At 66.7% G+C, this 108,912-nt stretch carries 111 protein-coding genes, 1 tRNA gene and 1 riboswitch (2 of these 113 running past the window's edge); of the genes, 45 read left to right on the top strand and 67 right to left on the bottom strand.

Annotated features, from left to right (window positions below; genetic code table 11):
• The 11 genes from rpsE to C8C95_RS07255 form a co-directional block, all read left to right on the top strand.
• Positions 1–471: the 3' portion of a 30S ribosomal protein S5 gene (rpsE, locus tag C8C95_RS07305; protein WP_015016014.1), read on the top strand. 48 nt of this gene lie to the left of the window's left edge; the window shows 471 of its 519 coding nt (coding positions 49–519); its start codon lies off the left edge, out of view; it ends in the stop codon at positions 469–471.
• A 14-nt stretch (positions 472–485) separates the two neighbouring features.
• Complete coding sequence (rpmD, locus tag C8C95_RS07300; RefSeq protein ID WP_005793644.1) at positions 486–668, top strand: 50S ribosomal protein L30; 183 nt, start codon at positions 486–488, stop codon at positions 666–668.
• A 10-nt stretch (positions 669–678) separates the two neighbouring features.
• On the top strand, positions 679–1,110 hold the full coding sequence (gene rplO, locus C8C95_RS07295) for a 50S ribosomal protein L15 (RefSeq protein WP_056065387.1): 432 nt from the start codon (positions 679–681) through the stop codon (positions 1,108–1,110).
• Positions 1,111–1,134: 24 nt separating this feature from the next.
• Positions 1,135–2,454, top strand: a complete 1,320-nt coding sequence (secY, locus tag C8C95_RS07290; RefSeq protein ID WP_056065391.1) for a preprotein translocase subunit SecY — start codon at positions 1,135–1,137, stop codon at positions 2,452–2,454.
• A gap of 137 nt (positions 2,455–2,591) precedes the next feature.
• On the top strand, positions 2,592–2,705 hold the full coding sequence (rpmJ, locus tag C8C95_RS07285; protein WP_005793651.1) for a 50S ribosomal protein L36: 114 nt from the start codon (positions 2,592–2,594) through the stop codon (positions 2,703–2,705).
• 23 nt (positions 2,706–2,728) lie between these two features.
• Positions 2,729–3,094: a 30S ribosomal protein S13 gene (gene rpsM / locus C8C95_RS07280; RefSeq protein WP_008906516.1), complete on the top strand. Its 366-nt coding sequence runs from the start codon at positions 2,729–2,731 to the stop codon at positions 3,092–3,094.
• A gap of 16 nt (positions 3,095–3,110) precedes the next feature.
• Positions 3,111–3,515 carry a 30S ribosomal protein S11 gene (gene rpsK, locus C8C95_RS07275; RefSeq protein ID WP_005793662.1) on the top strand — a complete coding sequence of 135 codons (405 nt, stop codon included), beginning with the start codon at positions 3,111–3,113 and terminating at the stop codon, positions 3,513–3,515.
• 90 nt (positions 3,516–3,605) lie between these two features.
• Positions 3,606–4,229 carry a 30S ribosomal protein S4 gene (gene rpsD / locus C8C95_RS07270; RefSeq protein ID WP_008906515.1) on the top strand — a complete coding sequence of 208 codons (624 nt, stop codon included), beginning with the start codon at positions 3,606–3,608 and terminating at the stop codon, positions 4,227–4,229.
• Between the two features lie 113 nt (positions 4,230–4,342).
• Positions 4,343–5,335: a DNA-directed RNA polymerase subunit alpha gene (rpoA, locus tag C8C95_RS07265; protein WP_005793666.1), complete on the top strand. Its 993-nt coding sequence runs from the start codon at positions 4,343–4,345 to the stop codon at positions 5,333–5,335.
• A gap of 154 nt (positions 5,336–5,489) precedes the next feature.
• The gene (gene rplQ, locus C8C95_RS07260; protein ID WP_008906513.1) at positions 5,490–5,882 is read left to right on the top strand and encodes a 50S ribosomal protein L17; all 393 of its coding nucleotides are present in this window, start codon (positions 5,490–5,492) and stop codon (positions 5,880–5,882) included.
• A gap of 22 nt (positions 5,883–5,904) precedes the next feature.
• A tRNA-Met gene (locus tag C8C95_RS07255) sits at positions 5,905–5,981 on the top strand.
• A gap of 155 nt (positions 5,982–6,136) precedes the next feature.
• Here the strand turns inward: C8C95_RS07255 and nhaR are convergent.
• Positions 6,137–7,033, bottom strand: a complete 897-nt coding sequence (gene nhaR, locus C8C95_RS07250; protein ID WP_056065394.1) for a transcriptional activator NhaR — start codon at positions 7,031–7,033, stop codon at positions 6,137–6,139.
• 148 nt (positions 7,034–7,181) lie between these two features.
• Here nhaR and C8C95_RS07245 point away from each other — a divergent pair, with 148 nt between their 5' ends.
• Positions 7,182–7,730, top strand: coding sequence for an Rrf2 family transcriptional regulator (locus C8C95_RS07245; RefSeq protein ID WP_060987450.1), 549 nt, complete (start codon positions 7,182–7,184; stop codon positions 7,728–7,730).
• 96 nt (positions 7,731–7,826) lie between these two features.
• Here the strand turns inward: C8C95_RS07245 and C8C95_RS07240 are convergent, their stop codons facing one another.
• From C8C95_RS07240 to C8C95_RS07220, 5 genes are all read right to left on the bottom strand, one after another.
• The gene (locus C8C95_RS07240) at positions 7,827–8,420 is read right to left on the bottom strand and encodes a MarC family protein (RefSeq protein ID WP_015016008.1); all 594 of its coding nucleotides are present in this window, start codon (positions 8,418–8,420) and stop codon (positions 7,827–7,829) included.
• Positions 8,417–8,830, bottom strand: a complete 414-nt coding sequence (locus C8C95_RS07235) for a VOC family protein (protein ID WP_056065399.1) — start codon at positions 8,828–8,830, stop codon at positions 8,417–8,419. Before C8C95_RS07235 ends, C8C95_RS07240 begins: the two co-directional genes overlap by 4 nt.
• Before the next feature lie 51 nt (positions 8,831–8,881).
• The gene (locus C8C95_RS07230) at positions 8,882–9,256 is read right to left on the bottom strand and encodes a hypothetical protein (RefSeq protein WP_099729098.1); all 375 of its coding nucleotides are present in this window, start codon (positions 9,254–9,256) and stop codon (positions 8,882–8,884) included.
• A gap of 64 nt (positions 9,257–9,320) precedes the next feature.
• The gene (locus tag C8C95_RS07225) at positions 9,321–9,692 is read right to left on the bottom strand and encodes a TraR/DksA family transcriptional regulator (RefSeq protein ID WP_056747886.1); all 372 of its coding nucleotides are present in this window, start codon (positions 9,690–9,692) and stop codon (positions 9,321–9,323) included.
• Between the two features lie 123 nt (positions 9,693–9,815).
• Complete coding sequence (locus C8C95_RS07220) at positions 9,816–10,463, bottom strand: glutathione S-transferase (RefSeq protein WP_108498674.1); 648 nt, start codon at positions 10,461–10,463, stop codon at positions 9,816–9,818.
• A 122-nt stretch (positions 10,464–10,585) separates the two neighbouring features.
• Between C8C95_RS07220 and C8C95_RS07215 the strand changes: the two genes are divergently transcribed.
• The 6 genes from C8C95_RS07215 (at position 10,586) to C8C95_RS07190 (ending at position 16,898) form a co-directional block, all read left to right on the top strand.
• Positions 10,586–10,957 (top strand): DUF2946 family protein, encoded by a 372-nt coding sequence (locus C8C95_RS07215; RefSeq protein WP_207780582.1) that lies wholly within the window; start codon positions 10,586–10,588, stop codon positions 10,955–10,957.
• A gap of 80 nt (positions 10,958–11,037) precedes the next feature.
• Entirely contained in the window at positions 11,038–13,386 is a 2,349-nt protein-coding gene (locus C8C95_RS07210; protein ID WP_116748126.1) for a TonB-dependent receptor, read from the top strand.
• A gap of 14 nt (positions 13,387–13,400) precedes the next feature.
• Positions 13,401–13,961, top strand: a complete 561-nt coding sequence (locus C8C95_RS07205) for a YcnI family protein (protein WP_207780581.1) — start codon at positions 13,401–13,403, stop codon at positions 13,959–13,961.
• Positions 13,962–14,024: 63 nt separating this feature from the next.
• Positions 14,025–14,510: a copper chaperone PCu(A)C gene (locus C8C95_RS07200; protein ID WP_056065416.1), complete on the top strand. Its 486-nt coding sequence runs from the start codon at positions 14,025–14,027 to the stop codon at positions 14,508–14,510.
• A gap of 105 nt (positions 14,511–14,615) precedes the next feature.
• Complete coding sequence (locus tag C8C95_RS07195) at positions 14,616–15,485, top strand: PhaM family polyhydroxyalkanoate granule multifunctional regulatory protein (RefSeq protein WP_116748125.1); 870 nt, start codon at positions 14,616–14,618, stop codon at positions 15,483–15,485.
• A gap of 78 nt (positions 15,486–15,563) precedes the next feature.
• Positions 15,564–16,898 carry an FIST N-terminal domain-containing protein gene (locus C8C95_RS07190; protein ID WP_116750178.1) on the top strand — a complete coding sequence of 445 codons (1,335 nt, stop codon included), beginning with the start codon at positions 15,564–15,566 and terminating at the stop codon, positions 16,896–16,898.
• Between the two features lie 54 nt (positions 16,899–16,952).
• On the opposite strand, the gene C8C95_RS07185 is transcribed toward C8C95_RS07190, so the two are convergent.
• Both C8C95_RS07185 and C8C95_RS07180 read right to left on the bottom strand, forming a co-directional pair.
• A complete protein-coding gene (locus C8C95_RS07185; RefSeq protein WP_116748124.1) occupies positions 16,953–18,278 on the bottom strand; it encodes a hemolysin family protein in 1,326 nt (441 codons plus the stop codon).
• Positions 18,279–18,358: 80 nt separating this feature from the next.
• Complete coding sequence (locus C8C95_RS07180) at positions 18,359–19,534, bottom strand: rhodanese-like domain-containing protein (RefSeq protein ID WP_116748123.1); 1,176 nt, start codon at positions 19,532–19,534, stop codon at positions 18,359–18,361.
• 221 nt (positions 19,535–19,755) lie between these two features.
• On the opposite strand from C8C95_RS07180, the gene C8C95_RS07175 reads away from it, so the two are divergent.
• Both C8C95_RS07175 and C8C95_RS07170 read left to right on the top strand, forming a co-directional pair.
• Entirely contained in the window at positions 19,756–20,970 is a 1,215-nt protein-coding gene (locus tag C8C95_RS07175; RefSeq protein ID WP_116748122.1) for a sulfite oxidase, read from the top strand.
• Between the two features lies 1 nt (position 20,971).
• Complete coding sequence (locus tag C8C95_RS07170) at positions 20,972–21,310, top strand: cytochrome c (protein ID WP_116748121.1); 339 nt, start codon at positions 20,972–20,974, stop codon at positions 21,308–21,310.
• Positions 21,311–21,366: 56 nt separating this feature from the next.
• Here C8C95_RS07170 and C8C95_RS07165 read toward each other — a convergent pair whose 3' ends face one another.
• Positions 21,367–22,686, bottom strand: coding sequence for a D-amino acid dehydrogenase (locus tag C8C95_RS07165; protein WP_116748120.1), 1,320 nt, complete (start codon positions 22,684–22,686; stop codon positions 21,367–21,369).
• Positions 22,687–22,781: 95 nt separating this feature from the next.
• Positions 22,782–22,893, bottom strand: a riboswitch (glycine riboswitch).
• A 228-nt stretch (positions 22,894–23,121) separates the two neighbouring features.
• Here C8C95_RS07165 and C8C95_RS07160 point away from each other — a divergent pair.
• Positions 23,122–23,904, top strand: a complete 783-nt coding sequence (locus C8C95_RS07160) for a 2-keto-4-pentenoate hydratase (RefSeq protein ID WP_116748119.1) — start codon at positions 23,122–23,124, stop codon at positions 23,902–23,904.
• A 66-nt stretch (positions 23,905–23,970) separates the two neighbouring features.
• Here the strand turns inward: C8C95_RS07160 and C8C95_RS07155 are convergent, their stop codons facing one another.
• From C8C95_RS07155 to C8C95_RS07125, 7 genes are all read right to left on the bottom strand, one after another.
• A complete protein-coding gene (locus C8C95_RS07155) occupies positions 23,971–24,426 on the bottom strand; it encodes a YXWGXW repeat-containing protein (protein WP_056065438.1) in 456 nt (151 codons plus the stop codon).
• A 156-nt stretch (positions 24,427–24,582) separates the two neighbouring features.
• On the bottom strand, positions 24,583–25,035 hold the full coding sequence (locus C8C95_RS07150) for a YXWGXW repeat-containing protein (RefSeq protein ID WP_116748118.1): 453 nt from the start codon (positions 25,033–25,035) through the stop codon (positions 24,583–24,585).
• Positions 25,036–25,238: 203 nt separating this feature from the next.
• The gene (locus C8C95_RS07145; protein ID WP_116748117.1) at positions 25,239–25,649 is read right to left on the bottom strand and encodes a hypothetical protein; all 411 of its coding nucleotides are present in this window, start codon (positions 25,647–25,649) and stop codon (positions 25,239–25,241) included.
• Positions 25,646–26,977, bottom strand: a complete 1,332-nt coding sequence (locus C8C95_RS07140; protein ID WP_116750177.1) for an AarF/ABC1/UbiB kinase family protein — start codon at positions 26,975–26,977, stop codon at positions 25,646–25,648. The genes C8C95_RS07145 and C8C95_RS07140 overlap by 4 nt, the downstream gene beginning before the upstream one ends.
• On the bottom strand, positions 26,964–27,539 hold the full coding sequence (locus C8C95_RS07135) for a DUF2867 domain-containing protein (RefSeq protein ID WP_116748116.1): 576 nt from the start codon (positions 27,537–27,539) through the stop codon (positions 26,964–26,966). Before C8C95_RS07135 ends, C8C95_RS07140 begins: the two co-directional genes overlap by 14 nt.
• Positions 27,536–28,435, bottom strand: a complete 900-nt coding sequence (locus C8C95_RS07130) for a TetR family transcriptional regulator (RefSeq protein ID WP_116748115.1) — start codon at positions 28,433–28,435, stop codon at positions 27,536–27,538. Before C8C95_RS07130 ends, C8C95_RS07135 begins: the two co-directional genes overlap by 4 nt.
• Before the next feature lie 289 nt (positions 28,436–28,724).
• Entirely contained in the window at positions 28,725–29,456 is a 732-nt protein-coding gene (locus C8C95_RS07125) for a helix-turn-helix transcriptional regulator (protein ID WP_056065456.1), read from the bottom strand.
• A 132-nt stretch (positions 29,457–29,588) separates the two neighbouring features.
• On the opposite strand from C8C95_RS07125, the gene C8C95_RS07120 reads away from it, so the two are divergent.
• On the top strand, positions 29,589–30,476 hold the full coding sequence (locus C8C95_RS07120) for a hypothetical protein (RefSeq protein ID WP_243415648.1): 888 nt from the start codon (positions 29,589–29,591) through the stop codon (positions 30,474–30,476).
• Positions 30,477–30,531: 55 nt separating this feature from the next.
• Positions 30,532–32,472, top strand: coding sequence for an MFS transporter (locus C8C95_RS07115; protein WP_116748113.1), 1,941 nt, complete (start codon positions 30,532–30,534; stop codon positions 32,470–32,472).
• 36 nt (positions 32,473–32,508) lie between these two features.
• Here C8C95_RS07115 and C8C95_RS07110 read toward each other — a convergent pair whose 3' ends face one another.
• Entirely contained in the window at positions 32,509–33,507 is a 999-nt protein-coding gene (locus C8C95_RS07110; RefSeq protein ID WP_116748112.1) for a tripartite tricarboxylate transporter substrate binding protein, read from the bottom strand.
• A gap of 122 nt (positions 33,508–33,629) precedes the next feature.
• Positions 33,630–34,646 (bottom strand): 1-aminocyclopropane-1-carboxylate deaminase, encoded by a 1,017-nt coding sequence (locus tag C8C95_RS07105; protein WP_116750176.1) that lies wholly within the window; start codon positions 34,644–34,646, stop codon positions 33,630–33,632.
• Between the two features lie 162 nt (positions 34,647–34,808).
• Between C8C95_RS07105 and C8C95_RS07100 the strand changes: the two genes are divergently transcribed.
• A complete protein-coding gene (locus tag C8C95_RS07100) occupies positions 34,809–35,324 on the top strand; it encodes an Lrp/AsnC family transcriptional regulator (RefSeq protein WP_116748111.1) in 516 nt (171 codons plus the stop codon).
• 22 nt (positions 35,325–35,346) lie between these two features.
• On the opposite strand, the gene C8C95_RS07095 is transcribed toward C8C95_RS07100, so the two are convergent.
• Both C8C95_RS07095 and C8C95_RS07090 read right to left on the bottom strand, forming a co-directional pair.
• The gene (locus C8C95_RS07095; protein WP_116748110.1) at positions 35,347–36,261 is read right to left on the bottom strand and encodes an EamA family transporter; all 915 of its coding nucleotides are present in this window, start codon (positions 36,259–36,261) and stop codon (positions 35,347–35,349) included.
• Between the two features lie 97 nt (positions 36,262–36,358).
• Complete coding sequence (locus tag C8C95_RS07090; RefSeq protein WP_116748109.1) at positions 36,359–37,540, bottom strand: saccharopine dehydrogenase NADP-binding domain-containing protein; 1,182 nt, start codon at positions 37,538–37,540, stop codon at positions 36,359–36,361.
• A 293-nt stretch (positions 37,541–37,833) separates the two neighbouring features.
• On the opposite strand from C8C95_RS07090, the gene C8C95_RS07085 reads away from it, so the two are divergent.
• The 4 genes from C8C95_RS07085 (at position 37,834) to C8C95_RS07070 (ending at position 40,977) form a co-directional block, all read left to right on the top strand.
• Positions 37,834–38,322 (top strand): YiaA/YiaB family inner membrane protein, encoded by a 489-nt coding sequence (locus C8C95_RS07085; RefSeq protein WP_116748108.1) that lies wholly within the window; start codon positions 37,834–37,836, stop codon positions 38,320–38,322.
• A gap of 131 nt (positions 38,323–38,453) precedes the next feature.
• Positions 38,454–38,939, top strand: a complete 486-nt coding sequence (locus tag C8C95_RS07080) for a hypothetical protein (RefSeq protein ID WP_207780580.1) — start codon at positions 38,454–38,456, stop codon at positions 38,937–38,939.
• A 71-nt stretch (positions 38,940–39,010) separates the two neighbouring features.
• A complete protein-coding gene (locus tag C8C95_RS07075) occupies positions 39,011–39,805 on the top strand; it encodes a DUF2145 domain-containing protein (protein ID WP_165836575.1) in 795 nt (264 codons plus the stop codon).
• A gap of 119 nt (positions 39,806–39,924) precedes the next feature.
• Positions 39,925–40,977 carry a zinc ribbon domain-containing protein gene (locus C8C95_RS07070; protein ID WP_116748106.1) on the top strand — a complete coding sequence of 351 codons (1,053 nt, stop codon included), beginning with the start codon at positions 39,925–39,927 and terminating at the stop codon, positions 40,975–40,977.
• A 28-nt stretch (positions 40,978–41,005) separates the two neighbouring features.
• Here C8C95_RS07070 and C8C95_RS07065 read toward each other — a convergent pair whose 3' ends face one another.
• From C8C95_RS07065 to tgt, 4 genes are all read right to left on the bottom strand, one after another.
• Positions 41,006–42,415 (bottom strand): GGDEF domain-containing protein, encoded by a 1,410-nt coding sequence (locus C8C95_RS07065; RefSeq protein ID WP_116748105.1) that lies wholly within the window; start codon positions 42,413–42,415, stop codon positions 41,006–41,008.
• Between the two features lie 50 nt (positions 42,416–42,465).
• The gene (locus tag C8C95_RS07060) at positions 42,466–43,044 is read right to left on the bottom strand and encodes a PAS and helix-turn-helix domain-containing protein (RefSeq protein WP_116748104.1); all 579 of its coding nucleotides are present in this window, start codon (positions 43,042–43,044) and stop codon (positions 42,466–42,468) included.
• Positions 43,045–43,104: 60 nt separating this feature from the next.
• Positions 43,105–43,503, bottom strand: a complete 399-nt coding sequence (locus C8C95_RS07055) for a hypothetical protein (protein WP_056065528.1) — start codon at positions 43,501–43,503, stop codon at positions 43,105–43,107.
• Between the two features lie 192 nt (positions 43,504–43,695).
• Complete coding sequence (gene tgt / locus C8C95_RS07050; protein ID WP_116750174.1) at positions 43,696–44,868, bottom strand: tRNA guanosine(34) transglycosylase Tgt; 1,173 nt, start codon at positions 44,866–44,868, stop codon at positions 43,696–43,698.
• Between the two features lie 123 nt (positions 44,869–44,991).
• Between tgt and C8C95_RS07045 the strand changes: the two genes are divergently transcribed.
• Entirely contained in the window at positions 44,992–45,471 is a 480-nt protein-coding gene (locus C8C95_RS07045) for a universal stress protein (RefSeq protein WP_116750173.1), read from the top strand.
• A gap of 85 nt (positions 45,472–45,556) precedes the next feature.
• Here C8C95_RS07045 and C8C95_RS07040 read toward each other — a convergent pair whose 3' ends face one another.
• From C8C95_RS07040 to C8C95_RS07020, 4 genes are all read right to left on the bottom strand, one after another.
• Positions 45,557–45,946 (bottom strand): hypothetical protein, encoded by a 390-nt coding sequence (locus tag C8C95_RS07040; RefSeq protein ID WP_008903515.1) that lies wholly within the window; start codon positions 45,944–45,946, stop codon positions 45,557–45,559.
• Between the two features lie 376 nt (positions 45,947–46,322).
• A complete protein-coding gene (locus C8C95_RS07030; RefSeq protein ID WP_116748103.1) occupies positions 46,323–47,558 on the bottom strand; it encodes a phospholipase A in 1,236 nt (411 codons plus the stop codon).
• Positions 47,555–47,908 (bottom strand): hypothetical protein, encoded by a 354-nt coding sequence (locus C8C95_RS07025; protein ID WP_243415647.1) that lies wholly within the window; start codon positions 47,906–47,908, stop codon positions 47,555–47,557. Before C8C95_RS07025 ends, C8C95_RS07030 begins: the two co-directional genes overlap by 4 nt.
• A 180-nt stretch (positions 47,909–48,088) precedes the next feature.
• A complete protein-coding gene (locus C8C95_RS07020; RefSeq protein ID WP_015015965.1) occupies positions 48,089–50,188 on the bottom strand; it encodes a UvrD-helicase domain-containing protein in 2,100 nt (699 codons plus the stop codon).
• Positions 50,189–50,501: 313 nt separating this feature from the next.
• Between C8C95_RS07020 and C8C95_RS07015 the strand changes: the two genes are divergently transcribed.
• Positions 50,502–51,791 carry an ABC transporter substrate-binding protein gene (locus C8C95_RS07015; RefSeq protein ID WP_116748102.1) on the top strand — a complete coding sequence of 430 codons (1,290 nt, stop codon included), beginning with the start codon at positions 50,502–50,504 and terminating at the stop codon, positions 51,789–51,791.
• A gap of 111 nt (positions 51,792–51,902) precedes the next feature.
• Positions 51,903–52,856 carry an AEC family transporter gene (locus tag C8C95_RS07010; protein WP_116748101.1) on the top strand — a complete coding sequence of 318 codons (954 nt, stop codon included), beginning with the start codon at positions 51,903–51,905 and terminating at the stop codon, positions 52,854–52,856.
• A gap of 33 nt (positions 52,857–52,889) precedes the next feature.
• On the opposite strand, the gene C8C95_RS07005 is transcribed toward C8C95_RS07010, so the two are convergent.
• Positions 52,890–53,171: a cupin gene (locus C8C95_RS07005; RefSeq protein WP_108625916.1), complete on the bottom strand. Its 282-nt coding sequence runs from the start codon at positions 53,169–53,171 to the stop codon at positions 52,890–52,892.
• 334 nt (positions 53,172–53,505) lie between these two features.
• On the opposite strand from C8C95_RS07005, the gene C8C95_RS07000 reads away from it, so the two are divergent.
• Positions 53,506–55,467: a gamma-glutamyltransferase family protein gene (locus tag C8C95_RS07000; RefSeq protein ID WP_116748100.1), complete on the top strand. Its 1,962-nt coding sequence runs from the start codon at positions 53,506–53,508 to the stop codon at positions 55,465–55,467.
• A 96-nt stretch (positions 55,468–55,563) separates the two neighbouring features.
• Here the strand turns inward: C8C95_RS07000 and priA are convergent, their stop codons facing one another.
• Positions 55,564–57,696 carry a primosomal protein N' gene (gene priA / locus C8C95_RS06995; protein ID WP_116748099.1) on the bottom strand — a complete coding sequence of 711 codons (2,133 nt, stop codon included), beginning with the start codon at positions 57,694–57,696 and terminating at the stop codon, positions 55,564–55,566.
• A gap of 785 nt (positions 57,697–58,481) precedes the next feature.
• Between priA and C8C95_RS23765 the strand changes: the two genes are divergently transcribed.
• The gene (locus C8C95_RS23765; RefSeq protein ID WP_207780579.1) at positions 58,482–58,625 is read left to right on the top strand and encodes a hypothetical protein; all 144 of its coding nucleotides are present in this window, start codon (positions 58,482–58,484) and stop codon (positions 58,623–58,625) included.
• Between the two features lie 275 nt (positions 58,626–58,900).
• A complete protein-coding gene (locus C8C95_RS06985) occupies positions 58,901–59,254 on the top strand; it encodes an NADH-quinone oxidoreductase subunit B (protein WP_015015958.1) in 354 nt (117 codons plus the stop codon).
• Positions 59,255–59,266: 12 nt separating this feature from the next.
• Here the strand turns inward: C8C95_RS06985 and C8C95_RS06980 are convergent, their stop codons facing one another.
• The 4 genes from C8C95_RS06980 to C8C95_RS06965 all read right to left on the bottom strand — a co-directional run bounded on the left by C8C95_RS06980 (position 59,267) and on the right by C8C95_RS06965 (position 63,679).
• Entirely contained in the window at positions 59,267–60,151 is an 885-nt protein-coding gene (locus tag C8C95_RS06980) for a helix-turn-helix domain-containing protein (protein ID WP_116748098.1), read from the bottom strand.
• Positions 60,152–60,203: 52 nt separating this feature from the next.
• Positions 60,204–61,316 (bottom strand): uroporphyrinogen decarboxylase, encoded by a 1,113-nt coding sequence (gene hemE / locus C8C95_RS06975; RefSeq protein ID WP_116748097.1) that lies wholly within the window; start codon positions 61,314–61,316, stop codon positions 60,204–60,206.
• Positions 61,317–61,417: 101 nt separating this feature from the next.
• On the bottom strand, positions 61,418–62,998 hold the full coding sequence (locus C8C95_RS06970; RefSeq protein ID WP_116748096.1) for an MFS transporter: 1,581 nt from the start codon (positions 62,996–62,998) through the stop codon (positions 61,418–61,420).
• 129 nt (positions 62,999–63,127) lie between these two features.
• Complete coding sequence (locus C8C95_RS06965) at positions 63,128–63,679, bottom strand: MarR family transcriptional regulator (protein WP_116748095.1); 552 nt, start codon at positions 63,677–63,679, stop codon at positions 63,128–63,130.
• Between the two features lie 117 nt (positions 63,680–63,796).
• On the opposite strand from C8C95_RS06965, the gene C8C95_RS06960 reads away from it, so the two are divergent.
• From C8C95_RS06960 to C8C95_RS06945, 4 genes are all read left to right on the top strand, one after another.
• A complete protein-coding gene (locus tag C8C95_RS06960; RefSeq protein ID WP_116748094.1) occupies positions 63,797–64,750 on the top strand; it encodes a tripartite tricarboxylate transporter substrate-binding protein in 954 nt (317 codons plus the stop codon).
• Positions 64,751–64,895: 145 nt separating this feature from the next.
• Positions 64,896–66,230, top strand: coding sequence for a sulfatase-like hydrolase/transferase (locus C8C95_RS06955; protein ID WP_116748093.1), 1,335 nt, complete (start codon positions 64,896–64,898; stop codon positions 66,228–66,230).
• Between the two features lie 84 nt (positions 66,231–66,314).
• Positions 66,315–67,286, top strand: coding sequence for a helix-turn-helix domain-containing protein (locus C8C95_RS06950; protein WP_116750172.1), 972 nt, complete (start codon positions 66,315–66,317; stop codon positions 67,284–67,286).
• A 189-nt stretch (positions 67,287–67,475) separates the two neighbouring features.
• On the top strand, positions 67,476–68,204 hold the full coding sequence (locus C8C95_RS06945; protein ID WP_116748092.1) for an alpha/beta hydrolase: 729 nt from the start codon (positions 67,476–67,478) through the stop codon (positions 68,202–68,204).
• 78 nt (positions 68,205–68,282) lie between these two features.
• On the opposite strand, the gene C8C95_RS06940 is transcribed toward C8C95_RS06945, so the two are convergent.
• Complete coding sequence (locus tag C8C95_RS06940) at positions 68,283–69,185, bottom strand: LysR family transcriptional regulator (RefSeq protein ID WP_056065575.1); 903 nt, start codon at positions 69,183–69,185, stop codon at positions 68,283–68,285.
• 160 nt (positions 69,186–69,345) lie between these two features.
• Here C8C95_RS06940 and C8C95_RS06935 point away from each other — a divergent pair, with 160 nt between their 5' ends.
• From C8C95_RS06935 to C8C95_RS06930, 3 genes are read left to right on the top strand one after another with little or no spacing between them, the layout of a single operon-like run.
• Entirely contained in the window at positions 69,346–70,329 is a 984-nt protein-coding gene (locus C8C95_RS06935; protein ID WP_099729149.1) for a TerC family protein, read from the top strand.
• Between the two features lie 27 nt (positions 70,330–70,356).
• Positions 70,357–70,515 carry a hypothetical protein gene (locus C8C95_RS23660; protein WP_165836520.1) on the top strand — a complete coding sequence of 53 codons (159 nt, stop codon included), beginning with the start codon at positions 70,357–70,359 and terminating at the stop codon, positions 70,513–70,515.
• On the top strand, positions 70,512–71,063 hold the full coding sequence (locus tag C8C95_RS06930) for a DUF2062 domain-containing protein (RefSeq protein WP_116748091.1): 552 nt from the start codon (positions 70,512–70,514) through the stop codon (positions 71,061–71,063). Before C8C95_RS23660 ends, C8C95_RS06930 begins: the two co-directional genes overlap by 4 nt.
• A gap of 64 nt (positions 71,064–71,127) precedes the next feature.
• Here the strand turns inward: C8C95_RS06930 and C8C95_RS06925 are convergent, their stop codons facing one another.
• From C8C95_RS06925 to C8C95_RS06910, 4 genes are all read right to left on the bottom strand, one after another.
• On the bottom strand, positions 71,128–72,096 hold the full coding sequence (locus C8C95_RS06925) for a tripartite tricarboxylate transporter substrate binding protein (RefSeq protein WP_116750171.1): 969 nt from the start codon (positions 72,094–72,096) through the stop codon (positions 71,128–71,130).
• Positions 72,097–72,188: 92 nt separating this feature from the next.
• Positions 72,189–72,446: a DUF2783 domain-containing protein gene (locus C8C95_RS06920; protein ID WP_015015947.1), complete on the bottom strand. Its 258-nt coding sequence runs from the start codon at positions 72,444–72,446 to the stop codon at positions 72,189–72,191.
• Positions 72,447–72,472: 26 nt separating this feature from the next.
• A complete protein-coding gene (locus tag C8C95_RS06915) occupies positions 72,473–74,125 on the bottom strand; it encodes an FAD-dependent oxidoreductase (protein WP_116748090.1) in 1,653 nt (550 codons plus the stop codon).
• A gap of 27 nt (positions 74,126–74,152) precedes the next feature.
• Positions 74,153–75,112, bottom strand: coding sequence for an MBL fold metallo-hydrolase (locus C8C95_RS06910; protein ID WP_116748089.1), 960 nt, complete (start codon positions 75,110–75,112; stop codon positions 74,153–74,155).
• A 142-nt stretch (positions 75,113–75,254) separates the two neighbouring features.
• On the opposite strand from C8C95_RS06910, the gene C8C95_RS06905 reads away from it, so the two are divergent.
• Positions 75,255–76,064, top strand: a complete 810-nt coding sequence (locus tag C8C95_RS06905) for an IclR family transcriptional regulator (protein ID WP_116748088.1) — start codon at positions 75,255–75,257, stop codon at positions 76,062–76,064.
• 12 nt (positions 76,065–76,076) lie between these two features.
• Here C8C95_RS06905 and C8C95_RS06900 read toward each other — a convergent pair whose 3' ends face one another.
• The 4 genes from C8C95_RS06900 to C8C95_RS06885 all read right to left on the bottom strand — a co-directional run bounded on the left by C8C95_RS06900 (position 76,077) and on the right by C8C95_RS06885 (position 79,045).
• On the bottom strand, positions 76,077–77,399 hold the full coding sequence (locus C8C95_RS06900; protein WP_116748087.1) for an O-acetylhomoserine aminocarboxypropyltransferase/cysteine synthase family protein: 1,323 nt from the start codon (positions 77,397–77,399) through the stop codon (positions 76,077–76,079).
• A 104-nt stretch (positions 77,400–77,503) separates the two neighbouring features.
• Positions 77,504–78,019, bottom strand: a complete 516-nt coding sequence (locus tag C8C95_RS06895) for a CoA-binding protein (protein WP_056065594.1) — start codon at positions 78,017–78,019, stop codon at positions 77,504–77,506.
• A 40-nt stretch (positions 78,020–78,059) separates the two neighbouring features.
• Positions 78,060–78,674 (bottom strand): thioredoxin family protein, encoded by a 615-nt coding sequence (locus C8C95_RS06890; RefSeq protein ID WP_116748086.1) that lies wholly within the window; start codon positions 78,672–78,674, stop codon positions 78,060–78,062.
• Positions 78,675–78,712: 38 nt separating this feature from the next.
• Positions 78,713–79,045, bottom strand: a complete 333-nt coding sequence (locus C8C95_RS06885; RefSeq protein WP_116748085.1) for a hypothetical protein — start codon at positions 79,043–79,045, stop codon at positions 78,713–78,715.
• A gap of 73 nt (positions 79,046–79,118) precedes the next feature.
• On the opposite strand from C8C95_RS06885, the gene C8C95_RS06880 reads away from it, so the two are divergent.
• Positions 79,119–79,601, top strand: coding sequence for a helix-turn-helix domain-containing protein (locus tag C8C95_RS06880; RefSeq protein ID WP_116748084.1), 483 nt, complete (start codon positions 79,119–79,121; stop codon positions 79,599–79,601).
• Between the two features lie 64 nt (positions 79,602–79,665).
• On the opposite strand, the gene lgt is transcribed toward C8C95_RS06880, so the two are convergent.
• The 4 genes from lgt to C8C95_RS06860 all read right to left on the bottom strand — a co-directional run bounded on the left by lgt (position 79,666) and on the right by C8C95_RS06860 (position 87,837).
• Positions 79,666–80,523 (bottom strand): prolipoprotein diacylglyceryl transferase, encoded by an 858-nt coding sequence (gene lgt / locus C8C95_RS06875; RefSeq protein ID WP_116748083.1) that lies wholly within the window; start codon positions 80,521–80,523, stop codon positions 79,666–79,668.
• 65 nt (positions 80,524–80,588) lie between these two features.
• A complete protein-coding gene (locus C8C95_RS06870; RefSeq protein WP_165836519.1) occupies positions 80,589–82,841 on the bottom strand; it encodes a thioredoxin family protein in 2,253 nt (750 codons plus the stop codon).
• 115 nt (positions 82,842–82,956) lie between these two features.
• Positions 82,957–86,793, bottom strand: a complete 3,837-nt coding sequence (locus C8C95_RS06865; protein WP_116748082.1) for a DUF748 domain-containing protein — start codon at positions 86,791–86,793, stop codon at positions 82,957–82,959.
• A gap of 291 nt (positions 86,794–87,084) precedes the next feature.
• Positions 87,085–87,837: an alanyl-tRNA editing protein gene (locus C8C95_RS06860; RefSeq protein WP_116748081.1), complete on the bottom strand. Its 753-nt coding sequence runs from the start codon at positions 87,835–87,837 to the stop codon at positions 87,085–87,087.
• Positions 87,838–87,901: 64 nt separating this feature from the next.
• Between C8C95_RS06860 and C8C95_RS06855 the strand changes: the two genes are divergently transcribed.
• Positions 87,902–88,753, top strand: a complete 852-nt coding sequence (locus C8C95_RS06855) for a creatininase family protein (protein ID WP_116748080.1) — start codon at positions 87,902–87,904, stop codon at positions 88,751–88,753.
• 88 nt (positions 88,754–88,841) lie between these two features.
• Here C8C95_RS06855 and C8C95_RS06850 read toward each other — a convergent pair whose 3' ends face one another.
• From C8C95_RS06850 to C8C95_RS06795, 12 genes are all read right to left on the bottom strand, one after another.
• The gene (locus tag C8C95_RS06850; RefSeq protein WP_015015854.1) at positions 88,842–89,513 is read right to left on the bottom strand and encodes a histidine phosphatase family protein; all 672 of its coding nucleotides are present in this window, start codon (positions 89,511–89,513) and stop codon (positions 88,842–88,844) included.
• A gap of 96 nt (positions 89,514–89,609) precedes the next feature.
• A complete protein-coding gene (locus C8C95_RS06845; RefSeq protein ID WP_116748079.1) occupies positions 89,610–90,593 on the bottom strand; it encodes a threonine dehydratase in 984 nt (327 codons plus the stop codon).
• Positions 90,590–91,231: a LysE family translocator gene (locus C8C95_RS06840; protein WP_056065617.1), complete on the bottom strand. Its 642-nt coding sequence runs from the start codon at positions 91,229–91,231 to the stop codon at positions 90,590–90,592. The genes C8C95_RS06845 and C8C95_RS06840 overlap by 4 nt, the downstream gene beginning before the upstream one ends.
• Before the next feature lie 6 nt (positions 91,232–91,237).
• Positions 91,238–91,957, bottom strand: a complete 720-nt coding sequence (locus C8C95_RS06835; RefSeq protein ID WP_116748078.1) for a VOC family protein — start codon at positions 91,955–91,957, stop codon at positions 91,238–91,240.
• Complete coding sequence (locus tag C8C95_RS06830) at positions 91,954–92,829, bottom strand: PhzF family phenazine biosynthesis protein (RefSeq protein WP_116750169.1); 876 nt, start codon at positions 92,827–92,829, stop codon at positions 91,954–91,956. Before C8C95_RS06830 ends, C8C95_RS06835 begins: the two co-directional genes overlap by 4 nt.
• Before the next feature lie 169 nt (positions 92,830–92,998).
• Entirely contained in the window at positions 92,999–93,862 is an 864-nt protein-coding gene (locus tag C8C95_RS06825; protein ID WP_116748077.1) for a PhzF family phenazine biosynthesis protein, read from the bottom strand.
• A gap of 8 nt (positions 93,863–93,870) precedes the next feature.
• Positions 93,871–94,500 (bottom strand): glutathione S-transferase, encoded by a 630-nt coding sequence (locus C8C95_RS06820; protein ID WP_060986800.1) that lies wholly within the window; start codon positions 94,498–94,500, stop codon positions 93,871–93,873.
• A 6-nt stretch (positions 94,501–94,506) separates the two neighbouring features.
• Positions 94,507–95,712 carry a PLP-dependent aminotransferase family protein gene (locus C8C95_RS06815; protein ID WP_207780578.1) on the bottom strand — a complete coding sequence of 402 codons (1,206 nt, stop codon included), beginning with the start codon at positions 95,710–95,712 and terminating at the stop codon, positions 94,507–94,509.
• Between the two features lie 98 nt (positions 95,713–95,810).
• Positions 95,811–96,140 carry a DHCW motif cupin fold protein gene (locus tag C8C95_RS06810; protein WP_108496888.1) on the bottom strand — a complete coding sequence of 110 codons (330 nt, stop codon included), beginning with the start codon at positions 96,138–96,140 and terminating at the stop codon, positions 95,811–95,813.
• A gap of 5 nt (positions 96,141–96,145) precedes the next feature.
• The gene (locus C8C95_RS06805; protein WP_056065629.1) at positions 96,146–96,616 is read right to left on the bottom strand and encodes a RidA family protein; all 471 of its coding nucleotides are present in this window, start codon (positions 96,614–96,616) and stop codon (positions 96,146–96,148) included.
• A complete protein-coding gene (locus C8C95_RS06800) occupies positions 96,613–97,530 on the bottom strand; it encodes a DMT family transporter (RefSeq protein ID WP_116748076.1) in 918 nt (305 codons plus the stop codon). Before C8C95_RS06800 ends, C8C95_RS06805 begins: the two co-directional genes overlap by 4 nt.
• The gene (locus tag C8C95_RS06795) at positions 97,527–98,141 is read right to left on the bottom strand and encodes a LysE family translocator (RefSeq protein WP_116748075.1); all 615 of its coding nucleotides are present in this window, start codon (positions 98,139–98,141) and stop codon (positions 97,527–97,529) included. Before C8C95_RS06795 ends, C8C95_RS06800 begins: the two co-directional genes overlap by 4 nt.
• Before the next feature lie 163 nt (positions 98,142–98,304).
• Between C8C95_RS06795 and C8C95_RS06790 the strand changes: the two genes are divergently transcribed.
• Complete coding sequence (locus tag C8C95_RS06790) at positions 98,305–99,801, top strand: PLP-dependent aminotransferase family protein (RefSeq protein ID WP_056065847.1); 1,497 nt, start codon at positions 98,305–98,307, stop codon at positions 99,799–99,801.
• Between the two features lie 68 nt (positions 99,802–99,869).
• On the opposite strand, the gene C8C95_RS06785 is transcribed toward C8C95_RS06790, so the two are convergent.
• From C8C95_RS06785 to flgF, 8 genes are all read right to left on the bottom strand, one after another.
• Entirely contained in the window at positions 99,870–101,114 is a 1,245-nt protein-coding gene (locus C8C95_RS06785) for an HDOD domain-containing protein (RefSeq protein WP_056747999.1), read from the bottom strand.
• Positions 101,115–101,250: 136 nt separating this feature from the next.
• Entirely contained in the window at positions 101,251–102,504 is a 1,254-nt protein-coding gene (gene flgL, locus C8C95_RS06780; RefSeq protein WP_056748001.1) for a flagellar hook-associated protein FlgL, read from the bottom strand.
• A 27-nt stretch (positions 102,505–102,531) separates the two neighbouring features.
• Entirely contained in the window at positions 102,532–104,487 is a 1,956-nt protein-coding gene (flgK, locus tag C8C95_RS06775) for a flagellar hook-associated protein FlgK (RefSeq protein ID WP_116748074.1), read from the bottom strand.
• Between the two features lie 25 nt (positions 104,488–104,512).
• Complete coding sequence (gene flgJ / locus C8C95_RS06770) at positions 104,513–105,433, bottom strand: flagellar assembly peptidoglycan hydrolase FlgJ (RefSeq protein WP_116748073.1); 921 nt, start codon at positions 105,431–105,433, stop codon at positions 104,513–104,515.
• A 152-nt stretch (positions 105,434–105,585) separates the two neighbouring features.
• Entirely contained in the window at positions 105,586–106,728 is a 1,143-nt protein-coding gene (locus C8C95_RS06765) for a flagellar basal body P-ring protein FlgI (RefSeq protein ID WP_279323205.1), read from the bottom strand.
• Between the two features lie 274 nt (positions 106,729–107,002).
• Entirely contained in the window at positions 107,003–107,725 is a 723-nt protein-coding gene (locus tag C8C95_RS06760) for a flagellar basal body L-ring protein FlgH (RefSeq protein ID WP_056065648.1), read from the bottom strand.
• A gap of 38 nt (positions 107,726–107,763) precedes the next feature.
• The gene (gene flgG / locus C8C95_RS06755; RefSeq protein ID WP_056648212.1) at positions 107,764–108,546 is read right to left on the bottom strand and encodes a flagellar basal-body rod protein FlgG; all 783 of its coding nucleotides are present in this window, start codon (positions 108,544–108,546) and stop codon (positions 107,764–107,766) included.
• 41 nt (positions 108,547–108,587) lie between these two features.
• Positions 108,588–108,912: the final stretch of a flagellar basal-body rod protein FlgF gene (gene flgF, locus C8C95_RS06750; RefSeq protein WP_056065654.1), read on the bottom strand. Its footprint extends 416 nt past the window's final position; 325 of the gene's 741 nt are visible here — the last part of the coding sequence; its start codon lies beyond the right edge, outside the window — the gene reads right to left on this strand; the stop codon is at positions 108,588–108,590.

Raw genomic sequence — 108,912 nt, 5'->3', positions numbered from 1 at the left:
CTGCGCGAAAAAATGATCGCGGTCAACCGCGTGACCAAAGTCGTGAAGGGTGGCCGTATTCTCGGTTTCGCCGCACTGACTGTGGTTGGCGACGGTGACGGCCGCGTGGGCATGGGTAAGGGCAAGTCCAAGGAAGTGCCTGCTGCTGTGCAAAAGGCGATGGAAGAAGCCCGCCGCAACATGGTCAAGGTGTCCCTGAAGAACGGCACCATCTATCACAACGTGACCGGCCACCATGGCGCGGCGGTGGTGATGATGGCTCCCGCACCCAAGGGTACCGGTATCATTGCTGGCGGTCCTATGCGCGCAGTCTTTGAAGTACTGGGTGTGACCGACATCGTGGCCAAGAGCCATGGTTCGTCCAACCCCTACAACATGGTCCGTGCTACCTTTGACGCGCTCGTCAATTCGACGACTCCGTCGAACGTTGCAGCCAAGCGCGGCAAGACAGTCGAAGACATCTTCGCCTGAACCGGAGCCTGAATATGACAACGCAACAAACCGTCAAGATTCAACTGGTGCGCAGCCCGATTGGCACCAAGGAATCGCACCGCGCCACCGTCCGTGGCCTGGGTCTGCGCAAGCTGAACAGCGTCAGCGAATTGAAGGATTCGCCCGAAGTTCGCGGCATGATTAACAAGATCAGCTACCTGGTCAAAATCGTCTGAGAGATAGATCATGGAACTCAATAGCATCAAGCCCGCAGACGGCGCCAAGCATGCCAAGCGCCGCGTAGGCCGTGGTATCGGCTCCGGCCTGGGCAAGACCGCTGGCCGTGGTCACAAGGGCCAAAAGTCCCGCTCTGGTGGCTACCACAAGGTGGGCTTCGAAGGCGGTCAAATGCCGCTGCAACGTCGCTTGCCCAAGCGCGGCTTCAAGTCGCACCTGCTCAAGTTCAATGCAGAAGTCACGCTGACGGCGCTGGACCAACTGGGCCTGGCCGAAGTGGATGTGCTGGCACTGAAGCAAGCTGGTCTGGTGGGCGAGCTGGCCAAGGTGGTCAAGGTCATCAAGAGCGGTTCCCTGAGCAAGGCAGTCAAGCTGTCTGGCGTGGGTGCTACGGCTGGTGCCAAGGCAGCCATCGAAGCTGCTGGCGGCAGCGTCGCCTGAGTGTGGCACTGAAGGAAGGCATCTGTGGCTACTAGCGCGGCTCAAATTGCAAAGACCGGAAAATTCGGCGACCTGCGTCGTCGTCTGGTTTTTCTGTTGCTGGCGCTGGTCGTATACCGCATCGGGGCTCATATCCCTGTGCCTGGTATCGATCCAGCCCAACTTCAGCAGCTGTTCAGTGGCCAGCAGGGCGGCATCCTGAACCTGTTCAACATGTTTTCGGGTGGCGCGCTGTCGCGTTTCACAGTGTTCGCACTGGGGATCATGCCGTACATCTCGGCATCGATCATCATGCAGCTGATGACCTACGTGCTGCCCGCGTTTGAGCAGTTGAAGAAGGAAGGCGAAGCTGGTCGCAGGAAGATCACGCAATACACTCGTTACGGAACCCTGGGCCTGGCCCTGTTCCAGTCTCTGGGTATTGCCGTGGCTCTCGAAAGCTCTGCTGGCTTGGTTCTGAGCCCCGGTTTTGGCTTCCGCCTGACTGCAGTGGTCAGTTTGACGGCCGGAACCATGTTTCTGATGTGGTTGGGTGAGCAGATCACCGAGCGTGGTCTGGGCAACGGGATTTCGATCCTGATCTTCGGTGGTATCGCCGCCGGGTTGCCCAGTTCGATCGGTGGTCTTCTGGAGCTGGTTCGTACTGGCGCGATGAGCATCCTGGCAGCCATCTTCATCGTTATCGTGGTGGGTCTGGTGACTTACTTCGTGGTGTTTGTGGAGCGTGGTCAGCGCAAGATCCTGGTGAACTATGCACGGCGACAAGTCGGCAACAAGGTGTACGGCGGTCAATCGTCGCACTTGCCCTTGAAGCTGAACATGGCTGGTGTGATTCCTCCGATCTTCGCGTCGTCCATCATCTTGCTGCCTGCGACTGTGGTGAATTGGTTCAGTGCTGGTGAATCGATGCGTTGGCTCAAGGACATCTCGGGTGCACTGACTCCAGGTCAGCCGATCTATGTGATGTTCTATGCCGCTGCGATCATCTTCTTCTGTTTCTTCTACACGGCGTTGGTGTTCAACAGCCGCGAGACAGCAGACAACCTGAAGAAGAGTGGCGCGTTCATCCCAGGCATTCGTCCCGGTGAACAAACTGCCCGTTACATCGACAAGATCCTGGTTCGCCTGACCTTGGCCGGTGCCGTGTACATCACCTTCGTGTGTCTGTTGCCGGAGTTTCTGATCCTGAAGTACAACGTACCGTTTTACTTTGGTGGGACTTCCCTGCTGATCATTGTGGTGGTGACCATGGACTTCATGGCCCAGGTCCAGAACTACATGATGTCGCAACAGTACGAATCGCTGCTCAAGAAGGCGAACTTCAAAGGCAGTGCAGGCGGTTGACATCACGAGGGCAGCGCCCAGCGCTGCCTGCAAAGAGTTGGATATCGGTTGAGTTGGCGCCCCACGATTTTTCGCGGGCACAAATTGTGTTCCGTGCGAAGCAGCCGGGACGGATGGAAAAGTTTTAGGAGAATGCAATGAGAGTTTCGGCTTCGGTCAAAAAAATCTGCCGCAACTGCAAGATCATCCGCCGCAAGGGTGTGGTGCGCGTGATCTGCACGGATCTGCGTCACAAGCAGCGCCAAGGTTGATTGGAAAGTATTAGAGGACGCATATGGCACGTATCGCTGGCATTAACATTCCGCCGCACAAGCACGCGGAAATCGGTTTGACCGCCATTTTTGGCATTGGTCGCACCCGCGCTCGCAAGATCTGCGAAGCAACTGGTATCGCTTACTCCAAGAAGATCAAGGATCTGACGGACGGCGATCTGGAAAAAATTCGCGAGCAAATCGAGCAGTTCACCATTGAAGGTGACCTGCGCCGCGAAACCACGATGAACATCAAGCGTTTGATGGACATCGGCTGCTATCGTGGCTTCCGCCATCGCCGCGGTCTGCCAATGCGTGGTCAGCGCACCCGTACCAATGCTCGCACTCGCAAGGGTCCGCGCAAGGGTGCAGCTGCACTGAAGAAATAAAGATTGAAAGATCATCATGGCTAAGTCTCCTGCCAATAACGCAGCTCAGCGCGTTCGCAAGAAGGTCCGGAAGAATGTTTCGGACGGCATTGCACACGTGCACGCCTCGTTCAACAACACCATCATCACGATCACCGACCGTCAGGGCAACGCTCTGTCGTGGGCTTCGTCCGGTGGCCAAGGTTTCAAGGGTTCGCGCAAGTCCACCCCATTCGCAGCCCAAGTGGCTTCGGAAGTGGCTGGTCGCGCTGCCATCGATCAAGGTATCAAGAACCTTGACGTTGAAATCAAGGGCCCAGGTCCTGGTCGTGAGTCTTCGGTGCGCGCATTGGGCGCACTGGGCATCCGTATCACATCGATCTCCGATGTGACCCCGGTGCCACACAACGGCTGCCGCCCTCAAAAGCGCCGTCGTATCTAATCTCTCTAAGCCCACCGCCGCCTGTGAACGCGCAAGCGCCTCAGGCGGCTCCCGCAATGGTTTGCGGTAGATGACACAAAGGAAGCTCAAGTGGCACGTTACCTCGGCCCCAAGGCCAAACTCTCCCGCCGTGAAGGCACTGACCTGTTCCTGAAGAGCGCCCGTCGCTCGATCGCTGACAAGTCCAAATTCGACTCCAAGCCTGGTCAGCACGGCCGCACCTCGGGTGCCCGCACCTCTGACTACGGTCTGCAACTGCGTGAAAAGCAGAAGGTCAAGCGCATGTACGGCGTGCTGGAAAAGCAATTCCGCCGTTACTTCGAAGCCGCCGAAGGCAAGAAGGGCAACACTGGCGCCAATCTGCTGTTCCTGTTGGAGTCCCGTCTCGACAACGTCGTGTACCGCATGGGTTTCGGCTCCACTCGCGCTGAAGCGCGCCAGCTGGTGTCGCACAAGGCGATCACCGTGAACGGCAAGTCCGTGAACATTGCTTCGTACCTCGTGAAGACGGGTGACGTGGTGGCTGTGCGTGAAAAGTCCAAGAAGCAAAATCGCGTGGTGGAAGCCCTGCAACTGGCAGCTCAAGTGGGCATGCCCGCATGGGTGGAAGTGAATGCCGAGAAGGCAGAAGGCATCTTCAAGAAGGTGCCAGACCGTGATGAGTTTGGCGCCGACATCAACGAATCGCTGATCGTTGAGTTGTACTCGCGCTAATCGGTCGAGTACGTAATTCAAGAAAACCGTCCCTGAACCGCGAGGCATCGCGGTTTAGGCGCTTCACCAGCCTTACCGGTGTAACGAGCTGGGGGTATTGAGAGGAAGTCTGAATGCAAACCAATTTGCTGAAACCCAAGGCGATCAATGTCGAGCAGCTTGGCCACAACCGTGCCAAGGTCGCACTGGAGCCGTTCGAGCGTGGGTACGGCCACACGCTGGGCAACGCCATTCGGCGCGTCCTGCTCTCGTCCATGGTGGGTTACGCAGCGACGGAAGTCACCATTGCAGGCGTTCTGCACGAGTATTCGTCTATTGACGGTGTTCAAGAGGATGTGGTCAATATCCTGCTGAACCTCAAGGGTGTGGTGTTCAAGCTCCATAACCGTGATGAAGTGACGTTGAGCCTGCGCAAAGATGGCGAAGGTGTGGTCACTGCCCGTGACATCCAGACCCCTCACGACGTGGAAATCGTCAACCCTGATCACGTGATCGCCAACCTGTCTGCTGGCGGGAAGCTGGACATGCAGATCAAGGTAGAGAAGGGTCGCGGCTATGTGCCCGGCAATCTGCGCCGCTATGCCGACGAGTCGACCAAGTCGATTGGCCGCATCGTGCTGGACGCGTCGTTCTCCCCCGTGAAGCGTGTGAGCTACACCGTGGAAAGCGCCCGTGTGGAGCAGCGTACCGACTTGGACAAGCTGGTGGTCGAGATCGAGACCAACGGCGCGATCACTGCCGAAGATGCCGTGCGGGCATCTGCCAAGATCCTGGTGGAACAGCTGGCGGTATTCGCGCAGCTGGAAGGCGGCGAGCTGGCTGCGTTCGACGCACCCGCAGGCCCACGTGGCAATGCAACGTTCGATCCGATCCTGCTGCGTCCTGTGGACGAGCTGGAACTGACCGTGCGTTCTGCCAACTGCCTGAAGGCCGAGAACATCTACTACATCGGTGATCTGATTCAGCGCACCGAGAACGAGCTGCTCAAGACGCCTAACCTCGGCCGCAAGTCGCTCAACGAAATCAAGGAAGTGCTGGCATCGCGTGGCCTCACCTTGGGCATGAAGCTTGAGAACTGGCCGCCAGCAGGTCTGGACAAGCGTTAAGCCAAAGCTATAATCGAAAGCTGCCCAAATTTTGGGCGCCCGGTTTGATGTCCCCCGCAAGGGGGACTTTTCGTTCCCTCCTGGGAACAGTGCCTCGGACAGTACCTGATACGGCTGCCTGATTTAATTACATAGACAGTAGAAAGAAAGCACCATGCGCCACGGACACGGCCTTCGCAAACTCAACCGCACCAGCTCGCACCGCCTCGCGATGCTGCAGAACATGATGAACTCGCTCATTGAGCACGAAGTCATCAAGACCACCGTCCCCAAGGCCAAGGAACTGCGCCGCGTGATCGAGCCCATGATCACCTTGGCCAAGGAAGATTCTGTCGCCAACCGCCGCCTGGCATTCAACCGTCTGCGTGACCGTGACAGCGTGACCAAGCTGTTCAACGACCTGGGCCCGCGTTTCAAGGTGCGTCCTGGCGGTTACACCCGCATTCTGAAGATGGGCTTCCGCGTGGGCGACAATGCGCCTATGGCCCTGGTCGAATTGGTCGATCGTGCTGCAGAAACCGAAAATAATTCGGCAGCAGCTGAATAATAGGGTATAATTTATTTCTTACCGCGCGATGGAGCAGTCTGGTAGCTCGTTGGGCTCATAACCCAAAGGTCGGAGGTTCAAATCCTTCTCGCGCAACCAAAACATAGCAAGCATTGCTAAAACAAAACGCCCACTTAACAGTGGGCGTTTTTGTTTGTGCTCTCACTCGTTGCTTGTGCTCCATGAGGGCGCGAGCTGGCGTGTTGATGACAACTTGTTCCTCCTGTGCAGAGCGCCATCGCGCTCCTACCGGCTCAGTGAGCGAACAGATCTGCCTTGGCGGCCTTGGTGATGGCCACCACACAGGGGTGCGTAATGCGCCTTTCAATGGAGATCGCAAAGAATTCTTCCACCAAGTCTGAGGAGCGGCCGATAACCTCCACGCCAAACTGAGCAGTGGTCTCCTCCTCCAGCACGGAAGGGGATGTGAAGATGCCCCGGCCTTCACGCCCAAACGCGTTCATCAACGCGCTGTCGTCAAACTCACCGACGAGACGGGGTTGCAGGTGGTGTTTGTTCAGCCAGTGGTCGAGTTGCTGGCGAACGGACGACATAGGACCTTGGATGAGCATGGGCGCGCCATGCAGGCACTGGGGGAATGGCCCCTCCAGTTGCGCACGCAGGGCGGGAGCGCACAAAAAACTCATGCTGCTGGTGCCCAGTGGGTGGTTGAAGGCTTTGACGCCGATCTTGTTGGAAACAGGCTCGTCTGCCAGCACGAGGTCCAGCCGGTGCAGGCTCAACTGCGCAATCAATTCGGGGAACTTGCCCTCATGGCAGGTCATGTGCACGCGCTGCGGCATGCCCAGTGCGGGCTCCAGCAGGTGGTAGGCCACCGACTTGGCTACCGAGTCTGCCACCCCCACGCGGAATTCCAGCGGCTTCTCTTGTCCGCGCGCCAACCGGATGGATTTTTCCAGCTCGTCGCCCAGCGCGAAGATCTGCTCGGCATACCCCAGGGCCACACGCCCCTCGCTGGTCAGCTCCAGGCCCCGTCCCCTTTTCCGGAACAGGTCGTGGCCCAGCCACTCTTCCAGTTGCTTGATCTGGCCGGACAGTGTTTGCGGAGTGGTGTTGAGCTGCTCACCGGCCCGCATCACACCGCCAGCCTTGGCAACCGTCCAGAAATAGCGCAGGTGCTTGAAGTTCATACAGTCAATACTTCGTGTAAATCGAAGAATAAAACTCAATAAAACGAATATACGCGAAGTATGAAATTCTCTACATTGACGTTTGGCAGCTTCCGTGGCGATCTGCGCTGCGGCCTGGAGCTGCCTGTGTTCACAAGGAGTAGCAACGATGCGTATCACGACCCGAGGACAGCTGGCGGTGTCCGCCATGACCGACCTGGCCCTGCGCCAGAAGATGCGGCCCGTGCCCTTGTCCACCATCAGCGCGCGGCAGGGTATTTCCCTTTCCTACCTGGAGCAGCTGTTCAGCGCGCTGCGCCGTGCCGGCCTCGTGGACAGTACCCGCGGACCAGGCGGCGGCTACACGCTGGCGCGGCGGGCCGAGCAGGTGTCGGTGGCCGAAATCATCCTGGCGGTGGAGAACCTCAAGAACGACGAGCTGCAGAACCTCGGCGCCGGCCAGGCTGCGCAGGTCAAATCCATGACGGGCGAGCTGTGGACCAGCTTCAACTCCCGCGTGATGGAATACCTGCAGTCGGTGACGCTGCAGGACTTGGTGGACCAGGCCCTGAAGCAGGGCACGGTGGTGGAGGAAAAGGCCCCAGCTGCCCGGACCAAGCTGCCCCTGGCGCCCAAGCCCCGTCCACTGATGGCGCGGGTCAATGTGCCCAACTCGGTGTTTGCCTTGGGGAGCATGCCGATCCTGCAGCGCCGCTGAGGCGAAGGGACCCTGCGGTGGTGCAAGGCGTCGGGTGCGGCGCCAAGCCCACCGAGGCTGGCGCCGCGGCAGGATGCCCGGCTGCCGACGGCTACGCTACAACTGGTGTGCGAGTTGCTTGATTCCCCGGATCAGCATCTCCACCGAGATCGCGACCAGGATCAGGCCCATCAGGCGTTCAAACGCCATCACCACGCGTTCGCCCACCAGGCGCTGGATGCGTTCGGCCAGCAGCAACACCACGGCACATACGGCCATGGTGACGCACAGTGCGCCCACCCATTCCCATCGCCGCTCGGGGGCCTGGGCCACCAGCAGCATCACCGTGGCCAGCGCCGAAGGGCCTGCCAGCGCGGGGATGGCAAGCGGCACGATCAGCGGCTCGCCCGGTAGCTCCGCCTGTGGTCCGTCCGCCGACGGAAAGATCATGCGCAGTGCGATCAGAAACAACACCACGGCACCGGCAATCTGCAGCGACAAGTCGCTCAAATTCATGACCCGCAGGAACTCCGCTCCGAAGAACAAGAACACCAGCAGCAGTGCAAACGCAATCAGCACCTCCCGCAGGATCACCCGCGCCCGGCGCTCGGGCGCCACGCCCCGCAGGGCATTGGCAAAGATGGGGATGTTGCCCAGCGGATCGGTGATCAGCAGGAGCAGGATGGTGGCCGACGCGAAGGTGTAGCTCACGTTGCGTACACCGCGTCCAGCGAGCGAAAGCCCTTGATCTCAATCGGGTTGCCGCTGGGGTCGTGGAAGAACATCGTCCACTGCTCGCCGGGTTGGCCTTCAAAACGCACCTGCGGCTCCAGCACGAAGGCGGTGTCGGCGGCCTTCAGCCGTGCGGCCAGCGCATGCCAGTCGGGCAACTCCAGGATGGCGCCGAAGTGCGGCATGGGCACCAGATGGTCTCCCACGTGCCCGGTGCGGGCGCTGGCAAAAGGCGTGCCCAGATGCAACGAGATCTGGTGGCCGAAGAAGTCGAAGTCCACCCAGGTGTCGGTGCTTCGACCCTCGAGGCAGCCCAGCACGCCGCCGTAAAAGCGCCGGGCGGCATCCAGGTCGGTGACGTGAAAGGCGAGGTGAAAAAGGCTGCGCATCCCGCAGAGGATAGCAGCCAGTGCCACGCCGTGGCGCGGCCGGGAGGTCGGTCAGGCGACCGACGGATCGGCGGCCATGTTGTCAAACTTCTTGAAGTACTGGCGCGCCATGGCCACCAGCTGGGCGTCTGTCGGGTGGTCTGCGGCCACCGAGTCCACCACCACGCCGGCCACGGCCGCATGGTGTTTGGCGGCCCAGTCGCGGAACTGGTTGCGCACCAGGCCCGGGCCGGCCAGCAGCACCTCGCGGGTGTGGGTCAGTGTCTGGGCGATATCGGCAAAAAACGGCGCGAGGTCGTCGGCCTTGCCCTGGTGCTTGTGGTGGCTGCGGGACTTGATGCGCTGGGCTTCCGCGTGTTCGCGATCGAACATCACCACATGGGCTTCGGATTGGTCCATCCAGACAACGGCGTGAAAAGTGCTCATGAATCGGCTTTCTTGAAGGAGTGACAAAAAACGGGAAAGAAGCAGCCTGAGTGCGTGCGTTCGCTCATGCCGCCCGCCGGTGTTGCTCGGCCTTTTCCTGGCAATGCACACAGCGTGCGGCCTCGGGCGTGGCGTGCAGGCGGGCGGCGGTGATGTGGGTGCCGCAATCCGTGCACTCGCCATAGGTGCCGGCTTCGATGCGGGCCAGGGCGGCCTCGACAGCCGCCAGGTGTGCGGTTTCGCGTTCGTCCAGGGCAAATTCCAGCTCGCGTTCGGTGGCAACCTGGGCACGCGGGTCTTCCGGTTGTCCGAAGTGGTCGGCGGCGGCCTCGGCGCGGCCGATGACACCACCGCGCTGCGCGGCCAGCTGGGCCAGCAACTCGGATTGCTGGGCCAGTAACTGCTGGCGGAAAGGTGCGGCTTGGGTCTTGTCCATGCGGGGTCTCCTCGGGGTGATCGGATACCTGCATGGTGCGCCTGTGCGCGGCGCGCTGGGTTGACCAAGGTCAAGGGATGGCGTGCGGTGTCCCCACCCTGGTGACACCGCTGCGTGGCGGGCTCAGCGCTTGGGCGGGCGCGCCAGCATCTCGGCGGTGTTGGTCTTGCGGTCCGCGTTCACGCGCTGCACATGGGGGCGTTCGGCCATGCGGGCGAGGTAGTCGCGCACAGGCAGGTCGGCCAGGTAGTCCTTGCCGTAGATGATCTTGGTGGCGGAGCTGACCAGCGGCAGGTGAACGACGGCCGCGCAGTCGGCCATCGTGAAGGTGTCGCCGCCCACGTAGGGGCTGAACTTTGCCAACTGGCCGAAGGCGGCAATGTTCTTCTGCAGCTGTGCGCCCACCTTTTCCTTGGCGGTGTCGCTCACGGTGCCGCCAAAGAACGCCTGCGGATACAGGTTGCGTGCCACCAGCTCCAGGTGCAACTCCAGAAAGGTGATCAGCTCGCGCACCTTGGCGGCCTGGAAGGGGTCGGCCGGGATCAGCGGGTGATCGGGGTGGGCGGCTTCGATGTAGTCGGCGATCACCGCCGACTCACACAGCGCTCCCTGCGGCGTGCGCAGGTAGGGCACCTTGCCCAGCGGGCTGGCGCTGCGGTCGGTCTCGCCCACCCAGGCCAGTTCTTCGGTGAACGGCAGGCCCTTTTCGAGCAGCGCAAGCTTGACCTTGTTGTAGTAGTTGCTGGCCGAAAAGCCGCAGAGTGTGAGCATGGTGTGTCTCCGATGTGTTGTAGGGGCAAGCGCACATCCTAGGCCCGCACCTGGTGCGGGGCGGTCACGCAGATGACCCGTGCACTGGCTGGCGCGGACTGCGCACCTACAATGGCGCCTTCATGTCGTTGCCGTCCCTCCAAACCATCCGCAGCCTTCGCTGGCTCGCCCGCTGTGTGCTGGCGTGGTTTGTGTTGTCGATCGGCGTGGCCGTGGCGTCGCCGCTGGTGCACCCGCAGGCCATGGAGCTGATCTGCTCCGGCTCAGGGGCGATCAAGGTGCTGGTCAAGACCGACGACGGAGCCAAGGAGCTGCCCAGCCACACGCTGGACTGCCCGCTGTGCGCGCATGTGGGCGCTCCCCCTCCCGCATCGCAGGCCCAGCTGCCTGTGGTTCACCCGCTGGCGCATGCCCTGCACCCCATCCCCGCCGCGCACATTGCAGCGCGCACCGCTGCGCCCCTGCCGCCGCGCGGGCCCCCGTCGCTCTCCTGAAATCGCTATTGATTCGATAGCTGCTGGCGCATGATTCACTCGCGCTTGCGGCCTATTTGGTTTGATTTTCAGGAGTTTCCATGCGCAAAAGCCGCATGGCGCTGGCCGTGGCCAGTGCCTTTCCCGTCGTCCTTGGCATCGCGTCCGCCGGGGCTTCATCCGCATTCGCCCAGACCGCTGACAGCACCAGCACCAGCACCAGCACCAGCACCACCAGCCATGCCCCGGCCAAGGAACTGGGCGTGGTCACCATCACCGGCGGCCAGCCCACCTCGCTGCCCACGCAGATCCCCACCACCATCGAGGGCGTGACGCGCGAGCAGATCGAGCATGCGATCAACGCCACCGACAGCGAAGACGCCCTCAAGTACCTGCCCAGCCTGCTGGTGCGCAAGCGCTACATCGGCGATTACAACCATGCCGTGCTGTCCACCCGCGCCTCGGGCACGGGCAACCCGGCGCGGTCCATGGTGTTTGCCGATGGCATTTTGCTGAGCAACTACCTGGGCAACGGCCCCACCAACGCGCCACGCTGGATGCTGGTCACGCCAGAAGAAATTGAGCGCGTGGACGTGCTCTACGGCCCGTTTTCGGCCGCCTACGCAGGCAACTCGGTGGGCGCGGTGGTGGACTACGTCACGCGCATGCCGACAAAGTTCGAGGCGCACGGGCAGGTCAGCTATCAGCACCAGCCCTTTGACCTGTACAGCACCAACGGCACCTACGGCGGCAAGCAGGTGAGTGCCTCGGTGGGCAACAAAAATGGCGACTGGTCGTGGTTCCTGAACTTCAACAAGACCGACAGCGAAGGCCAGCCGCTCACATTCCCCACGCGCCTGGTGTCTGCAGGCACCGTGGGCAGCGCGGGCACGCCCGTGACGGGCGCGGTGCTAGGCAACAACCGCAGCAACCAGCCCTGGTACCTGCTGGGCACGGCCACCCAGTACCACACGCAGCAAGACCACATCAAGGCCAAGATCGCCTATGACTTTTCGCCCACCGTGCGCGCCGCCTACACCTTCGGCTGGTGGCACAACGAATCCGAAGGGCGGCCCACCAGCTACCTGCGCGATGCCAATGGCAATGCGGTGTACGGCGGCACGGTCAACATCAATGGCCGCTCGTTTGCGCTCGCGCCCACGGACTTCAATGTGTCCAACGAAGACCTCACGCATTTCATGCACGGTCTGTCGGTCAAGAGCCGCACACAGGGCGTGTTTGATTGGGAGGTGGCCGCCAGCCTGTACGACTACCAGACCGACACCCTGCGCGCTGCTACCGTCGCGCTGCCTGCCGCGCTGAACGGTGGGGCAGGGCGCATCGTCAACAGTAAAGGCACGGGCTGGAACACGCTGGCCGCCAAGGGCACCTGGCGGCCCGATGGGCTGCAGGGCGCGCACATCGTGGACTTTGGGCTGCAGCGCGACAGCTACCAGCTGCGCACTATCGAAAACGCTACGACGAACTGGATCAGCGGTGATGCCGGCGCCCGCAACCAGGCTTTCAACGGCGACACCCAACTGCTGGGCCTGTGGGCGCAAGACACCTGGAAAATCGCGCCACGGTGGAAGGCCGTGCTGGGCGCCCGCGCCGAGCGCTGGAGCGCCAGCAATGGCCAGACCAGCAACGCCACCACCACGCTGAGCCACCCCGAGCGCAACGAAACCTATGTGTCGCCCAAGGCTGCCGTGGCCTACCAGGCCAGCGACCTGTGGGTGCTCAAGGCCTCCACTGGCCGCGCCGTGCGCATGCCCACCGTGGCCGAGCTGTACCAGGGCGGCATCAACGGCAGTGGCACGCTCATCAACAACGACCCCAATCTGAAACCCGAGAAGAGCTGGACCACCGAGCTGACCGCCGAGCGGGACATGGGCAATGGCCTGCTGCGCCTGACCGCGTTTTTTGAGCGCACCAAGGACGCGCTGTACTCGCAGACCAATGTGCTCGTCACGCCCAACGTGACCAACGTGCAGAACGTGGATGCCATCCGTACCAAGGGTATTGAGCTGTCGTACCAGGCCACCAACGTCTTTGTGCGCGGGCTGGAGCTGGGCAGCAGCCTGACCTGGACGGATTCCAAGATCACGCGCAACGACAAGTTCCCGGCCAGCGTCGGCCAATGGCAGCCCCGCATCCCCGAGTGGCGCGCCACTGCGGTGGCCACCTACCGGCCCGATGACAAGTGGTCGTACACCCTGGGCGCGCGCTACAGCGGCAAGCAGTACAGCACGCTTGACAACAGTGACCCCAACGGCTTTGCCTACCAGGGCGCGAGCCGCTACTTCACCACCGATGTGCGCGTGCGCTACCAGATCACCAAAGCGGTCAGCGCCGCCGTGGGCATCGACAACCTCAACAACTACCAGTTCTGGAACTTCCACCCCTACCCGCAGCGCAGCTACATGGCCGAGCTGAAGGTAAGCCTCTGAAAGGAAAATATCCCATGTCTCTGAATACTATGAAAAAGATAGCTGCTGCCGCATGTTTGACTGGCGCTACCGCCCTGTTTGGCACTGCATCTGCCCATGTGGTGCTCGAATACCAGGTGGCCCCGGCCGGCGCCAGCTACAAGGCCGCGTTCAAGGTCGGCCACGGCTGCGGTGCGTCGCCCACGCGGCAGGTCGTTGTGGACATTCCTGCAGGCATGCGCGGTGCACGCCCCATGCCCAAGCCGGGCTGGACGGTGGAGGTGCAGCGCGACAAGCTGGCCCAGCCCTACACCAGCCACGGCCGCAGCATCACCGAAGACGTGGTGCGCATCACCTGGACGGCCAAGACGCCGGACGACATGTTGCAAAGCGCGCACTACGACGAGTTTGTGCTCGTGGCCCAGGCGCCGGAGCAGGCGGGCACCGTGTACTGGCCGGTGCGCCAGGTCTGCACCGAGGGCCGCAACGATTGGACCGAGGTGCCCAAGGCGGGCCAGCAGCTGTCGGACCTGAAGTCCCCTGCCGCTGCGCTGGAGATTCTGCCCACCGGTGGCGCCGCTGCCCACAATCATTGACAGTCGGGCCCAGAGCCTGTTGCTGCTTCCCTTTCTTCTCTCGCAAACCGAAAGACATTCACCATGAAAAAACTGCTTCACACCGCTGCCGTCTTTGCCGCACTGCTGAGTGCCCCTGCATGGGCCCAGACCGCCGCCGTCAAGGTCGAAGGCGCCTGGGCGCGTGCCAGCGTGCAGGGCCAGAAGGCCACGGGCGCATTCATGCGCCTGACCGCCAAGGACGGTGCTCGCCTGGTACGTGCCGAGTCGCCCGCAGCCGGCCTTGCCGAGGTGCACGAGATGAAGATGGAAGGCGACATCATGAAGATGCGTGCGGTGCCTACGCTGGATCTGCCCGCAGGCAAGACGGTGGAACTCAAGCCCGGGGGCTACCACATCATGCTGCTGGACCTGAAGGCGCCCCTGGCCAAGGACAGCGCGGTGCCCATCACCCTGGTGTTCCAGGACGCCAAGGGCGTGGAAAGCAAGCTCAACCTCACGTTGCCCGTGGGCACGGCTGCACCCGGTGGCGCCACGGCAGGCAGCATGATGGATGGGCATAAACACTGAGGTGACAGCCGCCGCAGCGCCTTCGCGGGCGCAACGCATTGGAGTAAGCTGTGACTCCTCAGAACCTTCAGCAGGTTCTCACGACCCACCTCTTGCGGAGCGGCCATGAGCGACACATCCAACTTCGGTTTCGGCAAATTCGTCCCCGGTTTTGACTTTCTGCAAAGCCTTGCCAAGGGGGCGTCCAGCAGCATTCCGCAGTTGCCCAACCTCAGCAATTGGGTGGCGCCCACCATCAGCGTCGAAGAGCTGGAAAAGCGCATCGACGAGCTCAAGGCCGTGCAGTTCTGGCTGGAGCAGAACTCGCGCGCGCTGGCCGCCACCATCCAGGCGCTGGAGGTGCAGAAGATGACCCTGGCCACGCTCAAGGGCATGAACTTCAGCATGGGCGATGTGGCCAACGCCTTCAAGCTCAAGACCGCCGACACGGTGATGAGCGGCGTGCAAAAAGCCGCTGACACGGTGACCGGAGCCGCCGAGGCCGTGGCGGGTGCTGCCGCCCGCGTGACCGGCCGCGCCAGCGCTGCCGACGAGTCCGAGGAGGAGCCTGCTGACACCGAGCCCGCCCCTCAACCCGCCAAAGGCAAAGCCAAGGGCAAGACAGCGGCGGCCGCCGAGCCTGCCGTGGTGGACCCGATGCAGTGGTGGGGCGCGCTCACCAGCCAGTTTCAGCAGATCGCGGCCAACGCCATGAAGGACGCGGCCAAGCAGACTGCCATCGACACCACCAAGAACATGGCCACCGGCCTGGCCAAGGAAGCCCTCAAGACAGCCACCGGCATGGCCAGCCAGTTTGCCGCCAAGGGCATGCAGACCATGCAGGGCGGTGCCAAGCGCGCCGCCGCGTCATCAGCGGGCACTGCCAAAAAGGCCGCTGCCGCCAAGAAACCCGCAGCCCGCAAAGCCACTACGAAACCCGCCGCCACAAAGGCCGGCAGCACCCGCAGCCCTGCGGCACGCAAGCGAGCGGGCTGACGCCAAAGCGGGCCGGTGTGGCAGCCCGCAGATGGCGCGGCACTGCCCCACCCCCGCCCAGGCCTGGAGACCATCACCATGAAACTCTTCCCCACCGGCCATGCCACCCACCCGCAGTGGCGCATGGCCGCTGCGCTGGTACTGGCGCAGTTGCGCGCCCAGATGGCATTGCCTGACTACGCGTCGGCGCCCACCCTGGGCCTGCTGTACATCACCGACCACTATGCCAACGAGGCCCAGGCGCTGCTCGACTACCTGAGCAGCGAACTGCCCGAGGTGACCGACTGGAGCGGTACCGTGGGCGTGGGCGTATCGGCCAACAATGCCGAATACTTTGACGAGCCCGCGCTGTCGGTCATGCTGCTCGACGTGCCGGCCGACCAGTACCGCGTGTTTTCTGGCGTGGCGCCGCTGCCCGCCCATGCGCCGCATGCCGGCGCAGGCTTTGTGGCCCACACAGCGCTGGTGCATGCCGACGGCCACACGCCGGAATTGGCCGAACTGCTGACCGAGATGGCCGCGCGCACTGACACCGGCTACCTGTTTGGCGGCCTCAGCGCCAGCCGCACGGCCAGCGTGCAGTTTGCCGTGGGCGGTGACGGCAACATGGCCGGGCAGGGCGGTGCCAGCGGGGTGTTTGACGGGGGGCTCTCGGGCGTGGCGTTTGGCGCGGGCGTGTCGCTGGTGTCGCGCGTCACGCAGGGCTGCCAGCCCGTGGGCGCGCTGCACACCATCACGGCCGCGCAGGAGAACGTGGTGCTTGTGCTGGATGGCGAGCCGGCGCTGGATGTGCTGCTCGATACGCTGCAGGTGTCGCTCGACAGTGGCGATCCGCAGCCTGCCCTGCGCAAGGTGCGCGCCACGCTGGCCGGACTGGTCAGTGCGGGGGAGCAGCCACAGGGCCAGCGCCGCACGGGCCACTTTGGCACCGACACGCGCGTGCGCCATATCCTGGGGTTGGACGGCTCCCGCCGGGGTGTGGCCCTGGCCGACCATGTGGAGCCCGGCATGCACCTGGCGTTCTGCCAGCGCAACGTGGCGGCCGCACGTGCCGACCTCATGCGCATCTGCGCCGAAATCCGGGAGGAGCTATCGCCCGAGGAGCTGGAGCCCGCGCCGATGCTGTCGTCCGATGCCCCCGGCGGCCTCGATGCCGCACCGGGAGCCGCAACGCCCGCTGGCGCTCAACCGCCCATCGGGCGGCGCATTTGCGGCGCGATTTATGTGAGCTGCTCGGGCCGGGGCGGCCCGCATTTTGGCGGGCCCAGCGCTGAGCTGCAGATCGTGCGCCATGCGCTGGGCGATGTGCCCCTGGCGGGGTTCTTTGCGGGGGGCGAAATTGCTCACCACCATCTGTACGGCTACACCGGCGTGTTGACGGTGTTTGTGGACGGCGAGCCCTCACCGTCCTGATGTAGAAGAGGAAAGAGGGGGCTTGCCGGCAAGCAGTCCCCCCGGCGGGTTCGATCAGCCCGCGCCGTTCTCGTCAGACTCGGCTTTTTCCTCGGGCGTCAGCCGCGTGGCCAGGATCTTGTCGATGGTCTTGCCATCCATGTCCACCACTTCCAGCTTCCAGTCCTCCCACTGCACGGTGTCGGTCACCTTGGGCAGGCGGCCGGTCAGCAGCATGATCATGCCGCTGAGCGTGTGGTAGCGGCCGCGTTCTTCTTCGGGCACGGCGTCCAGGTTCAGGCGGTCCTTCAGCTCGGGCACGGGGATGTGGCCGTCCAGCAGCCAGCTGCCGTCCTCGCGCTGCAATGCCCACGAGGTCTCTGGGTCGCGCGGCTGAAACTCGCCGGTGATGGCTTCGATCAGGTCCTGCAGCGTGACGATGCCCTGCACCTCGCCGTATTCGTCGATCACAAACGCCATGTGCACGTCCGACAGGCGGAAGTTGTCCAGCAGCTCCATGCCCGTGATGGTCTCGGGCACATACAGCGCCGTTTGCAGCGGCTGGTCGGCCAGGCCGCCGCGCGCCTTGTCGCGCAGGGTGCGGGACAGCCACTGGCGCGCGTTGATCACGCCCAGGATGTTGTCCATGCCACCGCGCACCACCGGGAAGCGTGCGTGGTCGGACTCTTCGATGCATTTGAGGTTGTCTTCAAACGGAGCATCGATGTCCAGGCACACCACATCACCACGCGGCACCATCAGCGAGCCGATCTGGCGGTCGTCCAGGCGGAACACGTTGCGCACCATGGTGTGCTCGTGCGACTCGATCACGCCGGCGGTGGTGCCTTCGACCAGCATGGCGTGGATCTCTTCTTCGGTCACCGGGCTGCCACTGGTTTCCTTCACACCCAACAGGCGCAGCAGCGTGCGTGTGGATGTGGACAGCAGCAGCACAAACGGCTTGGTGGCCAGCGCCAGAAAGTTGATGGGCCGTGCCACCAGGCGGGCAAAGGTCTCGGGGTACGACTGGCCGATGCGCTTGGGCACCAGTTCGCCCACCACGATGGAGAAGTACGTGATCAACACCACCACCAGACCCGTGGCCGCGTAGCCGCCGTAGGGCAGTGGCACCCCCAGGCGCTCCAGCCACGAGGCCAGCGGCGCGGCCAGCGCGGCTTCGCCCACGATACCGTTGAGCACGCCGATCGACGTGATGCCGATCTGGATGGTGGAGAGGAAGCGCGTGGGGTCTTCGCCCAGCTTCACGGCCGCGGCGGCACCGCTATCGCCCTCATCAATCAGCTTTTGCAACCGGACTTTGCGGGCCGTGACCAGAGCGATCTCGGACATGGCAAACAGGCCGTTGAGACAGATGAGGGCGAACAGTATTGCTATTTCCATACAAAGGGCGCCTTGCGCGCCCTTGGGAGTTGAGAAGCGACCAATTGTAAGGACAGGGGCCAGAGGCCTTGCGCAGACTCCTAGCCACCTTCGGTTGGCAGGCCGGTTTCGTCCCATTCGGGCAACCCGCCGCGCAGCCAGTACACCGACTGGAAGCCCTTGGCGGAGGCTACCTTGGCGGCCTTGTAGGACTTCCAGCATTCGGCGCCATTGCACGCAAAAATCACCGGCTTGGCTCTGTCCAGCCCTTGGAGCTTGTCCAGCGCCTGGAAGTCATCCTGCGCGGCATTGAAGGCCACGTCCTTGAGGCTCTTTTCCACATACGCAGCGAACACGGCCCCGCGGATGCGCTTGGTCTTGAATTCCTTTTCGGTGCGGGTGTCCACCAGCGTGGCGCCCTGCGCCAGCAGGGTCTGGGCCTCGCGCGCGGTGACACGGTTGACCCCAGGCAGGCTGGTGGGCGTGAACAGCCCCAGCTCGGCCACGCGACGGTATTCCACCGCCTCCGGGCGCACGGAGACTGGCGGCAGGCCGCTGGCGGAGGACGACGCGTTGAACCACTGGGCCAGCTTGTTGCGCGCATCCGCCGGCAGGTCTTTTTTCACCACGATGGAGAACCCGCCCGGAACGGGCTGCGACGTGGCCAGCACCCGCGCGATGCCGGGGTGCGCCGCAGACCATTCGGCCCAGTCGTCCTCGCGCACCACGGTGGCATCGGCCGTGCCCAGGGTCAGGGCGGTGAGGCCCGCCTGGGGAAATTTTTCGTACTGCACGGCGCGCAGGTCCTGGAACGACAGTCCTGCCTCGTTCAGCATGCCGCGCGCCATGTAGGTATAGACCGAGTCCTGCTGGGGCAGGTAGAGCCTGCGGCCCTTCATCGCAGGCACTGCCGCCAACTGCTGCAGCCCGACCAGCAGGTATCTGTCTGATTTTTGCGTTGCGCCCACCAGTTCGTAGCCGCGTTGCAACGCAGACGCCGCCACCTGGGCAGGGCCAATGAAGATGTCATAGCCCGCGCTGCGGGTGGCGCGCATCACGTCGGCCATATCGTCGCTGGTCGTCAGTGCCACCGACTGGCCCGCGGCTTTCGACAGGCCTGATTCGGCAGCGGTGCGCAGGATGGAATGCGCCGCCTTGCGGGCGGTGGGTTCCACGGCCACGATGGCCGTCAGCTGGGCCTGTGCTGCGCCGCATCCCAGCCATAGGACAAGTAGCAGTCCCAGCGGGCCTCGGGTCGGTTTTCTGGTGGTGTTCATTGCGCTGCTCCTCTCCCCAAAACAAAGCGCGAATATGCCCACGCCCCCCGCACCTGCGTACGAATGTTTCCGATCTTTTGTTCTTGTTACTTCTGCTAACGACGCCGTGCGTGCGGCAGGAGGAGCGGCCGCACAGAATGCGGGCTGACCCGATCCCCCGTCCCCGCCCAATGGCGAGGGGCCACAAGGTTTTGTCCACCCCACTATTTGGAGACGTTTCCATGAAAGACTCGATGACCCTGCCGCGCCGCCACATGTTGGCCGGAAGTGCTGCTGCCCTGAGCGCGCTGGGCCTGGCCGGATGGACGGGCAGTGTGCGGGCCCAGCAGGCCGCAGCCTCTGCGGCCAAGCCGCTGCCCGCTTATGCGGGGTGGAAGTCGCCGGATGCGTTGATCGTGCACAGCAGCAGCACGCTGGAGACGCGCCGCTCCGCGTTCGGCACCAGCGTCATCACGCCGTCCAACCAGCTGTACGTGCGCAACAACCTGCCTGCGCCTGACGCGGCCATCCTGGACAACCGCGACGCGTGGACGGTGTCCGTCGAAGGGGTCAAGAGCCCGCGCAGCCTGACGCTGGCGGAGCTCAAGACGCTGGGCGTGGAAACCGTGGCCACCGTGCTGCAGTGCTCGGGCAATGGCCGGGGCTTTTTCCCCAGCAAGCCCAGCGGCACGCCCTGGTCGGTGGGTGCAGCTGGCTGTGTGGTCTGGAGCGGTGTGCCGCTGCGCAACGTGGTGGCCGCCCTGGGCGGGCTGGCCGATGGGGCCGCCTACCTGACCGGCACGGGGGGCGAGAAGCTGCCCGAAGGTGTGGACCCGCTGTCGGTACTGGTGGAGCGCTCGGTGCCCTTGAAGGCGATGGACGATGCCCTGCTGGCCTGGGAGATGAACGGCGAGCCGCTGTCGCTGGCGCATGGCGGCCCGCTGCGGCTGGTGGTGCCCGGCTACCAGGGCGTGAACAACATCAAGTACGTCAAGCGCGTGGCGTTTACCAGCGCACAGTCGCAGGCGCGCATCATGTCGCACGGCTACCGCATGTCGCCGCCCGGCAGCAAGGCCAGCCCCGACCAGCCTTCGGTGTGGGAGATGGGCGTGAAGTCGTGGATCAACGGCCCCTTGCCCGACAAGGGGGCACTCAAGCCCGGACAGGTGCAGGTGCATGGCGTGGCCTTTGGCGGCACGCGCGGCATCAAGGGCGTGGAGGTGTCGGCCGATGGCGGCAAGACCTGGTTGGCGGCCAAGCTCATCGGCCCCGACCTGGGCCCCTTTGCCTGGCGGCAGTTTGCGCTGCCGGTGCGCCTGGAGGCGGGCACCCATGTGCTGGCCAGCCGCGCCACCGACACGGCCGGCAATGTGCAGGCCGAGCAGCGCGAGGAAAACCTGGGCGGCTACAACAACGCCAGCTGGCGCGACCACGCCGTCACCGTGACCGTGGCCTGACATGGATGGATTGAACCGAGCGCGCCGCCTAGCCGTCGCGGTGTGGTCGGCTGGCGCCTGTGCGTCGGCCTGGGCCGCCGACCCTGCCGAACTGGCGCGGGGCAAGGAGCTGTTCACCAAGATCCAGCCCGCCTGCGCCGTATGCCACACGTTGCAGGCCGCCGGTGCCGAGGGCCAGGTGGGCCCGGTGCTGGATGAATTGAAACCCGACGCCGGCCGTGTACTGCGTGCACTCAAGGCAGGCATCGGCGTGATGCCGTCCTATGCCGAGCGCATGAGCGAGAAGGACATGCTGGCCGTGGCGCAGTTTGTGGCACACGCCACAGGCGCCGCCAAGTAGGCGCAGCCTCTCGCGGCGGTTGCAGCAGCGTTGCCTCGCTGCAACCGCGCGCTGCTTCAGGCCGCCGTGCGCGACGGCACCAGCGCCGCTCCGGCTGCGCGCCCTTGCAAGCCCTGGAACGCAAAGTCCACCTCGGGCACGCGGCCGCTCACGATGTCGGCCAACGCCTTGCCCGAGCCGCAGGCATGCGTCCAGCCCAGCGTGCCGTGGCCGGTATTGAGGAACAGGTTGCCCACCTTCGTCTTGCCGATCAGCGGCACGTTGCTGGGCGTGGCGGGGCGCAGGCCGCTCCAGAACTGGGCCTGGCTCGCGTCGCCCGCGCCAGGGAAGAGTTGCTCCACGCGCCGCACGATGGCCTCGCAGCGCACCTGGTTCAGGTGGCGGTCGTAGCCGTTCAGCTCGGCCGTGCCGGCAATGCGCAGGCGGTCGCCGCCGCGTTCGCTGGTGTAGCGCGAGAACACGAGCTTGAACTCGTCGTCCGTCAGGCTCACCTGGTGCGCCTTGGCAGCGTCCTTCACCGGCATCGTCACCGAGTAGCCCTTGGCCGGGTAGATCGGCAGCTGGATGCCCAGTGGCTGCGCCAGCAGCGGGCTGAACGAGCCCATGGCCAGCACAAACGCATCGCCGCGCACGCGCTCGAAGCGGCCTTCGGCATTGGTCACTTCCACATGGTCGATGCCGCCGCCTGCCTCGCGCAGCGCGGTGATGTGGTGGCCCATGCGGAACTGCACGCCCGCCGCTTCACACAGCTTGGCCAGCTCGCGTGTGAACTGGTTGGCGTCGCCGGATTCGTCCTCGGCCGTGTAGGTGGCTCCGGCCAGCTGCGGGCGGATATGGGCCAGGGCGGGCTCGATGCGCACGGCTTCGTCGGCGCTGATGACCTGCCGCTCGCAGCCCAGCGCGCGCATTTGCTCGGCAGGGGCCAGAGCGCCGTCGAATTCTTTTTGGTTGGTATAGAAGTGCAGGATGCCCTGCGTGCGCTGGTCGTATTGGATGCCGGTGGCCGCGCGCAGCTGCTGCAGCGTGTCGCGGCTGTAGGTGCCCAGGCGCACGATCTGTTCGATGTTGTGGCGCGTGCGTGCGGGCGTGCAGTTGCGCAGGAAGGACAGGCCCCACAGCCACTGCCGCATGTCGGCGCGCAGACGGAAGAGCAGGGGCGCATCTTCCTTGCCCAGCCATTGCAGCACCTTGAGCGGCGCACTGGGGTTGGCCCAGGGCTCGGCATGGCTTACCGAGATCTGGCCGCCGTTGGCAAAGCTGGTTTCGGCGCCGGGCGTGCCCTGGCGGTCGATGACGGTCACTTCGTGACCCAGTTGCGAGAGGAAATAAGCCGAAGTCACGCCGAGCAAGCCGGCGCCCAAAACGATCACGCGCATGATTTTCAAAGCCTTTCTGGGCTCTGGCGCTAGAACAACATGCGCTGGCAGCTATGAATTCAATAGCGTGCAGCTGGCGCATGAATGCCCTGGCTGCCGCTCCCCCTGTCCTTGGTACCTGAGAGATTCACCGCCACCCACCCGGGCTGCGGCTTGCTCCTTCGGTGCGCTTCGCGTTGCGCGAGGCGGCTCTCCAGACGGCTTTGATGAATGGTGCAGTACGGGACCTGAGCGTGTATGGGAGTTTGCGCCTTCGGTGCAGCGGCGGCCTGTGGCTGCCGTGCTCTCCTGCGAGGCCGATTCTAGGGGCCAAGCCTGCGCGCAAGATCAACTCCGGCTGCTAATGGGGCGCAATCGTTGCTGATGCAGCGGCGCGGGGCCGCTGGTGAAGGTGCCGATAATCCGCCGACCCCTTATCCCACTGAGAGTTTTGCCATGCCCCCCACCGCTTTGGACCCTGTCGCCAGCGCCGCCGTCATCACCCAGGCCCGGGAGGGGCGCACCCCCCGCCCGCTGGACTTTCCCGCAGGGCTTCGCCCACGCGATGCCGCCGAGGCCTACGCGGTGCAGGACGCCGTGGTGCGCGCGCGCGGGGAGATCGCAGGCTGGAAGGTCGGCGCCGCGTCGCCCCAGGCGCAACCCGCGCGGGCCGCTCTCACGCGCGATTCGGTGTGGGCGGCCGCAGCGGGTGAGGCGGTTGCTCTGTCTGCAGCGGGTTTTGCCGTGATGGGCGTGGAGGCGGAGCTGGTGTACGAACTGGGGGCCGACCTGCCCGCCCGCGCCACCCCCTTCAGCGCCGCCGAGGTGCTGGCGGCGGTGGTGTCGGTGCGCGCCGCCATTGAGGTGTGCGACACGCGCTTTGCTGCCTGGGCGCAACAGGGCGAGTGGAGCCGTCTGGCCGACCAGGCCTGCCACGGGGCGCTGATTGTGGGGACTGGCACCAACGATGTGGCCGCCGTGCAGCCCTTGGCGCAAGCGGTGACCTTGTCGGTGAACGGGGCCGTGGCCGTGCAGCATGCCACCTGGGGCAATCCGGCGGGCGACCCGCTGCGGCTGCTGGTGTGGCTGGCCAACGAAGGCGCGCGCAGCCTGGGCGGGCTGCGCGCGGGGCAGTGGGTCACCACGGGGTCGTGCACTGGCACCGTACTGGTGGCGCCAGGTACCGAAGTGGTGGCGGACTTTCCGGGGCTCGGTCAGGCTGTGTTGTTGCTGCGGTAGCAGTGTCTGCCGCTACCGCAGGGATGGGGCCTGCTCAGCGCCCTGGTCGCGGTGGGAGTTGCTCCCTCAATTGCGGCGCGGGTTGTCCGGCTGGCTGTCACGGCGGTTGGGCACACCGTCGCCATCGCGGTCCCGGTCGTTGCGGTTGGAGATGCCGTCACCGTCGCGGTCCCAGCCACCGCGTTGCATCTCCCACCGGCCTTCGCGTTCGATCCACTGGGGCTGGCGATATTGGTAACCGTTGCGCGCCTGCACCCAGTGGCCGCGCACCCAGTGGTGGCGGTTGCCACGCCATTCCCAGTGGCCTTCTTCCCATACCTGGCCTCGGCGAGGGCGGGGCATCGCTTCATTGCGCGGAGGTGGCGGCGCAGGAATCACCTGGTAGGTGGGCGCAGTCTGGTATCCGCGCTCGGGCTGGCCGGACTGAATGATGACGGTGCCCTGGGTGGCGGCCTGCGCAGGAGCGAAGGCCAAAAACGCCATAAGCGCGAGGGATGCTGCGGTGAGCGGGTGGCGGGCCATGAGTGTCTCCTGTGGGTGGTTCGATGCGGAACCGGGTGTATCGATGGTGCACGGGTACCTTGCACCGCGCTGTAGGCGCGAGGCCGCCCCTGGCGTAGGCGCAGGGGGGCGCTTTGGGGCTGGCCTGCGCGCTACCGCAGGCGGCCGCCCCTCGGCTTAACGGCGGTAGGGGTTGTCCGGGCGATGGTCGTAGCGGTTGGGCACGCCATCACCATCGCGGTCCCGGTCATGGCGGTTCGGTACACCGTCGCCATCACGGTCCCAGCCGCCGGGCTGCATGTTCCAGCGGCCGCCGTGTTCCACCCAGCGGGGCTCGCGGTAGTGGTAGCCGGGGCGGGCCTTCACCCAGTAGCCCTGCATCCACACATGGCGGTGGCCGCGCCACTCCCAGTGGCCGGGCACCCACACCATGCCGCGGCGCGGGTGCGGCGCCACCTCGTAGCGGGGTGGGGGCGGCGCCTGGTACTGCACGCGCACCGGGGCGGGTTGCTGGTAGACGGGCGTACCTGCCTGGATGACAACGGTGGCGCTGGTCTGCGCCTGCGCCGCGCTCGCGGCGCCCAGCGACAGCAGGGCGATGGACACAGCGGCAAGTGCTTTGCGGGCCATAAGGTTCTCCTCAGATGTGATTCCTTGCGGAACCGGAGACTTCATGGTGCGCACGCTGCGTCAAGCCGGTGTAGGCCAATTGCGAAGCTTTGTGAAGTTGTGTTGCCGACTTCGGAGGCAAACGGTTGCCGTGTGATTTTTGTCACGCCTGCTCAGGCATCCGGCGTCGGCGTCTCCCATCCATCCGCCCGCGATGGCTTGCTTCAGCGCCACCACACCAGCGTCGCAATCACCAGCAACGCGCACCACGCCGGGTGTCTGCCATGCGTGGCAAAGAACACGAGCATGCCACTGGCCAGGATGGCAATGCCCACGGCGTCGGCGGCCCAGGCGCCCAGGGCCGCGTCCCAAGGTGCGGTGCCCAGGCGCCAGAGCAGGGCGCTCAGTGCCCAGCACAGCACCGAGGCCACATGCCAGGTGCCCCACAGGATGCGCAGGTGCGGGGTGTGCAGCAACTGCTGCGCCGTGCCAACCTCCGCGCGCCCCGCCGTCTGGCGGACCTGCGTGCGCAGCCTGCGAAACAGCAGAAGTTCTCCCAGCACCGAATGTGCCACCCCCACCAGGGTCAGCCCGGCGGCTGCCAGGGTCAGCGCGGTGTTCGCGGTGTTTGTCATGGGTGAACGGCCAGTGCCTTGTGGGCGCGGGTGTGCACCCGGGCACCCAGCTGCGTCAGCAGGTGCATCAGCCCCATCCACATGCGCTCGAACGCGGGCATCTCGCCGGGGATCTGGGCGAGGTGCTGCCCCAGCACGCGCTGGTGCTGGCTGGGGGTGATGGGCGGCGGTGTCTTGGTGCCAAAGTCAAACACCGGCTGGGTGAAGGGCTCGATCTGCCAGGCCTGCATCTCGGCCAGCGCGGGGGCGAGTTCAGTGGTGTAGGCCTGCACGGTCAGGTCCTTGCGCAAGAGCCCCAGCGCCTGGTAGGCCTGCAGCACCTGCGCGTTGCGCGCGGGGTCGGCGGGAGCGCGCAGCAGGGCCGACCACGCCTGCACCACCTGCGCCCGGAATGCGCTGGGCAGGGCACGCGTGCAGCCAAAGTCGAGCACGCCGACCGTGCCATCGGGCGCGAACAGAAAGTTGCCCGGGTGCGGGTCGGCATGTACCCGCCCCAGCACAAAAATGCAGTGCATGAACCAGTCCCACAGGTGCTGCCCAGCCTGGTCGCGCAGCGCCTGCGATGGCTGTGTGGTCAGCCAGGCCTGCAGCGGCTGGCCGGGCAGAAATTGCTGAGTGAGCACCTGGGCCCGCGTGTGCGAGAGCAGGGGCTGCGCCATCACCACGCCTGGCCTGGCCGCGTGCTGGGCGAACCACTGCATTTGTTCAGCCTCCTGCAGGTAGTCCACCTCGCGCAGCAGCGTGGCCTCGATCTCGGTCATCACGCTGTCCAGTACGGCATCCGTAGGCAAAGGCATGTCGGTGTGGGCCAGCGCGCGCAGCGCGGCGCGCATCAGTTGCATGTCGCTCGCAATGGTGGCGGCAATGCCGGGGTACTGCACCTTGACAGCCACCGTGCCGTGGCCGGCCAGCTGTGCGCGGTGCACCTGGCCCAGGCTGGCGGCGGCAAACGCAGTGGGTTCAAAGTGGTCGAACAGCGCCTCTGGCTCCTGCCCGAACGCCTGGCGGAACACGCGGCCCACCAGGGCTCGGTTGAGCGGCGGGGCCTGGTGGTGGGCGCGAGCCAGTTCGCTGCGCACGCCGTCGGGCAGCAGGCCTGGGTGCATGCTGAGCAGCTGTGACACCTTGAGCGCTGAGCCGCGCAGCTGCCCCAGCGCACCAAACAGGATGCGGCCCAGTGCTGCCTCGTGCTGGGTCTGCGCCTGGGCCGAGCGCTTGCGCGTGCGGTGTCCCAGCTCGGCCATGCCGATGCGCGCAGCAGCGAGCCCCGTGATGGCGCTGCGCGCCAGCTTGCCGGTGCGGGGTGCGTTTGCGTCAGTTTGGGCCATGGTCTGCCAGGCGCTGCGCCGTGCCGCGTGCAATCACGCGGTGGATCGGCGTGATCACCGCCATGTACGCATGGCCCAGCTTGTTGTGGATGTGCACCACCGTGCTCAGCACCACGCGGGGCGCGGTGCCGGGGGCGGCGGGCTGTTTGCAGATGGACACCTGCACGTCCAGGTGCTTGTCGTCCTGGCCCATCACCACCTCGGTGTCGCTCAGGTGTCGAATGCGGAAGATGCCCACGCGGTCGCCCACGCGGTAGCTGCGCGCGTCGCGCAGGGATCGGCCACTGGCGGGCGGGTGGCCGTCATCCAGCTGGCCCAGGTCCTTCAGGCCCACCAGGCGCACGGCCTTGTTGCGCACGAACATGAGGGCGCGTGTCCACGCCGGGGTGCGGGCCGCCACGTCCAGCCACGACTGCAGGGCTGAGCGCGCGGGGTGCCGGTCGGCCACTTCGTAGGCATCAAAAAAATCGGCCCCGGGCAGCGTGGCGTGGATGGCCGTGCCGGGCGGCACCTGGGTTGCGCGCGCGGTGGTGGGGGCGGCGAGGGCAGAGGACGCATTCATGGGGCGCTCTTTCTTTTGCGGGGCGTGGCGGGGCGCTGGGCGGCGGGGTCCTTCGTGGGGCCGGTGGTCGCCCGGGGTTTGCGGGGTGCGCGCGCAGGCTGCGCAGTTTTCGGGGCGAGGCCTTCGGCCCCGGCTCTACCGGCAGGGGGCTGCGATGCCCGTGCTGTGGGCGCGCTGGCCATGGCCTGCTGGGCCATGTGCAGCATGCCCATCAGGCCGCTGCCGTGTTGCACCATGCGGGCCATCTGGCTGCGCAGCACAAAGCCGCCCAGTTGCAGCACACGGTTGACCAGCCCTCCGCGCAGCGCCTGCACCAGCACGCCCAGCGACAGGTCCACCAGTTGTGTGGTGTCGGCAAATTCGTCGGAGGTGTCGGCCAGCCAGTACGTCACCACGCCCGCCAGGTAGTCGGTGTAGAGGCTGCCCGCCAGGCCCTTGAAGTCGCAGGGCTCGATCTCGCCGCTGGCCTCGGCGGCTTCCAGAAAGCTGGCCACCGCATCGCGCAGGCTTTGGCGCGCTGCCAGCGGCTCGGCCAGCATCGACAGCGGCGAGCGCCGCGCCAGACCGCGCACCTGGGCCACAAACTCGCGGTCGGCCAGCAGGCGCTCCAGCACGGCGTCGGTCAGGCGCTGCAGCTTTTCTTGCAGGCCGTAGCCCGCAAAGCCCGGTGTCAGCAGCGTGTCGGCCAGCGCCTGGTGTGCCACATCGTCCAGGTAGCCCAGCACGATGCGGTCCTTGGTCGGAAAGTATTTGTAGATCGTGGCGTCGCCAATGTCGGCGGCGCGTGCGATGTCTTTCATCGTTGTGCCGTCAAAGCCCTGGCGGGTCATGAGATCCACCGCGCTGGCCACGATCTGGCGGCGCGTGGCGTCTTGCTGCTGGCGGGTGGTTTTCATAAGACTATTCTTAAATTGATTAAATTTGCAATTTAAAGAATAGTTATTTCTGTTTGTGGCGTCAAGCTACCTCTTGCCGGGCGCAAGGAGGGTTTTTGAGACGTTTTTGACCCCAGGCGCAGGTATTTCACGCGCTGATAGCTATCAAAAAGATAGTAATTGGAGGCTGGTTCATGGCACTGCGGCCAGTCCCCGCACCTGTGAGGCGGCCGCTGCGCTCAACCAGGGGCAGAAGTGGGCTGGCAGCGACGGCTGCCGCTTGCAGGGGCCCGCGAAATCGACGGGACGCTTACCGCCGCATGCTGGCAAACGCCTCGAACTCCCAGCTGCGCATGGCCAGCAGCAGGGTGTAGCCCTCGCGCTCGCGGTCGGGCAGCTTCTGGTCGGCCAGGTGCTGCTGGGCAAAGTCCTGCGCCACGCGCTGCATGCGCTCCATGAAGGCGGGCGCCAGGCTGCGGCTGATGTTGCCGTGCACCAGCAGCACGCCTTCGCCCAGTCCGTCAAAGCCGCCCGCAAAGTAGTCCAGCAGCGCATGGTCGCGGAAGTAGTTCATCACCGGGCCGTGCGGGCGCCAGCGGAAGGTCTTGGCCAGCTTGAGGCGGTAGCGGTTGAGCGGCCGCAGCTCGATGATGCCGATGCGGTCCAGCTGCGCCAGGTACTTGATGCCTTCGGCGTCCGTCAGGCGGTAGTAGCCGGTCACCTGCTCCAGCGTCCACTGGCTCAGTACACAAATTGCCATCAGCAGCAGCTTCTTGTCCGCCACCACGGCTTTTTCCTGCTCGTGGGTCAGCTCTTTCAGCAAGGGCTGCTCGTCGGCCACGCGCCGCGCCAGGTCGGCAAAGTCCAGCGCCAGCGCGCGGCAGATGGCGTCGATGCGCGACAGCGGCATGTCGCCCTTGGCCAGCATGCGCTTGACGCTGGACTCGGCCATGCCCAGCGCCTGCGCCAGGTCGGCGTAGGTCATCTGCGCGGTCTTGAGTTCTTTTTTCAGGGCGGTGACGAGGTCGGCGGTCGTGCTCATAGGTTGGGGCTCCTGGGTATCGATTATCAATACCCGAAGGTGCGTGGGTAGCCCCTTGCGCGACTTTTTGAGGCGGCCGATGCGGCCGCTGCCCACACTGCGCGGCATCGTTCACTTTCTACGGTGTGTGTGATGTCTTCTTCCTCTGTGACTCCCCTTCGTGCGCGCGGCCTGGCAAGGCTGTCGCGACTGTCGGGTGCCGAAACCGGCTTGCTGCTGGGCGCGGCCGCGCTGCTCGCCCTGGCGCTGTTCGGCCCGGTGCTGCCTGCCAGTGCGCACCAGCATGACTTTGCCGACCAGCGCACGCTGTGGGGCATTCCCTGTGCGCTGGACGTGTTGAGCAACCTGGCCTTTGCCTTCGCGGGTGCATGGGGTTGGTGGGTGCTGCGCCGTGTGCCGCCGGCCACGCTGGACGCCACCTCCCGTGCGCTGGCCGCGCTGTTCTTTGGCGGGCTGCTGTGCACCGCCGCAGGCTCGACGCTGTACCACTGGCAACCGCAGGACACCGGCCTGCTGTGGGACCGCCTGGGCATGGTGCTGCCCTTTGCGGGGCTGCTGGGCCTGGCGGCGGCCAGCCGGGTGAGCGCGCGGGCGGGCGTGGCCGCTGCAGGCGCCGTGCTGCTGGCGGGGCCACTGGCCGTGTGGGCGTGGGCGCACACCGGCAACCTGCTGCCGTGGGCCGTGGTGCAACTGGGTGGCCTGCTGGTGGTGCTGGTGCTGGCATGCCTGCCACGCCGCGTCGGCGGACTGGCGCTGAACCTGGGCGTGGTGGTGGTGCTGTACGCCCTGGCCAAGCTGCTGGAGGCGGCAGACCACTCGGTGTTCGAGGCCACGGGCGGATGGGTGTCAGGCCACAGCCTCAAGCATGTGCTGGCGGCGGGCGCGGCCTGGCCGGTGCTGACGGCACTGGGGTCGCTGGTGGCTTTGCGCCACAGTGACGCGGCGGTGATGCCGCGGGTCATGCCGTCCGGGCAGAATGGCGCCCACGCCGTGGGTGTCGCCCGCAGATCCGGCGCATGAAGCGCAGGTCCGGAAAATTCCAACAAGCCAACCCATCGGAAACGAGGAGAAACGCATGAGCCCCGACACCGCCTCCACCAGCGTGGCCCCCGCACCCACGCACGAGGACCCGAACCAGTTTGCCCTGCTACGTCAGCGGCGGTTTGCACCCTTCTTCTGGACGCAGTTTTCGGGTGCGGCCAACGACAACCTCTTCAAGTTCGCCTTCACGGTGATGGTGACCTACCAGCTCAGTGTGGACTGGCTGCCGCCGGCCATGGCGGGGCTGGTGATCGGCGCCCTGTTCATCCTGCCGTTCTTGCTGTTCTCGGCCACGTCGGGCCAGCTGACCGACAAGTACGACAAGACGAAGATGATCCGCTTCGTGAAGAACCTGGAGATCGCCATCATGCTGGTGGCGGCCGTGGGTTTCATTGCGGGCAATATCCCCATCCTGCTGCTGTGCACCTTCTTGATGGGCGTGCACTCCACGCTGTTTGGCCCGGTCAAGTTTGCCTACATGCCCCAGGTGCTCAACGAGCGGGAGCTGACGGGCGGCAATGGCATGGTCGAGATGGGCACGTTTGTGGCCATCTTGCTGGGCAATGTGGCCGGTGGTTTGCTGGTGGCGTTGCCCGGCATCGGCCACACCACCGTGGCCGTGGCCTGTGTGGTGGCGGCCCTGGCGGGACGCGCGGTGGCGCAGTTCATTCCCTCGGTGCCGGCCACCGACCCGGGGCTTACCATCAACTGGAATCCCTTCACCGAAACCTGGCGCAACCTCAAGCTGGCACACGAGAACATCGTGGTGTTCCGCTCGCTGCTGGGCATCAGCTGGATGTGGTTCTTTGGCGCGGTGTTTCTGAGCCAGTTCCCCAGCCTTGCCAAGAACGTGCTGCATGGCAACGAGCAGGTGGCTTCGCTGCTGCTGGTGGTGTTCTCCATCGGCATTGGTGTGGGCTCGCTGCTGTGCGAGGTGCTGTCGCGCCGCCATGTCGAGATCGGCCTCGTGCCACTGGGCGCCATCGGCATGAGCGTGTTCTCCATCGACCTGTATTTCGCGTCCCGCAGCCTGCCACCGTCCGAGATCATGGGCCTGGCCGCCTTCATGGCCCAGGGCGCCCACTGGCGCGTGATGCTTGACCTGGCGCTGCTCAGCCTGTTTGCGGGCTTGTACAGCGTGCCCATGTACGCGCTGATCCAGATGCGCAGCCAGCCCACGCACCGTGCGCGCATCATCGCGGCCAACAACATCCTGAACGCGCTGTTCATGATCGGCAGCTCGCTCATCGCAGGCGCCTTGTTGGGTGCGGGTTTCACGGTGCCGCAGATTTTCCTGTTCACCGGCCTGGCCAACGCCGTGGTGGCGTTCTATATCTTCATGCTGGTGCCCGAGTACCTGCTGCGCTTCGTCGCCTGGGTGTCTTCGCGGTTCGTGTACCGCTTCAAGGTGCAAGGCGACGAGAACCTGCCGTCCACCGGCGCGGCCATCCTGGCGTGCAACCACGTGAGCTTTGTGGATGCGGTGCTGCTCATGGCGGCCAGCCCGCGCCCCATCTATTTCGTCATGGACCACCGCATCTTCCGCGTGCCCGTGCTGGGCTGGCTGTTCCGCCTGGCCAAGGCGATCCCGATTGCGCCGTACAAGGAAGACCCGAAGACCTATGAAGCGGCGTTCGACCGCGCGGCCCAGGTGTTGCGCGAAGGCGATCTGCTGGCCATCTTTCCTGAGGGGGGCATCACCAAGGACGGGCAGTTGCAGGAGTTCAAGGGCGGCATCATGAAGATCATCGAACGGGCGAAGGCCGAGGGTGTCGAGGCCCCGGTGATCCCCATGGCGCTGACCAACCTGTGGGGCTCGTACTTCAGCCGCATTGAAAAGGGCGGCGCCATGGTGCGGCCGTTCCGCAGGGGGTTCTACAGCCGCGTGGGGCTGAATGTGGGCTCTGCCGTGGCATCGACCGAGGTGCAGCCCACACTGCTGCGCGAGCGGGTGCAGAAGCTGCTGGCGGCCTGACCGCCAAGAGTGCAAGCCGCCCGTGGCTGGGCGGGTTCAGTCCGCCCGAATTTGCGCGCGCTGGGCAATGGCGCGCATGCGTGGCAGCTCGTCCTCGATCTGCGCCAGCACGGCATCGCCCGTGGCGTAAGACGGCTCCAGCCCTGCGGCGATGAGCTTGCTGCGGATTTCGGCGTCCGCCAGGGTCTCGGCCAGGGCCTTGTGCAATTTGGCCTTCGCCTCGGCGGGCAGGCCGCGCGGCGCGACCACGGCCAGCCAGGAATCGGCCGAGAACCCCGGGAAGCCACTTTCTGCCACCGTGGGCACGTCGGGCAGCTGCATGGCCCGCGTGGCGCCCGTGACGGCGATGGCCTTGATCTTGCCTGCCTTGAGCTGTGGCAGCGCTGCCGCCACGGTGTCGATGGTGAAGGGAATCTGCCCGCCCATCAGGTCTGCCATGGCGGGGGCGCTGCCCCGGTAAGGCACGTGCATCAGCTTGATGCCCGCGGCCGACCAGGTCAGCTCGGCTGCGAAATGCCCCGTGGTGCCGTTGCCAAACGAGCCGTAGGAGAACTTGTCGGGCGTGCGCTGAACGGCAGCGATCAGCTGCCGGAGGTTGTTGACCGGCACATCGCGGTGGGCCAGCAGAATCAGGGGCACACGGGCGACGAGGCCGACGGGTTCGTAGCTTTTGACGGGGTCGTAGGGCAGCTTGGCGTTCAGCGCGGGGTTTACGGTGAAGGTGGAGCCGGAGCTGATCAGCAGCGTGTAGCCATCGGCAGGCGCATTGGCCACATACGCCGCACCGACCACGGTGCCCGCGCCCGCCTTGTTCTCGACCACGATGGGCTGGCCCAGGCGGTCGCCCAGCTTCTTGCTGATGGTGCGGCCCACGATGTCCACGGCGCCCCCCGGCGGAAAGGGCACGACCAACTGCACCGGCTTGGCGGGATAACCGTCGGCATGGGCGAGCCGCCACGTGCCGAGTCCCAGCCCCGCGGCGGCTGCCGCCACGAGGATCACGCTACGCCGACTGACAAGCTGCAAGCACTTCATGGGGACTCCTTGGGACGGGGAAGCGGGTGGGCCCCGCCTTGCGGCCAGGGCACTTTCGAACAGGCGCTCAGATCAACGACAGCCCGGCCAGCTGCGCCAGCCGTTGCTGCTCCGTGGATGCATCAGCCGTTGCGAAAAAGAAAGCTGTAGGCGTTCAACGCCGGCACCCCTCCCAGGTGCGCATAGAGCACGCGGGAGCCTTCGGGGAATTCGCCCTTGCGCACCATGTCGATCATTCCGTGCATAGACTTGCCTTCGTACACCGGGTCGGTCAGCATGCCCTCCTGACGCGCGCACAGGCGGATGGCTTCGAGCGTGCCTTCGTTGGGCAGGCCGTATTCGGGGCCGCCGTAGCGAGTATCCAGGATCACGTCCTCGGCCGTGATCTCCTGGCCCAGCTCCACCAGCTTGGCGGTGTTCTGCGCGATGCGCAGCACCTGGGCATGGGTCTTTTCGGGCTTGGCCGAGGCGTCGATGCCGATCACCTTGCGCGCCCGGCCGTCGGCCGCAAAGCCCACCACCATGCCCGCCTGCGTGCTGCCCGTGACCGAGCACACGACGATGTAGTCGAACTGAAAGCCCAGCTCTTTTTCTTGCTGGCGCACCTCCTCGGCAAAGCCCACAAAGCCCAGGCCACCGTACGGATGCTCGGAGCAGCCTGCGGGGATGGGGAAGGGCTTGCCACCGGCCTTCTTCACGTCTTCCATGGCCTGCTCCCAGCTGGGGCGGATGCCGATGTCAAAGCCCGCTGCGTCCAGGCGTACGTCGGCGCCCATGATGCGGCTCATCTCGATGTTGCCCACGCGGTCGTACACAGCGTCGGAGTAGTTGACCCAGTTCTCTTGCACCAACACACACTTCATACCCAGGTGTGCAGCCACGGCGGCCACCTGGCGCGTCTGGTTGGACTGGATGCCGCCGATGGAGACCAGCGTGTCGTAGCCGCCTGCGATGGCCTCGGGGATCAGGTATTCGAGCTTGCGCGTCTTGTTGCCGCCGAAGGCGAGGCCCGAGTTGCAGTCCTCGCGCTTGGCGTACAGGTGCACCTTGCCGCCGAGGTGGGCCGACAGGCGCGGCAGCGCCGTGATGGGAGAGGGGCCGAAGGTGAGCGGGTGGCGGGCAAATTTTTGCAGGTTCATGGCGGTGTTCCGGTCGATGAAGAGGAGGCGCAAGCGGGGGGGCTTGCAGTGCCTTCATCGTAGAAAAACACGCGCGTCAAGTGGTTGCAAAATTTTCCAAAATTTCAGTGTTTAAGGTTAATGGATCAGAATATGAGCGGTAAATATTTCTCTGGGTGACCTATGAGCGCAACAAAAGTTCGTCCCAAGAATGCGCCGCTGGCTGATGTCTCGGCCGAGCTGGACCGCACCGACAAAGCCATCCTGCGTCAGCTGCAGCGTGATGCGTCGCTCTCCAACGTGGCACTGGCCGAGAAGGTGCATCTGAGCCCTCCCGCCTGCCTGCGCCGGGTGGAGCGCCTCAGGCGTCTGGGACTCATCGATAAGGTGGTGGCGCTGCTCAACCCCCAGGCGGTGGGTGCGGGCATGCTGGTGATGATTGGGGTGGTGCTGGACCGCTCCACGCCCGAGTCGTTTGCCGAGTTTGAAAAGGCAGCGGCCAAGGTATCCGGCTGCATGGAATGCCATGTGGTCACCGGCGAGTTCGACTACTTCATGCTGGTGCGCACGCGCGACAACGACAGTTTCAACCGCCTGCATGCCGAGCAGCTGCTCTACCTGCCGGGGGTGCGGCAGGTCCGCTCGTTCATGGTGCTGCGCAACGTGCTCTCGACCACCGAATTGCCGCTGGCGATGTAGCGGCCTGCGTCCGACCGACCGCTTACTGGGCGCCGCGCAGCCGTCCCATCATGGCCGCCCAGGCCGGGCCGCCAAACACGTTGACCACCAGCCCCGCCATCAAGAGCCCGGCGCCCGCAAAGTGCACGGGCAGCAACTGCTCGCCAAACGCCACCCAGCCCGTGGTCAGGCCTACCACCGGAACCAGCAGCGTGAAGGGCGCAACGCGGTTCACGGGGTAACGCGACATCAGATAGGTCCACAGCCCGAAGCCCAGCAGCGTCGATATCCATGCGATGTAAGCGACGGCGGCCATCGATTGGAAGGACAGGTGCTGCACGGCCGCCCACACCGTGGCGGGCCCGTCCAGCCACAGCGACAGCGCCACAAAAGGCAGCGGCGCCACTACGCTGGACCAGACGATGAAGGCAAACTGGTTCATCGGCCCATACCGCCCCACAGCGCGGGTGACGATATTGCCGCAGCCCCACATGGCGGCTGCCGCCACGGTCAGCGCAAAGCCTGCCAGGGGCATGGAGGCGCCATGCGCGCTGCCGATCAGCACCAGCCCGCAGCCCGCCAGCGCGAGGCCTGCCACCTGGTTGCCATGCCATTTTTCGCGCAGCCACCACGCGGCCAGCAGCAGGGTGAAGAACGACTGCGACTGCAGCACCAGCGAGGCCAGGCCCGAGGGCATGCCGATGTGGATGGCGGTGAACAGCAGCGCAAACTGGCCCACGGCCATGGTCATGCCGTACAGCAGGTACAGCCGCAGGGGCACCTTGGGAGGCTTGACGAACAGCAGTGCGGGGAAGGCTGCGAGCAGGTAGCGCAGCGCGCCCAGCAGCAGGGGCGGCACCCCGGCCACCCCCACTTTGATGACAGCAAAGTTGAGGCCCCAGACCACGATGACGAGCAGGGCCAGGGCGAGGTCGCGGGGGCGCAGGGAAGTGTTCATGCCCTGTATTCTCTGGGATCGGGGAGGCCGCCAGCCGGTCGTTTCAGGACGGGCAAGGTGCAAAAACGGACCAGACCGTGAAGAAGTTCAGAGGGCGTTATGTCGACTCGACCGCGAAGCTCAGCCCCGCATTCGCTTGCAGCCGCGCGATGAGCCGGTCGCCCATCGCCGGAGCGGTGGTCCAGATGCCGCCAGGCGTTTCCGTGGCTTCCTGCAGCAGGCACACGGCCGCTTCGGTGATCATCTTGGAGGTGGACCCATAGCCCGGGTCACGGTCGCCCTTCACGCCCACGCGCAGGGTGTTGCCTGCGGCGTCGGTGCCCAAAAACAGCACGTCATAAAAGCCGTTCTCGCGTTCCTCGCGCGAAGGGCCTTCGCCCGGCTTGGGGCCTTGGTCCGAACCCAGCGACTTGTCGCCCGCCACCGCGTTGGCGATGGCCTCGCCCTTTTCGCCGGGGCCGGTAATGAGCATTTCGTCGTAGACAAAATCCGTGCCGTAGGCGTGCTGCAGCAGGAAGTTGGAGCGGTGCACATTGCGTGTGTTGATGGCGGCCATCACGAACGGGGCCACCCAGACGCCATCACCCAAAGCCTCGTCCACCATGGGCTTGTTGCCCGAAGGCTGGCGCGGGCCTTCAAACCCGGGGGTGAGCGAGAAGGGGTTTTTCAGCAGGTCCAGCACACCGGGCTGGGTGGCAGCGGCCGCCATGGTGGCCTTGAGGCTGGCGGCGGTGCCGCCCGAGAAAGTGCCCTTCATCTTGCGCACCCGGCCGCGCACGCGCGGGGCCGGGTGGCCGAAGCGGTGGCGGAATTCCTTTTGCAGCAGGAACACGCCCAGGTCGAACGGGATCGAGTCGAACCCGCACGAGAACACGATGCGCGCGCCGCTGGCTTTGGCGGCGGCTTCATGCGCGTCGATCATCTGGCGCATCCAGGCGGGCTCGCCGCACAGGTCCACATAGTCCACCCCGGCCTTGGCGCAGGCGGCCACCAGTTCGTTGCCATACAGCTGGTAGGGGCCTACGGTGGTCAGCACCAGGCGCGTGGCGTCCATCAGCGCCTGCAGGCTGGCGGGGTCGCTGGTGTCGGTCACGACCAGTGGGGTGTCGGCGGGGGCGCCCACTTCGTCGCGCACGGCGGCGAGTTTGTCGGCATTGCGGCCCCCCATGGCCCAGCGCAGGCCGCTGCCGGCGGGGTAGCGTTGCAGCAGGTACTCGACCACCAGGCGGCCGGTGAAGCCGGTGGCGCCGTGGACGACGAGGTCAAAAGGTTTGGTCATGGTGGGGGCTCCGTCCGTCAAAAGTACAAGGTCCGGGGGCAGGCAGAAGCTGCCTTGCCCGGAGAGGCCGCCATTCTCTGTGGCCGTGCCTGCTGCCTCTGTCGCGCAGGTGCGTGGCGAGGGGCGCGTAGGGCCTGAACAACGGCTTGCTCCCCATTTTCTGAGAAAAAGTATCGCAAAACGATACCGGTTGGCCTGCAGGTGGCCACTGTTACGGTTCAATGCAGACACGCAAGTTACGTCTGGGCACCATTCGTTCCGTGTTCAACCAACGCCCTCCGGGCACCACAGCAATGTCTTCTTCTCCCATCGTTGTTCAGCGTGACACCAAGGCCTGGCAGCTGCAGGTGTGGGTCTCGTTCGGCATCGCGGTTTTTCTGTGCGCCGTGGGCCTGGCATGGCTGCCGGGCGAGCAACTGGAGCAGGCGTTCATGGTGATGGGCTACGTGTTCTGCCTCTCGGCCGCGTTTGTGCTGGCCAAGTTTGTGCGGGACAACGAAAGCGCCTCGCGCCGTGGCGGTGGCGACACCCCTATGTGGAAGCTGGTGGTGTGGGGCGGCTTTGCGGTGGCCATGGGCCTCACGGGTTGGGGCCTGATGAGCATGGACATCAATGGGACTTACAAGGCGTTCCTGGGCGTCAGTTGGCTGTACCTGATCACCACCGCCTTCACGCTGGCCAAGATGCTGCGCGATCGCCACGAAGCCGATCTGATGGAAGCCCGCCTGCAAGGCCGCCGCGAAGCTGCCCAGGCAGCCGCCCAGAACCACAGCGCGAACTGATCGCAAACGGTATGCGCAGGCGGCAACCAGCCGCCGTTGTGGATGAATTTCTTTCTGGTTCTTTCTGGTCTTTCGACCCGGTCTGTCCCGCACCTGGGTGTGTGGGCGGGCCGTACCCTGAGGAGTGAATGATGATGAATGCCATGTTTTCTTCGTGGGGCTCTGCGGCGCGCCTGCCCCGCGCCCTGCTGGCGGCCGGTGTGGTGTGTGCAGCCCTGGTGGCCGCTGCACCGGCCCGGGCGCAGAGCGAGGCTTCTGCCGCGCTGTCGATGTTGCCGGTGGCCTCGGTGGTGGGCACAGCGTCGGTGGCCTCGGCGGCCGCCGGTGCGGTGGTGACGGTGCCGGCGGCGCTGTCGGTGGGCGGCGCGGTGCTGACGGTGCGGGCGGTGGAAGCTTCGGCCGTGGGCACGGTGTACTTGCTGGAGCGCGCCTCGGATGGCGCCCAGGTCAGTGTGGAGGTGGTCGGCCGCGGCGTGGTGGGCTCGGCCTATGCCGTGGGCACCGTGGTCACCTGCAGCGTGATCGGCACGGGCGTGATCCTGTCGGCGGCAGGCGAGGCGATTGCTTTTGTGCCCAATGCCATCGGCCGCGCTTTGTTGCACAACGAGCGGCTGTGAGGAGCAGCACGATGGTGAAAGCCCTGAACCTTGGCCGCGACCCCGCGCAGCGCATCCCTGCCGTGGTGGGCATGGTGTTCTTCGCAGGGGTCGCGCTGCTGGCAGCCACCCCGGCCCACGCGGGCCGCTCGTGCGAATCCCGCAAGCCCGTGCCCCCGCAGGTGATCGAGCGCGGCATGAAGCTGGCCGAGCAGACCTCGGTAGCGCTGGATGCCGAGCACGCCAAGTCGGGCGTGCAGGTGGTGGCGCTGGCCCGTGCGGGGCAGGACCTCTCCAAGTACGGCCTGCGCTATTCGCATTTTGGCTGGGCCTACAAGACGGCCGAAGGCCCGTGGCGCGTGGCGCACAAGCTCAACGAATGTGGCACGGCGGTGGGCCACCTGTACCGCCAGGGCCTGGGCGAATTCTTTCTGGACGACCTGTGGCGCTATGAGGCCGTGTACGCCGTGCCCACGCCCGAGGTGCAGCAGCGCCTGCTGGCCGTGTTGCAGGATAAGGGCCGCACCAAGGCGCTGCAGCACCCGCCCTACAGCATGGTCAGCTACGCGTGGGGTCGCAAATACCAGCAGTCCAATCAGTGGGCGCTGGAGACCCTGGCGATGGCCATGGAGCCCAGCACCGTGCGCTCGCGCGACCAGGCGCAGGCCTGGCTGCAGTTCAAGGGCTACGAGCCCACCACGCTCAGGCTGGGCCCGCTCACGCGCATGGGCGGGCGGGTGGGGTCGGCCAACATTGCGTTTGACGACCATCCGAACGAAAAGCGGTTCTCGGACCGCATCGAGACCGTGACCGTCGACTCAGTCCTGGCCTGGATGCAGCGTACGCAGCTGGCAGCCGCCCCCGTGGTGCTGGTGATCAAAAATTGAATCAAAATGCCTGAAGGCGCAATCAATATATGCGCTGGTAGCTATAAAAAGAAGAGCATTTTCCGGTGCACTGCAGGGTGCACCCAACCCCGGCGCCCGGCGCCACCGAGGAGAAGAACATGAGCAAGTCCCTGAGACTGTCCGAGAAATGGTTCCGCCGTGGCCTGTGGCTGGTGGCGCTGGTGTTTGCCAGTTTCCTCATCGGGCTGGGTGGCACCATCGTGGGCGATCTGCCCAAGGTTGAAACCCCGCTGCGGGTGGACGACTTTCTGGACAAAACCGCAGCCGACAAGCTGCGCGCCGAGGTCAAAACAGCACGCCAGGCCGAGCAGGACGCGCAGACCGCGCTGGAGCAGGCCCAGCTGCAGCGCAGCAAGGTGCGCAGCGAGGTGCAGGCCGAGCGAGAGAGCTTCAACAACTGGCTGTCCACGCGCAGCGCCACGCAGCGGGCCGACCAGGACCCCGAGGTGATCGCGCGCACCCAGGCGCTCGACGCCCTGAAACTGGTGGAGCGCAAGGCCCAGCAGGCGGTGGAGACGCAGCAGCAGGCCGCCCTTGATGCCCGCCAGGCGGCGGCCGCCCGGCAGGAGCAGCTCAATCAGATGGAGTCCGACGGCTACGTGAAGCTCGGGGCCGAGCGCCGCAAGGTCGAGCTGCGCGTGTTCCTGTACCGCCTGGCCCTCACGCTGCCGCTGTTGGCCGCTGCCGGCTGGCTGTTCGTCAAGAAGCGCAAGAGCACCTACTGGCCGTTCGTGTGGGGCTTCATCTTCTTTGCGCTGTTTGCCTTCTTTGTGGAGCTGGTGCCCTACCTGCCGAGCTACGGCGGCTACGTGCGCTACGTGGTGGGCATTGCCGTGACGGCTGTGGTAGGGCGCTACGCCATCCAGGCGCTCAATCGCTATCTGGAGCGCCAGAAGCTGGCCGAGGCCTTGCCCGACCAGGAGCGCCGCAAGGAACTGAGCTACGACGTGGCTCTGGCCCGCCTGGCCAAGAGCGTGTGCCCCGGCTGCGAACGGCCCGTGGACCTGAAAAACGAGAAGATCGATTTTTGTCCGCACTGCGGCATCGGCCTGTTCGACCACTGCGGCCACTGCAGCACCCGCAAGAGCGCGTTTGCGCGGTTCTGCCATGCCTGCGGCACCGGGGCGGGCGTGAAACTGGCGCAAGAGTGAGGCAGGCCGCGCTGCGGCCCACGCGGGCCTAGCCCACCATCACCCGGTTGCGCCCCTCGGCCTTTGCGCGGTACAGGGCCGTGTCAGCGGCCAGCAGCAGGGTGTCCATGTCGGCATCCGCGCCCAGAGTGGCGCTGTGCACCAGGCCGATGCTGACGGTGGCCCGCTGGGGGCCGCCCTGCGTCGCATCCAGCGCCTGCCGCTCCACGGCGCTGCGCACCCTTTCTGCAATGGCCTGGGCCTCGGTGGGGGACACGCCGGGCAGCACGGCGGCAAACTCTTCACCCCCCATGCGGCCCAGCACGTCGTCGGCACGCAGCGCGCGCAGCATGGTCTGGGCAATGCTGACCAGCAGCCGGTCGCCCGCGCCGTGTCCGTGCTGGTCGTTGACCTGCTTGAAGTGGTCCACGTCCACCATCATCACCGCTAGCCCGGTGGATTCGCGCTGGTAGCGCTCCAGCAGACGATCGCCCTGTTTGAGCAGCGCGCGGCGTGCCAGCACGCCCGTCAGGTCGTCGTGGCGCACGGCATGGTGCAGGCGGCGCAGGGCCTCGGCGCGTGCCGCGCTGGCGCAGGCCACGGCCAGAGGCCCCAGGGCCAGGAGCGTGACGCCCACGCGCAGAGAGAACACATCGCCCGCATGGGCCGGGGTGAAGTTGAGCACGCCGGTGGCCACGCCCGCCATGGTCCACAGGCACACCACCAGCGACAGCAGGCTGGAGGTGAAGGCGCTGTAGCTCAGCGCACACCACAGCAGCCCTGGCACCACAAAAGCCAGCATGCCGGGCCCGCCGATGAGCGTGCGGATGCCCTCGGCCAGCACCAGAGAACTGACGGGTGCGACGCGCCAGAACAGGGGGGGGTCCTGGGTGTGCGAGGGGGGATCTGCCGCGCGCGGAGCGGCCAGCACCACGGGCACGATGAGCATGTAGTTCATCAGCTCGGTGCTGAACCACAGCGACAGCAGGTCCGTCCACGGGGAGTCGAAATACACCGGTGCCGCGCCGCAGCCTGCCAGCGCACCCACTGCGCTGGCAACCAGCGCTGCCAGCAGCAGGTACAGCGCCGCCACGGTGCGCTGCAGCCGCAGGATGGGCTCGTCCAGCCCCCGCAGCACCAGCCAGCCGGCGGTGGCGCCCAGCAGGTTGGCGGCGTTGAGCCACAGGGCCATGCCCCAGGCACTGCCGGTAGCCAGGTCGGCCGCTACATAGCCCACTGCCGCCGCCACCCAGGCGGGTGGCCGTGCCAGATGGGGGTAGCGCACCAGCAGCCCCAGCAGCAGTGCATTGGCAGGCCAGAACGCCGACAAAAAGCCGATGGGACGCGCAAAGATGCCCACCAGGCAGGCGGTGAAGATCAACAGCGCCAGGCCTGCCCAGGCCACGGGCGGTGGGACGGTCCGGGCAGGGGCAAAAAGGCGGGGCAGGGTGGGCGGCATGTGGGCAGCGGATGCGTGCAGGGGCGTGTGGGCCCCGATTGTCCCCGCTGTCAGGGCATGCCCAGCAGCAGGGCCACCAATTCGCCGGTGCTGGTGGCGCCCAGCTTGCGCATCAGCCGCCCCCGGTGGGCTTCCACCGTGCGGTGGCTGATGTTCAGGTGACGGGCAATTTGCTTGCTGGTGGCGCCGGTCACGATGTGCTGCGCCACCTCGCGCTCGCGCACCGTGAGCGGCGTGCTGACCACGCGGCGGTGCGAGATGTCTTCAAACATCCACACCGCCCGCGCAAATGGTTGGGCGCGGTCCAGCGCCCGGCCCACCACGTGGCACCAGAACAGGGTGCCGTCGCGGCGGCGCATGACGCGCTCGTCGCTGTAGCTACCGGTGTCCATCATGGCGGGCAGGCCCAGGTTGCCGGTGTGGGTGAATTCGTCCAGCGACGGATACAGCGGCGCCAGCGGCTGGTCCAGCAGCTCGGCCTGTTCATAACCAAACATGCGGGCAAAGGCGTCGTTGCAGATCTCGATGCAGCGCTCGCGCGTCACGCACATGCCGACAGGGGCCAGGTTGAAGGCCAGTTCCAGCGCTTCATTCAGAGGGGGCAATGATGCGGGTGGGACCATGGTCATGGGGCGGATTTTGCAGCAGCCCCGCCAGGCTGAGCGGGCCACCTTGGCGGGGCCGATCGATCAGCGCTGACGCCACCGCTTCTTCCACTGCCGCTGGATCACCCGCGCCACGCGCCAGGCCCACGACGCGCGGGCACGCTCCAGCACGGCGTGCTTGAGCTGCATCCAGTGCGCGTGGGTCCAGGCAAACCAGCGCAGTTGCATCAGCGCAGGTTGCGTGAGGGTGAACAGCCGCGCCACCACCGCCGTGCCCACCACCTTGGCCAGCACGATCACCAGCATGCCCAGCACCACATGCCCGCGCCCGATGGCCCAGAGCGCCAGCAGCTTGATGGGCAGCAATAGCGCCGTGGGCAGCGCAAACAGGGCCACCGCCGCCCAGGGTGGCAGGGAGCGTACCCAGCCCTCCACCCAGCGCAGGCCCGGCCAGCGGCCGATGCGCGCCAGCAGGCGCTGCAATGGCTCCCACCCCCATTCCTCGAACAGGATCAGCAGGGCGAGCAGGCCGCTGCCCAGGCCCGTGAGGGCCCGCAGAGGCCAGTGCAGCAGATGGCGCAGGAGTTTTGGAATGATTTTGGCCCGATGCGCTAGTGGATCATGCCTGACATGCTATGAAAAAAATAGCAATCTGGCGGAGAGCGAATCTGCCGCTCACACCCCGCGCGCCCGGTCGGCCTTGAACTGCGCGCGGAACTGGGCAAAGGTACCGGCCTCCAGCGACTCGCGCACCTCGCGCATCAGGTTCAGGTAGTAGTGCAGGTTGTGCACAGTGGTGAGCATGGGGCCCAGCATCTCGCCGCAGCGGTCCAGGTGGTGCAGGTAGGCACGTGAGAAGCCTTCGCGCCCGCCGTCGTCCCACGACACTCCCGAGCTGCCCGCGCAGGCGTAGCAGGTGCAGCTGGTGTCCATGGGCTTGTGGTCGGCCTTGTGGCGGGCGTTGCGGATCTTCAGGTCGCCAAAGCGTGTGAACATGGTGCCGTTGCGCGCGTTGCGGGTGGGCATCACGCAGTCGAACATGTCCACGCCGTCGGCCACGCCCTGCACCAGGTCCTCGGGCGTGCCCACGCCCATCAGGTAGCGCGGCTTGTGCGCGGGCAGGCGGTGGGGCGTGTGGGCCATGATGTCCAGCATCTCGTCCTTGGGCTCGCCCACGCTCACGCCGCCCACGGCATAGCCGGGGAAGTCCATCTCGACCAGGCGTTCCAGCGACTCCTGGCGCAGGTTCTTGAACATGCCGCCCTGCACGATGCCGAAGAGCGCGTTGGGGTTGTTCAGGCGGTGGAACTCGTCCTGGCTGCGTTTGGCCCAGCGCAGGCTCATCTCCATGCTCTTGCGCGCCTCGGCCTCGGTGGTCTTGTGCCCCTTGGTTTCGTACGGCGTGCACTCATCGAGCTGCATCACGATGTCGGAGTTGAGCGTGGTCTGGATCTGCATGCTCACCTCGGGCGACATGAAGAGCTTGTCGCCGTTGACGGGGCTGGCAAAGGTCACGCCTTCTTCGGTGATCTTGCGCATTGCGCCCAGGCTCCAGACCTGGAAACCGCCCGAGTCGGTGAGGATGGGCTTGTCCCATTTTTCAAAGCCGTGCAGGCCGCCAAAGCTCTGCATCACATCGAGGCCCGGGCGCATCCACAGGTGGAAGGTGTTGCCCAGGATGATCTGCGCGCCCATGTCGTGCAGGCTGCGCGGCATCACGCCCTTGACGGTGCCATAGGTGCCCACGGGCATGAAGATGGGGGTCTGCACCACGCCATGGTTGAGCGTGAGCTGGCCACGGCGCGCGTGGCTGGAGGGGTCGGTTTTGAGGAGTTCGAACTGCAGCATGATGGGCCGCATTGTCCCAGACAGGCTGAAAGCGCCCTGCCTGACATGGCGCAAGGGCATAGGCTGGCGCTGGGCGATGGCGTGGCTACACTGGTCTTCACTGACTCACTCAAGGAGAACACCATGCTCAAGATCCTCATCGCAGTGGATGGCTCTGAACTCTCCCTGGACGGCGTGCACCACGCGCTGACCCTGGTGCGCCAGGGCCTGCAGGCCACCATGGTGCTGGCCAATGTGCAGGAGCCCGCCACGCTGTACGAGCTGGTCACCACGCGCGACCCCGACCTGATCGCCGCCGCCAGCCTGGAGGCGGGCGAGCACCTGATGGCACCTGCCCGCGCGTTGCTCGATGCCGCCGGGGTGGTCTACGAAACCGATGTGGGGGTGGGCGATGTGGCGCACACGCTGGTGGACATGATCGAGCGCTCGGGGTGCGACATGGTCATCATCGGCGCCAAGGGCCAGGGCGCCATCACCAGTGCGCTGCTGGGTTCCGTGTCGCACGAGGTGGCGCATGCCAGCCCCGTGCCGGTGACCATCGTCAAACACGCCGAGGTGCTGGAGGGCGCGGACAGCGACGTGGCCGAGGACGCCGAGGTCTGAGGCCCTGAAGCGTTTCGGCCCCCCAAAACGACCGGGGCCGCTGTGCGCGGCCCTGAGGGGTGAACGGGATGAAAAGGCGTCGGGCTCAGGCCGCCTTGCGGAACGGCTCGGCCGCCGGGCGCTGCAGCTTGCCATGGGGCAGGGTGGCCAGGCGCGAGAACATGCGGCGTACATAGCCGCGCACCCACAGGCATTTGTTGAGTTCATCCACGGGCAGCGGGCCCGACACCACCACGATGTCGTTGGCCACGTCCTGCGCCCCGGCAGCGCGCAGACGGCGACGCGTGTTGTTGGCCCACGACTGGATGCGCGTGGGGCTGCCATGCTGGTGCACCTCGCCCGTGTGTTTGTCGAACGCAATGGCCACGGTGTCGGTCTTGAGCTTGAAGCGGCGTTCACCCGTGACGGCGCTGGGCGCCTCGCGCATGTCATACAGGTAATAGCTGCCTGCCTTGAGCTGGTATTGCATGTCCATGGGTGTGTTCCTCTTTGTCGGCATTGTCGAGGGGCACGCTGCAGGCAATGGCAGGTAAAACGGTGGGAAAGGGGCTCTTTTTGAACGCCTCTCACCGGGGGCCAAGCCGGTTTCTGTGCGCGTGCCATTGTGGCCGCGCGTCGGCGTCATCCGGAGAAACTTGAGGACGATGTCGTAACGAGTTGTGAGGGCCTTCGCCCCGCCTTGGGCTACTGCTGGCTGGTGCTTGGTCCAAGGCGTATGCAACTGGCGCGGCCCCAGGCGCGGGCAGCCAAGCCAGGGCCGCCCCGCAGCGAAGGCTGCGTCCCCCTGCCCACATCGCGTTGCGATGTGAGAGCGGGGGGAAGGCGCGCAGCGCCTCAGGGGGATGTCTCTGCTAAAAATCCACCAGACTCAACCCCACGCTGAACACCGTGCGCTTGCGGTTGTAGTCGATCATGCTGTCGCCATAGCCGCTGAACAGCGAGGTGTGCAGGCGCAGGTTGCTCTTGCTGCCGAACAGGCCGGTGCCCAGGGCCTGCAGCCACTCCACGCGCACCGAGCCCCGGTCGCTGCTGGCCAGCGTGTGGCGCACGGTGGCGCCCAGGGTGTTGTCCTTATTCACGTTCCACAGCAGCGACAACTCGCCCCGGCCGATGTAGTCGCTGATGCCCGGGTTGTCGTCGCTGCCCGCGCTTTCGGGGATGCGCTTCCAGATACGGGCGTTCACGCTGAAGCGGTTGTCCAGCTCGATGCCGGTCATCAGGTACGCGCGGTTCCAGCTGCGCGACAGGGGTTTGCTCTGGCCGTTGGACTGGTGCACCAGGCCGATGCCGCTGTAGCGCCACTTCCAGCCAAACGGCAGCTGCGCCGTGGTGGGGTACACGTACATCAGCTCGGGCTCGTGGTCGGTGGCGCGGAAGGGGCGCGAGATCTCGGGCGTGAACAGCTGCCAGTACGACTGCTGCGTGTAGCCAAACCACAGCGAGTCCTTGAGCGTGGGGTGGCCCTGGGTCAGCATGCCCTGGGCGATCTTGGTACGCACGGACAGCTGGATGCGGTTTTCAGTGCGGCGGTACGGCGTGGAGTCGGTGGCCGAGTTGCCGTCGGCATCCGACGTGGGCTGGCGGTTCACGCTGCTCGATGCCACCACCGACACCGTGATCGGGCGGTAGCCGCGGAAGCTGAACGTGCCGCAGTCGGTGCCCGTCTCCAGCTCCCAGAAGCGGGAGAGGTCGCTGTACTGCGGGTCGCGGCAGCCTTCAGTGCGCGCCACGTCGATGATGCGCGTGGCGGGCAGCGTGGCGTCCACCGGGGGTGGCACGGCCGACGAAGACGTTGCTCCGCTGGCGTTGGCCGATGCTGCTGGGGCTTGCCACGCCTGCCCACCCGCAGGAGCTGCCTGCGCCTGCTCGGCCGCCCAGGCATCAAAGCAGGCCAGGCGCGCCTGGTTGTCGCTGGACAGGGCGGTGCAGCGGCGCAGGGCGGCGTCGGTCCCTGTTGCGGCGCCGGTGGCTGCGGCAGGGGCTGATTGCGCCAGCGCCGCGCCGGCCGGGGCCAGGGCGGCCGCCAGCAGCAGGGCCAGCGAGCGGTGCCGATGGGGCGCAGCGGGCACGCGCGTTACGGCGCTCATTGCCAGGCCGCCTGTTTGCGCAGCACAAACGGTGCCGACGGCGTGGTGGGGGTGGGGTGGGCGTTGTTCCATGTTCCGCGTATTTCCTTGCCGCAACTTCCATCGACCACCTGGCCTGTCCAGGTGGCGCTGATGTTGGTGCCGTTGATCGATTCTTCCAGGGTCAGGTCGCCGCCATCGACGTCACCACTGACCTGGGCCGTGGTGCTGCCGCGCACCACGGTGCCACGCACGCTCTGTGCCAGCTCGGGGTGCGGGCCCAGTTGCAGCGTGGCCGTGGTGGGCTGGTCCCCCGGCGCAGGGGCCTGCAGCTCGGCGCGCCACTGGCCCTGCAGGTGTTGGTGGTCCATGTCTGCCGCCGTCGGGCATGCCGCGGTGGATTGTGGGCCTTTTTGGCCGATGGCGCTTGTAGGACAAGCGCTGATAGCTATCAAAAGCGCAGCAATGCTCCAGACGCTGCGGCCAGGGGGCAGGGCCGAGCATGGATGGGGATACGTGCTGGGGTGTTTTGCCATGGTGCGTGTGCGCTCTCAGGCGGTGGGCGCCGGGTTGGCGGCCGCAGCGGCGTTGGCCGCCGTGGTGGCCTGGGCCTTGGCTGCAAACTCGGCGCGCAGGGCCTTGAGCTTTTCGCGCGGGTCTTCGCGGGCGGTGGTCTTGTCCAGGCCCATTTCGGCGATGAAGCGGCTGGGCTGTGCGGCCACCATTTCGCGGCCCTTCTTGCGGCGCTTGGTCCAGCTCACGGCCAGGGTGCGCTGGGCGCGGGTGATGCCCACGTACATCAGGCGGCGCTCTTCCTGCAGGCGCTGCAGCACGTCGTCGGTCACCTTCTGCTGGCGGCCTTCGTCATCGTCCAGCTTGAAGGGCAGCATGCCTTCGGTCACGCCCACCAGCACCACATGCGGCCACTCCAGCCCCTTGCTGGCGTGCAGGGTGGAGAGCGTGACCATGTCCTGCTCCTGCTCGCGCTCGCTGATGGTGGAGAGCAGTGCAATGGTCTGCGACACCTCCAGCAGGCTCTTGGTCTCCTTGGCCACCACGGCGCCCGCGGTGTCGTCAATCTGCCCGCCCGCGCGCTGGGCCATCCAGTCACAGAACTCCATCACGTTGCTCCAGCGGGCGGCGGCCACCTTCTCGCTGTCTTCGTTGTCGTACAGGTGCTGCTCGTAGCCGATTTCCTTGAGCCATTCGTTCAGAAAGGCGCGGGCGTCTTCGGCGCCGACGGTGCGGCGGGCGCTGTACTCCAGGTAGTTGATGTAGCGGCCAAACTCATGCAGGCCATCCATGGCGCGCTTGGGCACGGCGGCCGGCAGCATGCCGTTGAACAGCGCACCGAACATGCTCTGCTTGTGCTGCGTGGCAAACGCGCCCAGCGCTGCGAGCGTGGTGTGGCCAATGCCGCGCTTGGGTGTGGTGATGGCGCGCAGAAACGCCGGGTCGTCGTCGTTGTTGATCCACAGACGGAACCAGGCGCACAGGTCCTTGATTTCCGCCCGGTCAAAAAAGCTGGTGCCGCCCGAGACCTTGTACGGAATGTTGGCCTTGCGCAGCGCCTTTTCAAACGGCTTGGCCTGGTGGTTGGCGCGGTACAGGATGGCAAAGCTCTTCCAGTCCGGCGGTGGGTTGCTGGCGGCGCGCAGGCTCTGGATGCGGGCTACGGCGCGCTCGGCTTCGTGCTCCTCGTTGTCGGCATCCACCACCCGCACCGGCTCGCCTTCGCCCAGTTCGCTGAACAGCGTCTTGGGAAACAGCTTGGGGTTGGGGCCGATCACGTTGTTGGCCGCGCGCAGGATGGCGCTGGTGGAGCGGTAGTTCTGCTCCAGCTTGATGACCTTGAGGTGGGGGTAGTCCACCGGCAGTTTCTTGAGGTTGTCCAGCGTGGCGCCACGCCACCCGTAGATGGACTGGTCATCGTCGCCCACGGCCGTGAAGTGCCCTTTTTCGCCCACCAGCAGCTTGAGCAGCTCGTACTGCGTGGCGTTGGTGTCCTGGTATTCGTCCACCAGCACATGGCCCAGGGCCGCCTGCCACTTGGCGCGCACTTCGGGGAAGTCGCGCAGCAGGCGCAGCGGCATGCCGATCAGGTCGTCAAAGTCCACGCTCTGGTAGGCCGCCAGGCGCTCTTCATAGCGCGCCATCAGCGTGGCGATGATGCGTTCGTTGTCGTCCGCCGCCTGAGCCAGCGCCTGCTCCGAGGTCAGGCCCATGTTCTTCCACTTGCTGATCACCCACTGCCACTGGCGCGCCGTGGCCATGTCGGTGGTGCCGCCGGAGGCTTCCTTCAGGATGCCCGTCACATCGTCGGCGTCCAGGATGCTGAACTGGGGCTTGAGGCCCAGCACATGGCCGTCCTCGCGCACCATGCGCACGCCCAGCGCGTGGAAGGTGCAGATCAGCACATCCTTGGCACGCCGGCCGATCAGGTGGCCCGCGCGCTCGCGCATTTCAGACGCCGCCTTGTTCGTGAAGGTGATGGCCGCGATGCGCTTGGGGTCCATGCCTTTTTCGATCATGTGGGCGATCTTCATGGTGATCACCCGCGTCTTGCCCGAGCCAGCCCCTGCCAGGACGAGGCAGGCCCCGTCGGTGTAGTGAACGGCCTGGAGCTGGGCGAGATTGAGACCGGCAGACATGGAGGAAAAGGAACGTGCAGAAAGGGCGAAGGGGGAACCGGACAGGCGCGGGGCGGTGGGTGCCACGGGCGTGGGGTGCACGCCGAGGGGACGTGCAGCGCAAGGGCGCAATGATACCGGCGTACCCCCCGGCATGCCCTAGTCGCCCACGCGCGACCGGTGCCTGACGGTCGGCTGACAGGGGCGCCCCGCAGCCCATTTGGCAGGCCCAGAGCTCCGGGAAACCCCGCTAGGGGCTTTGTTTTCACAATTTGATACTGGTTGGCGAGTCCCTCCCCCACCGGGAGGGGAGTGTTGTGAACCGAGCACCGCCATGAACCCTGTGACCCCGCCTTCCATCGCTTTGACCGCCGCCACGCCCCGGGCGGTCCACGGTCGGTTGCCCCTGCCTGCATGGACCGCATGCGCCGCCCTGGCGGCTGCCGGTGTGCTGGCGGGCGCGGCGCTGCTGCCATGGGCGGCGCATGCGCAGGCGGGGGGCAACGCCCCCGCGCGCATCGGCGTGGTGGGGCCTTTCACCGGGCCATCGGCCGACTTTGGCGTGCCCATGCTCAACGGCATCAAGCTGGCGGTGGACGAGATCAATGCCGTGGGCGGCTACCTCGGCCGCCCGCTGGAGCTCGTCATCAAGGACGACAGGGCCGACCCCGACCAGGGCCGCAAGGTGTCGCAGGAGCTGCTGGCGGAGAAGGTCGTTGCCACCATCGGCTTTTGCAACACCGGCGTGGCGCTCAAGGCCATCGACCTGTTCCAGGACGCCAAAAGCCCGCTCATCGTGCCCTGCGCCACGGGCACGGCCGTCACGGCCAAATACCCCGCGCCCGACAGCTACATCTTCCGCGTGCAGGCGCGCGACGCGATCCAGGCGCCCTTCCTGGTGGACGACATCGTCAAACGCGGCTGGGACAAGGTCGCTATCTTTGCCGACAAGACCGGCTATGGCGAAGGCGGCTACAACGACGTGGTGGCCGCGCTGGCGGCCAAGAACCTCAAACCCGTGCATGTGGCGCGCTTTGACCTGGGGGTGAAGGACCTGACGGCCGAGCTGACTGCGGCGCGCAACGCGGGCGCCAACGTGGTCTACAGCTACACCGTGGGGCCGGAGAACGCCACCATTGCCAACGGCAAGAAGGCGCTTGGCTGGAAGGTGCCGCAGGTGGGGCCATGGCCGCTGTCCTTCCCGTTTTTCCTCGAAGGCGCCAAGGACGCGGCCGAGGGCGCGCTCATGGTGCAGACCTTCATCGCCGAGCCCAGCAACGAGCGCCGGGCATCATTCCTGTCGAGCTACACCCGCAAGTACCAAGGCAAGGTGGCCGTGCCCATGGCGGCGGCCAACGCCTACGACGCCACCTATCTGCTGATGTATTCGTTCCTCGGCATCCGCGACGGCAACCTGAACGGCAAGGCCATCAAGGAGTCGCTGGAGGGCAAGATGAAGACCTACTACGGCGTGGTCACCACCTACGACAAGCCCTTCAGTGCGCAGGACAAGGACGCGATCACGCGCAACATGCTGGTCATGGGCATGGTCAAGAACGGTGCCATCACCTTTGCCTACCCCGAGGATGCCAAGCGCAACCTCATCATCCAGCGCAAGCAATAACAAAAAGCGGGTGCCTGCGCTCGCCACCCGCGAGCCCACCCACCTGACTTTGCGCTGACCACCTAGTGGGCTGCAGGCCCTGGCTGCAGGCGCAACAAGCACAATCGGGCCGTGCTGTCCGTCCTGCTCATCACCTTCCCCTTCTTTGCGCTTGTGCTCTGCGGCTACCTTGCCGCACGGCGCGGCGTGCTGCCGCAGCCCGCCATTCCGGGGCTCAACGCCTTCGTGCTGTACTTTGCGCTGCCCTGCATGCTGTACCGCTTTGGCGCCAGCACGCCCATCGGGCAACTGCTGGACCCGGCCGTGGCGGGCGTCTATGTGCTGTGTGCGCTCGTGATGGTGGGGGCCACGGTGGCGCTCACGCGCAACGCGCGCATCGGCTGGAACGATGCCGCCTTTGGGGCGCTCGTTGCGGCCTTCCCCAACACCGGCTTCATGGGCGTGCCGCTGCTGGTGGCTCTCCTGGGCGCGCAGAGCGCGGGACCAGCCATCGTCACCATCGTGGTGGACATGGTCATCACCAGCTCGCTGTGCATTGCGCTGTCGCGCCTGGACGGTGCAGGCACCCACGGCGTGGGCGTGGCGCTGAAGAACGCCTTCAGGGGCATGGCCACCAACCCCATGCCCTGGTCGATTGCCTTGGGCGCGCTGGCGTCGGCGTTGCAGTTCAAGCTGCCAGGTCCGGTGGACAAGACCATCGCCATGCTGGCCGACGCGGCCTCGCCCGTGGCGCTGTTCACCATTGGGGCGGTGCTGGCGCGCTCGCAGATGAACCAGCACGAGCAGGTGCCCGCGCGCGACTATGTGCCGGTGGCGCTGGCCAAGCTGCTGGTGCACCCGCTGCTGGTGTGGGGCGCAGGCACCGCGGCCATGGCACTGGGGGTGCCGCTCACGCCGTTTGCGCTCACGGTGATGGTGCTGCTGGCCGCCTTGCCCAGCGCCAGCAACGTGTCGCTGCTGGCCGAGAAGTTTGGCGCCAACAACGAGCGGGTGGCGCGCATCATCCTGGTGTCCACCGCGCTGGCGTTTCTGAGCTTCTCTGCCGCCGTCGCGCTGCTGACCTGAGCCGCCAGGCCGCTGCGGTGCGGTGCGGTGGGCTCAGGCCGCTGCCGGCGTCTTGCGTCCCACCAGGTACTGCACGCCCAGCATTCCGTAGAACTCCGAGTGCGGCTCTTCGGCCGCCAGGTGAAAGACATCACCCGCCTGGTACACGCGTTCTGACGTAGCCGTGGCGATGCGGATATCGCCCGACAGGATCAGCGCCTTGGCCTCGAACGGGTGCGTGTGGTCGCCCAGCATGCCGCCGGCCTCGCGGGTCACGGTGACGGCGGGCTCGAAGCCCTCGCGGGCCAGTTCGTCTGCAAATTGTTCGGGGGTCATGGGGTCTCCTGCTTCGGTACGGGGCAGTGTAGGTGCGGGCTCAAAGCCAGGGTGGGGGCTCGGACTCTCAAAAATGATAGCTACCAGCGCATGATGCACTAGCGCTACTGCCGGATTTGCTTTCATTTTCATGCGGGATCGCGCGTGAGCGTCGCCCAGGCAATGTGGCGGTGCCGCTGCGATGCCGCCGCCTTGGCCTGCCTGTCGTTGCCTTCCTGAGATGGCTGCCTTGAGAAAACGATACGAAAAAACATTCGACACGGCATGCTTTTTGCGCCGACGATGCCACGTGGTCAACCCATGCCCACGAACGGACAACAACAGGAGATTCACTATGAGGAAGAGGAATATTGCGCTGTGGGCACTCACGCCCGTGGCCGTTGCGCTGGTGCTTTCGGGCTGCGGCAGCGGCTCGGACAACGACCTGGCCGTGGACAACAATGCCCAGAGCTGCTCGGTGGTGTCCAGCTCCGGCTCGGCCGTGGTGGTGGGGTCCGGCGTGGCGGGTGACCCGGCAGCGCCCGAGGCGGCATCGGGCTACCGCCTGGGCTACAAGGCCAAGCAATCGAGCAAATACATGGTGGTGGCCAACACCCCGCTGGCCACCAAGGCCGGCTGTGACGTGCTCAAGGCCGGCGGCACGGCGGTGGACGCTGCCGTGGCCGTGCAGGCCGTGCTGGGCCTGGTGGAGCCGCAGTCCAGCACGCTGGCGGGCAGCGCCTTCATGATGTATTACGACGCCAACACCAAGAAGGTCGTGGCGTACGATGGCCGCGAGACCGCCCCTGCTGCCGCCAATGGCTACTACCTGGTGCGCCAGGACCAGGGCGATGCCTCGTCCCCCGCGCCCGTGCCCAGCGCCCGGCGCAGCGGCCGCTCCATTGGCGTGCCCGGCGTGATGCGCATGCTGGACATGGCCCACAAGGAACACGGCAAGCTGGGTTGGGACAAGCTGTTCGACGAAGGCATCCAGCTGGCCACCAACGGCTACCGCATTCCGGGCCGCATGGGCGACGCCATCAAGGGCAACGCCGCCAGCCTGGCGCTGGACGCGAATGCGGTCGCCGCCTTCTTCAATGCCGACGGCACACCCAAGGCCACCGGCACCGTGACGACCAACCTGCCGTATGCACAGACGCTGCGCACGCTGGCCAGCGGCGGCGCCAACGCCCTGTACTCCGGCCCTCTGGCCGAAGCCATCGTGGCCAAGGCGGCCCAGGCGGTGGGTGACGATGCGGCCAAGACGCCCATCACCCCCAGCCTGATGACGGTGAACGACCTCAAGAACTACCAGGCCAAAAAGCGCGAGCCGGTGTGCACCACCTACCGCGCGAGCTACTACGTCTGCACCATGTCGCCGCCGTCGTCGGGCGGTATCGCCATTGCGCAGGCGCTGGGCATTCTGGAGAATTTCGACCTTTCCAAACACGGCCCTACCAACCCCAGCAATGAAGGCGGCGTGCCGAGCGTGATGGGTGTGCACCTGGTATCCGAGGCAGAGCGCCTGGCCTATGCCGACCGTGACAAGTACGTGGCTGACACCGACTTCATCCCGCTGCCTGGCAAGGGCGTGTCCACCATGCTGGACAAGGCCTACCTCAAGCAGCGCGCGGCACTGATCCAGCCGGACGGCAAGTCGCTGGGAACGGCGTCGGCAGGGGCGCTGGGCGATGTGCCTCTGGGCGTGGACAAGACGGTGGAGCGCGGCACGACGCACTTCTCCATCGTGGATGCCTACGGCAACGTGGTGTCGATGACCTCCACGGTCGAGTCCAGCATGGGCTCGTTCCACATGGTGGGCGGCTTCCTGCTGACCAACCAGCTCACCGACTTCTCGGCCCAGCCGGCTGACGGCGCCGGTGTGCCCATTGCCAACCGCGTGGCGCCCGGCAAGCGCCCCCGCAGCACCATGGCGCCCACGCTGGTGTTCAAGGGCACGGAGCCGGGTGATTTCGTGATGGCCACGGGCTCGCCCGGCGGCGGCACCATCATCCAGTACGTGCTCAAGACCGTGGTCGGCGCGGTGGACTGGAACCTCGATGCCCAGCAAGCCACGTCGCTGGTGAACTTTGGCGCCACCAACAGCCCCACCACCAACGTGGACGGCGCCAACACGGCGCTGGACCTCACCGGGCTGATCGACGGCCTCAAGGCCAAGGGCCACACGGTGAACAACGCCGCGCAGTCGAGCGGCGTGTCCACCATCATGCGGGTCAACCGCAACGGCCAGACCCGGCTGGAAGGCGGGGTGGACCCCCGCCGTGAAGGCATCGTGCTGGGTGACGGCGCGCTGTAACCGGCGAACCACGCTCTGACGAGACGGGGGCTGCGTTGAAAAGCGCAGCCCCCGTTGCTTTGTATTGAGGCCGCTGTGTGGGCCTGCCGGGCGGACTTAGATGGCTAGTGGGTCCACATCCACCAGCCACCGGATCAGCCCCTTGTGCTTCGGCTGGCTGCGCGTGGCTTGCAATATCGGCTGCCATGCGGCCAGAAAGCGCTGCAGGGTGGTGCGGCTGCTGCTTTCCATCAGCATCTGGGCGCGCTCCACATTGGCGACGCGCTGGATCGTGAGCGGCACAGGCGGGAACAGGATCACCGTGCCATCGGGCAAACCCGGCAACTGCGCAGCGTGGGCGGCGGCGGTGGCCGCAGTCAGAAAGCCCTGCGCCACCTCCTGCGTGCGCGCATCGGCTCGCACCAGCGCCTGGTACGAGAACGGGGGCATGGCGGCCTCTTCGCGCTCCTTGAGCTGCTGGGCGGCAAAAGCTTCGTAGTCGTGCTTGCGCAGCGCCTCGAACACGGCGTGCTGGGGGTGAAAGCTCTGCACCCACATTTCGGGCTGCGTGCCGTGCACCGCTTGGGCGGCCATGTAGGCAGCGTCGCGCCCGGCGCGGCCTGCAGCCTGCATCAGCAGGGCAAACAGCCGCTCGGCGGCACGAAAGTCGCTGCTGAAGAGTGCGCCATCGGGCTGCACGGCGGCCACCAGCGTGATGCGCCGAAAGTCGTGCCCCTTGGCAATCATCTGCGTGCCCACCAGCACATCCACCTCGCCCGAATGCACCTGTGCCAGCTGCGCCTCCAGCGCGCCCTTGGCTTTGGTTGTGTCAGCGTCGATGCGGGCGATGCGGGCGGGCGTGCGGTCGGGCCGCAGCACCTCCCGCAGCAGGGTGCCCAGCTGCTCCTCCAACTGCTCGGTGCCCTTGCCCATGGGGTGGATGTCGGGGCTGCCGCAGGTCGGGCAGTGAAACGGCACGCGCACCGTGTAGCCGCAGTGGTGGCAGCGCAGGGTGCGGTCGGTCTTGTGGAACACCTGGTGCGCGCTGCAGTGCGGGCAGTCGCTCTTCCAGCCGCAGTCCACGCAGTGCAGCACGGGCGCGTAGCCCCGGCGGTTCAGCAGGATCATGCTCTGCTCGCCGCGCGCCACGCGTTCGGTGATGGCCTGCAGCAGCGGCGCGCTGAACACGGTGCGGCGGGGCTGCTGGTTCATGTCCACCCGGCGCACGCGGGCCAGGGCTCCGGCGCCGATGCGGCTGGGCATGTGCAGGCGCACGTAGCGGCCGCCCTCGGGGTCCTCGGCCGTGGGCGGGCGGCTGGCGTGCCAGCTCTCCAGCGACGGGGTGGCCGAGCCCAGGATCACCTTCGCGCCCTGCTCGCGTCCGCGCCAGATGGCCAGGTCGCGGGCGGAGTAGCGCGCGCCTTCTTGCTGCTTGTAGCTGGGGTCGTGCTCCTCATCGACCACGATGAGCCTCAGCCCCGGCAGGCTGGCGAACACCGCCATGCGCGTGCCCAGCACGATGCGTGCGCTGCCGCCATGGGCGGCCAGCCAGCTGGCCAGGCGTTGCGGGTTCGTCATGCCGCTGTGCAGCGACACCACGGCGCCGGGGCCGAAGCGCGGCGCAAAGCGGCCTGCAAACCGCTCCTCCAGCTGGGGCGTGAGGTTGATCTCGGGCACCATCACCAGCGCTTGGGCGGTGGGGTCGGCCTCCAGCATCTCCTGCACGCAGCGCAGATACACCTCGGTCTTGCCGCTGCCGGTGCTGCCAAACAGCAGGAAGGGCCCTTTTTCTGCAGAAATTCGGGCCCTGGCGCTTTCCTGCTCTGCGGTGAGTGCTATGTTTTCAATAGTGCCTGAGGCCTCTCCAGCGCCCTTGGCCGGGCGCCGCAGCCGCCGCGCCAACTGCTCGGGACGCAGGTCGCGCAGCTGGGGGGGCAGCGCGGCCAGCGCCACCTCGCCCAAGGCCCGCTGGTAGTAGCGCGCCGCAAACCCCACCAGTCGGCGCCACGGCGCATCCAGGGGCGCCACACCCTCCAGCACGCCGGCAATGGGGCGCAGGGTGGCGCCATCGGGCAGCTCGCCAGGGGCCTCGTCGGCATCCCACACCACGCCCAGCACCTCGCGCGTGCCCAGGGGCACACGCACCAGCGTTCCGGGTGAGAGCGGGCGCTCACTGGCGTAGCTCAGCAAGTCGCCGACCCCGCTGTGCGAGGGCGTTTGCAGGGCAACGTGGACGATGTAGGTGGGCATAGGCACGGGCTATGGGGTGACTGGCGAGCTTAGTGCGCGTTGTGGATGTGATCTGGAGCTTTGGCGGCTAAGTGCTTGATTTGCCGAGGGTGTGTGAGTAATCCCGGATTTCTGTGGATAACTTTGTTGACATCCCGCCTGGACCCCCGCCCAAGCCGCATGAATACTGGCTGCGAACAGATTGCCCGGAAATGCGGCACTCCAAAAAAATCCTTATGAATCAATCATCTGAAGAAATTTGGCCTCGATTTTTGTGCTAAGCCCATTCGGCGTCTCGATGTTGCGCTGCATCACGTTTTGTGTGCATAAGTCGGACAGCATGGGTTCGTCAAGAGGACAGGCAGCCCCCTTTTTGTGCTAGTGCCGTCATCGGATGTTCATGCATTTCTTCGATTTGGGCTGCAAGTGGTTGATTTGACAGGGTATTTGTAAGAAATCCAGAATTCCTGTGGATAACTTTGTTGATATCCCTTGGGTTTGCTCCGCAAGTCCTTGTCAATTCGTGCTTTGGCTGGATTGCCTGTCAAAAAAGCAGGGGATTTAACGCCATATAAATCAAGCACTTAGCATCGTGGCGAGGTTTGTGTGCAAGTTGCCGTACGAACTCGCGCCGGGTACGAGGATGCTCCAATTTTGTGCATAAGTGCGCTGGCGGGGACGCCGGATCTGCTGCGAAATGCCCGGGGATTGTCGCAGGGCCTGGAGTGTCTGGCGTTCTCGGTGTCACAGCGGTCCATGTCGCTTTGCTTCAAGACGGCGCGGCGACTTGGGGCGACGATGCCGCCATGGCTATTTACTCTTCTTCCCCCATGGCAGATGCGCCCACCATGGAGCGCGACGGTTTTGTGCTGGCCCGGCTGGATGAGGTGTTGCAGGCGGCACGCACCGACAGCCTGTGGTTCATGACCTTCGGGCTTAGGGCCTGCTAACCCCTTTTTTGCCAGTGCGAAGGCCTCCCCCGCCACGCCAATCGAGGCGCGCGACGACGCCAAGGCCGGGGCCTTGACTAGGAGTGCAACGACGAGTGGCGTGGCGGGGGAGGCCTTCCCTCCGGGTTGCGAGGCAAACGGGCCACCCGCTGTGTTGCCAAGCCTCGCTGGGGCAGCACCCCAGCTTCGTTTGGCGCCTTGCGTCTGGACCGTTTGCTTCGCAACGCATCTGGCAAAAATGGGGTTAGCAGGCCCTAACGTGCTGCACGGTCGAGATGATGCACGCCGCCATGGCGCGCTACGACCTGGACCGCTTCGGCATCATCCCGCGCTCCAGCCCGCGCCACAGCGACCTGATGATCGTTGCCGGCACCCTCACCAACAAGATGGCGCCCGCCATCCGCAAGGTCTACGACCAGATGCCCGAGCCGCGCTATGTGATCTCCATGGGCTCGTGCGCCAACGGCGGTGGCTACTACCACTACAGCTACTCGGTGGTGCGGGGTTGCGACCGCATCGTGCCGGTGGATGTGTATGTGCCCGGCTGCCCGCCCACAGCCGAGGCGCTGCTCTACGGCATCCTGCAGTTGCAGGCCAAGATCAAGCGGCCCCGGGTGATCCAGCGGTAAACGGCGGGTGGTTTAACTGCGCCGCAGCAGCCAGTCCGCATCGTCGCCCGGCCGCTGGGTGTGGGCCTTGAGTGCGGCAGGGGGCCTCTCGAACAATGCACGCGCCTCGCGGCTGAAATGCGCCCGGTCGGCGTAGCCATGGCGCAGTGCGGCGTCGAGGGCCCCGGCGTTGCCATCGCGCATGGCCAGCAGCGCATGTTCGGCGCGCAGCATGCGTTCGATCTCTCCCGGCCTCAGGCCCGTTAGCTGCCGGGTGCGGCGCTGCAGGTGCCGGGGCGTCCAGTCCAGCGTGGAGGCCAGGGCCTGGCGTGCGCCGCGCTGCCATGCCTGGTGCAGCACCTGCAGCCAGGCGGCGTGCTGGTCGGCGACCGCTGCCCAGCGCGGGGTCAGAAAGTCCACGCACAGCGCCTGGCGCGCGCCATGGTCGGGCGCCGTGTGGACGGCCGCCAGGAAGGGGTGCCACTCCTCGGGCAGCCAGGTCACCGCGTCCGTGATGCGGTCGGTCAGCGGCGCCAGGTCCTGCCCTGTCAGCAGCCCCAGCGCGCCGGGCTGGAAAGCCAGGCAGAACGAATCGCCATCGCGGGAAGAGATCGAGTGGTAAGGATGGCGGTGTGCGCCCGACAGCGTGATGGCCGGTAGGGCCGCTGCCGTGGCCGTACCTGCACATTCCACAAGCTGGGCCGTGCCCCGCGTGATCCAGATGATGCCGGGGTAGGGGCTGGGCGGCACGCGCGTGTCCGCCGGGGTGTGGTGCGGCTGGCGGCCCAGGTCGCGCCAGAAAAAGGCGCGTACGCAGTCCGCGAGCGCGCCGGGGGGCGTTTGCAGGGCCGAGGCGGGCAGCGCCTGCGGGCCGGTGGGGGGCTCCGCTGGCGCTGGTGTGGGGTGTTCCATTGCCATCACCGGGGCCCTGCCGGGTGCGCCGCGCGGCCTGGAGCCCTCGCTCAGGCGATCAGCCCTGGCGCTGCGCGCGCGAGTGGCTGTGCACAGCCTCCACTAATGCCGCCACATGCTCGGGCGGGGTGAACTGGCTGATGCCATGGCCCAGGTTGAAGATGTGCGTGGGGCCGGTGGTGTTGCGGTCGGTGTGGGGCTTGCCAAAGCTGTCGAGCACGGCATGCACCTGGGTCACGATCTGCGCAGGCGGCGCAAACAGCACGTTGGGGTCGATGTTGCCCTGCAGTGCCTTGCCGGGGCCGCCCACCTGCCCGCCGACGATGGCGCGCGCCTTGCCCAGGTTGGCCGTCCAGTCCAGGCCCAGCACCTCGCAGTCGATGTCCTTCATGTCCTCCAGCCAGATGCCGCCGCCTTTGGTGAAGACAATGCGCGGCACATCGGTGCCATCCACGCCGGTGCGCTTGAGCTGTGCCAGCACGCGCTTGGTGTAAGCCAGGCTGAACTCCTGGAAGGCACCGTCGGCCAGCACGCCGCCCCAGCTGTCAAAAATCATCACAGCCTGTGCGCCCGCGTCGATCTGGGCGTTGAGGTAGGCGGCCACGCTGTCGGCATTCACGGCCAGGATGCGGTGCATCAGGTCGGGGCGGCTGTACATCAGCGTCTTGACCAGGCGGTAGTCGTCCGATCCCTTGCCTTCGACCATGTAGCAGGCCAGCGTCCAGGGGCTGCCCGAGAAGCCGATGAGCGGCACGCGGCCGTTGAGCGCCTTGCGGATGCTGGTGACCGCATCGAACACGTAGCGCAGCTTGTCCATGTCGGGCACGGCCAGCCCGGCCACGGCGGCTTCGTCGCGCACCACCTTGGCAAAGCGCGGGCCTTCGCCCTCGGCAAACGACAGGCCCAGACCCATGGCGTCGGGCACGGTGAGGATGTCGCTGAACAGGATGGCCGCGTCGAGCGGAAAACGCTCCAGTGGCTGCAGGGTCACTTCGGTGGCGTAATCCACATTGGTGGCCAAGCCCATGAAGCTGCCTGCCTGGGCACGCGTGGCCTTGTATTCCGGCAGATAGCGCCCCGCCTGGCGCATGAGCCATAGGGGCGTGTAGTCGGTGGCCTGGCGGCGGCAGGCGCGCAGGAAGGTGTCGTTGGCAAGGGGGGCGAAGGTCATGCTGCGATTGTCGCAGGCCGACCGCCGGTGTCGGTACCCGATCCGGCTGCGGAAATTGACGCGCATCAAGCCGGAACCACGGCGGGTCGGCTCAAGGGCGCCTACCGCTCCGCGATGTAGTGCGACATCCGCACCACCTCGCCCGGTGCCAAAAACGCTCGTACTTCCGTCTCCAGCGCCTGGTCGGCCATCGTGGCGCGGGCGCGCTGGTGTAGGTAGTCGGCCCAGGATTCGACGATGAAGCGCTCCACATAGCGCGACGGCTCGCCCAGGTCCTTGTAGATGCGCCAGAAGGTGGCGCCATCGCGGCGGCGCGGGGCCTTCATGCGGCTGATCGTGTCCAGGAAGGCTGCGTCCGTGCCGGGGGCGATGCGGTAGCCCACTTCCACCGCCACAGGGCCTGCCTCGGGCAGCGGCTCGGCTTCAATGAAGAGTTCGTCCCAGGGCGTGGCCTGGGTCACCTCGTGCAGCGCACCCATGCGCAGCGGCATGGGTCGGGCCAGCAGCAGGCCTACGCCCATGAGCGCAGCGGCCACACACAGCGTGGGCGTGAGGCCCAGGATGTCCGACGCCGCGCCCCAGAACGCCGAGCCCATCGCAAACGCGCCCAGCGCCGCCACCATGTGCATGGCCACGGCGCGCGAGCGCACCCACTGCGGGGCGCTGGCCTGGGTGGCGGTATTGAAGGTGGACATGGCCGACATCCACGCCGCGCCCGCAAACAGCATGGCCATATAGACCACCCAGGCGATGTGGGTGAGCGCCGCCACCAGCATGGCCGCGCCAAATACGATGCCGCCCACGCCCACGATGGCTTCCATGCCAAAACGCGCGCGCAGCCGCCCCAGCACCAGGCCCACGGCCACGGCCCCAGTGCCCAGGCAGCCCATCAGCAGCCCGAAGCCCGGCGCCCCCGTGCCCAGGCGCTGCGCAATCACCGGCAGCAGCGCCCACAGGGCCGAGCCCGCAGCGCTGAAGGCCATCACACGCACCAGTTGCGCCAGGATCATGCGTGAGTGCCAGGCAAAGCGCAGCCCGCTCAGGGTGCCGCCCCAGAGGCGCTCGGCGGGCAGTTTGGAGGGCGGGTGTGCCTTGGGCGGCCAGCGGCGGATGGACTCCCACATCACCAGGGTGGTGGTGACGGTGATGGCAAACACCCAGCCTGCGCCCAGCTGCGCAAACACCAGCCCTGCCAGCGTTGGGCCCACGGCGCGCGCGGCGTTGTAGGCAATGCTCACGGCGGTGATGGCCTGGGGCCACTCGTCGCGCGGCACGGGGTCGATGACCGAGGAGTTCCACGCGGGTGTGAGAACCGCCGTGCAGCAGCCGCACACGAACACCAGAAACAGTACCGACGCCGACCCGCCCCAGCCGCCCAGCACCAGCAGTGTGAGCAGCGCACTGGCCGCCGCCTGTGCCAGGAGTGCGCCGGAGATCAGGCGCCGACGGTCGGTGGTGTCAGCCAGCACGCCGGCAGGCAGGGCCAGCAGGAACATTGGCATAAAGACGGCGGTCTGCACCAAAGCTGCCAGAAAGGACGATCCCGTCAGTTCGACCATGAGCCAGGCGGCGGCCATGGTCTGCATGCCGCTGCCCACAAAAAAGATCCCGCCACAAATCCACAGACCCCGGAACGCAGGTTGACGCAGGGGACTCCACAAAGAGGTCGAGTGTTGTGACATGAAGGCGGGTGGTAGAGCGTGGGGCGTGGTCGGACAGTAAAGCGCGGGGCGCCCCTGCAGGGGTGCTGCAGGGCGTCTTGAAGGATATCGCCGTCTCCCTTTTTTGGGGCACACGGCCGGGGATGTCCCTCAATCCATATGCCGCCCACCGCGCAGCCGGTAGGTGCGCGGAACGTCGGTGCGGGTGGCAACCAGCGCCTCGGCGCGCTGCTGCATGTCGGCCAGGGCACGGTCCAGGCCTGCTACCGCCTCGGCACCGAGCCCGGCCAGCAGCTCCTGGTTGAGCGCCCTGACCTGCGGAAACAGTTCGTCATGCACGGCGTGGCCCGTCGCTGTGAGCGACAGCCGGGCCTGGCGCCGGTCGCCAGGCATGGCGTCGCGGGTGATGAGCTTCTTGGTCAGCAGCGAGGTGATGGCGCGCGAGGTGCGGGCCCGGTCCAGCCCCAGGCGCTGGGCCAGCTCGGCCGGGGGCATGCCGGGGTGCTGCGCCAGCATCATCATCAGCCCCCACTCGCGGCGGGTGATGCCGTAGCCGCCTTCGCACAGCCGCACCACCAGGCTGCCCGCCACGGCGATCAGGCGGTTGAGGCGGTACATGAGAAGGTCGTTCGCGGCCTGCGGGTGGGCCAGCCGGTGGCCGGGCGCGGCGGGTGGGTGGGGGGCCGGTGCAGGCGCGGGCATCAGGGTATATCCGGGCGATGATTGATTAGATCAATTGATTGTGTGCCCAATACAGTCCGGCCATCCACCCCCTGCGCGGCTGCGCGGGCCCTGCCATCGCCCCTGGAGATTTCGACCATGCGCAAACCCCTTGCTTTTGTGCTGACTGCCGCACTCGCCCTGTGCGCCACCCTGGCCCAGGCGCAGGACACCCCGCTGCGCATCGTGGTGGGCTACGCCCCCGGCGGCGCGACCGACCGCGTGGCCCGCATCGTGGCCGACAAGCTGGGCAGCAAGCTCGGTACGCCCGTGATCGTGGAGAACAAGACCGGCGCGGGCGGCCGCCTGTCGGCCCAGGCTGTCAAAGCCGCCCCTGCCAACCAGCCCACGCTGCTGCTGGCCAACCCCGCCGTGATGCTGGTGGCACCCCTGGTGTTCCCCGATGCGGGCTACGACCCGGAGCGCGACTTCCGCCCCGTGAGCCATGTCAACAGCTATGAATTTGGCGTGGCCGTGGGCAGTGCCGTGCCGGTCAAGGAACTGCCGCACCTCATGGCGTGGCTGCGCGCCAACCCCGACAAGGCCAACTTCGGCGTGCCTGCCACGGGCAGCCTGCCGCACTTTTTTGGCCTGATGGTGGGCGACGCCGCCAAGGTGCGCGCCGAGGTGGTGGGCTACCGGGGCTCCGCGCCGCTGCTCAACGACCTGCTGGGCGGCCAGGTGCCCGTGGCGTTCGACACGTTTGACAGCCTGCTGCCCCAGCACGAGGCCGGCAAGATCCGCATCCTGGCCGTGTCGAGCGCCAAGCGCAGCCCGCTCGATGCAAAGATTCCCACCTTCAAGGAAAGCGGCATGGACCTGGCCGCCACTGGCTGGAACACCTTCTTTGCCCCGATGAGCATGCCCAAGGCCCAGGCCGAACGTTTGTCCGGTTTGATCGTGGAGGTGATGAAAGACCCGGACACGCAGCGCAAGTTCGAGACCGCCAAGATGGAGTCCGTGGTGGCGACCATGGCGCAAACCGAGGCCATGCTCATGGCCTACCGCGCGCAATGGGCGCCGGTCGTGCAGCGCTCGGGCTTCAAACCATAGCAAGGAAGCCCCCCTGAGCGGCTGCGCCGCTTCTCCCGGAGGGGGACGGCGGCCTCGCTGCGGGGCGGCCCTTGCTTGCCGCCCCCGCCTCGGCCGCGCCTGTCGCGAAGACTGCGCGCCACGTTGAGTGAAACTGGATTTCGAGATGACCCTACCACCCCGCCCCAACATCATCTTCATCGTCGCCGACGACCTCGGCTATACCGACCTCGGCTGCTACGGCGGTCGCGACGCGGCCTTCGGCCCCGTCTCGCCGGTGCTCGACGGCCTGGCGGCCAACGGCCTCAAGCTCACGCAGGGCTATTCCAATTCGCCCGTCTGCTCGCCCACGCGCTTTGCGTTGATGACGGCGCGCTACCAGTACCGCCTGCGCGGCGCGGCCGAGGAACCCATCAACAGCAAGAGCCGGGGCAGCACCACCCTGGGCCTGCCGCCCGAGCACCCCACGCTGCCCTCGCTGCTGCGCGCAGCGGGCTACCGCACGGCGCTGATGGGCAAATGGCACCTCGGCTACCCGCCCGCGTTCGGGCCGCTGCGCTCGGGCTATGAGGAGTTCTTCGGGCCCATGTCGGGCGGGGTGGACTACTTCACCCACTGCAGTTCCAACGGCACGCACGACCTGTACCTGGGCGAAGAAGAAAAGCAGCAGGACGGCTACCTCACCGACCTCATCACCGACCACGCGCTCGACTATGTGCAGCGCATGGCGCCGGGCGCACAGGCCGGCACGCCGTTCTTTCTGAGCCTGCACTACACCGCGCCCCACTGGCCCTGGGAGACGCGCGACGATGAGGCGCTGGCGCAGGAGGTGAAGACTAACCTGTTCCACCTGCACGGCGGCAACATCGAGACCTACCGCCGCATGATCCACCACATGGACGAGGGAATCGGCCGCATCATGGCGCTGCTGGAAAAGCAGGGCCTGGCGCGCGACACGCTGGTGGTGTTCACCAGCGACAACGGCGGCGAGCGCTTCTCGGACAACTGGCCGCTGGTGGGCGGCAAGATGGACCTGACCGAAGGGGGCATCCGCGTGCCCTGGATCGCCCACTGGCCTGCGCTGATTGCGCCGGGCGGCGTGAGCGCGCAAACCTGCATGACCATGGACTGGTCGGCCACCATGCTCGATGCCGCAGGCGCCGCCGCGCATGCGGACTACCCGCTGGACGGCCGCTCGCTGATGCCGCTGCTGCGCGATGCCAGCCTGCACGACGAGCCCCCGCTGTTCTGGCGCATGAACCACCGCGGCCAGCGCGCCATGCGCCAGGGCGTGTGGAAGTACCTGCGGGTGGATGGCAACGACTACCTGTTCAACCTGGCCGACGACGAACGCGAGCGCGCCAACCGTGCGCCTGTGGAGCCCGACCGCCTGCGGGCCATGCGCGCCGCGTGGGAGGCGTGGAATGTCTCCATGCCCGCTATTCCTGACGATGCCACGGTGAGCCTGGGGTATTCGATCAAGGACATGCCGCAGCGCTGAGCCTGGCGGGCAGACCGTCAGGGGAGTGTTTGGGCGGGCTTGCCCTGTTGCCTGCCCAGCCCGCTTGCCGGTAGATTGGGCACCATGCCCGCCGTCGCCCCCGCGCCTTCGTCCCCCGCTGCTCTGCGCCAGTGGACCACCGATGTGGTGGCGCCGCCCGCGCGCCTGGACTACTGGGTGGGTGCGATCTGCGAGGCGTTTCTGGAGATGGATTGCAGCTCCCGCGAGGCACCGCTGTTTGGCGGCGAGCTGCAAAGCCTGCCGGTGGAGACGCTGTCCGTCAACCGCGTGCGGGCTTCCACCCAGGACGTGTTTCGCACGCCCGCCGGCATTGCGCGCAGTCGCCAGCTGCCCTTCTACCTGATCGGCCAGGCCGAGACCGCGTGGCATGTGCGCCAGGACGGCCATGTGGCCCACCTGCGGCCGGGCGACGTGGTGCTGCTGGATTCGGCCCGGCCGTACGAACTGCACTTCCCAGAAGGCGTGCACTGTGTGTCGCTGCAGCTGCCGCGCGCCTGGGTGGGGCAGTGGCTGCAGCAGGCCGAGGCGCCCGGCCCGCGTGTGGCCTGGCGTGACCAGGGCTGGGGCCAGAGCCTGGGGGCGCTGGCCGTGCAGCTGGCACGCGACCCGGCCTCGGCGCAGGCCCTGCCGCCCGCATTGCTGTCCGACCAACTGGGCGCGTTGCTGTGCGCGGCGCTGGAGCCGCCCCAGCCACCCACCCCCACGGCGGCAGGCAGCCTGCATGCCCACCTGTGCGCGCTGCTGCGGGCGCGCATCGATCAGCCCAGCCTCTCGGCCCCCGCGCTGGCGCAGGAGGCGGGCGTGTCGCCGCGCACCCTGCACCGGGCCTTTGCGGCGCAGGGCCACACCTTTGCGGGCACCTTGCGCGAACTGCGCCTGGCGCGTGCGGCCGAGCTGCTGCGCCGCCACCAGCTGGCCCATGTGGCCGTGGGCGAGATCGGGCGGCGCTGCGGCTTTGCCGACCCCTCGCATTTCGCACGCGCCTTTCAGCGCGCCATGGGCGTGTCGCCCGCGCAGTGGCGGCGCGGCGGCTGATTCCAATCCGTCTCCCCATCCTCCGTGTCGTTGTGGCTTCGCCTTGCCGTGCTGCACGGCGGTGGAGCTTTTGGCACACCCAGCACAGCGGGCTGGCGCGCACGGGCCATTCCGCGCCGCACGGTGTTTCTAAGGTAACGGCTGGGCGGATAGCCCGGTCCTGCAACACAACCCCAAGGAGACACACACATGCCGGATACCTATGTCCTGGTCCATGGCGCCTGGCACACCGGCGCCGAGATGGAAGCCACCGCCACCCACCTGCGCGCGCGGGGCCACACCGTGCACTCCCCCACGCTCGCGGGCAACAACCCCGGCGACGACCGCGCGGCAACGGGTCTCGCCGACGCGGTGGATTCGCTGGCGGCCTTCATTGAGGGCCAGGGCCTGAGCGATGTGCGCCTGGTGGGCCACAGCTACGGCGGCATGGTCATCAGCCACATGCCTGCGCGCCTGCCCGGGCGCATTCGCCGCCTGGTGTACTGGAACGCCTTTGTGCCGCAGCCGGGCGAGTGCCTGAACGACCTGGTGCCGCCGCACTACCGCGCGCTTTTCGATCAGGTGGCGGCCGGCAACGGCAATGCCGTGATGCTGCCGTACCCCATCTGGCGCGAGGCTTTCATCAACGATGCCGACGAGGCCCTGGCGCAAAGCACCTACGCGTTGCTCAACCCCCATCCCTACCGCACCTTCACCGACCCGGCGCAGCTGCCCGTGCCGTTGGCCGCGCTGGAGGTGGGCAAGAGCTACCTCAACGCGCAGCAGGACGCCGCGCTGCCCCACAGCCTGCCCTGGCACCCGCGCCTGTCGGAGCGGCTGGGCCTGTTCCGCCTGGTGGAGTGCCCGGGCAGCCACGAACTGTGCTTTTCCGACCCGGCATCGGCGGCGCAGCACATCGAGCGGGCAGGGCGCGACTGACGGGGCCTGCGAGGGCATTGCGCCAGCTTTTTGCGTCTTTTGGGCCCCAAGCGCCAGATCGGTATGTGCTGGTGGCTATCAATTCAATAGCATTCCGCCCTGGCCTGCCTCCAGCAGCCGCGTGAGCAGCGGGTGCATCACCTTGCGGGCGCTGTAGATCAGGTGGAACTGCTCCTGCACGTCGGGTGCGGTACCCACCTGCACCAGCCCGTGGGTCTGTGCCAGGTGCTCGCCCAGCGAGACCGGCGCGGGCATCACGCCCATGCCGGTGGCGGCAAAGGTGCTCAAAAGGGCGCTGTCTTCAAACTCCCCGGCAATGCGCGGGCGGATGCGCTCGCGCTCCAGCCAGTGGTCGATGCGTGCGCGCATCGCGGCGTGGTCGGTGGGCAGCAGCACGGGCACCACAGCCAGGCTGTGCGGGAAGTTGTTGGCCGCCGCCTCGGCCCAGAGCGGGGGCGCATACCAGGCAATGGCGCTCGTGCCCAGCAGCTGGCTGGTGGTGCGCAGGGCCGGGTTGGGCGGCGCGGCGCGGTCGGCCAGCACGGCATCGAGCTTGTGCAGCGCCAGCTCGCCCAGCAGGGGCTGGAACTCGCCCTCATGGCACAGCAGGCGCAGGTGCGGCTCGTCCAGCACGGGCGTCAGCAGCCGGTGCACGGCCAGCTTGGCAATGCCGTCGGAGATGCCCAGGTTCAGCCGCAGTGTCTGGCCGCTGGCGGCCTCGCGCACGCGCACGGGCAGCAATTCGCCCAGCGCAAAAATGTGGTCGGCCTCATGCAGCGCGGCCACGCCCGCGTCGGTCAGCACCAGGTTGCGGCCCTCGGTGCGCAGCAGGCTCACGCCCAGCGACTTTTCCAGCTCGCGCACCTGGGCGCTGATGGTCTGCACGGCCATGTCCAGCCGCTCGGCGGCGCGGGCGATGCCGCCCTCCTTGGCCACCACCCAGAAGTAGAAAAGATGGCGGTAGTTGAAGCTCTGGCTCATGATCTCTTTGCGGTGGGGCCGTTAAAAAAGTGTTTGGTTCGTAAAAACCGAACCAATACTACTGTGATCGCAGGTTTTAAAGAAGTGCCCCAGCCCCTACAGTCCGGGGCTTGGGCGTCCGGCGTGCCTGGGCGTGTGAGGGCATCTTTGGAGAAACTCGATGGAAACAATCGGAACGTGGTGGATGTGGGCGGGATTTGCCGTCTTCGTGGTCATCGCCATAGGCGTGGACCTGCTGGTCATGGAGCGCCAGGGCGCGCACAAGGTCACCATGGGCGAGGCCGCGCGCTGGAGCCTGTTGTGGTTCTCGCTGGCCTTTGTGTTTGTGGCCATCCTGTGGTGGTACCTGGACAGCAGCCAGGGGCGCGAGATCGCCAACACGGTGTCCATGCAGTTCATCACCGGCTACCTGGTGGAGAAGAGCCTGTCGGTGGACAACATCTTCGTCTTCCTGATGCTGTTCAGTTACTTTGCCGTGCCGCCGCAATACCAGAAGCGCGCGCTCATCATCGGCATCATCGGCGCCATCGTGCTGCGCACGCTGCTCATCCTGGCAGGCGCCTGGCTGCTGGCCACCTTCCACTGGCTGCTGTATGTGTTCGGTGCGTTCCTGGTCGTCACGGGCGTGAAGATGTGGTTTGCCGCCGGGCAGGAGCCTGACATCGCCACCAACCCGGTGCTCAAGTTCCTGAAAAAGCGCATCCGCATCACTGACCAGTTCGACGGTGAAAAGCTCTCGACCATGATCAATGGCGTCAAGCACTACACCCCGCTGTTCGTGGTGCTGATCCTGATCGGCACGACCGACATCATCTTTGCGGTGGACAGCATCCCGGCGATCTTCGCCATCACCAGCGACCCGTTCATCGTGCTCACGGCCAACATCTTTGCCATCCTGGGCCTGCGTGCGCTGTACTTCCTGCTGGCAGACCTGGCCGACCGCTTCCACCTGCTGGCCTACGGCCTGGCACTGGTCCTGGTCTTCATCGGCGGCAAGATGTTGCTCATCGACTTTGTGAAGATTCCGATTGGCTATGCCTTGCTGGTCACGGCCACGCTGATCGCCGGGTCGATCTTCCTGTCGCTGCGCAATTCGGGCGAGGCCGCCAAGGGCGCCCCACCCGCACTGCCCCCCAAGGCCTGATCGTTGCCAAACCGGGAGACTTGAGCCATGGATCTGATCGAATCGGTGATGCTGTGCATGTTGTTGGGCCTGGTAGGGGCCACAGCCATGGCCTACCACGCTGAGAACGAGCCGCGCGACGTGAACCTGCTGGTGGGCCTCACCGCCTTGTGGGGCGCCGGCACTGCGGTAGCCTTCGTCGCATGATGCAGCCGCTGTGTCGCTTGCGCCGCTGGCTGCGCGCGCTGGAGCCCCGGGCCCGCCAGCTGCTGGACCGCAGCTGGCTCGCGCAGTTCCAGCCCTGGCTGGAGCGGCGCGCGCTGTTCCGCTTCCAGCGCCAGCCGCTGGCGCGCGGGGTGGCGGCGGGCATGTTCTGCGGCCTGATCCCCGGGCCGCTGCAGATCCCGGGCACGCTGCTGGTGTGCGCCTGGCTGCGCGGCAACGTGGTGGCTGGGGGCGTGGCCACCTTCTATACCAACCCGCTCACCACGGTGCCGCTGTATGTCATGGCCTTCTACCTCGGGGCGCTGGTGATGCCCGGCGCGCAGACCCTGCCCGCCTGGAGCAGCGTGGCGCCTGGGGGTGAGTTCACGGTGCAGGCCCTGGGCACCTGGATGCAGGCGCTGGGCACGCCGCTGCTGATCGGCCTGCCCACGCTGGGCCTGCTGCTGGCGGTGCTGGGCTATGTGACGGTGCAGCTGCTGTGGCTCGCACCCGCCTTGCACCGTAAGCGGAGGCTGGCGCGCAGCCGCTGAGCCCCGTATTCGGCCCGCAACGTGGGCTCCCCCGCAGGGGGATGGGGCGCAGCCGCTTGGGGGGTTAGTCGAGTTTTACGCCCACCTTGGTGATGACTCGCCCCCACTTCTCCCGCTCGGTGCGCGCAAAGCTGCCCATCTGGGCGGCGGTGCCGGGCATGGGCTCCACACCCAGGGCCTGCAGCCGGGCCTTGGTGCGCGTGTCGGCCAGTGCCGTCTGCAGTGCCTTGCTGAAGTTCGCCACCACATCGGCCGGCGCGCCGGTGGGCACCACCAGGCCTTGCCACGCAAAACCTTCAAACCCTTGCAGGCCCTGCTCGGAAATCGTGGGCACATCGGGCATGGTGGTCACGCGCTGCGGGCTGGCCACGCCAATGGCGCGCACCTTGTTGCCCGCGAGGAACGGGTACACCGTGGCGCTGTCGATCCACATCGCTGGCACCTGGCCGCCGATCACGTCCTGGATGGCCGGGGCTGCGCCGCGATAGGGCACATGCGTGAGCTTGAGACCGCTCTGCTCGCGGAACAGCTCGCCCACCAAGTGGTGCGGGCTGCCCGGCCCGGCCGACGCCCAGTTCACGCCATCGGCCTGGCCCTTGGCCCAGGCCATGAACTCCTTGAGGTTCTTGGCGGGCACGTTGTTGGACACCACCAGGAACATCGGAAAGCGCACCAGCAGGCCCACGGGCTGGAAGTCCTTTTCGGCGTTGTAGGCCAGCTTGCTGAACAGGAACGGGTTGGCCGCCAGCGTGGCGAAGTCGGCCGAGAACATCAGGTTGCCGTAGTCCTTGTTGCGCGCTGCGTACTCTGCGGCGATGTTGGTGCCCGCGCCGGGCTTGTTGTTGATGATGATGGGGCGGCCCAGCGTGGCCGACATGGATTCGGCAATGGTGCGCGCCACGATGTCCGAGCCGCCGCCCGCCGCATAGCCCACCACCCATTCGAGTGGCTTGGAATCCTGGGCGTGGGCCAGGGGCAGGGTGGTGGCGAGGGCCAGGCCCGCGAGGGTGGCGAGGAAATGTTTGCGCTGCATGGTGGTGTTGTCTCCGTAGTGGTCAAAGTTCAAGGCGGGTCGGACCCCGCACCGTCTGTGCGGTGCTGAAGTGCCAGGTGAAAAGGTGCGGGCTAGGCCGCCACCGCGTGGGTGGGCACCACGGGCGTGATGGCCGGAGTGGTGCGCCGGTCGGCCGTGGGCACGGCACTGCCGCGCGCTAGTTGCAGCGCGTGCTGCAGCGTGGCCTGGTCGCCGATATGGTTGGCCAGCAGCAGCACCAGGCGTGCGTTCATGGCGTGGCTCTCGGGCGTGGACAGGCCCTGGTGCGCGGCAATCAGCGCTTCATAAAAATCGTCGCAGGCCTGCAGGTTCGGTTGGGTGTTCAGCATGGGCGTGTTCCTTGTCGTCTTCCTGGTCAGGCGGCTGCGGCCGTGGCACGGGCCAGTGCGCTGCGCACGGCCGCTTCGGTGGGCGTGCGCCAGCGTGCGCACACATGCTGGTCGGGCCGCACCAGGTACACGGTGCGCGGCAGCGCATCCAGCCGCTGGGCGGCCAGCGCCTGGTGGTCGATCACGTCGATGCCGATCTGCAGCACCTTCACGCCGGGCAGGTCATGGGCCCATGCCGGGGCCGGGCCAAACACCAGCAGCGTGAAGTTCGGCCCCAGCTCCCGAAGCAGCCAGGTGGGCTGGCCCTGCTTCGTCAACGGCGCATCCAGCAGCACGGCACCGGGCACCTGGGTGCCTGGGAAGTGATCGGTATCCGGCGTGTTCAGTGGCGACTGGTGCAACGTGGCGGGCACCGACAGGCGCCCGCTGTTGACGATGCGCCGTGCAAACGCATGCTCGCGCGCCAGATGCAGTGCCGCGTCGCGGAACAGGCGGCTCACCTCGCTCTTGGGCGTGATGAAGTCGGTGGCGCGGGTGGAGTTGCACAGGTTCTCATCGGCCGCGTATTCACGCTCGGGGCCATAGGTGCCCACCAGCGCGGGGCTGGCGCGGCCCTGGAGCACCCAATCGAGCTTCCAGGCCAGATTCTCCGCGTCCTGCACGCCGCTGTTGGCGCCGCGTGCGCCAAAGGGCGAGACGCCGTGGGCACTGTCGCCCGCGAAGACGACGCGGCCGTGCACGAACTGGTCCATGCGCAGGCAGGCAAAGGTGTAGACGCTGGCCCAGTCCAGCTCAAACTGTGCATCCGCACCTAGCAGCGCCTTCACGCGCGGGATGATGTTCTCGGGCTTCTTTTCTTCTTCGGGGTCGGCGTCCCAGCCCAGCTGGAAGTCGATGCGCCAGACGTTGTCGGGCTGGCGGTGCAGCAGCACGCTCTGGTTGGGATGAAAGGGTGGGTCGAACCAGAACCAGCGCTCGGTGGGGAAGTTCGCCTCATCCGCCAGCTTCACGTCGGCGATCAGGAAGCGGTCCTGAAAAATGCGCCCCTTGCTCTCCAGTCCCAGCATCTGCCGCGTGGGCGAGCGTGCGCCGTCGCAGGCCACCAGCCATTGCGCATCCATCTGGTAGGCGCCCTCGGGCGTGTCGATGCTCAGCAGCGCGCCGTCCGCGCGGCTTTGCACCGCAGTGACCTTGTTGTGCCAGCGGATGTCGATGCCCGGCAGCTGCAGCGCGCGCTCCACCAGATAGGCCTCGGCGTAGTACTGCTGCAGGTTGATGAAGGCGGGGCGCTCGTGGCCCTCCTCGGGCAGCAGATTGAATTCATACAGCTGTTCGTCTTTGAGGAACACCTTGCCCAGGTTCCACGACACCCCCTTGTCAACCATGCGCTGGCCCACACCCAGGCGGTCCCAGATCTCCAGCGTGCGCTTGGCAAAGCAGATGGCGCGCGAGCCGATGGAGAGCTTGTGGTCGTTGTCCAGCACCACCACGCGCTGCCCGCGCTGGGCGAGGTCAATGGCGAGCGACAGGCCCACGGGGCCCGCGCCAATGACCACGATGGGGTGTTGTGCGGGCGTCGCGCCGTCCTGATCGGGCGAGCGCACATAACCAAAATCGAGGGCCTGCACCTCGGCGCCGCTGGCGTGGAAGGCCTCTGGGGGGATGTCTCTGGGGTTCATCGTTGTGTCTCCTCCAACCTCGGTGGTTCAGCCTTCCAGGGCCTTCCACATTTGGATGTCGCGCTCAGCGGTCCAGATGCGTGGGTCGGGGTACTGCGTGGCCTCGTCGTACGCACGGGTCACGTCAAACGGCATGCAGTGGTTGAAGATGACCCAGTGGCCGTACTTGGGCTGCAGCTTGGCAAACGTGGCTTCGTACACCTTGCGCAGGTCTTCGCCCTTGGCTGCACTGGCCTTCACGCTCTCGTACAGGTCGCTGATGAAGGCGCGTGTGCCCGCCAGGCCCGCCTGCACCTGCTCGGGCGTCTGCAGCGCGGCGCCCCGGCCGGGCACCAGCTTTTCGGGCTTCAGCGCGGCGATGTTGTCCAGCGTCTGGGGCCAGTCCTGGAAGTACGCATCGCCCGCATACGGCGTGGCGTCGAACTCCACCAGGTCGCCGCTGAACAGGATCTTTTCTTGCGGGAGCCAGGCCACCGTGTCGCCCTTGGTGTGGCCCCGGCCCAGCTGCAGGATCTGCACCTCCAGCTTGCCCAGCCACAGGGTCATCTTTTGGTTGAAGGTGATGGTCGGCCAGGTCAGGCCGTCGGGCACGCTCTCCACGTTCTGGAACAGGCGCGGAAAACGGCCGATCTCGCTGTCCTTGTCGAACTGGCCGCGCTCCACGATCAGGTCGCGCGTGTCCTCGCTGGCAATGATGTGCTCGGCGCCGTAGGCGCTGGCCCCCAGCACGCGCACCGCGTGGTAGTGGGAGAGCAGCACGTACTTGATGGGCTTGTCCGTCACCTCGCGGATGCGGCGGATCACGTCCTGCGCCATCACGGGCGTGGCCTGGGTGTCGATGACCATCACCGCGTCGTCGCCAATGATGATGCCGGTGTTGGGGTCGCCCTCGGCCGTGTAGGCATAGGCGTGGTCGGAGAGCTTGTCGAAGCTCACCTTCTTCACTTCGAGGTCAGCGGCGGAGGCAAAGGTTTTGACGGTGCTCATGGTGGTGATTTGTTAATGGCGAATGCATTTATCTAAACGGAATGCGTTGATGTTAGGCAAGAAATTTGTTTATGTCTAACGCATTTGTTTAGGTGTAAACCCGAAGAGCGTGTGGATGCTGCGCTGCGTGGACAATCGCCCCATGCCCACCACGACCCCCGACCTGCCCCCCGCCGACGACGAAGACACGCCCCGCAGCCCGCGCGGCATCCAGAGCGTGGAGGTGGGTGGCCAGCTGCTGAAGGTGCTGGCGCGCACCGGCCGGCGCATGGCGCTCAAGGACCTGGCCCGTGCGGCGGACATGACGGCCGCCAAGGCCCACCCCTACCTGGTGAGCTTTGGCAAGCTGGGCCTGATCGAGCAGGACGCCGTGAGCGGCCACTACGGCCTGGGGCCCTTGGCCATGCAGCTGGGCCTGATCAGCCTGCAGCAGGTGGACCCGGTGCGCCTGGCCATTGCCGAGCTGCCCGCGCTGGCCCAGCGCATCGGCTACACCGTGTCGGCCTCGGTCTGGGGCGACAACGGCCCCACCATCATTCGGGTGGAAGAAGGCCCCACCGCCGTGTATGTGGCCATGCGCCACGGCACCACGGCCTCGGTGCGGCACACGGCCACGGGCAAGGTGTTTGCGGCCTTCGGCCCGCGCGAGCGCGCCGCCGCCGCATTGGCGGCCGAAGGGTTTGCGGGCGCGCTGGACGAGCCCGCCTTTGCGGCCGAATTGGAGGCTGTGCGCCAGCACCAGATCAGCGAGGTGACCGACCAGCTCCTGCCCGGCATCAGCGCACTGGCCACGCCGGTGTTTGATGGATTCGGGCAGCTGGTGCTGTGCATCGCCGTGATCGGCCCCAGTGCCACGCTGCAGACCGGGCCCGCCAGCCCGGCGGCGCAACATCTGCGCGAGGCGGCGCGGAGTTTGTCGCAGCGCCTGGGGGCGCCGGTCAGCCCTGCGTAGCCCGTGGGGCGATCAGCCCGCTGCGCGCCCCAGCGCCTGGTCCACGTCCCACAGGATGTCGTCCAGGTCTTCAATCCCCACCGACAACCGCACCATGTCCGCGCTCACGCCCGCGCGGGCCAGTTCTTCTTCGTTCAGCTGGCGGTGCGTGGTCGATGCAGGGTGGATCACCAGCGTCTTGGCGTCGCCGATGTTGGCGAGGTGGCTCAAAAACTCGCATGCGTCGATGAACTGCTCGCCGGCGGCTGCGCCGCCCTTCACGCCAAACGTGAGGATGCCCGAGGCGCCCGGCGCGCCATCCACCGCGCGGAACTGCTTTTGCGCCAGATCGTAGTACGGCGAATCCGCCAGACCGGGGTAGTTGACCCACGCCACCTGCGGGTGGCTCTGCAGAAACTTCGCCACGGCCAGCGCATTGCGGCAGTGCTCGCGCATGCGCAGGTGCAGCGTCTCGGCGCCCTGCAGCAGCTGCCACGCGTTCATGGGCGAGAGCACGCCGCCAAAGGTGCGGTTGACCTCCATGCGCGCCTTCATCGTGTAGCCGAAGTCGCCAAAGGTCTCGTAGAACTTCACGCCGTGGTAGGCGCGGCTGGGCTCGACCATCTCGGGGAATTTGCCGTTGTCCCAAGGAAACTTGCCCCCCTCCACCACCACACCACCCATGGTCGTGCCGTGGCCGCCGATGTACTTGGTGGCGCTGTGCACCACGATGTCGGCGCCCAGCTGCAAGGGGTTGCACAGGTAGGGGCTGGCCACCGTGTTGTCGATGACGAGCGGCACGCCGTGTGCATGCGCCACCTCGGCCACGGCCGCGATGTCGAGCACGTTGACCAGCGGGTTGCCAATGGTCTCGCCATACACGGCGCGGGTGTTGGGGCGCATGGCGCGCGCAAAGTTCTCGGGGTCGGCCGGGTCCACAAACGTGGTCTCGATGCCCAGACGCGAAAAGCCCACGCCCAGCTGCCCCACGGTGCCGCCGTAGAGCGTGCTGGCTGCCACGATGTGGTCCCCGGTTTTGAGGATGGCCAGCAGCGCCGCCATCTGCGCGGCCATGCCGCTGGCGCAGGCGAGCGCGGCGCGGCCGTTTTCGAGGCTGGCGATGCGCTCTTCGAACACCGCCACCGTGGGGTTGCTGATGCGGCTGTAGACGTTGCCAAAGGTCTGCAGGTTGAACAGGCTGCTCGCGTGTTCGGCGTTGTCGAACACAAAGCTGGTGGTCTGGTGGATGGGTGTGGCGCGTGCGCCGGTCACCGGGTCGGGTTGGGCGCCGGCGTGGATGGCGCGGGTGCCAAAGCCGAAGTGGCGGTCGGCGCCGTTGGATGTGGGCTCTGTCATGGCGGTGGCGCAGCCCGCAGTGCTGCGCAGGGGGTTGGGTGAAGGGATTTGAAAGAAATCGGCCGCAAGCGCCAGTGCGATATGCGCTGGCAGCTATCAATTTGTTAGTAAGGCAGCTGCCGCAAGCGCTTGGCGCTGATCACGCGCGTGTTCACGCCCATCCAGCCCAGGCCGCCAAACAGACGCGCGTGTTCGATCTTCACGCAGCGGTTTTGAATGACTTGCAGGCCCGCCGCCTCCGCGCGCAGGCCAGCGGCCTCGTTGAACACGCCCAGCTGCAGCCACAGGCACTGTGCGCCGATGGCGACGGCTTCGTCGGCCAGCGGCGGGATGTCCTCGCTCTTGCGAAAGCAGTCCACCATGTCGATCTTCTGGCCCTGCGCTGCCAGCGCGGCAGCTGCCTCGGTCACGCTGGCGTAGGCCGTCTCGCCCAGGATCTGCCCGCCCTCCCGCGCCACCAGCGGGTTGACGGGCACGATGCGGTAGCCGTGCGCCTGCATGTACTTGGCCGCGAAGTAGCTCGGGCGGTGCCACTGCGGCGAGAGGCCCACCACCGCGATGGTGCGGCAGGCGGTGAGCAGGTGGCGCAGGGTGCTGATGGTGTCGGGGGTGTGGAGCATGCAAACAGTGTACGCATGCCCTCGGGTTCGCAGCAGCGGGTCAGGCTGGCGACTTGTACTTGATGCTGCATCCATACGGCGCCGTCGTCGCCGCTGAGATCGGCTTGCCTGCCAGCGCCTCGGCCAGCCCCACCTTCACATAGTTGGTGGCCTTCTCGATGTCGGCCGGGCGGGCCGAGGGGATGCTGTCGATGCCGCCCGCGTAGATCAGCTGGCCCTGTGGGTTGACGATGTACAGGTGCGGCGTGGTGCGGGCGCCGTAGCTCTTGCCCACGGTGCCTTCCTCGTCCATGAGCACGGCGGTGGGGGCGGCCTTGCGCTCCTGCTTCCAGGCCATCAGCTTGGAGGGCTCCAGGTAGTCGCTGCTGGCTTTTTCGGTGGAGTTGATGGACAGCCACACCACGCCTTTGCCGGTGGCGTCTTTTTGCGTGGCGGGCATGTTGCCGCTGTCGTAGTGCTTGCGCACAAAGGGGCAGCCGGGGTTGGTCCACTCCAGCACCACGTGTTTGCCCTTGAAGTCCGACAGGCGCACGGTTTTGCCGCTGGTGTCTTTCAGCGTGAAGTCGGGCGCGGGCTGGCCCACGGTGGCAGCGGCCTGGGCGCCCAAGGCGACGAGGGCGGCGGTGGCAATCAACGTTCGACGAAGCAACTTCATGGCAAGGTCTCCTGGATTGGTGATGGGTGGTGGCAAGTTCAGGCAGCGCCCGCGGGGCCTTTGCACGAACCGTGACAGCCACAGGCGGCGCCCGCCAGCGGAGCTGGGTTGCCCACTGCCTGGGGCCCCGATGCACAGGCCCGGGCGGTGCGACGGCGGCGCGCCCACCAGACCGCTCCGCACGCCGCCACGCCCGCTGCAATGCCGACCAGCGTAGCAATACCGCTGAATTCCGTTGCAAATACCAGACCGCCCGGCACGGCCAATGCCGCCACCGACAGACCTGAAATGATGGGGACCACCAGCGGCATGGCGCAGCACGCCGCACAGGCGCCAGCCACGCCAAGGCCGGTGATCAGTAGCTTTTTCATCGCGGTTCCTTCAGAAAGAGTTCAGATAGACTGACTCTAAAACCTCAAGTAGCTTGAGATGCAAGCGCGAACCATGAATAACCCTTCTGCACCACTCACCATTGGCGCGCTTGCGCAGCGCACCGGGCTGAACGTGTCCGCGATCCGCTACTACGAGGAGATCGGGCTCATTCCCGCTGCGACGCGTCGGCCCAGCGGCCACCGCGTGTACAGCGCGGGCGCGGAGGACCTGCTCACCTTCATCCGGCGTTGCCGTGGTTTCGGCTTTTCGGTCGAGGACACGAAGGCGCTGGTTTCGCTGGCGTCCGTGGGTGACAGGGACTGTGTGGAAGCGCGCGATATTGCGCAAATGCACCTCCACGCGGTGCGGGAGCGCCTGGCCGAACTGCAGGGGCTGGAGCGCACCCTGAGCGCCTATGTGACCGACTGCGGCGCGCAATGTGCCGGTGGGCCCGCCTCGGGGTGCACCATCCTGAAAGACCTGGGCGATGGCGGTGCAGGCCGCACAACCGCTGGCGCGACCACCCCGCGGCCACCGGCGCGCTGCTGCGGCTAGCGCCTGTGGGGCGGCCCAGGGGGCCCACGAGCGAGCCGGGCATTTAAGCCATCACTTCAGTCCATCACTTCGGACTGGCCTGGCTGATCTGGGTGGTGTGGGGGAGTGGGGCGACGGCGGCGGTTCGCTGCGCCCAGAGCCACAGCCCCGCGCCCGCTGCGATCATCGGCAGGCAAAGCCACTGCCCCATGCTCATGCCCAAGGACAGCAGGCCCAGGTGGGCATCGGGCTCACGGAAGTATTCGGCAATGAAGCGGAACACGCCGTAGCCGAACAGGAAGGCAGCCGCCACCTGGCCGGGGCGGCGCTCCTTGCGTGCATACAGCCACAGCAGGACGAACAGCAGCAATCCCTCCATCAGGAACTGGTAGACCTGCGACGGGTGGCGCGGCTGCATGGAGCCGCTGTGCGCAAACACCATGCCCCAGGGCAGATCGGGGCTGGCAAAGCGGCCCCACAGTTCGCCGTTGATGAAGTTGCCCACACGCCCTGCCGCCAGCCCCGTGGGCACGCAGGGCGCCACAAAATCGGCCACCTGCAGCCAGGGACGCTGGCGCGAATGGGCGAACCACAGCATGGCCGCCACCACGCCCAGCAGGCCGCCGTGGAACGACATGCCCGGGGTCCAGATCATCAGGATTTCGAGCGGATGGCTCAGGTAGTAGGCTGGTTTGTAGAACAGGCAGTAGCCCAGGCGCCCGCCCGCCACCACGCCCACCACCCCCAGGAACAGGATGTCCTCCACATCCTTGCGCGTCCAGGCGCCGGAGCCGCTGATGGCGGCGAACGGTGCGTGGTGGAGGCGCAGGCGGCCCAGCAGCAGGAACAGGCCGAAGGCCGCGAGGTAGGTCAGGCCGTACCAGTGGACGGCCAGCGGGCCAAGCTGCAGCGCGACGGGGTCAATGGCGGGGTAATTCAGCATGGGGCGGCATTATGGACGTGGGCACTTCAAGTGCACTGCACGCCTTGTGCACCAGCTCTCCCGCGCTACAACTGGGCAATGGTGGCGCGCACCTCGTCCACGCTGAGCACCTCGGTCAGCACCACCGGCGGTTTGCCAGGGCGGTAGAACACGTACACAGGCACGCCATTGCGGCCCAGCGATGCCAGGGCGGCGGTGATGGCGGGGTCGCGGCGCGTCCAGTCGGCGCGCAGCAGGGCCACGTTCTTGGTTTGCAGATCGGCGACCACGTTGGCATCCGCCAACGTGGTCTTCTTGTTGTATTGGCAGGTCACGCACCAGGCGGCGGTGAAGTCCACAAACACGGGGCGGCCACCGGCCACGATCTGCTCGGCCGCGCCGGGTGCCCAGGGTTGCCAGCCGGTGGCCGAAGCCTGCGTGGAGTGCGTGGCCGCCTGCGCGGCAGGCATGTTGGTGACGTGCGGCGCAAAGGCCCAGACCAGCAAGGCCATGGCCGCGATGGACACCGTGGCCATCCACACCCGCGCCCGCCCGGCCAGCGACAGGGCCCACACCACCAGCGACAGGCCCACCAGCAGGATCAGCAGCGCACCGGCGCCATCGATGCCGCTTTGCTGGCCCAGCACCCACACCAGCCAGACCACGGTGGCCAGCATGGGGAAGGCCATGAGCTTGCGGAAGGTGTCCATCCACGCGCCGGGGCGGGGCAGGGCGCGCGCCACGGCGGGCACAAAGCTGGCCGCCAGGTACGGCAGCGCCAGCCCCAGGCCCAGTGCTGCAAACACGGCCAGCGCCTGCGGTGCGGGCAGCGTGGCGGTCAGGCCCAGGGACGCGCCCATGAACGGCGCCGTGCACGGCGAGGCCACGGCCACGGCCAGCACGCCGGTGAGAAAACTGTCGGCCACCGGGTGGCGCGCCTGCAGGCTGGCCACCGAGGACGGCAGGAAATGCCCGAACTCGAACACGCCCGCCAGGTTCAGCGCGATCAGCGTGAACAGCGCCGCCAGCGATGCCACCACGGCGGGTGACTGCAGCTGAAAGCCCCAGCCCACGGCCTCGCCCGCCGCGCGCAGGCCCAGCATGAGCGCGCCCAGGGCGATGAACGACAGCACCACGCCCGCTGTGTAGGCGATGCCGCTGATGCGGTGCGCGCGCCGGTCTTGCGCGTGCTGGGTAAAGCCCACCACCTTGATCGCCAGCACCGGGAACACGCAGGGCATGAGGTTGAGGATGAGGCCGCCAAGCAAGGCGCCGAGCAGCGCGGCCGTCAGGGTGAGGGATGACGCGCCGGAGGCTGCGGCAGGCGTTGCCGAGCCGCCAGCCTGCGCTGCATTGGCTTTGAGCGCGGCTTCCAGGGCGGGTGATACCGCAGCGACTGACGTGCCCTGCGGCCAGGTGCCCAGCACCTTCAGTTCGGCGCGGTAGCCGGTGCGGGTGTCGGGGCCGGTGCCGTGGCCCGGGGCCGCCTGCTCGGCCAGCACCACGGGCATCAGGCTGGGGCTGGCGCTGCGCTGGGCCGACAGGGGAATCTGTGCGGTCCACACGCTGCCGTTCCAGGCCTGCTTCCACTGCGCGGCGTTGTCGATGACTTCGGCGGTCTCGGGGAACAGGTCCAGCGTCTTGCCGCGCAGCGCCACGGGCAGGCCCTGCACGCTGACGTTGAGCACATTGCCGTCCGCAATCTGCGCTTGGCTGTCGGGAACGACGCCGTTGGTGCCCGCCAGCACGGGCTGGGGCTGGGCCTTGGCGGCGGCTTCAAAGGCTGCTCCGCTGAGCGCGGTGGTGCTCTGGATGGGCAGCTGCAGCGTGAACTCGCCCTCCTCAGGGATGCACTCCTTGCGGCACACCAGCCACGAGGCGCGCAGTTTGATGGTGGCGTCCTTGGCTAATGGGCCGGGGGCGTAGGTGCTGGCCACCGCCACGGGCACGGGCAGCAGCACCGTGCCTTCGTAGCCATAGTTGGCCAGCGTGCCGATAGGGATCTTCTTGGGCAGGGGCCAGGCGATCTCGCCCGCGTCCAGCCCGGCGGGCAGCGTCCAGGCCAGGTCGGTGGGCAGGCCGGAGTCGCCGGGGTTCTTCCAGTAGGTGTGCCACTCGGGCTGGTGGGTGATCTGCAGGCCCAGCCACAGTGGCTGGCCGGGGGCCACGCCCTGGGGCGCATGGGCCAGCAGCTCGGCCCGCACATAGGGCGTGGTGACCACGCTGGTGCCCTGGCCGGTCGTTTTGGTGCTCAATTGGGCGGTAGCGCTAGTCCATAAAGCGCTGGCAGCTATAAAAAAGAGAGTGGCTGCAAGGCGGTGGAACAGGCGTGAAGGCATGGTGCAGTGTGGGAGCGGGCGGGGCGGGATTGGTTCCGGCGCCCTGCGCTCTGCCTGCGGGGCGATGGGACGGGCTGGCGGGAGATTCGCCCAGAACCTCCCGCCAGCCAGCCGCTTATTGTGTCGCCAGGCTCAAATCCGCACGCGGGGTCCACTTTTCGGGCTGCTTGCCCGATTTGGGCGCGGCCACGAACAGCCGTTCCACCGGCAGCTTTTGCGCCACCAGGTACGCGCGGATCGCCTGGCCGCGCTGCGTGGCCAGTTCGGCGGCCATGGCCTCGGTGGCGGGTTGGTGGGCCAGCAGCAAGGCTTCCATCTCGGGCACGCTGAGGTCCTTGGCCAGGCCGACCAGGTTGCGCGGCTTGGGGATGTCAGCGCGGCGGTACACCTCCTTGAGCAGGGCAGGGTACTCGGCGGCCGACACGGAGGCGGTGTCCGCCGGGTTGGCGCGGCGTTTTTCGGCCAGCACCAGCTGCTGCAGGTGCTCGCGCTGCAGGCCTTCGCGTTCGTCCGGCAGGCTGGCCGTGCCGGTCACGGTGATCTTGAGCGCGGGGCGGTCGGTCAGGGCCTTGGCCACCTTGTCCAGGCTCTGCCGTGCCTCGGGCGTGAGGGCGGCGCTGCCGGGGGCAAAGGGCACATGGTTCATTTCCTCGCCGCCACCAAAGGCGCTGGCCAGCAGGCTGAAGGGCGAGGTCAGCGCCTTGCCGATGAGGTTGACGATGATCTTGAAGATCACCGGGCCGATGCGGAACTGGGGGTCGTTGAGCGAGCCGCTGATGGGCAGGTCCAGGTCGATCACGCCCTGGCGGTCGGCCAGCAGGGCCACGGCCAGCTTCACGGGCAGGCTGTTGGGCGCGCCCTCCACGGGCTCGCCGAAGGTCAGCTGGTTGAGCACCAGACGGTTGCTGGCGGTGAGCTGGCCGCTGGGCAGCACCTTGTAGTTCACGTCCATGCTGAGCTTGCCGCGCTCAATGCCGTGCCCGGCGTACTTGACGGAATACGGCGTGAGCGGGGGCAGCTCCAGGTCGCGCACCTTGCCCACGATGTCGAGGGCCAGCGGTTTGGCCAGCGGGTTGAGCTTGCCGGTGACTTCGAGCGATGCCGAGCCCTCGGCGCGGCCGCGCAGCTCCAGGTCGGCCAGCACGGGCTCGCCGCCCGAGGCTTCGGACGAGAACGCGCTGAGCTTGCCGGTCAGCTCCGACAGGTCGGCCGAGTAGTTGGGCTTGATGAAAAAGTCGGAGAACAGCACCTTGCCGTTGACCAGGCTCACCGGGCCAAAGACCACCACGGGGGCGAGCGGGTCGGCCTGGGCCACGGCGGCCGTGGGGGTGGCAGCAGGCGCAGCCGATGCGGCCGTGGCGGGGGCCGGTGCCGTGGGTGCTGCTGTGCTGGCCGCAGCGCTGGCTGCGTTGGCCGCCTGGGCCTCAGCCGGGGTCTTGGCAATGTCGCTCAGGTTGATGCGGCCCGCCTCATTGATCGTGATGCGGGCAAAGAAGTCGACCAGGCTGGTTTCCTTCACCTCCACGCGCGGCGCGGTGCCGGGGGCGGTGGCCACGGCCAGGCCGCGCAGGTTCAGGCTCTTCCAGGCCAGCAGTTCTTCACCCACCTGGGCCTCGGTCTTGGGGGTGAAGGCGGCCGTGCTGTTGGCCCGCAGGTCTTCCACCACGGCATCGCCGCTCAGGCGCAGGCTGGTGCCCTTGTCGGTCTGTGCCAGCGCCACCTGGCCCCGGTAGCCCACGTCGGCGCGCAGCAGCTCCACCGACAGCTGGCTGGCCAGGTAGCCGTCCAGTGCGTGCACCGGCAGGCGCGTGGCGTCGAGCTTGCCCTGGGTGGCCAGCGGTTGCAGGGCCAGCGTGCCCTGGTAGTCGAGCTTGCCCGGCGCGGCCTTGCTGCCCTTGCCCGGTGCGGCGGCGCGGGCGGTGAGCGTGAAGGCTTCGGGCTTGCTGCCGTCGCTGGCCAGGTTGCGGGCGGTGATGCCCAGGGCCGTCACGTCCAGCGCCACGGGGCGCGGCTGGGCGTTGTCGGCCAGCGAGACGGTGCCGCCCTGCAGCGAGAAGTCGGCCACGCGCAGCTTCCAGGGGGTGCTGGTGCTGGCGGGTGCTGCGTCAGCCGTTGCCGCCGGGGCCGTGGTGCTGCCGGGCGCTGCCTTCAGCCAGCGCTCGAACATCCAGCGCCCGTCGGCGCCCCGTTCCACCGCCAGTTGCGGCTGGCTGATGGCCAGGCGCTCCAGCGTGGCAGTGCGCGCATCCAGGGGCACCTCGGCGCCCGCAATGTCGAGCTTGCCCAGGCTGGCCAAGGTGGTCTTGCCCTGCTTGACGGCCAGTTGCTCCAGCGCCAGGGGGCCTGCCTTGAGGGTGACGCCGGTGGCGCCCGCCTGCGCGGCCTGTGGCGCGGGCGCTTGCCACGCCACACCCACGTCGCCGCTGAGCTGGCCGGTCACCGTAGGCTCCAGCGTCTGGGCCAGGTAGGGCGCGGCCAATTGCAGGGCCAGGGCGTTCAGGGTGGCGTTGACCTGGGCCTTCTGGTCCGTGGCTTCGCCGTTGAAGCTGAGCGTGCTGCCTTGCAGGTTGAGCCCGCCTTTGAAGCTGAAGGGCTTGGCGTTGTCCTTGGCAAAGGGCAGGGCGACGTCGGCCGCATCCAGCGTGATGTCGGTGGCCTGCAGGGCGGCAGCGGGGCGCGTGGTGGCGTCGGCCCAGCGCAGGGTGCCCCCGCGCACGGCGGCGGTGGCGACTTCCACCGCCCAAGCGGGGGCGGTTGTCTTGGCCTTGGCTTTGCCTGTGGAGGCGAGGGACGCTGGGGTGGATGCTGCGCTGGCCGGTGGCGAAGCGGCTGTGTCAACTGAGGCGGATGCCGCAGGTGTGGCGGGCTTGCCCTTGGCGGGCGTGGAAGGCTGCACTGGCGGGGCGGGCGTTGCCAGTTGTGCCAGGTTGATCTGGCCGCTGGCGTCGCGCGCGGCTGTGACCACTGGCGCCGTCAGCTCCACATGCTGCAGGCGCACGATCTGCTCCAGCGGGCGCACGTCGGCCATATCGATCTTCAGGCGCTCGTAGCTCAGCAGGTCGGCGCCCTGGCGGTCGGCCATGCGCACACCGCTGGCCTGTACGGTGCCGGTCAGCTTCACGGCCATGCGCGGGTGCTGTTCAAAGGCCACCTTCACATCCGCATCCAGCGTGGCACCCAACACCTTGACGGGCAGGTTGGCCGGCAGGTAGCCCAGGTAGGGTGCGAGGTTCAGGCCATCCAGCCGGATCTGCGCGTCGGCTTTGCCGGTCTGTGCAAACGGCGTGCCCTGGGCGGAGGAGTCAAACCGGCTGCCGTCCAGTGTGAACGCCAGGTGGGGCTCCACCTTCACCTCGCGCTGCGAGGGCAGGGTGCTGATGAACGGCACTTTCAGCGCCAGCGCGCGCACCTCGTGGGTCTCGCTGACCGTGTTGTCGATGAAGTCGATGCTGCCGCCGGTGAGCGCCAGGTTGTACAGCGCCAGGCGCGCGGGGCCGGTGTCGGGCTCGGGCTCGCTCTTGGGCGCGGTGACCTTGGCAATGATGTCGTCCACGTCGTAGCGGCCGTCGCCCAGGTGGGTGATGCGCAGCAACGGGTTTTCGATGGTGAAGGCGTCCACCACGGGCGCCAGGCGCAGCAGGGATTGCAGCTCGCCATCGGCATAGATGCGGCCAATGGTCAGCTGTGGGGGCGCTCCATTGACGCCTGCCACGGTCACGTCACGCAGCGCGAATTCCAGGCTCCAGGGCTCAAAGTCGATGCCGCCCACCGTCACGGTGCGCCCCAGTTGCTCGGACGCGATGCGCTCCAGCGGGCCCTTGACCAGTGGCGGAATGGCGAGCCAGGTGATCAGCCACAGGGCGATCAAACCCGCCAGCGCGCGGACGGCGGGGCGGAACCAGCGGTGCTGGCGCAAAGAGGCAAAAGAGACGGAGCGCAGGGAGATCGGCATGACGGCAGGCTAGGGTGGGCGCTGCGGCCCCGGGGGCTGGCGAAAAATCAGAGGGGTCGCGCGCGAGCCGCTATTGTCCGCCTTGTGCGTCAGCCTGGGTAAGCCAATGCAACGGGCGGCTGTGGTGGCTCAACATTGTTGACAGTGAGTGCGGTCGTCCGTGGCTGCACTCACAGGGCAAAGCCCGGCACCACCCTGCGGGTGGTGGCTCAGGACCGTGTCTTTTGGTGCGCGCTCATTTGCACTACGTGCAAATGATTCCACCCCAAAGAAAAGCGCTCCTCGCTGCGCTCACTGGGCAAAGCCCAGCACCACCCGGCGGGTGGTGGCGCTTTTCTTTTCAATCTTGGTCACCACGATGGCGCCGATCTCCGACGTGTTGGCCACATGCGTGCCGCCACAGGGCTGCAGGTCGATCGGTGGCGCGTCGGCTTCGCCCCCGATGCGGATGGTGCGGATGCGCCCGGTGCCGCGCGGAGGCTGCACGCTCATGCTTTTGACCAGGGCGGGGTTCGCGTCCAGCTCTTCGTCACTGATCGAGGCCACGGTGAGCGGGTGCGCGGCGGCGACCAGGGTGGCGATGGCGGCGGTCAGCTGCTCCTTGTCCAGCGGGTCGGTCATTGCAAAGTCCAGGCGCGCGTAGTCGGGCGTGATCGAGCAGCCATTGACCAGCTGCGGCACCACATGGCACAGCAGGTGGCTGGTGGTGTGCAGGCGCATCATGCGATGGCGGCGCTCCCAATCGATGCGGGCGGTGACAGCCGTGCCAGGCGTGAGCTGCGCCACACGCTCTTCCTGCCCGGGGGCAGGGACGTGGACGATGTCGCTGGTGGGGTTGCCATCGGCATCTTTGCCCTTGCGGGTGTCGGCAATGGTGATCTGCGTGCCGTCTGCCAGCACCAGCACGCCGCTGTCGCCGGCCTGGCCGCCGCCCAGGGGGTAGAAAACGGTCTGGTCCAGCACGATCCCGGCATCGGTGACGGCGGTGATGTGGGCGCTGCATTCGCGCAGGTAGGCGTCTTGGCGGAAGAGGTCTTGGGTCATGGGGGCATGTTAGCGGCGGCGCTGGCCGTTTCCCAGGCATCAACAGCGCCGCTACCATGCGCGCATGACTTCTGCCGCATTGACTCCCTTGCCCTCCCGCTTCTGGGCCGACTTGTCCACCCGTGATTTCGCGGCGCTAAAGGCCAGCGGGCAGGCTGAACAGGTGGTGGCCGTGTTGCCCGTGGCGGCCGTCGAGCAGCATGGCCCGCACCTGCCGTTGTCGGTGGATGCCACGCTGTTGCAGGGCGTGATCGACGCCGCGCTGCCGCAGCTGCCCGCCGAGTTGCCGGTGCTGTTCTTGCCGCCGCAGAACGTGGGCCTGAGCCCGGAGCACATCCGCTTTCCCGGCACGCTCACGCTGTCACCCGCCACGGTGATCGCGTTGTGGACCGAGATCGGTGAATGCGTGGCCCGCGCGGGCATCCAAAAGCTGCTGCTGTTCAACGGCCACGGCGGCCAGGTGAGCGTGATGGACATCGTGGCGCGCGAGCTGCGCACGCGCTGCAACCTCATCGTCTACAGCGCCAGCTGGTTCAGCCTGCCGCTGCCCGATGCGGTGGCGGGCCGTTTCAGCGCCCAGGAGCACCGCTTTGGCATCCATGCGGGCGAGATCGAGACATCGATGATGCTGCACCTGGCGCCCGCCACGGTGCAGATGGCGCACGCGCAAAACTTCCGCTCCACCTCGCAGGACCGGTCGGAGCGCTATGCCATCCTGGGCAACGGCAAAAGCGCCAAGCTGGGCTGGCAGATGCAGGACTACCACCCGGCGGGTGCCGTGGGTAACGCGGCCGCAGCCACGGCCGACAAGGGACAAGCGGTGGTGGACGCTGCAGCGCAGCAACTGGTGGCGCTGCTGCAGGAGCTGCAGGCGCTGCCGCTGTCTACCCTGGCGGATGGCCCCCACTTGCGCTGAATCGGTTTGCTATATTTTTCATAGCTTCCGGCGCATGATCCACTAGCGCAAGCGACCTGAAAGGCTCAGAAAACCGAGATATCGGTGCTCAGGCGTGCGTCACCCACTGCGCGTGCTCCAGCTCGTTCAGGTGCGGCAGCGTGTTGAAGGTCTGCAACATCAACCGCTTGGGCGAGATGGAGAACTCCGTCACCGCGCTGTTGCGGATGCGCATGTTCAGCGCAATGGTTACCTCGGGCGCCGTGCCCAGCACCTCGCCCACGGCGGTCGAGATGGGGCCACCGCTGCTCACCAGCAGCACGTTCTGGCCCGCATGGTGGTGGCGCACATGGTCCAGCGCGCTGCGCACACCGGCCGAAAACTCGTTCCAGCTGGGCATGCCCTGGGGGCTGATGACACCTGCCATCCACTGCGCCAGCGCGTCGCACAGGATACGAAAGTGCGCGCGGTAACGCTCGGGCGTGTCGGCCGGGCCCAATGGTTGGGGGTGGATGGCGGCGATGAGTGCGTGGCTGTCGTATTCGTTGAGGCCTGGCAACTGCAGCGCATTGGGCGTGGTCTGCAGGCCCTCGGCAATGCCTTCCAGCGTCTGTGTGTGGCGGCGCAGCGTGCCGGTGATGACGGCGTCAAACCCCAGGCCGCGTGCGCGCCAGTGTTCGCCCAGTCGCACCGCCTGCTGGCGGCCCAGCGCGCTGAGCTGGTCGTAGTCTTCCGCGCCAAACGAGGCCTGGCCGTGGCGCACGAGGTAGAGGGTTCCCATGCGGCGGATTGTGATCAGAACCCGCCGCAGGCGTTTGTCGCAAAAGCGACCGATGCTATTAAATGTGTAGCTTTTTCGGTTGAAGCTGCAAGGGCTTCAGCCCGCCAGAACGCTGCCGAACATGGGCGCATCCACGTTGCCGCCCGTCAACGCCAACCCCACGTTCAAACCCTTCAGGCGGTCGCGCTCCTGCAGCGCCGCTGCCAGCGCCGCCGCACCTGCACCTTCGGCCACGTTGTGGGTGTCGGTGAACAAGGCGCGCATGGCAGCGGCCACCTCGGCGTCGCTCACCTGCACGATGTGGTCGATGTGTGGCGCCATCACGGCCAGGGCCTCGGCATCGGCCACGCGGCAGGCCATGCCGTCGGCCAGCTGGGTGGTCACCGGTGCCTCCACCACGCGGCCTGCGGCCAGCGAATCGGCATAGGTGGTGGCGTGGCTGCTGACCACGCCGACCACGCGGACCGGGTGCTGCAGCGCCAGCTTGGCCGCAATGGCCGAGCACGCGCCCGAGCCCTGGCCGATGGGCACGTACACCACATCGAGCTGCGGCACGGCGCGCAAAAATTCCCACCAGTAGGTGCTCACGCCCCGCAGCAGGTCGGGGTGAAAGCTGGGCACCATGTGGGCGCCGCGCTGGGCTGCCAGCTGGATGGCGTGTTCGCGCGCTTCCTGAAAGTCGTCGCCGTGTTCGATGAGCGTGACGCCCAGCGCGCGCATGGCGGCGTTCTTCTCCACCGAGTTGCCGCGCGGCACGACGATGGTGCAGGCCACGCCGTGGTGGCGTGCGGCCCAGCCCATGCTCTGGCCGTGGTTGCCGCGTGTGGCGCTGATGACCTCAGAGGGCAGCGCGCCGCGCTGGGCGAGCTGGTCGAAGTAGGTCAGGCCGCCCCGGATCTTGAACGCGCCCACGGGCGTGTGGTTCTCGTGCTTGAGCCAGCAGTCGGTGCCCAGGCGCTGGCTGAGCAGGCCCCAGCGGTACTGGGGCGTGGCGGCGAAGTCGCGGTACACCACCTGGGCGGCGGCTTCGATGTCGGCCAGGGTGGGCAGCAGGGCGGTGGGGTCGAGGCGGGTGTTCATGCGGCGGCTTTCTTTTCGGTGAGGAGGCGCAGGGCGAGCAGACCGAGGACGGTGCCCATGAAGTAGCGCTGCGCGCGCATCCATGCGGCGTTGCGGTTGAGGAACAGCGCCACGCGGGCGGCGCCCAGCACCAGCAGGGCGTTGACGGCGGCGCTGGTGCTGATCTGCACCGCGCCCAGCGTGAGGCTTTGTTGCAGCAATTGGCCGCGCTCGGGGTGCAGAAACTGCGGGAAGAACGACAGGTAGAACATGGCCACCTTGGGGTTCAAGAGGTTGGTCATGAAGCCCATGAGGAACAGGGTGCGCGGGCTGTCGTGCGGCAGGTTGCGCGCTTCAAACGGCGCGGCGCCACCGGGTTTGACGGCCTGCCAGGCCATCCACAGCAAGTAGGCGGCGCCGGCGTAGCGGATGGCGTCAAACGCCAGCGGCACGGCCGCCAGCAGCGCGGTGAGACCCAGCGCTGCCGCCAGCAGGTGCACGACAAAACCCAGCACCACGCCGGTCAGCGAGATGAGCCCGGCGCGTGGCCCCTGGGTGAGGCTGCGCGAGACGCAGTACACCATGTTGGGGCCCGGCGTGAGCACCAGCACGAGCGCGGCGAGCGCGAAGAGCAGCAATTCCTGCAACGAAAACAGCATGGCGGTTTACTCCTGAGAGGTGACTGAGGTGAGGGTGACGGGGCCCCGTGGCGTGCGGAGCTGGGCAGAGAGGCGCGGCGCGGTGCCCGGCGTGGCGAGGACGGAGGCGGCGACACCCACGGCGGTGCACGCGGCCTGCAATGTGGCGGCTTGCGGGTGCTGCAGTGCAAGCTGCTCCAGCTGCACGCCGCTGGCGGGCAGGCTGTCGCAGGGGTGTACCGCGCCCCACTGGATGAGCGTGGGCAGGCAGCCGTCCATCAGGCGCAGGCCGTCATCGCGCACGGTGATCTGCCATTGCAGCACGCCATGGGGCGTGGGGCGGCTGGCGGTGATGACGGCGCCGCGATCCATGTCCAGCGCCGACAACGCGGTGCACGCGGCCTCCACGTCGGGCACGCTCGCCACCCAGTGGATGAGCTGGGGGCCGTGTTGGGCCACCTGGGCCTGCAAATTGGCGTCATCCATGTCAAACCAGCGTCTTGCGCCAGTGGATATTGCCTTGGATGCTCCTGGGTTGATAGCAATGATCTCCAGGTAGGCGCGCGGATGCGCCGGGCTGGAGACGTTGAAGATGCGGTTGTGGGTGCCCATCAGCGGGTGTTCGCCGCCCGCCGTGGGAGTGACGCCCAGCGTGCGTTCGCACCAGGCCACACCACTGGCCAGGTCGGCCGCCAGCACGACCAGGTGGTCCACGCAGGCGGGGTGCTGGGTGGTGGTGGCGGTCACAGCAGCACCTCACCGGCCACGCAGGTGACCGAGCTGCCGCCGACCCAGATGGTGTCGCCGTCCTGTTGCACGTACACCCGCCCGGCGCGCCCCAGGCAGGTGCCTTGGGCGGCCACATATTGGGCGGGGGCCAGCCCGGCGCCGATGAGCCATTGCGCCAGCGCTGCGTTGAGGCTGCCGGTCACGGGGTCTTCGGCCAGGCCGTTGTTGCCGGGGAAGAAGGCGCGCACTTCAAAGGCGATGCCTTCGGCGTCGGTGCTGCCAATGACACCCACCTTGCCGCGCGGGCCGACCACGCCCACGTCCAGCTGGCCAAGGATGCTGGCGTCAGGCTTCAGAGCCAGCACCTGCTCGCTGCTGCGCAGCATCACGCCCCGCCAGTTGGGGCCGTTGTCGCACCAGGCGTGGTGCAGGATGTCGCTGCGCGCCACGCCCAGGCCCCGGGCAATCAGCGCCACGTCGTCTTCGGCCAGCGGGCCGCTTTGGATGAGGGGCGGCGCGGCGAAGGCCAGGCGCTCGCCGTCCTGGCGCAGCGTGACCAGGCCCACGCCACACTCCTGCACCACCTGGCCCGCGACCTGGGGCCGTCCGCCGGCTTGGAGCCAAGCGTGGCAGCTGCCCAGCGTGGGGTGGCCTGCAAAAGGCAGTTCGCGCCCGGGGCAGAAGATGCGCACGCGGTAGTCGGCACCGGCGGCGCGCCCTTCCGGGGTGGGGGGCAGCAGGAAGGTGGCTTCGGACAGGTTGGTCCAGTTGGTGAAGTCCTGCATGGCTTCGGTGCTGAGGCCGGAGCCGTCCAGCACCACGGCCAGAGGGTTGCCACGGTAGGGCGTGGCGGTGAATACATCGACTTGCTGGAACGGGCGTTGGTGCATGGTGGTCAGGTCCTTGGTCAATCAAACGGGCAGTGAAGCGGGGTGGGCCGGGCACGCCGGGGGCTCACCGGGGTGTGGCCCGGTGTGCATGCAGGTGGTTGTGGCTCGGCGCCCTGGCGAGGCCGAGGGGGAAATCAGCCGCTGGGGCGTGGGGCAGGGCGGCGCGGGTTCATAGCAGCACCGTGCCTTCGATGCAGGTGACGGCACTGCCGCCCACCCACAGCTGGTGGTCATCGTCTTGGCGGATGTGCACGCGGCCCGCGCGGCCCAGGCATTCGCCCTGGGCCACCAGGTAGCTGCGGGGGGCCAGGCCATCGGCAATCAGCCATTCGGCCAGGCTCGCGTTGAGGGTGCCCGTCACCGGGTCTTCAGGGTTGCCCATGGGGGCGGCAAAGGCGCGCACCACCACGCCGGGCTGGGCGGTGTTGCTGGCGGCAGGGCCCACATGGATCACGCCCACGTCCTGGCCCAGGTCCTTCAGGCGGGCGTGGTCGGGGTGCAGGCCCAGCACCGTGTCGGCGCTATCGAGCAGCAAGCCCAGCCACACGGGGCCGTTGTCCAGCATCTGCGCTCCCAGAATCTGCTGCGGGCGCAGGCCCAGGGCACTGGCAATCAGTGGCACCAGCGCGGGGCTGGGGGCGCTGCGCTTGAGCGGGGGCGCGGCAAACGCCAGGGTGTCGCCGCTCAGGGCGATGCGCACCAGGCCCAGCGCACATTCCTGGATCACCATGCCGTCTTGTTGCGGGTGGTGGCCTGCCTGCAGCCAGGCGTGGCAGGTGCCCAGCGTGGGGTGGCCCGCAAAAGGCAGCTCGCCATTGGGGCTGAAGATGCGCAGGCGGTAGTCAGCCCCGGCCGCGCGCCCGGCGTCGGTGGGCGGCATCAGAAAGGTGGTTTCCGACAGGTTGGTCCAGGCCGCAAAGCGGCGCATGTCGCTGTCGCTCAGGCCGTCGGCATCCAGCACCACGGCCACGGGGTTGCCGTAGCCGGGGCGGTCGCTGAACACGTCGATCTGCTTGAAGGGGCGCTGGTGCATGGAGAGGCTCACGCGAGAGGCTGATCCAACACGCCCCGGGCGCCGGGGCGGGTGCTGACCGTGTTGTACCACCGCTCCAGGTGGGGGTGTGCGGCGCGATCTTGCGGCAGGCCCCACCAGCGGTGGATCTCGCAGCCCACCGGGATGTCGGCCATGGTGAACCGCTCACCCGCCATGAAGGGCTGGCGCGCCAAGTGGGCATCGAGCATCGCCATCAGCGGCTCGGTCAGTGCGACCGATGCGGCGATGAGCGCCTCATTGCGCTGTGCGGCGGGCGTGCGAATCCACTGGAGGAACGCATCACGCCCGGCGGGGTTGAGCGTGGTCTGTTGCCAGTCCATCCACTGTTCGGCCACAAAGCGCGTGGGCAGGTCTTCGGGGTACAGGTTGCCCAGCGAATGCCGGGCGCACAGATAGCGCACGATGGCGTTGGACTCCCACAGCGTCACGCCCGTGTCTTCGTCCTCAATCAGCGGCACCAGGCCATTGGGGTTGAGGCCGAGGTAGCGTGCCTCGCGCACGATGCCGTACTGGCCGCCCGCGTCGGTGCGCTGCACCGAGGGCAGGCCCAGCTCCTGCACGGCCCACACGACCTTGCGCACGTTGATGGACGACAGGCGCCCCCAGAGCCTCAGCATGGTGAATCAGCCCTTGCTCTCGCGGATCGCCGCAGCCAGGGCGGCGATGCCGGTGGCGATCTGCTCCACGGTGGAGGTGACGAACGACAGGCGCAGCGTGCGGTGGTCGGCGTTGTCGGCATAGAAAGCCGCGCCGGGCACAAAGGCCACATTGCGCTCCACGGCCTTGGGCAGCAGCTCGATGGCGCTCATGCCTTCGGGCAGGCGCACCCACAGGAACATGCCGCCGTCGGGGCGGTTCCAGTGCACGCCCAGGCCTTGCATTTCCTTGTCGAGCGCAGCCAGCATGGCCTCGCACTGCTGCTTGTACAGCGCGCGGATGGTGGGCACGTGGCGGTCCAGGAAGCCGTCCTTCATCACCTCGGCCACCAGGCGCTGGTTGTAGCCGGGGGTGTGCAGGTCGGCCGCCTGCTTGGCTTGCAGCAGCTTGGGGTACACGGCCTTGGGCGCAACGATGTAGCCCAGGCGCAGGCCGGGGGCCAGCACCTTGGAGAACGAGCCCATGTAGATGCAGCCCTCGGGGTTGCGGGCCGTGAGCGGGGCGGGCGGCGGGGCGTCGAACCACAGGTCGCCGTAGGGGTTGTCTTCCACCAGGGGCAGGTTCAGCTCGGCGGCGGCGGCCACCAGCTCGGCGCGTCGTGCGTCGCTCATGGTGCGGCCCGTGGGGTTCTGGAAGTTGGGAAGCACGTACAGGAAACGCGCCTTGTCCGCGCCCGTGCCCACCTTGGCGCGCAGGTCGTCCATCAGCACGCCCTGGTCGTCGCTGGCCACGGACACCACGTTGGGCTCCATGGGCGTGAAGGCTTGCAGCGCGCCCAGGTAGGTGGGGGTTTCCACCAGCACGCGGCTGTTTTCGTCGATGAGGATTTTGGCGATCAGGTCCAGCGCCTGCTGCGAGCCGGTGGTGATCAGGATCTGGTCGGGGCTCACATCCCAGGGCAGGAAGTCGGCAATCGCCTGGCGCAGTGGGCCGTAGCCTTCGCTGGCGGCATATTGCAGGGCGCCGGGGCCGTCATTGGCCAGCACCGCGGCAGAGGCGGCGGCAAACGCGGAGACCGGGAAGGTTTTGGGCGACGGCAGGCCACCCGCCAGGCTGATGATGCCGGGCTTTTCGGTGACCTTCAGGATTTCGCGGATGACCGAGGGGTTCATGCGCTCGGCACGGCGTGCCAGGGTCCACGTGCTGGTGGTGGGAAGGTCGTTCAGTTTCACTCTCGTCTCCTGCGGGTGGCCGCCTGGGCCGCTACGGTTGCAAAGTTGTTGTCAAAAAATGGGTGTGCAGCAGCCCTGGCGGGCGCGTTCATATCTTCTTAGTCCACGATGAACAGGGTGGCGCCCTGTGGGGAGGTGGACCGGTGAGGTTCAGCATTGTCCGCCACCTGGTAACTCATGCCCGGTGTCAGGGTGTACTGGCGGCCGTCGGCCAGCTCGGTGTGCAGCTCGCCGCTCAGGCACAGCAGTACATGGCCCTTGGTGCACCAGTGGTCGGACACATAGCCGGGTGTGTACTCGACCATGCGCACGCGCACCTCGCCAAATGTCTGGGTGCGCCAGAAGGCCTGGCCCGCTGCGGCGCTTTTTTCTTCGCGCGGAATGCTGGCCCAGTCGGTGGTGGCAAAGGGAATGTTCTGCAAATGCATGGTTTTCAGTCCTTGATCGACACCACGGCCTCGATCTCCACCGCAAAGCCACGCGGCAAGGAGCCGACACCGACGGCCGAGCGTGCGTGCCGTCCGGCATCACCAAACACTTCCACCAGCAGGTCGGAGCAGCCGTTGATGACCTCGGTGTGCTGCATGAAGTCGGGTACCGCATTCACCATGCCCAGCAGCTTGACCACACGGCGCACGCGCGAGAGGTCTCCGAGTGCTGCCTGCATGGTGGCGATCAGCTGCAGGCCCACTTCGCGGGCGTGCTGACGTGCCTCGTCGGCACTGATCTCGCGGCCCACCTTGGGGACCACCACCATGTCGTTGCGCAGTGGCGAGCCCTTGCCCGACAGGTACAGCGTGTTGCCGTCCAGCACATAGGCGTCAAAGTTGCCGCGCGGGGCGGACACGGTGGGCAGCACCAGGCCCAGCTGCTGCAGTCGCTGCTCTGGGGTCATGGCACTCATGCGGGGGCTCCTTGTTGTTGAACGGGCATCCGTTTGCCCACGAAGACGGTGGCGATCACGGCCACTGCAAACACCAGGGTGACGGCATCCAGGTGTTCGCCCAGCAGGGGCACTGCAAACAGCAGGCTCAAAAAGGGCTGGATGAGCTGGATCTGGCTGACCCGCACGGCACCCAGCGCCAGGGCGCGGTACCACGCAAAGAAGCCGATCCACATCGAGAACAGGGCCACATACAGGAAGCCCGCCCAGCTCATCGCGCCAATGCTGGAGGGCACGGCGGGAGCGAACCACCAGGCCACGGGCAGGGTGAGTGGCAGGCTGCACACCAGCACCCAGCAGATGACCTGCTCGGCCCCCAGCCGGGGTGTCAGGCGGGCGCCCCCGATGTAGCCCAAAGCGCCGGTGGTCATGGCAATCAGCAGGTAGACGTTGGCCGCGCCCAGGTACAGGCCGCCCGCACGCCACACCATGAAGCCCAGCACCAGCCCGCTGCCCAGTACCGCGCAGGCCCAGAAGCCTGCCGAGGGCCGCTGCCGGTACCAGAGCGCACCCAGCAGGGCGGTGGACAGTGGCAGCAGCGCGGTGACTACCGCGCCATGGGTGCTGGGCACGTGGCGCAGCGCCAGCGCCAGAAACAACGGGAAGCCCACGATCACGCCGAACGCTGTGATGCCCAGCAGCGGCCACTCGGCGCGCACCGGCAGGTTCAGGCGCCCCTGACCGCGTTGCCACAGCAGGTAGCCGATGGACAGCAGCCCCGCCACGGCGGCACGCCCGAACGTGACGAACCAGGGGGACAACTGGGGCGCATCGGTGGAGCCCACGGCCAGCCGCGTCATGGGCAAGGTGGCCGCAAACAGCGTGACGCCGACCAGGCCCCAGAGCAGGGCTTCTTTTTCCTGTGTGCGGTTCATAGGGTGAGCATCCAGTACGCCGTGAGCACCAGCACGAGTGCCAGCGTGCGGTTGAACCACAGCAGCCGGGTGCCCTGCGCCAGCCACTGGCGCAGCAGCGAGCCCACCAGCGCATAGACAAAGTTGCTGGTGAAGGCGAACACCATCATCACGCCGCAGATGATGGCCAGGCGCTCCCCGGGGTTGGAGGCAGGCTGCCCGGCGGCGTTGACCACCCAGCCCGCGCTGAGCGTGAGGGCGAGCATCCAGGCCTTGATGTTGACAAACTGCAGGCCCACACCCTGCCAGAAGGTCACGTTCAGGCGCGATGTGTCGATGGCCGTCATCTGGCCCGCGCGGCTGAGCTTGAAAGCCAGCCACAGCATGTAGACCACGCCCAGCAAGGTCACGGCCCAGCGCAGGGCGGGCACGCCGGTGATGAGGGCTCCCAGGCCCAGGCCGCTGCCCAGCATGAGCAGCGTCCAGCCCGCAGGGACGGCGAAGCAAAAGCGCAGCGCGCGTTTGAGGCCCAGGTTGGCCGCGAGCGCGGTGGACAGGGTGGTGTTGGGCCCCGGCGAAAAGCTCATGGCGGTGCAAAACAGCAGCAGGGCGGTGAGTTCGGCGACGCTCATGGTGGGTGCGGGAAGGGGTGGGGGACTTGTCGGGGATCTGCCTTCAATGTAATCTTGCTACCAATACACAACCAGTACAGACAGTCGGCGCAGTTGCAAATCTGTATTGCCCGGCAAAACAATACACACCGGCGCCTGGCGGCGCAGCGAGCGGAATGCCACCATGCTGATGAAATCGTCCACCCAGTCGCTGACCGAACAACTGTCCACCCGGTTTGCCGAGCGCATCCGCAACCGCCTGATGGCGCCGGGTGCACGCCTGCCGTCGGTGCGCCAGTGCGCGCAGCAGCACGGGGTGAGCCCGTCCACCGTGGTGGCGGCCTATGACCAGCTGCTGGCGCAGGGCCTGGTGGAGGCGCGCAAGAACCGGGGGTTTTTTGTCCGCGAAAGTGGCCGAGCGGTGGAGGCAGCCGACGGCGACCTTGACACGCGCGCGCGCCCCGACGACCTGGCTCTGGAAAGTGCTGCCGCCAACTGGAGCACGGCGCACTGGTTTGCGGCGCGTGCCGCCGGCCGCGCGGGCCCAGGGGTGTCGCCCGTCAACGCCACGGCGCTGATCCGGGGCATGTTCCACAAGATCAGCGACAAGCCCCAGCCCGGCATGGGGGTCTTTCCGCCCGACTGGCTGGAGTCCACCTTCATGCCCGCCGCCGTGCGCAAGGTCACCAACTCGCGCGCCCTGCAGGAGTTTTCGCTGCAGTATGGCGAGCCGCTGGGCGATGCAGGCCTGCGGCGCGTGCTGGCCAAAAAGCTGTCCACGCTCAACGTGCACACGGTGCCCGAGAACATCATCACCACCGTGGGGGCCACGCATGCGCTGGACATCGTGAGCCGCACCCTGCTGCGCCCGGGCGACCCGGTCATGGTGGAGGAGCCCGGCTGGGCAGTGGAGTTTGCGCGGCTGGCCGCCTTGGGCATGCACATCCTGCCCGTGCCGCGCCGCGCCGATGGCCCGGATCTGGAAGTCATGGCGCGCTACTGCGAGGTGCACAAGCCCAAGCTCTACGTGAGCGTGAGCGTGTTTCACAACCCCACGGGCTACTGCCTTACGCCGGGCAGTGCCCACCGCGTGTTGCAGTTGGCCAACCAGCACAACTTCCATGTGGTGGAAGACGACACCTACAGCCACATAGCGCCGGAGCACGCCACGCGCCTCACGGCGCTGGATGGCCTGCAGCGCACCATCTATGTGAGCGGCTTTGCCAAGATCCTCGCGCCCAACTGGCGCATCGGCTTCATGGCCGCGCCGCCCGCGCTGGTGGAGCAGTTGCTCGACACCAAGCTGCTGGCCACTTTGACCACACCCGCGCTGCTGGAAAAAGCCCTGGCCTTGTGCATCGAGCAGGGCCAGCTGCGCCGCCACGCCGAGCGCATCCGCACCCGGCTGGATGCCGCACGTGCGCGCAGCGTCAAGCTCGCCCTGGGGGCGGGCTGCACCTTTGCGGCCGAGCCGGTGGGCCTGTTTGGCTGGGTGGAGACCGGGGTGGACACCGATGCGCTGTCGCAGCGCATGCTGGACGAAGGCTATCTGCTGGCGCCCGGTGCGTTGTTCCATGCCGAGCGCAAACCCAGCACGCTCATGCGCATCAACTTTGCAACGACGCAGGACGCGGCGTTCTGGCGCATCTTTGAGCGTGTGCGGGCTGAGCAAGGGCGGTGAGCCGCAGACATTGCCCTGGAGTCGCGCAATCGCATGGGGGTGTCGCCCACAGGAACCGGCGCAGGGGCCTACTTTCTTTCCACTTCCAGGTCAGACAACACCCGCAGCAGCGCGCGGTTGACCTCTTCCAGGTCCATCTCGAAAGTCTCGCACAGCTGGCGGATGGCGCTGGCGTCATCTGTCTCCAGTGCACACGCCATCTGCAGACCGCCGGTGTAGGGGCCGGTGCGCAACACGGTGGCGTCGTAGATGCGTTCGGACAGGGGCAGGCGCTTGAGGATGGTGCCCAGGGGCTCGCCCAGCAGCTCATCGAGCTGGGAGAGCAGGCCACACAGGTAGATCTCGCGGCGCAGGTCGTTCTCGATGCCCGCGTCCAGCAGCCGCGCGGTGAGCTGTGCGCGGATCACCATGGCTTCGCGCACCGGCTGCATGTTGGCCTCGGTGCTCGCATGGGGCAGCTGGTCGGACAGCCAGCGCTTGATGGAGCTGTAGCCCATCATCACCAGGCCCCGGCGCAGCGAATCAATTCCGGTGCGCAGGCCCAGGGCGGCCGAGTTGGTATAGACCATGAAGCGGTACGCGAGCAGCGGGTCCTCGCCCATGATGTCTTCAAAGGTTTCCAGCGACTGCTCGTCGTCGATGGCCTTCATGAGTTTGAAGATCACCGCGTGCGAGGGCTGCTGCGGGTGGTGGCGCAGGCTGTAGAGCACGTCCTCCGTCGGCCACCCAGCCAGCGCCATCGCGTTGCCCTGGTCCAGACAGTGCTCCATCAGTGCCCGGCTGGCGATGTTTTCGTACATCTGGCCAGCCAGCACCGGGCTGGGGGTGCGTTTGGCAACAGGTGCTGCTGCGGCGGCGGCACTGCCTGGGCGTGGGGGCGTGGCTTGCAGCGCAGCCACGGCGTCTTCCGGGCGCAGGGTCAGCAGGCTGTTGTCGAAGCAGCGGGCAATCTCGGGCTCGGGCAGCTTGTCCATGTCGCCCCGCCACACCATGCGCAGCCCGCGCTGGTGCGCGGCCTTCACGCGGTCATAGATGGCAGAGTCCGACAGCCACTCGCCGCGCACCTCGATCCACGGTGCAGCCCGCGGCGCGTTTTCGAGCAGGTCGCACAGCAGCTGGCGGGTCTGTGCCGAGATCAGCAACGGCGGCGAGCTGGCCGACCACAGCTCCTGCAGCGTGCGCAACAGGTGCCCGCCGTCGACGGTTGCCGAGGCCTCGTTGTGGGCATACAGCTGGATGCCTGCAAGTTTGCGGGCGCGGTTCCACAAAGGGCGGTAGCCCAGGATCAGGCTACCTAGGACGGATTGGACCATGGGCTCTCAGGCAAAAAAACAGGGCCAGCCAGCACTCGCGGGATGGGTGTCGCCACGGTGCACCAGCCGGTGCTGAAGCCTGCTGGCACAGCGTGCGATGGGCTCTGCGCCCGAACACCCTCTGCCTCACAGGCTCCTAGCCAATAAAGTTGAACAGCGACAACTTCTGAACCTGCGCATAGGACTTGAGTGCAGCCTCATAACCCACCTGCTGGTTCTGGAAGTCGGAAATGCCCTTGATCATATCGAGATCCTCTGCCCGCGAACGGTCGCCTTCCAGCTGGATGGAGCGCTTGTCCTGGTCGCCGGTGATGCGGTCTGCGCGATTGAGCAGCTCGCCGGCGTAACTGCGCATGTTGTGTACGCGCTCCAGTCCAATATCGATGTTGGCCAGTGCCTGCCCCACGGCCTGGATGGCGCCGTTGTTGTTGGGAGCGTTGCGGATGCCATTGATGGCACTGTCCATGGTGCTGAACATGCTCGCGCTGGGCTGCAGGGTGACGGTATCCCCGTTGGCCGGGTTGCCCTTGATATCGAAGGAAAGCCCCGGAATGCCTGGAACGGAGATGGTGACCGGCTTGTCGGTCGGGTAGTCCGGCACCACCACCGGGGCGGAGACGGCACCCGTGGTGGTATTGGTGATGGTGTACGTGGCTGTGCTGGTGCCCGTGGTGGCGCCTGGACCCACTGCGCTGAAGGTGACGGTGTAGTTGTCACCCGTCACCAAAGCTTTGTTGGTGGGCGTGATGGCCGTGGTGGTGAGCTGTCGGCCTACCGGGATGTTGCTGACCCCGGCGGTGTAGACACTGTCGCGGGTGGGGTCGAACATGAAGGCCGAGTCGCCGTCGAGGGCCCCCGGTACCGTCACGCCGTTGCTCGCCGTCTGACCCGGCAAGCCCTGGAAGCTGTAGTCGGGGGAGCTGCTCAAGGGGCCCAGGAACGGCGCCAGCGCGCTGCCCAATGCACTCAGCAAGGGGATGCCGTTGGTGTCTTTCCGGTTGGCGACTTCGAGCAGCTGTTCCCGCAAACCCTGGAGTTGGTTGGCCACAGTGGCCCGGTCGTTCGGGGTCATGCTGGCATCGCCCGCACTGACCACCAGCTCCCGAAAGTTCTGGATCAGATTCACCGCATCGCCCAGTGAGGATTCCCCCTGTGCAATCGCATTGCGCTGGGTCTCCAGCGCACGTTGTTCGGTCTGGATGCGCGACAGGCGGTTGAGGGCTCGCTCAGCCTGCGCGGCCGACACCGGGTCGTCGCTGGCGCGCACCACGCGTTTGCCCGAGGTCAGGTTCTCTTGCAGCGTGGTCAGGCTGGTCTGGCGCGCGCCCAGGTTGCGCAGCGCGTTGTCATACATGTTGGCCGTGCCGACGCGGTAGATGTTTGTGCTCATGTCGAACTCCTCACGCTAGGGCTCCGTTCATCGGCCCAGGCCCTGGATCAGCGAATCAAAAATGTTCTGCGCAATCTGGATCATCTTGGCCGAGGCCTGGTAGGCCTGCTGGTATTGAATCAGCTTGGCGGCCTCTTCGTCCAGATTCACGCCCGAGACCGCCGTGCGGTCGCGCTCCAGGTTGGCGGCGATGGTGGAGGACAGCTGTTCTGCAAACTTGGCGCTCTGGGTGCGCGTGCCCACTTGGGCAATGGCACTGGCGTAGCCGTCGCTCAGGGTCGATTCGTCGAACATCTTGACGTCGCGCAGCCCCATCAGGGCATTGGCGTTGCCTGCATTGCGCGTGTAAGCGTCGCCATACTGCGGGTCCAGGGCGTTGCCAATCGCCACGGTGTCACCCGTCTTTGGCGTGCCCTGCAGCGTGATTTGCCAGCCGTCGATGTTGATGGCCTGGCCAGATGTGTAGCTGTATGGCGGGCCCGCAAGCGGGGTAGGCGGAACGGTGGAAATATCCTGCGGTATGCCCCCACCGGCGACGGTAAAACCCCCTGCACCGTTGAACGTTAAGGTCACCTGAGTGCCAATGGCAGGAGGGGTGAGGGCCGGAATACCCGTTGCCTTGAGGCTGCCCAGCTGCATGGTGCCGCCGTTGGCCGTGCCCATGGCGGCGTTGATGGGGTTGGCGGCTGCCAGGTCGCGCGGCGAATACACCAGCGCTTGGATGTTGTTGGCAGCCGTGCTGAACGGCTTGAACAGCATGCGCTCGCCGGGGTTGCCGGGCGTGGTCAGGTTGAAGTTGAGCCCGTCGATCTGCAGCGTGGCCAGGTTGGCGGCGTCGGTGAACGGGGTCGATTTGCCGTCGGACAGGCGCACCACCTGGCCGGCCGTGCCGGTGGTAAAGCGGATCTCGTAGTCTGAGGCTTCAAACTGCGTGGGACCAGTGAACGACACCGTGCCCACGCCTGCGCCGTTGGTATAGCCCGGCATGCTGGTGGGCAGGGCGAACAGGTCCTTGCCTGGCACGCCGTCCAGCGTCAGGCCCAGGTTCTGCTGGTCGTTCATCGTCATGCCGATGGCCAGCGCCATGCGGCCCAGCAGATTGCGCCCTTCGCTCAGGTCCGTGTTCTGAAAGCGCAGCAGGCCCGAGACGCTGCCACCGCCCAGCACGTTCTCGTCCAGCTCCACGGGGGTGGCGCCGGGGCGGTTGAAAAACAGCTTGGACTGCCCGCTGCCCGGGAAAGTCGTTGCATCGTCGATCGACAGGCTGGCGGCCGTGCTGCCCAGCACCAGGGGCTGGCTGCCCGCCACGAACAGGCCCACGGTGCCGTCATCCGCCGGGATCTGGGTGGTCTGCACATACTGGTTGATGTCGCGGATGATCTGGTCGCGCTGGTCCAGCAGGTCGTTGGGGCTCTGGCCGTTGCCGGTGGCCCGGGCAATCTGCTCGTTGATGGCCGCCATCTGCGTGGCCAGGCTGTTGATGGCGGTCACGCTGCTCTGCAGCTGTTCCTTGACGGTGTACTCGATTTCGTTGATCCGGTCGCTGGCGGTGCGCATGCGTGCGGCCGTTTCGTCCAGCCGCGTAAGGACCACCGTGCGTGCCGTGATGTCGGTGGGACTGCTGACCACGTCCGAGAACGCGTTCATCATGTCGTTGATGGCGGCGCCCAGGCCCTGGGTGCCGCCGCTGAACACTTCCTGCAACTGGCTCAGGCGCTGGGCGCGGATGGCGTCGGCCGCCTGGGTCGATCCAGCCGCGGCCGACTGGCGCGTGAGCAGCTCGCTCTGGTTGCGCAGAATGGTCTGCACATCCACGCCCTGGCCGATGTAGCCACCGCCCGTGAACTGGCCCTGGACGGTTTGCAGCACCACTGTCTGGCGCGAATAGCCGGGTGTGTTGACATTGGCAATGTTGTGGCCTGCCGTCTGCAGGGCCACCTGGTTGGCCAGCAGGGCGCGGGCGCCGACGTTGAGCAGACTCATGGCTTACCTCGGTTCTTCTCGTCCATCACGCCTGGGCGCGCTGTACACGCAGCGCGCTGTTGATAGCGCCGCTGAGCTTCTTGGCGTACTCGGGGTCGGTGGCGTATCCGGCCTTTTGCAGCTCGGCCGCGTAGGCCACGGCAGAGCCCGTCTTGGCGGTGGCCTGGGCTTTTTCGTAGCGCGGGTTGTCGGTGATCAGCTTGGCGTAGTCGCGGAAGGAATCCTCGTACGAGTCGTACGCGCGAAACTTGGCCACCACCTTGCGCGGTGTGCCGTTGATGTATTCGGTGGTCGTGATCTCGGCCACCTTGCCGGTCCAGCCCTTGCCCGCCTTGATGCCGAACAGGTTGAACGAGTTGCCGCCGTTGGCGGTCTTGATCTCGCTCTTGCCCCAGCCGGTTTCGTGCCCGGCCTGGCCGAGCATGAAGCTGGCGGGAATGCCGCTTTCCTGCGCCACGCGCTCGGCGGTGCCGCTCAGGTGCTGCACAAAGCCTTCGCGGCCCTTGGGGACGGGCAGGGTGGTATCGACGGAAGACGTGGTGGCGGAGGTTGCAGACCGGTTCTGTGCCTGCGGCAGGCTCAGCGTGGACGGCACCGAGAAGTTGGTGTCCGCACCGCCCATCTGGCGCGAAAGCTGGCGGGCGATGGCTTCCGACAGGCCGCCCTGCAGGCCCGACATATTCACAGACAGCTGCTGGTCCAGCATGTCCTGACCCAGGTTGGCCTGCTCGCCCTCCATCAGGCCGGACTTCATGGTGGCGTCGCGCATGCTCTTGATGAGTTCGCGCATGAACAGCGATTCAAACTGCTTGGCTGCCTCGCGCGTGACCTGTGCGCTGTTGGCGGTGCCCGCTTCGTACTTGAGGGAGTTGAGCGAGCGGATATCGACGGCCAGCGCGTTCGACGGGCTGGTGGTGCTACCGGAGGAAGGGAGTGTGAGGGCCATGGTCAAGCCTCTTGCGGTGGGGCACCCACAGGCTGTGAGTCTGGCGCGGCGCAGGCCCGTGCACCCGTGGAACTGGCTTTGCCAGGCCACCGGGTGCGTTCCCCTCCCGCAGGAGAGGGGGAAGGCGCGAAGCGACTCAGGGGGTGCTTCATTCAGATCACCTCCAGCTCGGCGTTCAGCGCGCCGGCGGCCTTGATGGCCTGCAGGATGGCCAGCAGGTCGCCGGGTGTGGCGCCCAGCGTGTTGAGGGCCTTGACCACGTCGGCCAGCTGCGGCGACGCGGGCATCTGGATCACGTTGCCCGGTTCCTGGTTGATGGTGATGTCGCTCTTTTGCGTGACCACCGTCTGTCCCTGCGAGAACGCATTGGGCTGGCTGACCACGGGCGTGGAGCTGATGGTGATCGACAGGTTGCCGTGGGCGATGGCGCAAGGCCCCAGCGTGACCGACTGGTTGAGCACCACCGAGCCCGTGCGGGCGTTGATGACCACCTTGGCAGAGGGCGTGGAGGATTCGAGCGGCAGCTCTTCCAGGTCGGCAATGAAGCCGACGCGGGCGCCGGGGTCGATGGGAGCGCGCACCTGCACCGTGCGACCGTCCAGCGCAGTGGCCAGGCCGTTACCCAGCTTGGCGTTGATCACCTGCGCCACGCGGCGGGCGGTCTGGAAGTCCGAGGCGTTCAGGCCCAGGTTGATGGTGTCGCCTTCGTTGAGCGGGGTGGGCACGGCCCGTTCCACTTGCGCACCGAGCGGAATGCGGCCTGCGCTCAGGTGGTTGATCTGCACCTTGCTGCCACCGGACGACGCGCCAGCGCCGCCCACCACCATGTTGCCCTGGGCCAGTGCATAGATCTCGCCGTCAGCGCCGCGCAGCGGTGTGACGATGAGCGTGCCGCCCTTGAGCGACTTGGCATTGCCCATGGACGAGACGTTCACGTCGATCTGCTGGCCCGGCTGGGCAAAGGCGGGCAGTTGCGCCGTGACGATCACCGCCGCCACGTTCTTGAGCTGCAGCTGCGACGCCGTGCCGGGTGGCAGGCTGATGCCCATCTGCTGCAGGTAGTTGGACATGGCCTGCGTGGTGTAGGGCATCTGCGTCGTCTGGTCGCCCGTGCCGTCCAGCCCCACCACCAGGCCGTAGCCGGTCAACTGGTTGCTGCGCACGCCCTGCACCGCCGCCACTTCCTTGATGCGCAAGGCCTGTGCAGGCGTTGTCAGCGCTGCGGCCACCAGGGCCAGCAGCAGCCACAGCACGCGCGCGGTGCGGGGCAAGAGGGAATGGGACGAGGCTTTCATGGCATCCATTGTGGTAGGCCATGGCCAGAACTAAAACCCAAAAAGAAGCGGGTTCACCGGCTTATTGGCTGGGTCTGAAGCCGCGTCGGCAAGGTCCGCGCAGAAACGGCCCGTGGGCGCTCTGGGTGGCGGTTTTTGAGTAAAAACGGCCAGAGGCGATAGTGCTATATGCGCAAGTAGCTATCAAATTTGTAGTAAAAAAAGAACGCACCCAGCCCTCCGTCGGATGCCGGAAGGACTGGGGACCTGGGCGCTTTCGGTGCGCCCAGTGCGGTCAGAACGGCGTGACGGTGTTGAAGAACCGGCCCAGCCAGCCCATGGCCTGGGCTTCGTTCTGCGCGCCGCGTCCGCGCGATTCGACGCGCACATTGGCGACCTGGGTCGAGTTCACGATGCTGCCAGGTTGCAGCGCGCGTGGGTCCACCGTGCCCGAAAAGCGCAGTACATCCACGTTCTGGTTCACGCCGATCTGCTTTTCGCCAGTGATGACCAGGTGGCCGTTGGGCAGCACATCCACCACCGTGGCGGTGATGGAGCCGGTGAAGGTGTTGGCGCTTTCGGTGCCGCCTTTGCCCGAGAACGCGTTGCCTGACGAAGCGCCCACGCCCAGCTTGTCGGTGAAGCTGGTGCTGGTGAAGGGCAGGGCGGTCACGCCCGCAGAGACCTTGGAGTCACGGTCCACCGTGGACGAAGACTTCTGGCTGGCCGTCACGTTCTCCACGATCTGGATGGTCACGTTGTCGCCCACCAGGCGCGCGCGGCGGTCTTCAAACGCGGGCCGGTAGCTGGCGTTGTGGAACAGTCCGCCCGTCACCGGGGGCGGGGTGCGCGGTGCAGCGGCGAGCGGGGGCGGGGTGGTGGGCAGGATGTCCACCGGCGGCGGTGGCGACAGGGTGGCGCAGCCGGCGCACAGCAGTGCTGCACCCAGCGCGGGGATGCCCGCACGCAGCGAGCCAAGTGCCTGCAGCAGGCGAAGAGGGCGTGTGAAAGTGCGCATGGCGAAGGTCCTGGGCAAAAGCGCGGGGGGCGTTCCGGTCACAACTGGGCGAGCTTGGCCAGCATCTGGTCCGAGGTCTGGATGGCCTTGGAATTCATCTCGTAGGCGCGCTGGGTCTGGATCATGGTGACCAGCTCTTCCACCACGTTGACGTTGGAGGCTTCCAGAAACCCCTGCTTGATGATGCCCAGCCCGTTCGTGCCGGGGGTGCCCTGCTGGGGCTGGCCGGAGGCGGCGGATTCCTTGAACAGGTTCTGCCCGATGGGCTCCAGGCCGGCCGGGTTGATGAAGCTGGCCATGGCCAGGTTGCCCACGGTCTGCGGCTGTGTGTTGCCCGGCACGGTGACTGCCACGGCGCCTTCGGCACTGATGCTGACGCTGGTGGCGTTGGCCGGAATGGTGATGCCATTGACCACGGGCAGTCCGCTGGACGTGACCATGCGGCCCTGGGCATCGACCTGGAAGGAGCCGTCGCGGGTGTAGCCCACGGTGCCATCGGGCATGGTCACTTCAAAGAAGCCGTTGCCGTTGATGGCGACATCCAGGTTGTTCTTGGACTCCTGCAGGCTGCCCTGCATGAAGTTGCGGCTGGTGGCCACCGTGCGCACGCCCAGGCCCAGGTGCAGGCCGGTGGGCAGCTGGTTTTGTTCGGTGGTGTTGGCACCCACCTGGCGCAGGTTCTGGTAGATCAGGTCTTCGAACACCGCGTTGTTGCGCTTGTAGCCCGTGGTGGAGACGTTGGCCAGGTTGTGCGAGATGACGTCGAGCTGGGTCTGCTGGGCAGACATGCCGGTCTTGGCGATCCAGAGGGAGTTGATCATGGTGCTTCCTTATGGCGGGTGCGTGCTGGGGGGCAGCGGCATCAGCCGTTCATGCTCAGCAGCTGGCTGGCGGTCTTGTCGTTGGTTTCGGCGGTCTGCAGCAGCTTCATCTGCTGCTCGAACTGGCGCGATGCAGCGATCATCCCGACCATGCATTCGACCGGGTTCACGTTCGAGCCTTCCAGCGCGCCCGACAGCATGCGCGCGTTGGCGTCGTTGGGCATGGGGTCGCCCGACGTGGTGCGAAACAGCCCGTCGTCGCCGCGCTTGAGCGGGTCTTCCGGCGTGGGTGTGCCCAGCTTGAGGCGGCCAATGGCCTGGGCGGGCTGGCCCGGGATCTTGGAGGTCACGGTACCGTCCGACCCG

The sequence above is a fragment of the Acidovorax sp. 99 genome, from assembly GCF_003096455.1.
GTDB lineage: Bacteria > Pseudomonadota > Gammaproteobacteria > Burkholderiales > Burkholderiaceae_C > Acidovorax > Acidovorax delafieldii.
Note: the sequence above shows the minus strand (reverse complement) of the source record. Positions and strands in the feature narration are given on the sequence as shown.

Excerpts from the sequence above, each read along its gene's own strand:
- C8C95_RS06785 (WP_056747999.1), bottom strand. The coding sequence starts at position 101,114 with ATGGTCCAATCCGTCCTAGGTAGCCTGATCCTGGGCTACCGCCCTTTG.
- C8C95_RS07220 (WP_108498674.1), bottom strand. The coding sequence starts at position 10,463 with ATGCTCACACTCTGCGGCTTTTCGGCCAGCAACTACTACAACAAGGTC.
- C8C95_RS07075 (WP_165836575.1), top strand. The coding sequence starts at position 39,011 with ATGGTGTTCTTCGCAGGGGTCGCGCTGCTGGCAGCCACCCCGGCCCAC.
- C8C95_RS06945 (WP_116748092.1), top strand. The coding sequence starts at position 67,476 with ATGCCGGATACCTATGTCCTGGTCCATGGCGCCTGGCACACCGGCGCC.
- C8C95_RS06985 (WP_015015958.1), top strand. The coding sequence starts at position 58,901 with ATGATGCACGCCGCCATGGCGCGCTACGACCTGGACCGCTTCGGCATC.
- flgG (WP_056648212.1), bottom strand. The coding sequence starts at position 108,546 with ATGATCAACTCCCTCTGGATCGCCAAGACCGGCATGTCTGCCCAGCAG.
- rpmJ (WP_005793651.1), top strand. The coding sequence starts at position 2,592 with ATGAGAGTTTCGGCTTCGGTCAAAAAAATCTGCCGCAACTGCAAGATC.
- C8C95_RS06980 (WP_116748098.1), bottom strand. The coding sequence starts at position 60,151 with ATGGCAATGGAACACCCCACACCAGCGCCAGCGGAGCCCCCCACCGGC.
- C8C95_RS06760 (WP_056065648.1), bottom strand. The coding sequence starts at position 107,725 with ATGCGCACTTTCACACGCCCTCTTCGCCTGCTGCAGGCACTTGGCTCG.
- C8C95_RS06885 (WP_116748085.1), bottom strand. The coding sequence starts at position 79,045 with ATGAAAAAGCTACTGATCACCGGCCTTGGCGTGGCTGGCGCCTGTGCG.
- C8C95_RS06800 (WP_116748076.1), bottom strand. The coding sequence starts at position 97,530 with ATGAACCGCACACAGGAAAAAGAAGCCCTGCTCTGGGGCCTGGTCGGC.
- C8C95_RS06850 (WP_015015854.1), bottom strand. The coding sequence starts at position 89,513 with ATGGGAACCCTCTACCTCGTGCGCCACGGCCAGGCCTCGTTTGGCGCG.
- C8C95_RS06915 (WP_116748090.1), bottom strand. The coding sequence starts at position 74,125 with ATGAACCCCAGAGACATCCCCCCAGAGGCCTTCCACGCCAGCGGCGCC.
- flgJ (WP_116748073.1), bottom strand. The coding sequence starts at position 105,433 with ATGGCCCTCACACTCCCTTCCTCCGGTAGCACCACCAGCCCGTCGAAC.
- C8C95_RS06970 (WP_116748096.1), bottom strand. The coding sequence starts at position 62,998 with ATGTCACAACACTCGACCTCTTTGTGGAGTCCCCTGCGTCAACCTGCG.
- C8C95_RS06950 (WP_116750172.1), top strand. The coding sequence starts at position 66,315 with ATGCCCGCCGTCGCCCCCGCGCCTTCGTCCCCCGCTGCTCTGCGCCAG.
- C8C95_RS06955 (WP_116748093.1), top strand. The coding sequence starts at position 64,896 with ATGACCCTACCACCCCGCCCCAACATCATCTTCATCGTCGCCGACGAC.
- C8C95_RS07170 (WP_116748121.1), top strand. The coding sequence starts at position 20,972 with ATGGATGGATTGAACCGAGCGCGCCGCCTAGCCGTCGCGGTGTGGTCG.
- C8C95_RS06805 (WP_056065629.1), bottom strand. The coding sequence starts at position 96,616 with ATGAGTGCCATGACCCCAGAGCAGCGACTGCAGCAGCTGGGCCTGGTG.
- C8C95_RS06905 (WP_116748088.1), top strand. The coding sequence starts at position 75,255 with ATGCCCACCACGACCCCCGACCTGCCCCCCGCCGACGACGAAGACACG.
- C8C95_RS07095 (WP_116748110.1), bottom strand. The coding sequence starts at position 36,261 with ATGAACACTTCCCTGCGCCCCCGCGACCTCGCCCTGGCCCTGCTCGTC.
- C8C95_RS07080 (WP_207780580.1), top strand. The coding sequence starts at position 38,454 with ATGATGAATGCCATGTTTTCTTCGTGGGGCTCTGCGGCGCGCCTGCCC.
- C8C95_RS07090 (WP_116748109.1), bottom strand. The coding sequence starts at position 37,540 with ATGACCAAACCTTTTGACCTCGTCGTCCACGGCGCCACCGGCTTCACC.
- C8C95_RS23660 (WP_165836520.1), top strand. The coding sequence starts at position 70,357 with ATGGATCTGATCGAATCGGTGATGCTGTGCATGTTGTTGGGCCTGGTA.
- C8C95_RS06960 (WP_116748094.1), top strand. The coding sequence starts at position 63,797 with ATGCGCAAACCCCTTGCTTTTGTGCTGACTGCCGCACTCGCCCTGTGC.
- C8C95_RS07030 (WP_116748103.1), bottom strand. The coding sequence starts at position 47,558 with ATGAGCGCCGTAACGCGCGTGCCCGCTGCGCCCCATCGGCACCGCTCG.
- rplO (WP_056065387.1), top strand. The coding sequence starts at position 679 with ATGGAACTCAATAGCATCAAGCCCGCAGACGGCGCCAAGCATGCCAAG.
- C8C95_RS07120 (WP_243415648.1), top strand. The coding sequence starts at position 29,589 with ATGTCTTCTTCCTCTGTGACTCCCCTTCGTGCGCGCGGCCTGGCAAGG.
- C8C95_RS23765 (WP_207780579.1), top strand. The coding sequence starts at position 58,482 with ATGGCTATTTACTCTTCTTCCCCCATGGCAGATGCGCCCACCATGGAG.
- C8C95_RS07160 (WP_116748119.1), top strand. The coding sequence starts at position 23,122 with ATGCCCCCCACCGCTTTGGACCCTGTCGCCAGCGCCGCCGTCATCACC.
- C8C95_RS06870 (WP_165836519.1), bottom strand. The coding sequence starts at position 82,841 with ATGCCTTCACGCCTGTTCCACCGCCTTGCAGCCACTCTCTTTTTTATA.
- C8C95_RS07110 (WP_116748112.1), bottom strand. The coding sequence starts at position 33,507 with ATGAAGTGCTTGCAGCTTGTCAGTCGGCGTAGCGTGATCCTCGTGGCG.
- C8C95_RS07085 (WP_116748108.1), top strand. The coding sequence starts at position 37,834 with ATGTCTTCTTCTCCCATCGTTGTTCAGCGTGACACCAAGGCCTGGCAG.
- C8C95_RS07245 (WP_060987450.1), top strand. The coding sequence starts at position 7,182 with ATGCGTATCACGACCCGAGGACAGCTGGCGGTGTCCGCCATGACCGAC.
- C8C95_RS07025 (WP_243415647.1), bottom strand. The coding sequence starts at position 47,908 with ATGGACCACCAACACCTGCAGGGCCAGTGGCGCGCCGAGCTGCAGGCC.
- C8C95_RS07115 (WP_116748113.1), top strand. The coding sequence starts at position 30,532 with ATGAGCCCCGACACCGCCTCCACCAGCGTGGCCCCCGCACCCACGCAC.
- C8C95_RS06895 (WP_056065594.1), bottom strand. The coding sequence starts at position 78,019 with ATGCTCCACACCCCCGACACCATCAGCACCCTGCGCCACCTGCTCACC.
- C8C95_RS06890 (WP_116748086.1), bottom strand. The coding sequence starts at position 78,674 with ATGAAGTTGCTTCGTCGAACGTTGATTGCCACCGCCGCCCTCGTCGCC.
- C8C95_RS07145 (WP_116748117.1), bottom strand. The coding sequence starts at position 25,649 with ATGACAAACACCGCGAACACCGCGCTGACCCTGGCAGCCGCCGGGCTG.
- C8C95_RS06940 (WP_056065575.1), bottom strand. The coding sequence starts at position 69,185 with ATGAGCCAGAGCTTCAACTACCGCCATCTTTTCTACTTCTGGGTGGTG.
- C8C95_RS07000 (WP_116748100.1), top strand. The coding sequence starts at position 53,506 with ATGAGGAAGAGGAATATTGCGCTGTGGGCACTCACGCCCGTGGCCGTT.
- C8C95_RS07070 (WP_116748106.1), top strand. The coding sequence starts at position 39,925 with ATGAGCAAGTCCCTGAGACTGTCCGAGAAATGGTTCCGCCGTGGCCTG.
- C8C95_RS06795 (WP_116748075.1), bottom strand. The coding sequence starts at position 98,141 with ATGAGCGTCGCCGAACTCACCGCCCTGCTGCTGTTTTGCACCGCCATG.
- C8C95_RS07045 (WP_116750173.1), top strand. The coding sequence starts at position 44,992 with ATGCTCAAGATCCTCATCGCAGTGGATGGCTCTGAACTCTCCCTGGAC.
- C8C95_RS07180 (WP_116748123.1), bottom strand. The coding sequence starts at position 19,534 with ATGAACACCACCAGAAAACCGACCCGAGGCCCGCTGGGACTGCTACTT.
- rpsK (WP_005793662.1), top strand. The coding sequence starts at position 3,111 with ATGGCTAAGTCTCCTGCCAATAACGCAGCTCAGCGCGTTCGCAAGAAG.
- C8C95_RS07150 (WP_116748118.1), bottom strand. The coding sequence starts at position 25,035 with ATGGCCCGCAAAGCACTTGCCGCTGTGTCCATCGCCCTGCTGTCGCTG.
- C8C95_RS07185 (WP_116748124.1), bottom strand. The coding sequence starts at position 18,278 with ATGGAAATAGCAATACTGTTCGCCCTCATCTGTCTCAACGGCCTGTTT.
- C8C95_RS07205 (WP_207780581.1), top strand. The coding sequence starts at position 13,401 with ATGTCTCTGAATACTATGAAAAAGATAGCTGCTGCCGCATGTTTGACT.
- C8C95_RS06840 (WP_056065617.1), bottom strand. The coding sequence starts at position 91,231 with ATGCTGTTTTCGTTGCAGGAATTGCTGCTCTTCGCGCTCGCCGCGCTC.
- rpsM (WP_008906516.1), top strand. The coding sequence starts at position 2,729 with ATGGCACGTATCGCTGGCATTAACATTCCGCCGCACAAGCACGCGGAA.
- C8C95_RS07155 (WP_056065438.1), bottom strand. The coding sequence starts at position 24,426 with ATGGCCCGCCACCCGCTCACCGCAGCATCCCTCGCGCTTATGGCGTTT.
- C8C95_RS07175 (WP_116748122.1), top strand. The coding sequence starts at position 19,756 with ATGAAAGACTCGATGACCCTGCCGCGCCGCCACATGTTGGCCGGAAGT.
- C8C95_RS07230 (WP_099729098.1), bottom strand. The coding sequence starts at position 9,256 with ATGAGCACTTTTCACGCCGTTGTCTGGATGGACCAATCCGAAGCCCAT.
- C8C95_RS07225 (WP_056747886.1), bottom strand. The coding sequence starts at position 9,692 with ATGGACAAGACCCAAGCCGCACCTTTCCGCCAGCAGTTACTGGCCCAG.
- C8C95_RS07195 (WP_116748125.1), top strand. The coding sequence starts at position 14,616 with ATGAGCGACACATCCAACTTCGGTTTCGGCAAATTCGTCCCCGGTTTT.
- C8C95_RS07130 (WP_116748115.1), bottom strand. The coding sequence starts at position 28,435 with ATGAAAACCACCCGCCAGCAGCAAGACGCCACGCGCCGCCAGATCGTG.
- C8C95_RS07125 (WP_056065456.1), bottom strand. The coding sequence starts at position 29,456 with ATGAGCACGACCGCCGACCTCGTCACCGCCCTGAAAAAAGAACTCAAG.
- C8C95_RS06965 (WP_116748095.1), bottom strand. The coding sequence starts at position 63,679 with ATGCCCGCGCCTGCACCGGCCCCCCACCCACCCGCCGCGCCCGGCCAC.
- C8C95_RS06825 (WP_116748077.1), bottom strand. The coding sequence starts at position 93,862 with ATGCACCAGCGCCCCTTCAAGCAGATCGACGTGTTCAGCGACCGCCCC.
- flgK (WP_116748074.1), bottom strand. The coding sequence starts at position 104,487 with ATGAGTCTGCTCAACGTCGGCGCCCGCGCCCTGCTGGCCAACCAGGTG.
- C8C95_RS06880 (WP_116748084.1), top strand. The coding sequence starts at position 79,119 with ATGAATAACCCTTCTGCACCACTCACCATTGGCGCGCTTGCGCAGCGC.
- C8C95_RS07020 (WP_015015965.1), bottom strand. The coding sequence starts at position 50,188 with ATGTCTGCCGGTCTCAATCTCGCCCAGCTCCAGGCCGTTCACTACACC.
- C8C95_RS06925 (WP_116750171.1), bottom strand. The coding sequence starts at position 72,096 with ATGCAGCGCAAACATTTCCTCGCCACCCTCGCGGGCCTGGCCCTCGCC.
- C8C95_RS06830 (WP_116750169.1), bottom strand. The coding sequence starts at position 92,829 with ATGCACCAACGCCCGTTCCAGCAAGTCGATGTATTCACCGCCACGCCC.
- C8C95_RS07140 (WP_116750177.1), bottom strand. The coding sequence starts at position 26,977 with ATGGCCCAAACTGACGCAAACGCACCCCGCACCGGCAAGCTGGCGCGC.
- C8C95_RS07235 (WP_056065399.1), bottom strand. The coding sequence starts at position 8,830 with ATGCGCAGCCTTTTTCACCTCGCCTTTCACGTCACCGACCTGGATGCC.
- C8C95_RS06810 (WP_108496888.1), bottom strand. The coding sequence starts at position 96,140 with ATGCATTTGCAGAACATTCCCTTTGCCACCACCGACTGGGCCAGCATT.
- C8C95_RS06935 (WP_099729149.1), top strand. The coding sequence starts at position 69,346 with ATGGAAACAATCGGAACGTGGTGGATGTGGGCGGGATTTGCCGTCTTC.
- rpmD (WP_005793644.1), top strand. The coding sequence starts at position 486 with ATGACAACGCAACAAACCGTCAAGATTCAACTGGTGCGCAGCCCGATT.
- hemE (WP_116748097.1), bottom strand. The coding sequence starts at position 61,316 with ATGACCTTCGCCCCCCTTGCCAACGACACCTTCCTGCGCGCCTGCCGC.
- C8C95_RS07065 (WP_116748105.1), bottom strand. The coding sequence starts at position 42,415 with ATGCCGCCCACCCTGCCCCGCCTTTTTGCCCCTGCCCGGACCGTCCCA.
- C8C95_RS07190 (WP_116750178.1), top strand. The coding sequence starts at position 15,564 with ATGAAACTCTTCCCCACCGGCCATGCCACCCACCCGCAGTGGCGCATG.
- C8C95_RS07165 (WP_116748120.1), bottom strand. The coding sequence starts at position 22,686 with ATGCGCGTGATCGTTTTGGGCGCCGGCTTGCTCGGCGTGACTTCGGCT.
- C8C95_RS06920 (WP_015015947.1), bottom strand. The coding sequence starts at position 72,446 with ATGCTGAACACCCAACCGAACCTGCAGGCCTGCGACGATTTTTATGAA.
- C8C95_RS07040 (WP_008903515.1), bottom strand. The coding sequence starts at position 45,946 with ATGGACATGCAATACCAGCTCAAGGCAGGCAGCTATTACCTGTATGAC.
- tgt (WP_116750174.1), bottom strand. The coding sequence starts at position 44,868 with ATGCTGCAGTTCGAACTCCTCAAAACCGACCCCTCCAGCCACGCGCGC.
- flgL (WP_056748001.1), bottom strand. The coding sequence starts at position 102,504 with ATGAGCACAAACATCTACCGCGTCGGCACGGCCAACATGTATGACAAC.
- C8C95_RS07015 (WP_116748102.1), top strand. The coding sequence starts at position 50,502 with ATGAACCCTGTGACCCCGCCTTCCATCGCTTTGACCGCCGCCACGCCC.
- C8C95_RS06865 (WP_116748082.1), bottom strand. The coding sequence starts at position 86,793 with ATGCCGATCTCCCTGCGCTCCGTCTCTTTTGCCTCTTTGCGCCAGCAC.
- rplQ (WP_008906513.1), top strand. The coding sequence starts at position 5,490 with ATGCGCCACGGACACGGCCTTCGCAAACTCAACCGCACCAGCTCGCAC.
- C8C95_RS06820 (WP_060986800.1), bottom strand. The coding sequence starts at position 94,500 with ATGCTGAGGCTCTGGGGGCGCCTGTCGTCCATCAACGTGCGCAAGGTC.
- nhaR (WP_056065394.1), bottom strand. The coding sequence starts at position 7,033 with ATGAACTTCAAGCACCTGCGCTATTTCTGGACGGTTGCCAAGGCTGGC.
- C8C95_RS06900 (WP_116748087.1), bottom strand. The coding sequence starts at position 77,399 with ATGACAGAGCCCACATCCAACGGCGCCGACCGCCACTTCGGCTTTGGC.
- C8C95_RS06930 (WP_116748091.1), top strand. The coding sequence starts at position 70,512 with ATGATGCAGCCGCTGTGTCGCTTGCGCCGCTGGCTGCGCGCGCTGGAG.
- C8C95_RS07100 (WP_116748111.1), top strand. The coding sequence starts at position 34,809 with ATGAGCGCAACAAAAGTTCGTCCCAAGAATGCGCCGCTGGCTGATGTC.
- C8C95_RS07200 (WP_056065416.1), top strand. The coding sequence starts at position 14,025 with ATGAAAAAACTGCTTCACACCGCTGCCGTCTTTGCCGCACTGCTGAGT.
- priA (WP_116748099.1), bottom strand. The coding sequence starts at position 57,696 with ATGCCCACCTACATCGTCCACGTTGCCCTGCAAACGCCCTCGCACAGC.
- C8C95_RS06765 (WP_279323205.1), bottom strand. The coding sequence starts at position 106,728 with ATGAAAGCCTCGTCCCATTCCCTCTTGCCCCGCACCGCGCGCGTGCTG.
- C8C95_RS07060 (WP_116748104.1), bottom strand. The coding sequence starts at position 43,044 with ATGACCATGGTCCCACCCGCATCATTGCCCCCTCTGAATGAAGCGCTG.
- C8C95_RS06790 (WP_056065847.1), top strand. The coding sequence starts at position 98,305 with ATGCTGATGAAATCGTCCACCCAGTCGCTGACCGAACAACTGTCCACC.
- C8C95_RS07215 (WP_207780582.1), top strand. The coding sequence starts at position 10,586 with ATGTCGTTGCCGTCCCTCCAAACCATCCGCAGCCTTCGCTGGCTCGCC.
- rpoA (WP_005793666.1), top strand. The coding sequence starts at position 4,343 with ATGCAAACCAATTTGCTGAAACCCAAGGCGATCAATGTCGAGCAGCTT.
- C8C95_RS07135 (WP_116748116.1), bottom strand. The coding sequence starts at position 27,539 with ATGAATGCGTCCTCTGCCCTCGCCGCCCCCACCACCGCGCGCGCAACC.
- C8C95_RS06910 (WP_116748089.1), bottom strand. The coding sequence starts at position 75,112 with ATGAGCACCGTCAAAACCTTTGCCTCCGCCGCTGACCTCGAAGTGAAG.
- C8C95_RS07210 (WP_116748126.1), top strand. The coding sequence starts at position 11,038 with ATGCGCAAAAGCCGCATGGCGCTGGCCGTGGCCAGTGCCTTTCCCGTC.
- C8C95_RS06845 (WP_116748079.1), bottom strand. The coding sequence starts at position 90,593 with ATGAACACCCGCCTCGACCCCACCGCCCTGCTGCCCACCCTGGCCGAC.
- lgt (WP_116748083.1), bottom strand. The coding sequence starts at position 80,523 with ATGCTGAATTACCCCGCCATTGACCCCGTCGCGCTGCAGCTTGGCCCG.
- C8C95_RS07105 (WP_116750176.1), bottom strand. The coding sequence starts at position 34,646 with ATGAACCTGCAAAAATTTGCCCGCCACCCGCTCACCTTCGGCCCCTCT.
- C8C95_RS07005 (WP_108625916.1), bottom strand. The coding sequence starts at position 53,171 with ATGACCCCCGAACAATTTGCAGACGAACTGGCCCGCGAGGGCTTCGAG.
- C8C95_RS06855 (WP_116748080.1), top strand. The coding sequence starts at position 87,902 with ATGACTTCTGCCGCATTGACTCCCTTGCCCTCCCGCTTCTGGGCCGAC.
- C8C95_RS06860 (WP_116748081.1), bottom strand. The coding sequence starts at position 87,837 with ATGACCCAAGACCTCTTCCGCCAAGACGCCTACCTGCGCGAATGCAGC.